The sequence below is a fragment of the Bradyrhizobium sp. S3.3.6 genome, assembly GCF_040546905.1.
Classification (GTDB): Bacteria; Pseudomonadota; Alphaproteobacteria; order Rhizobiales; family Xanthobacteraceae; genus Bradyrhizobium; species Bradyrhizobium cytisi.
In genome coordinates this window covers 112018-227360 of record NZ_JBEPOT010000005.1, presented here as the reverse complement: position 1 = coordinate 227360, position 115343 = coordinate 112018, and the positions used below count along the sequence as shown (strand labels likewise).

Here is a 115343-nt window from a genome sequence, read left to right as displayed (position 1 = left end):
TCGCGCGACCATCGAGGCCCTCACTTCGCCGAAAAATTACCTCGGTCTGGCGCCTGATATGGTCGACCGGGTGCTGAAATCGGCAACGCGTTGAAAACCAAGCTGCGTGAAACTCCGTATCTTCACGTCTCGCAAGACTCTCGCACACTTGTGTCTTGAGATGCTAGACTTAGATTGAACGAGAGATTCCGACAGGGGACCCGGCATGACCGATCAACGCGATTCCGTCACTTCCATCGATCCCGTGAAACTCGACCGGCTGGCCGAGGTGGCGGTGAAGGTGGGACTGGGCTTGCGGCCGGGACAAGACCTTCTCTTGACGGCGCCGGCGATCGCGCTGCCGCTGGTTCGCCGCATCGCTGCGCACGCCTACAAGGCCGGCGCCGGCATCGTGACGCCGATCCTCTCCGACGAGGAGATGACGCTGGCGCGCTATCGCCACGGCCACGACAACAGCTTTGATCGCGCCGCCAACTGGCTCTACGAGGGCATGGCGAAGGCGTTCTCGAACAACACTGCGCGTCTCGCCATTGTCGGCGACAATCCGATGCTGCTGTCGGGCGAAGATGCTTCCAAGGTCGCGCGCGCCAGCAAGGCCAATTCCATGGCGTATCAGCCGGCGCTGGAGAAGATCGTCAATTTCGACACCAACTGGAACATCATCGCCTATCCGAGCCCGTCCTGGGCGAAGCAGGTCTTCCCGAACGATCCCGAAGAGGTCGCGGTCGGCAAGCTCGCGGACGCGATCTTCGCGGCGTCCCGCGTCGATTGCGAGGACGCTACGGCCAATTGGGCGAGCCATAATGCGGTGCTGCGCGAGCGCACCAACTGGCTCAACGGCCTGCGCTTCCGCGCGCTGCAATATTCAGGGCCGGGCACCGACCTCACCATCGGCCTGGCTGATGGCCATGAATGGGAGGGCGGTGCCTCGCTCTCCAAGAACGGCATCAGCTGCAATGCCAACATTCCGACCGAAGAGGTCTTCACCACGCCGCATTGCCGGCGGGTCTATGGCCATGTCGTGAGCTCGAAGCCGCTGTCTTACCAGGGCACGCTGATCGACAACATCGCGGTGCGCTTCGAGGACGGCAGGATCGTCGACGCCAAGGCTTCGCGCGGCGCGGAGGTGCTGAACAAGGTGCTCGACACCGACGAGGGCGCACGCCGGCTCGGCGAAGTGGCGCTGGTGCCGCATTCCTCGCCGATCTCGCAGAGCGGGCTGTTGTTCTACAACACGCTGTTCGACGAGAACGCTGCGTCCCACATCGCGCTCGGCCAGTGCTACTCGAAGTGCTTCGTCAACGGCGCGCAGCTCACCCCGCAGCAGATCGCCGCGCAAGGTGGCAACCAGAGCCTGATCCATATCGACTGGATGATCGGCTCGGCCGAGACCGACATCGACGGCATTCTGGCCGACGGCAGCAAGGTCCCGGTGTTCCGCAAGGGCGAGTGGGCGAAGTAGGGCTTTCCGCTCACGCTGCCGCGTTGCGCAGCATCGGGTTGCTGTCGATGCTGAAGCGGTTGAACAGCGTCGTGAACGGGCTCCCGTCGGTGGCCCGCACGATGGCGTCGGAAGCCGCGACGGCCTCGTAGAGTGCGCCGACCGGATCGCTCGCCTCCGGCAGGTCGAGCGCGGAGCGGATCTCCTCTCTCGCCTCGTTGACGTCGTCCTCGTCGTCGAGTGTCGCCTCCAGCGCGTCCGCGGCACGCCGCATTTCCTGGAGATCGCCGCCGGCGGAGAATTTGAGGATGTCGAGCCAATAGGGGCGGGCGACGACGAGTTGGATGAACGCGTCGAAACTGTCTGCGATAACGCCCGCGCGTCCTTCCGATGAGACGTAGAGTACATTCTGCGGCGGCAGCAGTATGAAGGCGCCGCCTGAGCCGTCACTGCCGATCTGCCGGGGGCTTTCGACGCCGTCGATCGTGAACCAGGGCTCCTCGTCCGTCGCGAACGAGACATCGAGGCTGCCAAGCCAGGCGACGACCTCGCCTTGGGCAGTCAGAACCTCTGGGGTCAGGGGCATCGATGGGCTCCTTCCAAGTCGCTTCGCGCAATATGTCGCACCCCGGGAAAGATGGGTTCATGTGCACGAATTTGCACGGAAATCTCGACGTTAACCGCTTCGCATCTGCAACTTGCGGCTGATTATCGGGGCCTGCGTAAGGAAGAATTAAAAACTGGCTACTAGCGTCCCGAGGTCATTCGAAACAAGCCGGGATTTAAACCCGGTTAATCATATTCTACCTCCAGGGGAAGCAGATGTCGCGGGCATTGATTGAAATCGGTAGTTGCAATGTGGATCTGGAGCTGCGGCCGATCGAGCCGGCCTGGATCATCGAGGGCAACCCGGTCTCGCGCTCGCACACCCTGTCGACCAGCTCCGACGGCACCTCCTCGACCATCATCTGGTCCTGCACCGAAGGCCGTTTCAACTGGTACTATGATTTCGACGAGACGATCATGATCCTGGAAGGCTCGATCGTGCTCGAATGCGACGGCATGCCGCCGAAGCGCTACGGCGTCGGCGACGTCGTCTTCTTCCGCGATGGCGCGCATGCCAAATGGCATGTCGAAGGCCACGTCAAGAAGATCGCCTTCTGCCGCAAGACCAATCCGGCCGTGATCGGCTTCATGATCCGCGCCGTCAACAAGCTGAAGCGCATGTTCCTCTCGCCCGGCGAGCGCCGTCCCGCGACACTGATGGGCGCCGGCTAATCTCATTCAAGGACGCTTCCCAGCGGCCACGACGGAAGAGGGGGCGGGACCAACATCCCGGCCCCTCTTTCGCGTCATGACGGCAGTTCGAGCCGGTAGACGTCGGTCGCGGTCTGCGAGAACAGCGCCGTCTTCTCCGCTTCGCTCAGGGGTGCCGCGATGCGCTTGAACGCGTTGAAGATCACCTGATAGCTGCACTGGCCCTTGTCCGGCGGGAAATTGCTTTCGAACATCGCGCGCTTCGGCCCGAATGCCTCGATGCAGGTTTCGACATAAGGCTTCCACGCCGCGGCGAGTTCCTCGGATGACGGCGGTTTGGCGCGCAGATGGAAGTCGTAACCGAGCAGGCACATCGCGAGCCCGCCGAGCTTCACCACCACGTTCTCGCATTTCGCGATCTCCTGGATCGAGGCGCGCCACTGCGGAAACACCTCCTCGCGTCGTCCCGCAAAGCGGCCGACCCCGGCCGGCCCGCCGCAATGGTCGAGCACGATTTTGGTGTTCGGAAAGGCGCGCGCCAGCTCGGTCAACTCGCCGATCTGCGGATGAAACAGCCAGGCATCGAAGCTGAGGTTCAGGCGCGCAAGGCAGGCAAATCCCTTGCGGAAAGTCGGGTCCTGCAACAGTCCCTTCGGCCGGTTCGCATACATGCCGGCGACAACGGGGTCCTCGTCCCAGGCGGATGAATGCCGGATGCCGCGGAAGCGGCCATTGCCGGCGGCGATCTCCGCCTCCAGCACGGGCTTGGCCGCATCGCCGAGCAGCAGATTCACGTGGCTGACGATGCCGGCGCAGATCGCGGCCTTGCCGTAACCACCGCTCGCGCTCATCGCGGCGACGCCGTTGGCGAACTCGACTTCGCCCACGGGCCGAAACGCCTCGGGCCCATGCGCGCGATACATCGAGCGGCAGTCGACATAGACGGTGGCGATGATGTTGTGGCCGGAGGCGATGTCGGCGGCCATCTCTTCGATCAGATAGCGATGGCCGCGATTCCAGAGATGATGATGCGGATCGACGATCGGCCGCGAGGGATCAATGATCGCCTCCTGATATAGCGCGAGCCAGTCCTCGCGCGGCTCGACGAATAGCCCGCTGGTGTTGGCAGGCAGACCGCTTGCAGCCATCGACGTTCGCTCCCTCTGTTTTTTATGGCGGGAGCCTAGCACCTGATCTCGTCACGCAGCAGCGCGTGTTGCTCAGAGCACCATGGCAGCGGCGGAGGAGGTGCGCTCCCTCTCCCGCTTGCGGGAGAGGGTTGGGGAGAGGGTCTCTCCAGAGTGGGCCAGTCCCCCAGATAGTCGCTCACCCGGCGCTGTGCGGCGAGTTCGAGGCTTCATCGATGCGAAAATCGATCCGGCCTTAGTCCTTCCGCCGCGTCGCCCTTACGTCGACCACCAGCCTCCAATCGGCAGCGGTGGCAGGCTTGACCTCACCGAGCCAGTGGAAGGAATCAACGGTGATCTCGGCAAAACTCCAGCGCGTGAGGTCGCCGGCTTCGGTCGTGCCTTCCTGCACAATGTCCTCGCCGTGCGGGCGGCCGATCTGTTGGCGGAACACGCTCCGGCCCGGATCGAACCAGGAAATCCGCCAAGCGGAAATGGAGGGATCGTAGACCCGCAGCGTCGTGCCGTACCAATTGCCGGCGACCGGGAAGGCCGGCGCGCCCGCGGGGCGGGGAATGATCCAGACGTCCTGGACGGCGCGGCCCTCCAGCACCCAGCCAAAATGGATCTCGCCGGGTGCGATGTGTTTCGTTCCGTCTGCGCCGTGGGCGGTGATCTCGGCATCCCAATCACCGACGAAGCGGCCATAGAGCTGAAGCGCCGCCGCGTGATCGGGGTTGGGTCCGTCCGCGTGCAAAAATCTCGCAAAGTCGGTCATGTCGATCTCCTGTTGCAAGGAGATCAGCACTAACGCACCACAGCCGGCTTGGAGAAAATTGCGGCGTCAGATCCCGTCGAGGATGATCACCGTCGGCGTCGATGGCAGCGTATCCCGCGATATCCGCAACGAACGCTCGGTGCGGCGGTCGATCTCGAACTGTTGCCCGATCAGGCGCATGAACTCGTCGAGCGGGGTGGCGAAGCGGTGCATCGGCAGCACCACGGAGGCGCGCAAACGCTTGGTGATCTCCGAGACGCCGTCGAGCGACATGGTGTAGGTACCGTCGATCGGCACCATCACGATGTCGAGCCGCCCGATCTGGGCGAAATGGCTGTCGTCGAGCTTGTGGTGCAAATGGCCGAGATGGCCGATGCAGAGGCCCGCGACCTCGAAGATGAAGATCGAGTTGCCGTCGCGGATCATGTCCGTTCCGGAATCGTCGCCGAAATAGCGGCGGATGTCGGTGGTGACATTGCGGATGAAAGTATCGCCGATGCGTTCCGAAACGACCGCGGGCTTGCCGTCCTCGCCCCAGCCATGCAGCACGTGGGGAATGCGCTTGTCGGGATTGAGCGAATAGTGGGTGCTGTGGGCCCGGTTCATGGTGACGACGTCGGGCAGCCGGCCGACCTGATAGGCGCCGCTATAATCGGTCGCGATGCGCACCCCGCCCGGCGTGTCGATGAAATAGGTGGAGTGGCCGGCATAGGTGATCTCGACCTCGGCGGCGGCGGCTGCCTGCCGGAAGGCGACCGGCATGGCGCGAGGCGCGGCATTCGCCATCGCCAGGCACTCGCCGCGTTGAGGTGGCTGCTGGGCGAGGGCAGGTGAGAGACATGCGCTCAACAGCGCAAATGCCGCCGAAATGAGTTGCCACATTCCCAGTCCCCGATGACGTCTCGGGAAAGTCTAGCGTGCAATACAGCGTGTGGCCAATGGACTGCGATCAACAGCGCGTCAGTGTCGCACCTTCACTCCCGCCTTGGGCTGAACCTCCAGGTCATCGCCACCAGGCCCGCGGTGATCAGTCCGCTGACGATGCCGGCGGTCGGCAGCGTGAGCAGCAGCGCGGCGGTGGCGGCCCAGCCGATCGAGGAGAAGGCTTCGGCGAAGGTCGCAAGCCGCGAAGACGTCTGGCGGCGGCGGAACTGGCTGCGCCGGGCCTGGACACGGAACCAGAGCTGGATCGCGGTGGCGGAGGCCGCACTGATGATGATCGTGGCGGCCGTGATCGCAGCCTGGAACGGCGAGGCGAAAACCAGCGCCGCCACCAGCGGGCTGAAGATGACGGCGATCGCGATCAGCACCACTTCGATCTTGGCGCGGATGACGCTTGTGGGCGTCAGCGGCGCGGTCGCGACCAGGTCGGGCGCGTCCTCGCCGGAGATCGTCAGCCAGGCGAGCCCGCCGGCAAGCTGACCCGCGGCCATCACGATGACGGGCGAGATCAGCGTCAGCGCCGCAGAGCTGTCGGCAAAGCTGCGCCACAGCAGCAGCGCCGGCGGCACCAGATAGAGCAGCTGCATCAGGGTCTGCGAGATCAGCCAGGGATCGCGCCAGAGCAGCACGAACTCCTTGCGTCGCAGCGCCTGCTGGCGGGATCCGCCGCGGAACGGACGTTCCTTCGCGCGCTTGCGGCTGGATGTGCCATAGGCGGCAGCGTCGATCGCGGTGTCGGCGAAGCGGCCCGAGAACATCGCCATCACGCTTCCGAGCAGCACCAGGCCAAGCGCGAGGAGCAGCAGCAGCGCCTCGCCGTCGCCCATAGTCGCCCGCGCCGGCCACCACCAGATGCTGTCGATGTCGGGCGCGTGGGCGGCGAGCGTGCCCGACGTCAGGATGGTGAAGCGCGACAGCGTGCCGTAGGAGATGATCGCCGCGACCTGCAGCGCGATGACGAAGCCGGCGCCGATGATCGCGGCCAGGATCTGGGCCACGAAGCGCGTGCGCGCCGGGCCGATCAGGCGAAACAGCAGGATGGTGACGGCAATCGCGACCGCCGCAGCCGACAGACCCATCGCGATGACCACGCCGAAGGCCGCGAGCCAGCGCGGCCCGCCGCCGATCACCAGCACGTCGATGAACGGCGTCGAGAACAACAGCGCCATCACGGTGACGGTGAGCGCGATTGCGGCGATCCGCACCGAGAACAGATTGGCCAGTGTTGCCGGCGAGGACATGATGAGATCAAGATCGGCGCGGGCGTAAAATACTCGCGTCACCGATTCGATCGCTTGCGACAGCATCAAGGTCCAGGCCAGAAAGATCGTGGCCGAGATCACGATCAGCGAGGATTTGTCGAGCGGCAGTTGCAAATTGGCGAAGCGGCCGATCACGGCCCAGGCTGGCACGTGCAGCAGTGCGGCGAAGAACAGCAGGCCGATCACGGCGGCACGGGCGCGCCTGCGCCGGCCACCCGTCATCATGGCGAACCATTCGCGCCAGGCGAGCCGAAGCTCGTGACGGGCAAACCACGAAAGAGCGGTCGCCGAGCTCATGCGGCTTCCTGCAGCGTCACCAGTGCGATGAAGAGATCTTCGAGGCTGGTGTCGGCATGGCCGTTCTGCTGGCGCAATTCGGTGAGCGTGCCCTCGGCGACCAAGCGGCCCGCCGCGATCACGCCGATGCGGTCGGCCATGCGCTCGGCGACCTCCAGAATATGCGTGGTCATGATGATGGTGCAGCCGGCACGGACGCGCTCGCTCAACAGGCCCTTCACATGGCGGGCGGAGACGGCATCCAGCCCGGTCAGCGGCTCGTCGAGAATGATGAGGCGGGGATCGTGCACCAGCGCACCGGCAAGCGCCACCTTCTGGCGCATGCCCTTGGAAAATCCCTCGCAGCGTTCGTGCCGGTGCGGTTCGAGCCCGAGCGAGTTCAGGAGCTCCTCGGCGACTGGTTTCGAAACGGACGGCGCGATGCCCCAGAGGCCGGCGACGAATTCGAGATATTCGAGCGGGGTGAGCTTGTCATAGATCATGGGCTCGTCGGAGACCCAGGCCATCACCTGCTTGGCCGCGACGGGATTTTGAAGCGCATCGATGCCGAAGATCGAAACGCCGCCGTCATCGGGCCGCAGCAGGCCTGCAACCATGCGCAAAGTGGTGGTCTTGCCGGCGCCGTTGGGGCCGACCAGCGCATAGAATTCGCCGGCATGGATGGTGAGATCGAGGCTATCGACCGCCAAACGGTCAAAACGCTTCGTTAACCCCAAGACTTCGAGTGCCGAGCTGTCCGGCTTCATGACGGCCACACCATCCGGTTTTGCATCGGTCGCGACCATGACCCGAAGATATTTCGGCACGGTGAATCGCGCTGCCGCAAAATCCGGCATCCGCCTTGGACCAAGGCTTGGACTAAAGGCAAGTCACCGTTTGTTGACAGGGCTTGGCGGTTCAGGCTGAATTGGCGTCGGGACAAATGGCGGCTGACGCGGCGAAACGACTGCGCAGCCGCTGGACACAAGATGCGGCAAGGCGGTCGTCAAGAACCGCTGGTTGCATCGGGAGGACGCGGCGATGCTGGATTTCGTTCAGCAGCTGGTCAGCGGTGTTGCGCTCGGCTGTGTCTACGGCCTGATCGCACTCGGGTTCGTGCTCGTCTACAAGGCCACCGAGGTCGTCAATTTCGCCCAGGGCGATCTGATGATGCTGGGCGGCTTCTTCGCCTTCACCTTCATCGGCATGATGGGCCTGAACTACTGGATCGGCTTCGCCGGTGCGGTGGCCGCAATGGCGCTGTTCGGCATGCTGGCGGAGCGGATCGTGGTGCGGCCGATTCTCGGCTATCCGCAATTCTCCATCATCATGGCTACCATCGGCCTTGGCTACTTCCTGCGCTCGGTCGCCGGGATGATCTGGGGCACCGACGATTTCAAGATCGAGACGCCGTTCAGCCAGGGCGTACTGCGCATCGGCTCGCTGGTGCTCGCCCATGACAAGCTCTCGGTGATCGCAGCGACGATCATCTTGTGCGCGCTGCTCTGGCTGTTCTTCAACAAGACCACGCTCGGCACCGCGATGCGCGCAAGCTCCGAGAACATGCTGGCAGCTTACTACATGGGCATTCCGGTCAAGCGCGTGGTCTCGATCGTCTGGGCCATCAGCGCGGCGGTGGCGACCTGCGCCGGCGTGCTGCTGGCGCCGATCACCTTCATCCACTCCAATGTCGGCCTCGTGCTCGGCCTGAAGGCGTTTCCGGCCGCGGTGCTCGGCGGCTTCGGCTCGATCCCCGGCGCCGTCGTCGGCGGCGTGCTGATCGGCGTGATCGAGAGCATGGCCGGCTTCTATCTGGCGGAAGGCTGGAAGGACGTCGCGCCCTACATCGTGCTGCTGGCCGTGCTGCTGCTGAAGCCCGAAGGCCTGTTCGGCCTTCACGCCCGCAAGAAGGTCTGAGCGCATGCGCTTCCTGTTCAAGACCGACTATGAGGACGATATCAGGCTGTTCCCGCATTCCGGCTATGTGGTCTCCTATGGCCTCCTGCTCGCCGTGCTGCTGATCGCGCCTTACGTGCTCTCCAGCTATCTGATGAGCCAGCTCGTGTTCGTCTGCATCTATGCGACCGTCGGCGTGGCGCTGATGATCCTGACCGGCTTTACCGGGCAGGCCTCGCTCGGGCATGCAGCGTTCCTCGCGATCGGCGCCTACACGGCCGCTTACCTCCAGAAATATAATGTGCCGTTTCCAGTCTACTTCCTCGCCGCAGGCGTCCTGACCGGCTGTATCGGCGCGCTGGTCGGCTTTCCGGCGCTGCGACTGCAGGGCATCTATCTCGTCATCGCCACGATCTCCTTCGCTTTCATCGTCGAGGAGATTCTGGCGCGCTGGGAGAGCGTCACCAACGGCAATGAGGGCATGCGGGTCAAGGCGCTGTCGCTGCTCGGCGCGACGGTCTCGCGCGACAGTCCGACCTTCTATTTCCTCTGCCTCGCGGTGCTGGTGCTGACCATCGTCGGCACGCTCAATCTGCTGCGCTCGCCGACGGGGCGCGCCTTCGTCGCGATCCGGGACTCAGAGACCGCGGCGCGCAGCATGGGCGTCAACGTCGCGCTCTACAAAGTCAAATCCTTTGCTATCTCGGCGGCGATTACCGGCTTTGCCGGGGTGCTGTTCGCGCACAAGCTCTCCTTCATCTCGCCGGAGATGTTCACGCTGCAGCTCTCGATCGAGTTCATCATCGTGATCCTGATCGGAGGTACCTTCAGCCTGCACGGCGCCGTGCTGGGCGCGATCTTCATCGTTATGCTCGATCCGTTCCTGACCTACCTCAAGGACGACATGCCCGGCATCATCGCCGGTATCGCCGCGATGTTCGGCGCGGGCACGGCGACCGTGGCGAATGTCCAGTCCAAGGTCGCGGCCTTTGCCTCGCTGAACGGGCTGAAGGGCGCAATCTACGGCATCATCATCATGCTGTTCGTACTGTTCGAGCCGCTCGGCATCTACGGCCGCTGGCTCAAGATCAAGCTCTTTTTCCAGCTGTTCCCGCTCTACAAGCGCGCCACCTTCAAGCGGCAGAAGATTTACGTGAAGTCGGAGCGCAACCGATGAGCTATTTCCGCGCCGAGAACCTGTCGCTGCATTTCGGAGGCCTCAAGGCCGTCGATGCGGTCTCGTTCGCGGTCGAGAAGGGCGAGATCCTCTCGATCATCGGACCAAACGGTGCGGGCAAGAGCTCGATCTTCAATCTGATCTCGCGCATCTACCGGCCGACCTCGGGCCGCATCTTCTTCGAGGACCACGACATCACGGAAGAGCCGCCTTACGATATCGCAAGACTCGGCATCGCGCGCACCTTCCAGAACATCGAGCTGTTCGAGAATGCGACGGTGCTGTCCAACCTTCTGGTCGGGCGCCACCGCCATTCGACCACGCAGCTCTGGCAGGAATTGCTGTTCCTGCCGAGCGTGCGTGCCAACGAGAAGGTACACCGCCGCCGGGTCGAGCAGGTCATCGAGTTCCTCGATCTCGAGCCGTATCGTGACAAATTGATCTCGGGCCTGCCCTACGGCGTGCGCAAGGTGATTGAGCTCGCGCGCGCGCTCTGCTCGGAGCCGAAGCTGATCCTGCTCGACGAACCGTCCTCCGGCCTCAACGTCGAGGAGACCGACGACATGTCGTTCTGGATCCGCGACATGAAGAGCGAGCTCGGCGTCACCGTGCTGATGGTCGAGCACGACATGTCGCTGGTCAACCGCGTCTCGGACCGTGTCATAGCGCTGAACTACGGCCGCGTGCTGGCGATGGGCTCGCCCACTGACGTTCAGCAGCACCCCGATGTCGTCGCCGCGTATCTGGGAGCCTGATGCATGGATGCGACCCCGGCACCCGACACCATCCTGAAGCTCTCCAACATCGAGAGCTATTACGGGCCGATCATGGCGATCCGCGGCATCTCGCTCGAAGTGCCGCGCGGACGCATCGTCACGCTGCTGGGCGCCAACGGTGCCGGCAAGACCACGGTACTGAAGACCATCTCGGGCATTCTCGATCCGCAAAAGGGCTCGATCGAGTTCATGGGCAAGCCAATCCAGCGCATGGAGGCCGATCGCATCGTTCGCCTCGGCCTCAGTCATGTGCCGGAAGGGCGCGAGGTGTTCCCGTTCCTCTCGGTGCGCGAGAATTTGATGATGGGCGCCTATCCGCGCCGGGATAGCGACGGCGTCGCCGAGGATCTCGAGCGGGTCTACGGATACTTCCCACGGCTTAAGGAGCGCATCAACCAGCCGGCCGGCCAGCTCTCGGGCGGCGAGCAGCAGATGCTCGCGATCGGCCGCGCGCTGATGAACCGGCCGACGCTGTTGCTGCTCGACGAGCCGTCGCTCGGCCTGTCGCCGATCCTGGTGAGGGAGATCTTCACCATCATCCGCCGCGTCAACGAGGAGCAGGGCATGTCGATCCTGCTGGTCGAGCAGAATGCGCGCGTGGCGCTGGAGACGGCGCACTATGGTTACGTGCTGGAGATCGGGCGCGTCGTGATGAACGACAGCTGCGACCGCTTGATGCATTCCCAGGACATCCAGGAATTCTACCTTGGCGCCAAGGAAGCCGGCGCACGAGGCGAGCGGCGCTGGAAAAAGAAGAAGACCTGGCGATGATACCTGGCGATGAAACGTTTGCGTTAAGGCGACAACCGAGGAGACGCGCATGGCCCGACCGGCGGTGCTGACGGTCGCTGATACGATCGCGAGAAGTTTCCTGCGCGCAGCAGAGGTGCGCGGCGACAGGCCCGCGATCCGTGAGAAGACATTCGGCATCTGGCAGCCGACGAGCTGGCGCGAATGGCTGCAGATCTCCAAGGAGATCGCCTACGGCCTCCATGCGATCGGCTTCAAGCCGGGCGACGTCGGCTCCATCGTCGCCAACGCCGTGCCCGAATGGGTCCATGCCGACATGGGAATCCTGTGCGCCGGCGGTGTCTCCTCCGGCATCTATCCGACCGACGCGTCGGCCCAGGTCGAATATCTCCTCAACGATTCCGCGACGCGGGTGATCTTCGCCGAGGACGAGGAGCAGCTCGACAAGATCCTCGGCTGCCGCGCACGCTGCCCCAGCCTGCAACGGATCGTCGTGTTCGACATGGAGGGCCTCAGCGGCTTCTCCGACGACATGGTGATGTCGCTCGACGAGTTTCGCGCGCTCGGCCGCAACCACATGGTCGGCCGCGAGGCGCTGTGGCAGGAGATGATCAATTGCCGCAGCGCCGGCGATTTGGCCATCCTCGTCTATACGTCCGGCACGACAGGCCCGCCCAAGGGCGCCATGCATGCCAACCGCAGCGTCACGCACCAGATGCGGCATGCCAACGACTTCATTCCGGCGCGCGAGGACGAGGATCGGCTGATCTTCCTGCCGCTCTGCCACGTCGCCGAGCGCATCGGCGGCTATTACATCTCGGTCGCGCTCGGCTCGGTGATGAACTTTGCCGAGAGTCCGGAGACCGTGCCGGACAATCTGCGCGAGGTGCAGCCGACCGTGTTCCTCGCCGTGCCGCGCATCTGGGAGAAATTCTATTCGGTCATCACCATCGCGCTGAAGGACGCGACGCCGCTCCAGCAATGGGTCTATCGCCGCGCCATCGGGATCGGCTATCGCATGGTCGATTGCCGGATCGAGGGCAAGGCGCCGTCGCTGGTGCTGCATCTCGCCAACCTCGTCGCTTACCAGCTCGCCTTTCGCAACATCCGCCGCATGATCGGGCTCGACCGTTGCCGTATCGCCTTCACCGGCGCGGCGCCGATCGCACCGGATCTGATCCGCTGGTATCTCGCGCTCGGCATCGACATCCACGAGGTCTACGGCCAGACCGAGAATTGCGGGGTTGCGACCATGATGCCGGGGTCGCGCATCAAGCTCGGCTCGGTCGGCACGGCGGTGCCTTGGGGCGAGGTCGCGCTGTCGCCCGACGGCGAGATCCTGATCAAAGGCGACTTCCTGTTCATGGGCTATCTGAACCAGCCCGAGAAGACGGCCGAGACCATCGACCACCGCGGCTGGCTGCACACGGGCGACGTCGGCACGATCGACCATGAGGGCTTCGTCCGCATCACCGACCGGATGAAGGACATCATCATCACCTCCGGCGGCAAGAACATCACGCCGTCGGAGATCGAGAACCAGCTCAAATTCTCGCCCTACATCTCCGACGCCGTCGTGATCGGCGACAAGCGGCCCTATCTCACCTGCCTTGTGATGATCGACCAGGAGAATGTCGAGAAATTCGCCCAGGATCACGACATCCCTTTCACCAATTACGCCAGCCTGTGCCGGGCCAGCGAGATCCAGAACCTGATCTGGCACGAGATTGAAGGCGTCAACGCGAACGTCGCGCGCGCCGAGACCATCAAGAAATTCCACCTGATCGAACGCCAGCTCACCCCGGAGGACGAGGAGCTGACGCCAACCATGAAGCTGAAACGCAATTTCGTGAACAAGCGCTACGCCGCAGAGATCGACGCAATGTATCTCGCGCGCGCGGTGGCTTAGTGCGCAAAGAAAATCAGCGAAGGAATGATGGCCCCGCCCTTCGCATCATACGGGCCCAAGGAGAGGAGACGTCAATGTCGAAATCGTTGAAGGCGTTCGGCCTTGCTGTGGGCGCGCTCGCGCTCACCTGTCAGCCGTCCCTAGCGCAAACCAAGGTCACCAATGAGGGCATCTCGGCGGGCGAGATCGTCATCGGCACTCATCAGGATTTGTCGGGCCCGATCAAGGTCTGGGGCGTGCCGGTCTCCAACGGCATGAAGATGGCGGTCGAGGAGATCAATGCGGCCGGCGGCATCCAGGGGCGCAAGATCAAGATGATCCTTGAAGACAATGGCTACGATCCGAAGAAGGCGGTGCTCGCCTCGCAGAAAATGGTCGAGCGCGACAAGATCTTCGCGATGATCGGTCCGATGGGCTCGCCGACGGTGCTCGCCGCGCAGGACATCCTGTTCGACGCCGGCGTGCCCCAGCTGTTTCCGCTGACGGCTGCCGAGTTCACCTTCAAGTTCGATCCGGCCAAGCCGCAGGAGCGGCTCAAGTTCAATAACCTGCTGCCTTACGTCGAGAGCACCCGCGCCGCGCTGAAATACATGGTGGAGTGGAAAGGTTTTCAGAAGCCCTGCATCATGCATCAGGACGACGAGTACGGAAAGAATGTGCTCGACGGCTTCAACCAGCAGCTTGCTGCGATGAAGATGCAGCCCGCCTCGATCACGAGCTACAAGCGCGGCGCGTCCGATTTCAGCGCGCAAGTGGCCAAGATGAAGTCCGACGGCTGCGATCTCGTCGTGCTCGGCACCGTGATCCGCGAGACCATCGGCGCGATGGGTGAAGCCAGGAAGCTCGGCTGGGACGTCACCTTCCTCGGCGCCACGCCGACCAACGTGCTGGAGGTCCCGACGCTGGGCAAGGAGGCGGTCGAGGGACTCTATGCGGCCTCGGGCTTCGAGATTCCCTATGAGGACACTGCCAAGGGCAAGGTCCACGACTGGCTGATCAACTACAAGAAGATGTTCAACACCGACGCCAACACGCAGGCGATCATCGGCTACAACGCGGTGATGACGTTTGCGTTCTATGCCGACAAGGCCGGCAAGGATCTGACTGGACAGAAGATGCTGGACTCGCTCGAGTCCGGTGACAAATTCCTCGACATCTTCAACTCACCGCCGACCAAATTCTCCAAGACCGACCACCTCGCCAACACCATCACCCAGGTGCAGCAGGTCAAGGGTGGCCGCTGGGTGCTGGTGAAGGACAATCTGATGTTTTGATCTCTCGCCTCTCTCCGCTTGCGGGGAGAGGCCGGAATTTGCGAGAGCAAATTCCGGGTGAGGGGGCTCTCTCCGCGAGTCCAGCTCTCACCGTGATCGCGGAGGCAGCCCCTCACCCCGGCCCTCTCCCCGCCAAGAGCGGGGAGAGGGAGAGGAAAGCAACTACGATCCCCCGCCCGCAGTGCCCGAGTTCACCGGCGCCAGCTCGTCCTCGCGGCAACGCCAGCCGTCGGCAGCTTTCACGAAGGCAAAGGTCCGCTGGATCCTCAGGCGGCGCGTGACATTGAACGCTGCTGCGGAGCGCTCCTTGTTGGTGGCTCCTGCTTGCGGACGGCCGGTGCTGGCGTCCCAGCAGGTGCCGGTGCAGGTCGAGGCGACCTTGCTACAGGTGGTGAACGGCGCCAGCACGACCATCTCGATCTCGCCCGTGACCTGCGCCTCCTGACCGGTCACCTGGCTGTCGATGGCGTCGACGCGGTTGATGCGGAGGAAATTGCCGCACGAATTGGCGGCGTGGATGCGCGCGGCGCAGAAATCGACGGCATCGGTGTCGGGCTCCCTGGCTGCGACCTGCCGGCCGAACACCTTCTTCGGATCGCCCCTGGCGGCCGCGATCTCGTCGGTCCTGCGCTTCAGATGGTCGGCGAGGCAATCTTCCGCGGAGCCAAGCTCCTGAGGTGGCACGTTCTCCTTCCCGACCAGATTGCACTTGCGATCGCGCTCTCGCGTCCAGCGACCGTATTCGGCGAAGGCAAAGCGCGCCGCGGTCGGGTCCAGCTTGCCGATCAGGCCAAGCACCTGGCTGTTGAGCTCGGTCTCGGTGAGCGCCAGCGATGGATCCGCGCAGATCAGCGCTCCGGCGGCGGTGTTGGCCGCAAGGCAGTCGAAATCCGGATCTCGCACGATCGCGGCCCGTTCCTCCGTCACCTTGAGAAGGCAGGCCTTCACCCGGTCGAAATCGTCGGCGTGGATCGCGGTCTGGCCGACGATGCCGCAACCGAGATTGCGCTGGCGGATCCAGATCGCATTCTCCTCGATTGCAGGCAGGCGATCGGGCAGGCGGGCGAGCCGCGCCTCGATGGCGGCGTTGAGCTTCTCGGCGGCGACAGACAGTTCGGCATCACCGCAGAACAATTGATTGCCGGGGTCGCGGATCTGCTGGCAGTTATTCCCAGCAAACAGCGGCAGCCTGTCGGCAACGGAGCGGTCGGATGGGCCGGATTGCGCAAAGCCTGGCGCGACCGGCAATGCCAGCATTGCCGGCAACGCCAGCCGTGCAAGCACACTCAGCACGATCAACCGCATTCCAATTGCCCCCAGCCTGGCCAAGTCCATGCTAGCGTCTCGGATCGTGCGGCGAAATGGGTTTGTGGCGGGGAGTTACAGCAAGATCAGCGCGCGTCGGCCTCGGCCGACACCATCGACACCCGCTGACTCTCGCCCCGCACGGGTTCGCCGGCATATTTCAGCACGGCGGATTGGGAGAGCACATAGAGCGGCTGGTAGTTGCGCGCGTCGTCATCCTCGACCATCGCCATGCGGCGGTTGTCCAGCATCAGCCAGTGGCCGTCGAGCTTTGCCGAGGCAACCGCATGGCCTTCACCGTTGCGGGTGTCGCGCACCACAACGAGGCGGAGGTCCTCCGCGGCGACGCCGGCAAGCCGCAGCGCGGCCAGCTTGGCGATGGCGTAATCCTCGCAATCGCCGGCGCCGCGCTGGAAGGTCTCGAGCGGCGAGCTCCAGATGTCCTCGGCACCATCATTTTCGGAGCGGATGGCGAGGTTGATGGCGCGGTTGGTCTCGCCGATCAACGCGCGGCCGTCGCGGGTGCGGGCCTGATCGATGATGGAGAGCAGCTTCAGCGCCGCGGGCGAGGCGCAATTGTCGCGGTCGCCATCGCACAGCGCGAGCTGCACCATGTCGTCGTCGAGCTTCTCCTTCAACGCGAACCATTTCTGCCGCAGGCCACCGGTGGAAATGGCGAAGGCGAACACGCCGAACGGCTCGGCAGATTTGCGCACGAGCACGCCTGCGCCGGGCGACAGCAATGTGCCGGCACGAAGGTCGGCAGCCGACCCGAGCAGGATCAATCCGCACAGGACAACGATAGCGCGCCAGGCGCGCGAGCGAGCAGCGGTCTCCATCTGACATCCCCTTATCCGGGCTTCGCCAGGTCCCCCTCGACCTTGACGTGCCGGGCTTGTTGCTTTCGCGGAGATAGTGCGAGCTGGGCCGTTTTGTTCTGCTTAACGCGCTTGGGCGGGACGCCAAAACCAAGGGGCAGGCTGAACCGGGCCTGCCCAACTTGCGTAAAATTTTACGATTTGCCGGCTAAGAGGAGCCTCGCTACCGCGAAATCGATTAAACTGCAGGCAGAAGTTGTGGGTGGCCCGATTCTGCACCTATGGCTAACGACCCGCTATTTCACGGGCTCTGTTAGTTGGATCACAGATTTAACTCCGTATTTGCCGCAGGATGTTGCGGGGCACCACGAAGAAAAGATGACACAAGTATCTGGCGCCGGATCTGTACGACCGATTACTTTGGACGACTGGAAATGTGCGCAATAAGCCGGATTCGACCTCAAAATATTCGAAAAAATACTTCGTCTTATCCATCGATGTCGCCGTAGGCATAGTCGTCGGCAGCCAAGTGATGCGAAATCACACAAGCAATAGATGGTTTCGCTAAGGACTTGGTAATGCTATGCAAGCTTAGGCGCTCGATACTTACTTAGATTTTAACCCTTTTTACGGTGCCCGATTGAATTACGCTGGCAAATTTGACGGCGCGCTCTCCTTGGATAGCCAGGGTTCCCGTTCGCCCGCCTCCCATCACGTCGATTCCTTTACCGCCAAATCCTTTACCGCCACGGGGCATGGCCACGTGCCCGAAGGCGCGGTCGTCATTCCCGACCCCAACCTGATCTTCAACGGCGAGTTCAAGCGTACAGGTGTTGATCTCGTGCTGTCGCACGACGGCCATGAGTTCGTCGTTCACGATTATTTCAGGGGCGACAAGCGCGCGGCGATCGCCTCGCCCGACGGCGCCCATCTCACCGGCGACATCGTCAACGCGCTTACGGGTCACGTCCAGTATGCGCAGGCCGCGCCCGGTGCCGCCGCGGCGCAGGTCATCGGCCACGTCACCAAGCTGACCGGCAGCGCGACCGCGATCCGCAACGGCGTCTCGGTCATCCTGAACAACGGCGACAACGTCGAGAAGGGCGACGTGGTCTCGACCGGTTCGGATTCGACGCTTGGCGTCACCTTCATCGACGGCACCGTGTTCGGCCTGTCCTCCAACGCGCGGATGGTGCTGAACGAGATGGTCTACGACCCCAACGGGTCGAACAATTCCTCGCTGCTCAGCCTCGTCGCGGGCACCATCACCTTCGTTGCCGGCGAGACCGCCAAGCACGGCGACATGAAGATCGACACGCCGGTCGCCACCATGGGCATTCGTGGCACGGCGGTGCTGACCGAGATCAATTTCGTCGTCCCCTCGGGCGGCGGCGATCCGCAGCCGCAGGCGAACTTCCAGGTGCTGGTCGAGCCGAACGGCACCACCGGTTCCTACATCCTGTTCGACAAGCTGACGCTGCTGCCGATCGCGACGGTCAACCAGGCCGGCCAGATGATCCAGATCAGCGGCGGCAACGTCTCAATCACCAACGGGCTGCTGTCGCCGGACGTGCAGAAGCTGATCACGGACGTGTTCACGCTGAAGTTCACGGACAACAACACCAACACCAAGCTGACCACGAACTTCACCGACAGCATCACGCAGAACGGCAACATCGTATTTATCAAGACGGACACCGGTGCGACAGCGACCGCGACCTTCACCAACACGGTCAACAATGGTAGCGGCTCTGGGCAAGGCGGGACGGACAAGGGGGCCGATCGTTTTCCCGGGCCGCCACAGGCGCGCAGCCTCGATGCCAACGGCAATGTCACGTCATCGTTCTCGCTGAAAGAGCACGCGAACGCGACCGCCGATCACGCAGACACAACCGGCGACACCGTGGGTGCTGACACGGTGTCCGGCCGGATTACTTTCGTCGATCTCAATCTCGGCGACCGGCCGACGGTTTCGGTGAATCTCGCTCAAGCGCCGAACTTCGTTTACGAGAACGCTGGCCAGCAGGATGTCACCGGCTCGCTCACCGCACTGCAGAAGCAGGACATCGCAGCGACGCAGATCCAGATCGGCGTCGTCGCCGACGGGGCCAACAACAACAACGGTTCCGCGGTCTGGACCTACACGATGCCCGACCACGTCTTCGACTTCCTGGCCGCCGGCGAGACGTTGACGCTGACCTACATGGTGCGCATCGACAACAATTTCTCGGTCAACCCTGAAACCACGTTTATCCCGATCACCATTTCGATCACGGGCACCAACGACAAGCCCACCATCGCGACGTCTGGTGGAACCGTCATCGAGAAGGTCGGGACCGGCAACGAGGCTCTGGACACTATCACGGGCGCCGTCACCTTCACCGACGTCGATTTGACAGATCGGCCGATCGTGAGCGCGGCGCTCTCGTCCGCCCATCCGTTCAAATATCTCGACGCGCATGGCAACGATGTCACGGCGACGTTGACGCCTGAGCAGAAAGCCGCGATCGCTGCCGTCGAGGTTCCGCTCAGCGTGGTGCAGGGCGCGGGAAATGCCAATAACGGCTCGGCCACCTGGACCTACAGCGTCACTGACCACCTTTTCGATTTCCTCGCAGACGGCGAGACGTTGGTCCTCAATTACGTGATCCAGGTCGATGACGGGCACGGTGGCGTCGTCAGCACGCCGATCACCGTCTCCATCAATGGCGCTGACGTCAGCGTCGAGGGCACCAACGACGTGCCGACGATCGTCGGGGCATTAACGACTGTGACCGGTGCGGTGAAGGAAGATGCGGCGGCTACGCTATTGGCGGGCGGCACCATTACCTTCAACGATCCCGACCTCACCGACACGCACACCGCGGGTTTCGTTCTGAAGTCCACGACGTCAAGCGCGCATCTGCCCGGTTTCAGCGACGGCACCTCGCAGATCGGCGCGTTCGCCCTCACCGCGGTGAGCGAGAGCCCCGGTGTCAGCACGGTCGGCTCCCTGGGGTGGAGCTTCACGCTCGATGACAGCAATCCGGTGCTGCAGTCGCTGGCCGAAGGCCAGACCATTACCCAGATCTACACCGTCACCGTCGACGATCATCACGGAGGAACGGTCACCCAGGACGTCACGGTCACGATCACTGGCACCAACGACGTTCCCACCATCACGAGCAGCAACGCCGACGCAACGGGCGGCGTCACCGAGGACGCCGCTACGCCGACGCTGTCGAGCGGCGGCACGCTGGCGATCCAGGATCTCGACCTGATCGACACCCACACGGCGGCGGCGGTGTTCAAGTCGTCGGCATCGAGCGCGCATCTGCCGGGCTTCACTGAGGGCGCCACGAACATCGGCACCTTCACGATCGACCCGTCGGTGACCGAGTCCAGCAGCGACACCAACAATGGCGCGACGCTGGGCTGGCACTTCAGCCTCGCGGACAACGACCCGGTGCTGCAGTCGCTGGCCCAGGGCGAGACCATTACCCAGGTCTACACCGTCACCTTCACCGACAATCACGGTGCGACGGTGACCCAGGACGTCACCGTCACCATCACCGGCACCAACGACACGCCGACCATCACCAGCAATGCTGCGGCCGCGGCGGGCTCGGTGACCGAGGATGCCGCTACGCCGACGCTGTCGACCGGCGGCACGCTGGCGATCCAGGATCTCGACCTGATCGACACCCACACGGCGCAGGCGGTGTTCAAGTCGTCGGCATCGAGCGCGCATCTGCCAGGCTTCACCGAGGGCGCCACGAACATCGGCACCTTCACGATCGACCCGTCGGTGACCGAGTCCAGCACCGACACCAGCAACGGTGCGACGCTGGGCTGGCACTTCAGCCTCGCGGACAACGACCCGGTGCTGCAGTCGCTGGCCGAAGGGCAGGCCATCACCCAGGTCTACACCGTCACCTTCACCGACAATCACGGTGCGACGGTCAGTCAGGACGTGACGGTCACCATCATCGGCACCAACGACACGCCGACCATCACGAGCAGCAACGCCGACGCAACGGGCGGCGTCACCGAGGATGCCGCTACGCCGACGCTGTCGACCGGCGGCACGCTGGCGATCCAGGATCTCGACCTGATCGACACCCACACGGCGGCGGCGGTGTTCAAGTCGTCGGCATCGAGCGCGCATCTGCCGGGCTTCACCGAAGGCACCACGAACATCGGCACCTTCACGATCGACCCCTCGGTCACCGAGTCCAGCAGCGACACCAACAATGGCGCGACGCTGGGCTGGCACTTCAGCCTCGCCGACAACGACCCGGTGCTGCAGTCGCTGGCCGAAGGGCAGACTATCACCCAGGTCTACACCGTCACCTTCACCGACAATCAGGGTGCGACGGTCAGCAAAGACGTCACGGTCACGATCACAGGCACCAATGACGTTCCGACCGTTACGAATAGCGAGGCGGCGGCAAAGGGCGCGGTGACCGAAGATACGGGGTTGACGCTGCTGGTTGGCGGGACACTGGCGATCCAGGACCTCGACCTGATCGATACCCATACGGCAACGGCAGCGTTCAAGTCGGCGACATCGGATGCGCATCTGCCTGGCTTCAGCGACGGTACCTCGCTCGGCACCTTCACGATCGACTCGGCGGTGACCGAGTTCAGCACCGACGCCGACAACAGTGCGACACTGGGCTGGCACTTCAGCCTCGCCGACAATAGCGCAGTGCTGCAATCGCTGGCCCAGGGCCAGTCGATCACCGAGGTCTACACCGTCACCATCACGGACGATCATGGCGCGCACGTCTCGCAGGACGTCACCGTCACGATCAACGGCGCCAACGACGCGCCGACGATCACGAGCGGCGAGGCAGCGGCAGAGGGCGCGGTGACCGAGGATGATAGCGCGACGCTGTCGATCGACGGCACGCTTGCGATCCAGGACCTCGACCTGATCGACACACACACAGCGGAGGCCGTGTTCAAGTCGTCGACATCGAGCGCGCATCTGCCCGGCTTCAGCGACGGTACTTCGCTCGGCACTTTCACGATCGACTCTTCGGTGACCGAGTTCAGCACCGACACCGACAACAGCGCGACGCTGGGCTGGCACTTTAGTCTCAACAACAATAGCGCCGTGCTGCAATCGCTGGCCCAGGGCCAGTCGATCACCGAGGTCTATACCGTCACCTTCACGGACGATCATGGCGCGCACGTCTCGCAGGACGTCACCGTCACGATCAACGGCGCCAACGACGCGCCGACCATCACGAGCAGCGAGGCGGCAGCAAAGGGCGCGGTGACCGAGGATGCGAGCGCGACGCTGTCGATCGACGGCACGCTTGCGATCCAGGACATCGACCTGATCGATACGCACACTGCGGCGGCGGTGTTCAAGTCGTCGTCCGTCAGCTCGGCGCTGCCGGACTTTGACAGCAACTCGCATATCGGCAGCTTCACGATCGATCCGTCGGTGACCGAATCGAATAGCGACGCCAGCAATGGCGCGACGCTGGGTTGGCATTTCTCGCTCGACGACAGCGACCCGACGCTGCAGTCGCTCGCCCAGGGCCAGACTATCACTCAGGTCTACACCGTCGCCTTCACCGACAATCACGGCGCGCACGTCTCGCAGGACGTCACCGTCACCATCACAGGTACAAACGACGCGCCGACATTGGCCGACGTCACCGCTGGAGCGCTCACGGACACGGCTGCGACCGACACCTTCTCCGATCTCACCGGCACGCTGGCCGGGGCCGATGTGGATAACGGTGAAACGGCGACGCTGGTCTATTCGGCGGTCGGCGCCGACAATCATGGCTCCGTGGCGGGCCATTACGGCTCGCTGACGGTGAACGCCGACGGCACGTACGACTACGCCCCCGACGCGGCCGCGATCAACGCGCTGTCGGCCGGACCCTATGCCGATACGTTTACGGTCCAGACCGCGGACGCGCATGGCGCGACCGGCACGGCGACATTCACCGTGAACGTGACCGGTGCCAACGACGTGCCGACGATCTCGAACGCGACGCTCGATGCGGTCAGCGAGGATGCTGTGGCCCCGGCCGGATCCACCGTGGGCGCGCTTTTCACAACCGGTTTCCACGACGCTGATGCCGGTGCGAACCTCAAGGCTGTCGCAGTTACCGCCGACCATGCCGACGAATCGCAGGGCGTCTGGCAATACGAAGTTGCCGGCAGCAATCAGTGGATCGACATCTCCGGCGTCAGCGACACCAGCGCCCTTGTGCTCGCCACCGACGCGCTGATCCGTTTCGTGCCGGCCGCAAACTACAGCGGCGTGCCTGGCGGTCTCGATGTGCATGCGCTGGACGACACGTATAATGGTGGCAGCAGCGGCCTTAGCCCGGTTTCGATCGACATCGCCGCGGTTGGCTCCAGCGTGTCCACCACGGCGGCCACGCTCAACACCGAAGTCGCACCGGTCGCCGATCCGCCGGCGTTCGAGGCGCTGGCGGTGAATTACCTTGCCGACAGCCTGACCGGCATCAGCATTGACAACTCCCATTGGAACGTCGTGCTGCCGTCGGTGCCCGGCACCGACGACGATGCGTCGGTCACGCCGACCGCCAATGGCGTGGTCCTGCACGATCACGGCTACCTGGAGACGACCTCCGGCTTTACCCCGACGGCCGCCACGCCGCTGCATGCCAGCCTGAGCTTCAGCCTCGACGACGGGGTCGGTCCCTATGTCGCGGTCACCGATGGCACCGACGGGACGACCGGCACGTACGGCTCACCGGCCAACGGTCTGTCCTTCATGTTCGGCTGGGGCAATGGCCTGATTATCACCAACAACGCCACGGGCGCGAACGTCAACCTCTCGGCGAGCCTCAGCCAGGGCACCGTCTACGACGCGACCATTACCGACGACGGCTCACATCAGACCGTGGTGATCGTCGATCACAGCACGGGCCAGACCGTCGGCACCTACACATCCGATTTCACCGACTATGCCGCCGGCAATCTCGTCACCATCACCAACCGTGAGGCCAACGACGGCCAGCACGACGCGACCGTCAGCAATGTCACGATCTCCAATGCTTTCGAGGGCGAACACGGCACGGCGATCGCTCTTCCGAGCCTCACCGCCGTCATCGATACCGACGGGTCGGAGCACATGGCGCTCGACCTGTCCGGCTTCCCGGACGGAACGACGTTCTCGGTCGGGCAGGCCGGAATCGGCGACGAAGCTGGCCACTGGCTGGTCAGTGCGTCGGATATCGCCTCGCTTGGCACGTCCGCGCTGACCCTGACGACGCCGACCGATTACGCTGGCGAGTTCAGCCTGCATGTGAGCGGCACCGTGGTCGATCGGGCGACCGGCCTCTCAGGGCCGCTGAGCGACACCGAGACGTTCACCAACGATGTCGCCGTCAAGGTCGACGGCGCGACTGCCGGCGGGCCTGTCATCGACACCGACCATTTCTACGTCTCGCATGATCGAGAACTCGGCACAGACACCATCACCAATCTCTCGGTCACCGACTCCGATTCCGGCGCGTCGACGGACGAGTTTAAGGTCACGGCAGTCACCGTGCATGCGCCGGGCAGCAGTGTCGATCTGTCACCGAGTTGCGGCACGCTCGACGACATCAATACGGCCTTCGAGAACGGTGTCACCTACAGTGCCGGCGAAACGCCGCCGGACGCCGACCAGATCACGCTGACGGTGACGGACAAGACCACCGGTCTCTCCGACACCGTCAACTTCATCTTCAACGAGGGCGACGCCAGCCATGGCGTCACGCTGAACGGCACCAGCGGCAAGGACGTCATCTTCGCGACGACGACCGGCGACACGCTGTCCGGTGGCGGCGGCAAGGACCAGTTCGTCTTCACGCCGGGCTCGGCCGGGTATGACGACGAGGGGCATCCCGTGGCCGACTACGCGCACACCATCACCGATTTCATCGAAGGCGTGGACAGGATCGACCTGCGCCAGTTCTCGGGCGTCAGCTCCATCGGCAACCTCAGCATCACCCAGCAGAACGGCGAAACGTTGGTTGCGTGGCAGCAGCAGATCGGCGCGGGCGATAGTTCGGTCACCGAGCATGAGCAGCTGTTGCTGAAGAGCATGACCGCGACACTCAAGGCCAGCGATTTCATCTTCCATATCACCTGACGGGTGCCGCCTCCGGCGTGCGGCCGGCTTGCGGGCGATGAACGCACAGCTTGACCGCGGCAAAAAATCCATAATCCTTCGCCCTGAGGAATAGCCAATCGCGCGCCGAGGCCCCATGATCGGCCCCGAGTTACGTGATGCGCGGCAGGAAGCTCGACTGACATGAAACGTCTCAAAATCCTGCGACGGTGGTTCGCGCGAAAGTTCGGCTTTGCGCGGCTGGTGTGCCTTGCGCTGCTGATCGTCTTTGCGGGCTTGCGCGTCTGGGATCCGCCGCCGGTCCAGGAATTGCGGCTGCGCACCTTCGACCTGTTCCAGCTGGTCGACCCCCGTCACAAGACGGTGCGGCCGGTCACCATCGTCGACATCGACGACAGGAGCCTCGCCAGGTTCGGCCAATGGCCGTGGTCGCGCACGCGGATCGCGGACATGATCATCAACCTCACCAACAGCGGTGCGGTGGCGATCGGCTTCGACGTTGTGTTTTCCGAGCCCGACCGGCTCAATCCGGACCTGGTCGCCAACCAGATGCGCTATCTGGACGACGCCACACGGATGAAGCTGCGTGAGCTGCCGAGCAACGACCAGATCCTCTCGGAAGCGATCAAGCACTCGAAAGTCGTCCTGGGCGAAACCGGACTGCCGGAGGTCGGATCCGAGCTCGACAAGACGCTTCCCTTCACCGGTGTCGCGACTGTGGGCGAAGAGAATGCCGAAAAATGGTTGTTCGAATTCCCCGGCCTGCTGCGCAACGTGGCCGTCATCGAGAAAGTTGCCGCCGGTCGTGGCCTGTTCTCCATCAAGACCGAGCGCGACGGCTTTATCCGCCGCGTGCCGATGATCATGCGCGCCCAGGGCACCATCATGCCCTCGCTCAGCCTGGAGATCCTGCGGGTCGTCACGGGAACGCCGACGCTGCTGGTTCGCACCGACAAGACCGGCATCCGCGCCATCCGCCTTAAGGGCGTCGAGATCCCGACCGACAAGAACGGACAGCTCTGGGTGCACTACGCCCGCCGCGATCCCTCGATCTATGTTTCGGCAGCCGATGTGCTCGATAACACCGTGCCGCCGAGCAAGATCGCCGGCAAGCTGGTGCTGATCGGCACCTCCGCGGCCGGGCTGAACGACATCAAGACCACGCCGGTATCCTCGACCATGCCGGGTGTCGAGATCCACGCCCAGGTGCTCGAAAGCGTGCTGAGCCGTGCCATCATCTCCCAGCCGAGCTACGCGCTCGGCGTCGAGCTGCTCGCCGCACTGGTCATCGGCATCCTCGTCATCATCTTCACGCCGAATCTCGGCCCCGTCCGGCTGGTGCTCGCGGGCGCGGCGTTTGCCGCGGTCCTGATCGGCACCTCCTGGTTCTTCTACTGGCAACGCCGCTACCTCATCGATTTCACCTATCCGCTGCTGTCGACCACCGCGATCTACCTGACCTTCATCTTCTCGAGCTTCGTGCGCGAGCAGCGGCAGCGCGTGCAGATCCGCGGCATCTTCGCGCAATACATGTCGCCCGTGCTGGTCGAGCAGCTCGCGCAATCGCCGGAGAAAGTCGTGCTCGGCGGCGAGGAGCGCGAGCTGACGATCATGTTTTCCGACGTGCGCGGCTTCACCTCCATCTCGGAAAGCTACAAGCACGATCCGCAGGGCCTGATCACGCTGATGAACCGCTTCCTGACGCCGCTCACCGACGTGATCATCGAAGAGAAGGGTTACGTCGACAAATACATGGGCGATGCCATCATGGCATTCTGGAATGCGCCGCTCGACGATGCCGAGCACCAGGTCAACGCCTGCGAGGCCGCGATCCAGATGCTCGAGAAGATCGACGTGGTCAACAAGGAGCGCGAGCAAGAAGCGGCCGAGGGCGGCCACGTCTATATCCCGCTCAACGTGGGCATCGGTCTCAACACCGGCATCGGCGTGGTCGGCAACATGGGCTCCGACCTGAAGAAGAACTATTCGGTACTCGGCGACAGCGTGAACCTGGCGTCACGCCTGGAAGGCCAGACCAAGGAATACGGCTTTCCGATCATCGTCGGCTCCCGCACGGCGCTCGCCGCCAAGGACAAGTTCGCAATCCTCGAGCTCGACTTCATCATGGTCAAGGGCAAGAGCGAGCCGGAGGTGATCTATGCCATCGCCGGCCGCGAGGACGTGATGCAGTCGGCCGCGTTCCAGCGCCTGCGCAACATCACCATCGAGATGCTCGGCTGCTACCGCAACCGCGACTGGCACGGCGCACTCGAGGCCATCGAGCGCGGCCGCCGCAGCGAGGACGCCGACACGCTGGAAAAGCTGTTCAAGCTGTACGAGGCGCGCATCAAGGATTTCAAGATCGATCCGCCGCCGGAAGGCTGGACGGGAGCGTTTGCGCTGCTGACGAAGTAGCAACCAGCATCACCGCTCTCGTAGGGTGGGCAAAGGCGCGTAGCGCCGTGCCCACCATCGCTTTCACCGCGGCAAGATGGTGGGCACGCTTCGCTTTGCCCACCCTACGGCAGCTGTGCTTGACGCCGCCTCACTCCACCCCGATCGTCGTCAGGTCCTGGAACCAGTGCTGCGCCTGGACGAACTGCTTCACTTTCGGCGACAGCGCGTGCGGGTTGGTGTCGTGGACGACCCAGACCAGCGCGGCATCGTCGACGATCAGCGCATGCGCCTGCGCGATCAGCTCGTCCTGTCTGGCCGTGTCGAAGGTCTGCTTGGCCTCGTTGATCAGCGCGTCGACCTCAGGGTTCTTGTAGCCGCCCCAGTTGACGCCGACCGGTGCGATCTGGTCGGAGGCGAAGAAGCGGACGATGGCGTAGAGCGGGTCCGAGGTGACATAGGCGATGTTGTTGGCGGTGATGCCGGCGTTGATCTCGTCGGCCGCGCCCTTGCGCCAGTGCGTATAGAGCGTCTCGAGCTCGACCACCTTGAAGTCGATGTCGATGCCGATCTCCTTGAAGCTTTGCTGCAGGAACTCGTTCATCGGCAGCGACAGCATCTGGCCGGTGCCGCCCTGCGCGATGATGAAGGTGGCTTTCAGCGGCTTCGCCTTGGAGTAGCCGGCCTCCTCGACCAGCTTCTTGGCAGCCGCAAGATCATACTTGATGTCGAAGCTCGGCTTGCCGAACCACGGGCTCGACGGATCGACCTGGCCCTTGGCGGGTTTGGCCAGCCCATTCATCAGGCCGACGACCTCGTCGCGGTTGATCGCGAGGTTGAGCGCCTTGCGCAAGCGGATGTCGGTCCAGGGCGAGCCCGGCAGCACGCTCAGATGATAATTCCACACATGCGGCGTGACGTTGTCGACGATCTTCATGCCGGCCGCTTTCAGCTGCGGCACGGCATCGGGCGCCGGCGTTTCGATCAGGTCGACTTGCCCTGCGAGCAGCGCGTTGGTGCGGGTCAGCGCTTCCGGCATCGGCACCAGCACGATCTTGTCGACCTTGGGAATGCGCTTCGTGTTCCAATAGTCCGGATTCTTGCTGAGCTCGGCGAGCTCGCGCGGCACCAGTTTTGTCAATTTGAACGGGCCGGTGCCGGAGGGCTGGCTGGCGAACTTGTCCCAATCCTTGCCGAGCTTCTCGTATTGCGCGGGGCTCGAGACCAGGAACCACAGCATCTGATAGGGGAAGAAGGAATCGACCTTCTTGGTGGTGATCTCCACGGTGAAATCGTCGATCCTGGCGTAGCTCGCGACCGAAGGCAGCCGCGTCTTCACCTGCGCGCTCTGCCGCTTGTCGAATTGCGGCGCCTTGTCGTTGAGCACCTTGTCGAGATTCCAGATCACCGCATCGGCGTTGAATTCGCTGCCGTCGTGAAACTTGACGCCCTTGCGGAGCGCGAAGCGCCATTTGGTCTTGTCGGCATCGTCGACCTTCCATTCCGTCGCGAGTCCCGGCACCAGCTTGCCGGGACGGTCGGCAACATCCATTTCCCACGCAACCAGCGGATCGTAGATCGTATAGGCGGTGAACTGATAGGCGCCGGCGCCGCGATCGGGCTGACCCGTTGTCAGCGGAATATCCGCCATGGAGATGCCGTAGCGCACCACCGTTTCAGCGCGCGCCGGGATTGCGAATGACGCCAGCACAAGCACGGCGAGACAAGTCGATAATCGGATACGCATGGCCCAAAGCTCCAAGGGAAAATTCATGGGAGAATTCGGAGCCAAACGTGCAATCTTGATGCCAGAATAGGCAGTGCGATGCCTCCATGGCTGCTCGATCACAAGGACTTGTCGTCGCAGGGGCAATTTGCAGAATAAGTTTCCCCATTGGCATAGCCATTGCATACGTTTGCATCAAAATTAATCATCGATGGCCGCAAAAGGACTGAGGCAATGCTTATCAAGACCACCACCCGCGCAGCGCTGATTGCGGCGCTGGCCCTGGCGACTGCGGCCGCGTGGCCGCGCGCGGCGAGTGCCGAAACGGTGCTGCGCATCGGCATGACGGCTGCCGATATTCCGCGCACGCTCGGTCAGCCCGATCAGGGTTTTGAAGGCAATCGCTTCACCGGCGTCACCATGTATGACGCGCTCACGGGCTGGGATCTCTCCTCCGCCGACAAGGCCAGCGTGGTGATCCCCGGCCTCGCCACCGAGTGGAAGGTCGACGATGCCGACAAGACCAAATGGACCTTCAAGCTGCGCCCCGGCGTCACCTTCCATGACGGCACGCCGTTCAATGCCGACGCGGTGGTCTGGAACGTCGACAAGGTCCTGAAGCAGGACGCGCCGCAATTCGACCCGAGCCAGGTCGGCGCCACCGCTACGCGCATGCCGACGCTCGTATCCGCCAGGAAGATCGACGACATGACGGTCGAGCTCACCACCAAGGAGCCCGACAGCTTCCTGCCGATCAACCTCACCAACCTGTTCATGGCGAGCCCGGCGAAGTGGCAGCACTTCTATGACAAGGCCGAAGGCGCCGATGCCAAGGCGAAGTCGCAGGCCGCCTGGACTGCCTTTGCCAAGGACGCTGCAGGCACCGGCCCGTGGAAGATGGCGAGCTTCACGCCGCGCGAGCGGCTCGAGATGGTGAAGAACGTGGACTATTGGGACAAGGCCCGCGTGCCCAAGATCGACAAGATGGTGCTCGTGCCGATGCCGGAAGCCAATGCGCGCACTGCGGCGCTGCTCTCCGGACAGGTCGACTGGGTCGAGGCACCGGCGCCGGATGCGCTGCCCGAGCTCAAGCAGCGCGGCTTCAAGCTCTACGCCAACGAGCAGCCGCATGTCTGGCCGTGGCAGTTCTCGCGCGTAGAGGGCTCGCCCTGGGACGACATTCGCGTCCGCAAGGCCGCCAATCTCTGCGTCGATCGTGAAGGCCTCAGGGACGGGCTGCTTGCGGGTCTCATGGTGCCGGCGACCGGCACCTTCGAGCCCGGTCATCCCTGGCGCGGCAAGCCGACCTTCGAGATCAAGTATGACAAGCCGGCAGCGCAAAAGCTGATGCAGGAGGCAGGCTTCGGTCCGAACAAGAAGCTGGCAGTCAAGATCCAGACCTCGACCTCCGGCTCGGGCCAGATGCAGCCGCTGCCGATGAACGAATATCTCCAGCAGGCACTTGGCGAATGCTATTTCGACGTGCAGCTCGACGTCATCGAGTGGAACACGCTGTTCTCCAATTGGCGGCGCGGTGTCAAGGATCCCAGCGCCAATGGCTCGAACGCGACCAACGTCACCTATGCGGCGATGGACCCGTTCTTCGCGCTGGTGCGTTTCCTGCAGTCGTCGATGGCGCCGCCGGTCTCGAACAATTGGGGTTTTATCAACAATCCCAAGTTCGACGAGCTGGTGAAGAAGGCGCGGCAGACGTTTGATCCAGCCGCGCGTGACGCCGCGCTCGCCGAGCTGCACGCAGCCTCCGTCGACGATGCAGCCTTCCTCTACGTCGCCCACGACGTCGGCCCGCGCGCCATGAGCCCGAAAGTGACAGGTGTGATCCAGCCGAAGAGCTGGTTCATCGACTTCTCGCCGATCTCGATGACGCCGTGAGATGATCACTCTATCTATCCGTCATGCCCGGGCTTGACCCGGGCATCCACGTCTTTCTTGCTTCGTCTTTCTAAAGAGAAGAACGTGGATGGCCGGGACAAGCCCGGCCATGACGGCATCTACGCGCCAACCTGAGTAAACCCGACGTGCTCGCCTACATCGCCAGACGCATCGTCTATGTCATCCCGATCGTCATCAGCGTGGCGCTGGTGTGCTTTCTGCTCGTGCACATCACGCCGGGCGATCCGCTGGTCGCGGTGCTGCCGGCCGATGCCTCGCAGGAGCTCGCCGCGCAGCTGCGCGCCGCCTACGGTTTTGACCGGCCGCTGCCGGTGCAGTTCGGCCTGTGGCTGCTGCGCGCGCTGCATGGCGACCTCGGCAATTCCATTGCGACCGGCCGCCCCGTGCTCGCCGAGGTCATGCGCGCGGTCGGCAACACCGTCACGCTTGCGATTGCGGCCGCCATCATCGGCTTCACCATGGGCATCCTGCTCGGCCTGATCGCCGGCTATTTCCGCGAGACCTGGATCGACAAGCTCGCGACCTCCTTTGCCATCGCCGGCGTCTCGGTGCCGCATTACTGGCTCGGCATGGTGCTCGTCATCATCTTCTCGGTGGAGCTGAACTGGCTGCCCGCGGTCGGCGCCGGGCCGAACGGCTCTAGCTCCTGGGCCTGGGATTGGGCGCACCTGAAATATCTCGTGCTGCCGGCGATCACGACCTCGGTGATTCCGATGGGCATCGTCACCCGCACCGTGCGCGCGCTCACCGGCGATATCCTTTCGCAGGATTTCGTCGAGGCATTGCGCGCCAAAGGCCTGCACGAAACCGGCGTGTTCCGCCACGTCATCAAGAATGCCGCGCCGACCGCGCTCGCCGTGATGGGACTTCAGCTTGGCTACATGCTTGGTGGCTCGATCCTGATCGAGACCGTGTTCTCCTGGCCGGGCTCGGGCTTTCTGCTCAACTCCGCGATCTTCCAGCGCGACCTGCCGCTGTTGCAGGGCACGATCCTGGTGCTGGCGCTGTTCTTCGTCTTCCTCAACCTGCTGGTCGACATCGCGCAAGCCGCGATCGATCCGCGCATCAAGCGGGGCTAGCGGGATGAGCGAGCTTCCGTTGTCCGCTATCGCAGACGCCGCGCTCCAGGCTGCGCCTGCCACCAAGGCGCGCGGCTACTGGGCGACCGTCGGCCGGCGCATCCTGCGCGACAAGGTCAGCATGGCCTGCGCGCTGGTGTTGCTGCTGATCTTCGTCTCCGCCATTCTCGCGCCCTGGCTTGGACTCGAAGATCCCTACAAGGGCTCGATGATCCGCCGCCTGCGCCACATCGGCACGGCAGGCTATCCGCTCGGCACCGACGAGCTCGGCCGCGACATGCTGGCCCGGTTGATCTATGGCGGGCGGCTGTCGCTGGTGATCGGCATTTTGCCTGTCATCCTCGCCTTTGGCATCGGGACTTCGCTCGGGCTTGTCGCCGGCTATGTCGGCGGCAAGCTCAACACCGCGATCATGCGCACGATCGACGTGTTCTACGCCTTCCCCTCCGTGCTGCTGGCGATCGCGATCTCCGGCGCGCTCGGCGCCGGCATCCTCAATTCCATCGTGTCGTTGACCGTCGTGTTCGTGCCGCAGATCACCCGTGTCGCCGAAAGCGTCACCACCGGCGTGCGCAACATGGATTTCGTGGAAGCCGCGCGCGCCTCCGGCGCTGGGCCCTTCACCATCATGCGCGTGCACATCCTCGGCAACGTGCTGGGCTCGATCTTCGTCTATGCCACCAGCCTGATCTCGGTCTCGATGATTTTGGCGGCAGGCTTATCCTTCCTCGGCCTCGGTACAAAACCGCCGGAGCCGGAATGGGGCCTGATGCTGAACACGCTCCGCACCGCGATCTACGTCAATCCCTGGGTTGCGGCATTGCCCGGCGCGATGATCTTCGCGGTCTCGATCTGCTTCAATCTGCTTTCGGACGGCCTGCGCAGCGCCATGGACATCAGGAACTGAGATGATGATGCAGAAGAGCAATGGCGCGGCATGGGAGGTCGTCATGCCCGGGCTTGTCCCGGGCACCCACGTTCTTCGTCCCGTGTGGCAAGGCGTGGATGGCCGGGACAAGCCCGGCCATGACGGCGTGGAGGCTTTAGTACGGGCCATATGTGATGGCCTTGCTCCGACGGGGAGAGGCAGGAGGCCGCGGGCATGAGCGACACCAGCACCTCCGTTGCCATGCTGGAGCCGGTCGAGGACGTCGGCGGCGTCGCGCAGCCGTTGCTCCAGGTCAATGGCCTGACCAAGCATTTTCCGGTACGTGGTGGGCTGTTCGCCGCGAAACGTACCGTGCGCGCCGTCGACAATGTCTCCTTCTCCATCGCCAAGGGCGAGACCGTCGGCATCGTCGGCGAGTCCGGCTGCGGCAAGTCGACCACCGCGCGCCTCTTGATGCACCTGATGCCGCGCGATGCCGGCGACATCATCTATGACGGCATGTCCGTCGGGCAGTCGCTGTCGCTGCGCGAGCTGCGCCGCGGCATGCAGATGGTGTTCCAGGATTCCTACGCCTCGCTCAATCCGCGCCTGACCATCGAGGAATCGATCGCGTTCGGCCCCAAGGTCCATGGCATGGCCGATGGCACCGCGCGTGCGCTGGCGCGTGAGCTGCTCGGCAAAGTCGGCCTGGTGCCCGCAAATTTCGCCAACCGCTATCCGCACGAGATCTCCGGCGGCCAGCGCCAGCGCGTCAACATCGCCCGCGCGCTCGCGCTCTCGCCGCGGCTCGTGATTCTGGATGAAGCCGTCTCCGCGCTCGACAAATCCGTCGAGGCGCAGGTGCTTAACCTGCTGGCCGATCTCAAGCGCGAGTTCGGCCTGACCTATCTCTTCATCAGCCACGACCTCAACGTCGTCCGCTACATCAGCGACCGCGTGCTGGTGATGTATCTCGGCGAGGTGGTCGAGCTCGGCCCCGTCGACCAGGTCTGGGACGCGCCCGCGCATCCCTATACGCGCGCGCTGCTGGCCGCGATGCCGTCCTCCGATCCTGATAGGCGCACCGAGCAGCCGCCGATCACGGGCGATCCACCCAATCCGATCGATCCGCCCGCGGGCTGCCGCTTCCACACCCGTTGTGCGTTTGCGGAGCCGCTCTGCGCAAATGCTGCACCAAAGCTCACCGCGCTGGATAATATGGGCCACGAGGCCGCGTGCTACATGGCGATTCCGGGTTCAGGCCATAGCCGCGCGCCCTGAGAGGAAACCGCATGACGAGACCGACGACAAAAGAGATCCAGGCGACGGCACAAGTCGCCGGTATTCCCGTGAACGACGAGATCGCGACGCGCATCTCCAATTCCATTGGACCGGCCTTCGAAGGCTTTGCCGCCATCGCCGGCACGTTGCCGTTCGACCTCGAGCCCGCGCTCTATCCGCTCGCGCAGACGCAGAAGGTGTCGAAATGAGCACCGAGCCTGCCTTGATGACGCTCACCGAGGTCGCGCGCGCGATCGCGATGAAGCAGGTGTCCTCGCATGAGGTGACGCGCGCGCTGCTGCATCGCATCGCGCAGTGGCAGCCGCATCTCAACGCCTTCATGTCGATCGAGTCCGAAGCCGCGTTGAAGGCGGCCGATGCCGCCGACGCCGCGCTCGCCAAAGGCGAGCTCCGAGGTCCCTTGCATGGCGTTCCGCTCGCGCACAAGGACATGTATTACGACGCAGGCCACGTCTCGACCTGCGGCTCGCTGATCCGTCGCGATTTCGTGCCGACCGTGACGTCCACCGCCTTGCAGCGATTGAAGGACGCCGGCCAGATTCGCCTCGGCACGCTGCATCTGGCCGAGTTCGCCTATGGCCCGACCGGCCACAACGCCCATTACGGGCCGGTGCGCAATCCCTGGAACGTCGCGCATATCACCGGCGGCTCCTCGTCGGGCTCCGGCTCGTCGGTCGCCGCGCGGCTGACTTATGCGGCGCTGGGCTCCGACACCGGCGGCTCGATCCGCATGCCCGCGCATTTCTGCGGCGTCACGGGATTGAAGACCACCGTCGGCCGCGTCAGCCGCGCCGGAGCGATGCCGCTGTCGCAATCGCTCGACACGGTCGGCCCGCTCGCGCGCACCACTGAGGACTGCGCGCTGCTGCTGGCGCTGATGGCCGGTCCCGCCCCCGAGGATTCGACCGCAAGCCACGAGCCGCTGTCGGACTATGTCGCGGCAACCAAAGGCTCGCTGAAGGGCCTCAAGATCGGCGTGCCCGCGTCGTTCTATGTCGACGATCTCGATAGCGAGGTGGCGCGCGTGCTGGACGAGACCATCGCGGTGCTCAAGCGCGAGGGCGCCGAGATCGTCACGGTCGAGCTGCCCGACCAGCGGCAATTGTCCGCGGCGAGCCAGCTCGTGCTCGCGGCGGAAGCCGCCGCCTTCCACAAGCGCTGGATGATCGAACGTCCGCAGGATTATGGCTCGCAGGTGCTGATGCGGCTGCAGAACGGTCTCGCCGTGCCCGCCATCACCTATCTCGAGGCGATGCGCTGGCGCGGCCCGGCACTCGCCACCCACAATGCCGCGGCCGCAGGCGTGGATGCGATCATCGCACCGGCATCTCCGGTGCCTGCACCGACCATCGAGGAGAGCGACGTCGGCGGCGGCCCGAATGCGCCGGCGCTGTTGCAGCGGCTGACGCTGTTCACCCGTCCAGTGAATTTTCTGGGCTTGCCGTCGCTCACCATTCCCTCCGGCTTCACCAGGAGTGGCCTGCCTGTAGGCATGCAGCTGATCGGCCGCTCCTTCGATGAAGCGACCTTGCTCACCATCGGCGCCGCCTTCCAGCGCGTCACCGACTATCACGACCGGGTACCCAAGCTGCCGTCATGACAAAGCTCGTCGAGATCTCAGGCCTCAACATCCGCTTCACCGGCGAGCGCACGGTCTATGCCGTGAACGATCTCAATCTCTCGCTCGGCGACGGCGAGGTGCTGGGCCTGCTCGGCGAATCCGGTTCGGGCAAGAGCGTGACCCTGCGCGCGTTGATGCGGCTGTTGCCGAAGAAGCGCACGCAGATTTCCGGCAAGGTCGACGTCATGGGCCGCGACGTGCTCGCGATGAACGACGAGGAGCTGTCGTCGTTCCGCGGCCAGACCGTCTCGATGATCTTTCAGGAGCCGGCACTCGCGCTCGACCCGGTCTACACCATCGGCGCGCAGATCGCCGAGAGCGTCGTGCGCCACGAGGGCAAGTCGTATGCGGAGGGCACGGCGCGCGCACTTGAGATGCTCGAGGTCGTGCGCATCCCGTCTGCCAAGCGGCGGCTCGATGCCTATCCGCACGAAATGTCCGGCGGCATGCGCCAGCGTGCGATGATCGCGCTGGCGCTCGCCTGCCGTCCGAAGATTTTGCTCGCGGACGAGCCGACCACGGCGCTTGATGCCACCGTGCAGATCCAGATCCTGCTGCTGCTGCGCGAGCTGCAACGCGAGTTCGGCATGTCCGTCATCTTCGTCACCCACGACATTGGTGTTGCCATCGAGATCTGCGACCGCGTCGCGGTGATGTATGCCGGCCAGATCGTGGAGCAGGGCAGCCTGCGCGACATCGTCCGCTCCCCGGTCCATCCCTATGCCAAGGGCCTGCTCGCCTCGACCATCCACGGCGCCAAGCGGGGGCAGCGCCTCGAGACCATCCCCGGCACCCCGCCATCGCTGGCCGAAATGCCCCACAACTGCTCCTTCGCCCCCCGCTGCGCCGTGGCGCAGCCGCGCTGCATCGCGCAATTGCCTGCGAATGTGGAGGTTGCGCCGGGCCGAGCGGCACGGTGCGTGCTGGCGGAGGCGGTGGCCGCGACGTAGCAAGCTGTTGCTCCGGCCGTAGTCGACTGGCCGACAGAGTATTCGTGGCGAACTGAAGCGGACGGGGGAATTGTCTATGAATGCCGCATCATGCGGCATGCGCGTCGCACGGATTGGTTTCGCGTGCGCGATGCGATGGATTGCCGCATCAATAGGCAAATGTACTCACGCGTCGACAACGAGATCGCTTGCGTGGATTTCGCTACCACCGATCGTGCTGAGGTCGTTCCTCTGTGGCACCATGCTTTTGGTCTCTGCGCTGAATCGAGAAAATTTTAGGAAGATCGCACGAGGATACGTTGCCCAACGGCATCGCATGAAGTCAATTTTGAGTTTCTTCACGATGCGCGTTGCCGCCCCTCTGGCTCTCGCCCAGATTGTTCTCTAGATCAGCCAGACGAATCGGTGACGAAGCTTCCGAGCGGGTAGGGCAACGACGCGATCATGATGAATGCCATGTGGGGCGCGACTGCGGCAGGAACCTGCATCGGCCCTATCTGGAGCGTCCGGCGTAAGCAGGTGATGTCCCACATGGGATGCCGCTCCTTTATCTTATCTCGCTGAAGTTCGCCGGCCTGTCAGACGCAGGCGACACAACCTTGGGGAATACGCTTCCGTTTGGCCGACGTTGGTCGCGCAGCGGAGGCGAAAATACATGCAACAAGATGATCGCAGGCCGTCGAGCGCAGCAAGGCTCCTGGAACCAGTTCCCCTGCCACGCGAGCCCCGGGATGTCAGGGATAGAGCGCCGGCGCCGCCGCGGCTGTTCTCGACCCGGCCCTATCCTGCGCCGGAACAGTTTGACGTCTGGAAAACGCGCATGGCCTCGTTGCTCGATGTCGCGCCACCGGAAGGCCACGATCCCGCACGGGGATTCGAGGTCGAATACCTGACCTGCAACATGGCAGATGTCGTGTTTACGTCCGGACGGTTTACGGCTCAAACCTTCGCGCGCGTTTTCGCGCCATCCCCGGTCGATATCTGGTGGTTGTTCCGTGTGCGCTCGGGAGAAGCCTGGTTCGAGACCGGCGAGCGGCAAATCCATGCCGGGCCTGGAGCGATGTTCATCATTTCGCTCGACGACGACTTCCGCGGCCGCATCTCGGATTATGAGGGTCTGGTGATTGGCTTGCGGCGGGACGCATTCGAGCGCGTGGCGGAGCAGATCGACAGCGTTTGCAACACCATCCTGACCGGCAATCTGATCGAGCTGCTGGCCGATTATCTGGATCGGCTCGAAATGCGTGTCATCCAGATGTCATCTGACGAGTTGAGGCAGGCTGGACGCGCGACGGCGAGCATGATCGCCGCATGTATCGAGCTGTCCGGCACCAGGCTGGAGCAGGGGCGAGGCGCCATCGAATCGATCCTGTTCGAGCGCGCCCGCGAGTATATTGAGGCGCATCTGGGCGAGTTTGACCTCACGCCGAATCGCGTGGCGGAACAATTGCGGGTCTCGCGCTCGAACCTCTACCGTGCCTTCGAAAGCGCCGGCGGGGTGGCCGGCTACATCATGCGCAGGCGTCTGCGTGCCGCGCATGCGGAACTGGTCGCAAGCGCGGACAAACGGGTGCAGGAGATCGCCTATCGCCACGGCTTCAAGCAGGCGTCGGATTTCACGCGCGCCTTCCGACGTGAATTCGGCGTCAGCCCGCGCGTGGCGCGCGAACGGGCGCGCGCCGGATCAATTGCGGGTTGAATTGTGATGAGATCGCGCGGGTTCCGTGCTGATCGTTCAACTTGTGAGACGATCTGCCAGCTATTTGGACGCGCTGCCGAGTGACGTTGACCCAATTGTGTCTATCCTTTTCTACCATGACGACTCGGGGGCAACTTGATGGCAGCCGGGCGAGCGCTGGGTGGCAAGATGCGCTCGTCTGCTCTGATGCATCATCGGCCAGGACCGGACTTGATCGCGCCGTGCGCCATCATTTCCACACGTCCATATGGGTGTCCGACAGATCCGCGCTTCGGTGCGGTCTTCGGCGCCGCGCCCCCCGCGTTTGGACGAGCTGTCACAAAAGGGGCACATCATGGCTGTCGCGCAGATTCCAACCGCACCGCTGAAGCGCCAGGATCGCACCGGCTTCGTGCGGAGTTGGATCGCGTCGGGCGACGCGGGCAGCACTTCGCTGCGGCGCCGGCTGCTGTCGGTGCTGCGTCGGGCGCACCGGGCGCTTGGCATGAAGCGCGATCGGCTGGGGCTTGGATCGCTCGGCCTCTGCGGTGGCTTGGCCGCGACGCTCGGCGCGATCGCGGTGATGGTTGCTGTGACATCGACCGCCAGCGCCGGGTCCGTGCAGCTTGGCGGCGGAACCGCGAGTGGCACCGATTCCGTGTCGATCGGGACCAGCTCCAGCGCCACCAACTCCTGGGCCATAGCGGTCGGCGAAACCTCCAGCTCGACAGGACAATACACGGTGGCAATCGGCCGGGGAGCGTCGGCTGCGGGTGTCGGCGGCGCGATGGCGCTGGGCGCGGGCGCGACCGCGAGCAACATCAATTCGGTCGCGCTTGGCGTTAACGCCAAGGCCAATGCGGCAGGCGCCAGCGCCCTGGGCACCAATTCACAGGCCACCGGAGGCAACTCCACCGCGGTCGGTGTCGGCGCCACAGCCAGCAACAATTATGCGTTCGCGACGGGCTATGGATCCGTTGCCAGCGACCAGTACACGAACGCCATAGGCTATCAATCCAGTGCCGGCGGCCTGCGCGGCATCGCGCTTGGATATCAGGCAACCCAGAGCGGAATCGATTCCATCGCCCAAGGTACCATCGCCAACGCAAGCAAGCAGAATGCCATCGCGATCGGCTTCCAGTCGATCGCGTCCGAGATCAACTCCATCAATATTGGCGCACGCACCGTTGCGGGAACGGGTGCCACGGCCCAGGGCGCCATCGCCCTTGGCACGGATGTGCAGGCATCTCAGCAAAGAACCGTTGCCATAGGTGTCCTGGCCAAAGCGACGGGAACTGGCGCCACGGCGATGGGCAACACAGCCAGTGCCTGGGGCAACCAGTCCATCGCGTTCGGCGTGGGTGCGCAGGCAGGCGTCCAGGCCAACACGGCCCTGCCCAACAGCATCGCGATCGGCACCAATGCGCTCTCTGCCGGCGATTTCGCTGTCGCGATCGGCGCTGCCTCAAATGCGAGTGCCTCCGCTGGCACAGCGGTTGGCAACGCGGCAGTTGCCAGCGGCCAGAACGCCTCCTCATTCGGGTCTGGAGCGAGCGCGGCAGGAGACAATTCGCTTGCGGCCGGCGTTAGCGCCAACGCCGGCGGAGCCGGCAGCACCGCACTCGGCATCGGCGCCAATGCGTCGGCGGCCAGCGCTATTGCCATCGGCAACAATGCCGCGGCCAGTTCCGCCAACGCGGTCGCCCTGGGCACCAATGCTTTGGCGACCGGCGGCCAGGCGGTCTCCATCGGCGCGAACAACGTCGCCTATGGCAACGGCGCCGTGACGATCGGCGATCCGAGTTACGCCAGCGGCACGGGCGCCTTCACCGGCGGTGCAAACAACATCGCCAATAGTGACGGCACCGCGACCGCCACCGCCGCCAATCAGGCCGCCGGCGCCGTCGCGATCGGCAACAACAACAAGGCGATCGGTCAGGGCTCCGTGGCGCTGGGCAACGGCTCCACGGCGGGCGCGGCCGGTCTTGCGGGCAATATCGCGCTGGGTGACGGCGCAACGGCGGCGGCAAAATCCGGCGATGTCGCGCTCGGCTCCGGCAGCGTCACCGCTGTGGCGGTCGGCACGCCGAACACCGTGATCAACGGCACCACCTACAGCTTCGCCGGCACGACGCCGAACTCGACGGTCAGCGTCGGTGCGCTTGGCGCCGAGCGCACCATCACCAATGTCGCGGCGGGCCGGATCAGTAACTCTTCGACCGACGCGATCAACGGCTCGCAGCTCTGGGCCACCAACCAGGCCGTCGACGGCCTCGCCACCACCGTCAACAACATCAACACCGGTGGCGGCATCAAGTATTTCCACGCCAATTCGACGCTGGCGGATTCGTCCGCGGCGGGGACCAACTCGGTTGCGATCGGACCGGTCTCGACCGCCACCGGCAGCGGCTCGGTGTCGATCGGCAACGGCGCGACCGCCGCGAACGCCAACGATATCGCGCTCGGCTCGGGCAGCCAGACCACCACGGCGGTCGGCACGCCCGGCGTCAACATCGGCGGCACCAATTACGCCTTCGCCGGCACCAATCCACTCTCGACCGTCAGCGTCGGTTCGGTCGGCAACGAGCGCACCATCACCAACGTCGCGGCGGGGCGGATCAGCAACGGCTCGACCGACGCGATCAACGGCTCGCAGCTATGGGCCGCTACCTCCGCGATCGACAGCCTCTCGACCGTCGTCAGCAACGGCCTGACGCATTATTATGGTGTCAACGACGGCGGCACCCAGCAGGCCAACTACAACAATAACGGCGCGACTGGGACCAACTCGATGGCGGCCGGCGTTGCGGCGTCGGCGAGCGCTGCGGGAGCGACTGCGCTGGGCTTCAATACCCAGGCCACGGTCGCCGATGGCGTGGCGATCGGCTCGGGCTCGATATCCAACCGCGCGGTCGCGCCGACTTCCGGCACGATCGGCGGCACCATCATCCCCTACAACACCACCGATCTCGCACTGCTCGGCGCGGTTTCGGTCGGCAATGCGACGAGCTATCGACAGATCACTGACGTGGCCGACGGCACCCAGAGCAGCGACGCCGTCACCGTGCGGCAGCTGACCGGTGCACTGACCTCGTTCGCGACCACGACTACGAAATATTTCCACGCCAACTCGACGCTCGCCGACTCGCTGGCGGTCGGCAACAATTCGGTCGCGGTGGGGCCGCAGACCGTGGTCAATGGCGACAACGGCATCGGCATGGGCTTCGGCGCGACCGTGCAGCAGACCGCACCCGGCGGCATCGCGATCGGCCAGAATTCGCTGTCCAGCTTCGCCGATTCGATTGCGTTCGGAACCAATGCGCAGGCCAACGGCGTCCAATCGGTGTCGATCGGCGCGGGATCCCAGACGTCCAACCCGACCAGCGTTGCGCTCGGTCCGAACGCCAAGGCGACGGCGCAGGCCGGGGACGTCGCGCTCGGCGCCAATTCGACCACATCGACGGTGGTCAAGACCACGAGCACGACGATCGGCGGCACCACCTACAATTTCGCCGGCACGGCGCCAACATCGACCGTCAGCGTCGGCGGCGCCGGTTCGGAGCGCTCCGTCACCAACGTCGCGGCCGGACAGATCACCTCGACCTCGACCGACGCGATCAACGGCTCGCAGCTCTGGGCCACCAACGTCGCGCTGGACGGCCTTTACACCACCGTCAGCAACATCAGCAGCGGCGGTGGTGGCGTCAAATATTTCCACGCCAATTCGACGGCGGCGGATTCCACTGCGACCGGTGCCGAGAGCGTCGCGATCGGCCCGCAGTCGGTCGCAAGCGGCGCCAATGCGATCTCGATGGGCAACGGCTCCGCCGCATCGGCGGACAATTCGGTCGCGATTGGCGTCGGCGCCAAGGCGACGCAGGCCAACTCGCTGGCGCTCGGTGCGAACGCGACCACCACGGCCAATCTGAGCGATGCGGCCTATACGCCCGTTGTCGGCAAGAGCGTTGCGGGGGTGGCGACCGGCGAAGTGTCGGTCGGCTCGTCCGGGGCCGAACGCCGCGTCACCAATGTTGCCGCAGGCTCGGCCGCGACCGACGCGGTCAACGTCAGCCAGCTCCAGGCGGTGGCGTCGAGCTCGATCCGCTACGACACCGACGGCGCCGGCAACACCACCAACAAGCTGACGCTGAACAGCGGCAGCGGCGCGCCGGTGACGATCAGCAATGTGGCGGCGGGTGTCGCCGGCACCGATGCGGTCAACCTCAACCAGCTCAACAGCGCCTTCGAGCAGCTCAACGGCCGGATCGGCGAGGTACGGCAGGACGCCTGGCGTGCGGCCGCGATCGGCATGGCCGCCGCGTCGCTGCGTTATGACGACCGCCCCGGCAAGGTGAGCGCATCGGCGGGTGGCGGCATCTGGCGCAGCCAGGGCGCGCTGGCCTTCGGCATTGGCTACACCAGCGAGAACGGCCGGCTGCGCAGCAACGCGGCGGCGACCACCGCCGGGGGCGACTGGGGCGTCAGCGCCGGCGTGAGCCTGACGCTCAATTGACCCTGACCTCGACGCGGCGGCTGGCGTGCCTGGCTCTGGTGATCTGGCTTCAGGCGGCGGTGAGCGCATCCGCGCAGCCCGCACCGCCATCGGCTTACGCCGTGAAGCCTTCGGATGTCGTGGTGCCGGAGGGTGAGACGCTCGGCGAGTTCAGGCGGATGATTCAGCCGTTCAGGAACTGGACCTTGATTTGCGACGAGAGCCTCAAATCCAGGCGTCGCGTCTGCAACGTTACGCAATCAATCGTCAACGCGCAGGGCACGGTCGCCTTCAATTGGTCGCTGATTGCGACCGCCGACGGCAAGCCGCTGATGACGATGCGCATTCCCGCAGCTGCGGGGGTCGGCACGCATGTCGAGCTCGCGATGGGCGATAGCCCGGACCGAATCGTCGCCCAGACCGATCACTGCGACGCCAATTTCTGCTTCGCCACGGTTGCGATCGGCGACGTGCTCAGGCGCCACATCCGCGCGGCGACGCTGTGCCGTGTGTCCTTTCAGCTTCCGCAAGGAGGGCCGATCGTACTGGAGGCGCCGCTCGATGGGTTGTCCGGCGTATTGGCGAAACTGAAATGATACAAGGAGGATGAATACGCCGATGCGACTGAAAATGCCGACCCTGATTTTCGTGGCTGTCGTCATGGCAGCGCTCGGTGCGGCCGCTGTGGTGGGATATGCCCAGCAGGTCCAGCCTGCCGAGGCGCAGCCTATACCGTTGCAGCCCGGAGCTCCGGCGCCGGCCAAGAAGCCCGCCGCTAAGCCGCAACCACGCAAGCCGCGTCCGCAGGAGACGCAGACGGCGCCGGCTGCCGCAGCATCCGCTCCGCCGCAGCAGGCGGGGCAGCAACCGACCGTGTTCGACGATCATGCGCGGCAGGGCAACATCGTGACATGCGCCAATCTATTTGGGACGCTCGGCCGCGGTGTCGCGACGAACTCCAACTACACCGCGCAGTCGCAGTGGGACGCCAAGGCCGGCAATTCGCATTCGGTACAGGCGCTGGTCGCGCTTGCGCCCGACCAGGCCACCCAGGGCAATACCAATCAGCGGGCCGCTGGTGTCGTGTTTGCTGCACCGGTCGGCGCGTCCTGCGAAGGCAATCTGGTGCGGGTGACGCCCCGGATGGAGAGCTGCTCGATCGTTGCCGCCGAGCTCGCCAAGCTCAACGGTCAGAACGGCGCGCTCGGTGGTCTCGCGACGATCGCGCTGCCGAACGGCGCGCAGGTGGTGCTCGTTCCTTTCGGCAACGCCTGTGTCGCGGTAACGACACTGCGCGTGACCGGGTAGCCGCCACCAAATCGGGTCACGTGCCGATGTCAGGGAGCGGTTGCTCCTCACGACGAAAATCAGTCGCGTCGGCACGGGGTTACGGCGATCCACCGGGGCCATTTCGGCCGCACTCATTCTACTGTGCATGGGGTTGTTTTCGCGATTCCTGTCTGAGCGGTCCCTCCGGGAACACTATTCAGACCCCATTCATCCCGGTTCCGGTTCCATGACCCCGTTCACGGAGAGGGACTTCAACTTATGTATATTTCTGGCCAAAGCCTCATCGTCATCCTGTTTGTCGGCCTGGTTGCCGGCTGGCTCGCCGGCAAGGTCGTGCGAGGAAGCGGGTTCGGCATCATCGGTGACATCGTGATCGGCATCGCCGGTGCGTTCGTCGCGACGTTCCTGTTCCCGAAGCTCGGCATCCATCTCGGCGTCGGGCTGGTCTCGGAGATCATCTATTCCGCCATCGGCGCCATCATCCTGCTGCTGGTGGTGCGGCTGGTGCGCGGCGGCGGCCGGTTCTAGCGCCACAGGTTCAGCCGATCGGAACTTTGCGCCTCTCCCCAGGCTGGGGAGAGGCGCTTGTGTTTGCTATAAAAAGCCGCAAAGACTGTGAAATACCGGACTTGCGGATTGGGCCGTCCCGGGTAGATGTGGCGAGGCTCGGATTAATTCGATTGCACTGCATGCGGGGAGAACCCGATATTAATCCGGGGCGCGTACGCCTCGATTTGTTTTTGTAATCAGGACTCTGGAAATCAGGGGGGTTGCCCCATTACCCGAAAGAGATCAGATTGATGGCAGCCGTTCCCGGCCTCCGCCGTTCAGAGCTCGGTGACGCGCTGCGTGCCTGCCGCACGGCGTTCATCGGCGTCGGTTTCATGAGCTGCATGATCAACCTGCTCTATCTGACCGGGTCGATCTTCATGCTGGAGGTCTACGACCGGGTGCTGCCGAGCCGCAGCATTCCAACCCTCGTCGGCCTGATCGTACTCGCCGGCGGTCTCTATATGGCGCAGGGCGTGCTCGACATGATCCGCAGCCGCATCCTGGGACGGGTCGGAACCGCGCTCGACGAGGCCCTGAACAAACGCGTGTTCGACACCATCGTACGCCTGCCGCTGCTGGTGGGCAGCCGCAACGAGGGGCTGCAGCCGCTGCGCGACCTCGACAATGTCCGCTCGTTCCTCGGCGGCATGGGCCCGAGCGCGTTCTTCGACCTGCCCTGGCTGCCGCTCTATCTCGCCATCTGCTTCGCCTTCCACGTCATGATCGGCGTGACCGCCTTGGTCGGCGCCATCATCCTGGTCGGGCTGACGCTGGTCACCGAGTTCCTGTCCCGCCAGCCGGCGAAGGATGCGATGGGCCTTGCCGCCCAGCGCAACGATCTCGCCCAGTCGAGCCGCCGCAATGCCGAGGTGCTGGTGTCGATGGGCATGGCCGGCCGGCTGAACGCGCGCTGGAGCGAGGCCAACGAAAAATACCTCGCCGGCAATCAGCGTGCGAGCGACGTCGCCGGCGGCCTGGGCGCCGTCGCAAAAGTGCTGCGCATGATGCTGCAATCGGCGGTGCTCGCGGTCGGCGCCTATCTCGTCATCCATCAGGAGGCGACCGCCGGCATCATCATTGCGGGCTCGATCCTCTCGGCCCGCGCGCTGGCGCCGGTCGATCTCGCGATCGCGCATTGGAAATCCTTCGTCGCAGCACGCCAGAGTTGGCACCGCCTCAGCCGCCTCCTGGAACAGATGCCGGCGCAGGCGACGCCGACCCAGTTGCAGGCACCCACCAGCCGCCTCTCGGTCGAAGGCGTGGCGATGGTTGCTCCAGGCGACCAGCGCCTTATCGTCCAGGACGTCAATTTTGTGCTCGAAGCCGGCAACGGCCTCGGCGTGATCGGGCCGAGCGGCTCCGGCAAATCCTCGCTGATCCGCGCACTCGTCGGCGTCTGGTATCCGGTCCGCGGCAAGGTCCGGCTTGACGGCGCGGCGCTCGACCAATGGTCGTCCGACGTGCTCGGCCGTCACATCGGCTATCTGCCGCAGGACGTCGAGCTGTTCGGCGGCACCATCGCGCAGAACATCGGCCGTTTTGATCCGGAGGCGACGTCCGACGGCATCATCTCCGCGGCCAAGGAAGCCGGCGTACACGAGATGATCATCAAGATGCGCGAGGGCTACAATACGCAAGTCGGCGAGCAGGGCACGTCGCTGTCCGCAGGCCAGGCGCAGCGCGTGGCGCTGGCGCGCGCGCTCTACGGCAATCCGTTCCTGATCGTGCTGGACGAGCCGAACTCCAATCTCGACACCGAAGGCGACGAGGCGCTGACCCGCGCGATCCGCAGCGCGCGCGAGCGCGGCGCCATCGTCATCGTGGTGGCGCACCGGCCCATCGGCGTCGAGGCGGTCGACCAGGTACTAGTCCTTCGCGACGGCCGCATGCAGGCCTTCGGTCCGAAGGAGAAAGTGCTCGCCCAGGTGCTCCAGCCCCGCGTCGCGCCGCCGGCGCCGATCAAGATCGTCAGCGAAGGCGGAGTGGCCAAACCATGAGCACGATGACGGTCGGCGGGACAAAGCCCGCCGCGACCAGGACGGTGCGGGAGTCGATCCGGTTTCACCTGATCCTCGGAATCTCGATCGTGCTGGTCCTGGCCATCGGCCTCGGCGGTTGGGCCTCCATGGTGCAGATCTCCGGCGCGTTGATCGCGCCGGGCCAGATCGTGGTCGAATCCAACGTCAAGAAGGTGCAGCACCCGACCGGCGGCGTGGTCGGCGAGGTGCGCGCCCGCGACGGCGACGTGGTCAAGGCCGGCGACGTCGTGGTGCGGCTCGACGACACCGTCACCAAGGCCAACCTCGCCATCGTCACCAAGAATCTCGACGCCGCGCTGGCCCGTGCGGCACGGCTGCAGGCCGAGCAGCGCGGTCTCGACAAGATCGAATTCCCGCCATCGCTGCTCGATCGCGGCGACGATCCCGACGTCAAGGCGCTGCTCTCTGCCGAAACCAAGTTGTTCGACGTCCGTGTCAACGGCCGTGCCGGCCAGAAGGCCCAGCTCCGCGAGCGCATCCAGCAGCTCAACGAGGAGATTGAGGGTCTTTCCGCGCAGGAGAAAGCCAAGGACAAAGAGATCTCGCTGGTGCAGCAGGAGCTGATCGGCGTGCGCGATCTCTATGACAAGCACCTGGTGCAGATCTCGCGCCTGACCACGCTCGAGCGCGACTCGGCCCGCCTCAACGGCGAGCGCGCGCAGTACATCGCCTCACGGGCGCAGGCCAAAGGCAAGATCACCGAGACCGAGCTTCAGATCATCCAGGTCGACAAGGACATGGTGAGCGAGGTCTCCAAGGATCTGCGCGAGACCAACGACAAGAGCGGCGAGCTGATCGAGCGCAAGGTCGCGGCCGAAGACCAGCTCCGTCGTGTCGACATTCGCGCGCCGCAGGACGGCATGGTGCTGCAATCGACGGTGCACACCGTCGGCGGCGTCGTCACTGCCGGCGATGCGCTCATGCTGATCGTGCCGCAGGCCGACGACCTCCAGGTCGAGGCGAAGGTCAACCCGGTCGATATCGACAAGCTCCAGATCGGCCAGAAGACGCTGCTGCGCCTCTCCGCCTTCAACCAGCGCACCACGCCCGAGCTCACCGGCGTCGTCAGCCGCGTCTCGCCCGACGTGACCACCGACCAGCGCACCGGCCAGAGCTATTATACCATCCGCGTCTCGCTGTCGGCGGAAGAGGTCGCCAAGCTCGGCGACTCCAAGCTGATCCCCGGCATGCCGGTGGAAGCTTTCGTCCAGACCGGCGATCGCACCATGCTGTCGTACCTCTTGAAGCCGTTGCACGATCAGTTCATGCGGGCGTTCCGCGAGAAGTGACGCGCGAAAGCGCGTCATCCCGGAGCGCGCTTGGCGCGCATCCGGGATCTCGAGCGGCAGTCTCGGTCTCGTAGGGTGGGCAAAGGCGCAACGCGCCGTGCCCACCATTTTCACGCAGCAATGATGATGGTGGGCACGCTTCGCTTTGCCCACCCTACGAGACTGCAATCTTGCTATAATGCGGCATGCGCCAAACAACCCCGCGTCGAACCATGCAGACCCCGCCCTCCATCACCACAAAATCCTTCACCGACGCCGGCCCTGCCGTCGCCCGTCTCGAAGAGATCTACGAGCGCAACACAAAGTTCCTGCGCGACCGGTTCGAAGCCTATGTCTCAGGCGAGGCGATCACGATGCGGGTGCGCGCCTATTATCCTTTCGTCCGCCTCACCACCGCGACGTATGCGCGGCTGGACTCGCGTCTCTCGTATGGCTTCGTCGCCAGACCCGGCGTGCACGAGACCAGCGTGACGCGGCCGGATCTGTTCCGCGCTTATCTCACCGAGCAGATCGGCCTCCTGATCCAGAACCACGGCGTTCCTGTCGAGATCGGCGAGTCCAATGAGCCGATCCCGATCCACTTCGCCTATCGCCGCGACATCAATATCGAAGCCGCCATCAGCACCAGCGAGAATTCGCCGGTCACGCGCTCGCTGCGCGATGCGTTCGACGTGCCTGATCTCGCCGCCATGGACGATTCGATCGCCGACGGCACTTTCGAGCTTCAGCCGGGTGCGCCCGAGCCGCTGTCGCTGTTCCGCGCTGCCCGCGTCGACTACTCGCTGCGCCGGCTCTATCACTACACCGGCACCGATCCTGAGCATTTCCAGAACTTTGTCATTTTCACCAACTACCAGTTCTATGTCGATGCCTTCGCGCAGATGTGTCAGCAGCGGCTTCAGTCCGGCGAGGCCGGGCTCGAAGCCTTTGTTGCGCCGGGCAACGTCATCACGCGTGCTGGCGGGGCGACCACCGGAGACGCGCCCACGCGCACGCCACAGATGCCGGCCTTCCATCTGGTCGCGCCCGATTATCGCGGCATCACCCTGATCAACATCGGCACCGGTCCGTCCAACGCGCGCAACGTCACCGATCACGTCGCGGTGCTGCGGCCGCATGCCTGGCTGATGCTCGGGCATTGCGCCGGCTTGCGCAACACCCAGCGGCTCGGCGACTACGTGCTGGCGCATGGCTATGTGCGCGAGGACCACGTGCTCGATCGCGAGCTGCCGCTGTGGGTGCCGATCCCGGCACTGGCCGAGATGCAAGTCGCTCTGGAGCAGGCGGTCGAGGACGTCACCGGCCTGGAAGGTTTCGAGCTCAAGCGCCTGATGCGCACGGGCACGGTCGCCAGCGTCGACAACCGCAATTGGGAGATATCAGGGCCCGAGGTCATTCGCCGCATGTCGCAATCGCGCGCAGTCGCGCTCGACATGGAATCGGCCGCGATCGCGGCCAACGGTTACCGCTTCCGCGTGCCCTATGGCACGCTGCTCTGCGTCTCCGACAAGCCGCTGCATGGCGAGATCAAGCTCGCCGGCATGGCCAGCGAATTCTACCGCCGCCGCGTCGGCCAGCATCTTGAGATCGGTCTCAAGGCGCTGGAACGACTGAAGCAGCAGGAGTCGGAGCGCTTGCATTCGCGCAAGCTGCGCAGCTTTGCCGAAGTCGCGTTTCAGTAGAGCGCTTATCAGTAGAGCGCTTAGCTCTCCTGGAAGGACAGGGGAGCTGTCTTACGAGCGTCGACGTCTCCGTTAACACTGCGCCACGGAATATCGAAGCCAACGCAGGGTTATCAATTGGTCCGGGGCCGCTTGGATCGAGACAGGAGACAGAAATGATCGGAACGATGATCAGGTTCGTTACTCTGGGAACGTTTGCGGCACTGCTGGCTTCCCCGGCATATGCCGCAGGAGGTGGTGGAGGGGGCGGTGGCGGAGGCGGCGGAGGCGGAGGCATGGATCCTTTTGCGAGCACCTATTCAGCTCCGAGCACAGCCCAACCGACCTATCCGAAGCGGCCGGGAACAAAGGCCACACAAAAGAACAGGAAACCCAACAACCAGTCCAGCATCGACGATCCCGCATTCGCGACCGGCTACCGCGTGGCTTATGACACCATCTACGAGCGCAATGACTATGCGAGCGCGATCGCGCAATTGAAATCGCTTGGCCATGACGACCATCCGAACGTCGCCAACCTCATCGGCTACTCCTACCGCAAGCTTGGCGACTACGAGCAGTCGCAGGTCTGGTACGAGCGCGCGTTGAAGGCGGATCCGAACCACGTCCTGACGTGGCAGTATTACGGGCTGTGGCAGCTCGAGCGAGGCAACCGCGAGCAGGCGCTCTATCATCTGAGCCGGATTGCAGCCATCTGCGGGACGGACTGCGAGGAGTACAAATCGTTGGCCACGGCGCTGGAGAAGCCGACCGGGACTGCGCTCGTCTATTAGAGAGCCGCGGTTCTTCTTGCGGCCAAGGTGACAAGCCGCCGGATTTTTTGCATTGTCCCGTTCGGGGGTGCGAACGGGACAATTGGATGCCGCTGGCGCGCGACAGGATCATCGGCCACGACCTCGAACGTCTGGCTTTCCGCTTCACCATGACGAATGACGGCGACGTCGTGCATTGCCAGATCAGCGATGCCGCGATGGACGAGCTTGCGGGCATGCAGGGTACCGAAAGCAGCGCCCGCCAGGCGCAGTTCATGTCGCTGCGCGAGACGATCGAGCGGCTGGCCTCAGAGCTTTACGACGAGGCACCGCGATTCAAGGGCTATGTGGTGCGGATTTTTACGCGGCATTTGGGAAGGTGAGGTCGCTTACTCCGGTGTCATCGCTCGCGAAGGCGGGCGATCCAGTACTCCGAGACCGTCGTGATTGAATCGATGGGCCGCGGAGTACTGGATGCCCCGCCTTCGCGGGCATGACAGCGGTGCTTGTGGCGATACTGTTCAATTCTCACTCGCACGGCTAGGCAGCTATCCCTCCAGCTTCTTCAGCAACAACTTCAGCGCCGTCGCCGCGAACAGCTGCATGTTGGCGAACCGGTCGCTGCTGCCCGTCTCCAGCGTCATCACCTCAGCTGCCGGCCCCGCGACCGCCATGCAGCTATGGCCGGCAGCGTCGCCATAGCGGTTGCCGGTGGGGCCGGCTGCGCCGGTCTCGGACAGGCCCCAGTCGGAGCTGAAGCGGCCGCGCATCTGTTCGGCCAGAAGTTTCGCGTAGGGCTCCGAGGAGGAACGAAAGCCCTTCATTCCTTCGTCCGAAATATCCATCAGTACGCGCCTGGCGTCGCGGGTGTAGACCACTGCGCCGCCGAGGAAATAGGCGGAGGCGCCGGGCACCGCGAGCAGGCTCGCTGCGATCAGGCCGCCGGTCGAGGATTCCGCGACCGCAATGGTCTGCTTGCGCGCGATCAGTTTGCCTGCGACCTGTTCCGCAATGCCGACGAGCTCTTTCATCCCTATCATCCCTTATTCCTTCGCAACCGAGCCCGGCCTTCCTAGCATATGACAGAAGCCTTGGCCGAGTTGCGGGCGGAGGGCAGGCCTGCTTGAATGGCGGACAAGGCGAAGCGGCCAAGCGCCGCCCGCAACAGGACACGACGAGGAAACGTGAGAAGAGAGGCGTCATGGCGTCCCTGATCGCCGGCGGGGTGGATTGCGACGTGCATCCGGCCGTGCCGCATCTGACCAGCCTGCTGCCGTACCTGAACGACTATTGGCGCGATCAGGTGACGACGCGCGGCATGGTCGATCTCGTCTCGCAATCCTACCCGAAAAACTCGCCGATCGTGGCGCGGCCCGATTGGCGTCCCGAGAATGGCAAGCCGGGCGAAAGCCTGGAGGACATGCAGCGGCATGTGCTCGATCCGTTCCGGCTGACGTATGCCATCTGCAACCCGCTTTACGGCGTGCAGATGGTGTTCTCGGAAGATTTGCAGGCCGCGTTCTGCCGCGCGCTGAACGAATGGCTCGCGAAGGAATGGCTCGATCGCGATTCCCGGCTGCGCGGCTCGATCGTGATCCCGACGCAAAGCGTCGAGAAGGCAGTCGCCGAGATCGAGCGCTGCGCGCAGGACAAGCGCTTCGTGCAGGTGCTGATGCTGGTGATGGGCGACACGCCGCTCGGCAAGCGCGCGCTGTGGCCGATCTATGAGGCGGCGGAACGACACGACCTTCCGGTCGGGATCCACGCCGGTTCCGCCTATCACAATCCGCCGACCGCGGTGGGGTGGGGTTCCTATCACATCGAGGATTATGTCGGTCAGGCCCAGGCGTTTCAGACCCAGCTCACCAGCCTGATCGTCGAGGGCGTTTTCGCCAAATATCCGCGGCTGAAGATGGTGATGCTGGAGTCCGGCGTCTCCTGGATCTCGCCCTTTCTCTGGCGCCTGCACAAGTTCTGGCGCGGGGTACGGATGGAGACGCCCTGGGTCGATCGTGCGCCGCTGGAAATTGTGCGCAGCAACATCCGCTTCTCGTTACAGCCATTTGATGCGCCGCCGGACGAAGCGACATTAATTCGCCTGTTTGAGCATATGCAGTCCGACGAATTGGTCCTATTCTCCACCGACTATCCGCACTGGCAGTTCGATGGCCTGGACGCGCTGCCTCAAGGTCTGTCCCCCGATCTCGTGCGCAAGATCATGATCGACAATCCGCATGCAACCTATCCCCGCCTGACGTGAGCCCGCTGCCAAAGGAGGCAAGGCGATGAATATCCAGTTCCGCGAGAGCCTAGAGGCCGCTTCCCCCCCGACGACGAAGACCGCGATAGCCGACTGCGACATCCATCCGGCGCGCGCGACCCGGACCGAGCTCTATCCCTATCTGGCCAAACGCTGGCAGCATCACCTCGAGATCTACGGTGTTCATGCCTATCAGGGCATGATGGAAGGCCCGCCCTATCCGAAGGCGCAGCCCAATGCCTCGCGCCGCGATGCCTATCCGCCGGAGGGCGGCCCGCAGGGCTCCTCGCTGTCCTTCATGCAGAAGCAACTGCTCGATCCCAACAACGTGCAACTCGGCGTGCTCAATCCGCTCAATACCGGGCAAGGCATCCGCAATCACGACCTCTCGGCCGCGCTCTGCTCGGCCATCAACGACTGGCAGATCGACAAATGGACCAGCAAGGACAAGCGGCTGAAGGCGTCGATCGTCGTCGGCAATGAGGATGGCCTGTCGGCCGCTGCCGAGATTCGCGAGCGCGCCGGTGACAAGAACTTTGTGCAGGTGCTGCTGCTCAGCCGCAATGTCGAGCCGCTCGGTCAGCGCCGCTACTGGCCGATCTATCAGGCCGCGGAAGAGGCCGGCCTTCCCGTCGGCGTTCACGCGTTCGGTTTCGGCGGCAACCCGATCACGCCATCGGGCTGGCCGTCCTATTACATCGAGGAGATGGTGGGCCACTCGCAGTGCCAGCAATCGGCACTGGCCAGCCTCGTGCTGGAAGGCGTGTTCGAGCGCTTCCCGAAACTAAAGATGGTGATGATCGAAGCCGGCTTTGGCTGGGCACCGTCACTGGCCTGGCGGCTCGATAAGGCGTGGCAGCGGCTGCGCAGCGAGGTGCCGCACGTAAAACGGCCGCCGTCGGAATATATCCGCGAGCAGGTGTGGTGGACCACGCAGCCGATGGAAGATCCGGAGCGGCGCGAGGATCTGCTCGACGTCATCAACTGGCTCGGTTGGGACCGGCTGCTGTTCGCGACCGACTATCCGCATTGGGATTATGACGAGCCGTCGCGTGTCTTACCGGCGGGCGTCAGCGACACCAACCGCGAGGCGTTCTATCTGGGCAATGCCCGGAAGCTCTACGGAATCAGTTGATGGCGAGGCATGTGATTGCCGCGGTCGATGAGCTTCCGCCGGGCACGCGAAAATTCCTGGAGATCGAGGGACGGCCGATCGCGGTCTTCAACGTCAAGGGCGAGTATTTCGGCCTGATGAACCGCTGCCCGCATCAGGGCGCGGCGCTGTGCGAGGGCCCGCTGATCGGGCTCGCGCAGTCCAGGGATCCCGGCGAGATCGAATATACGAAACTCGGCGAGATCATCCGCTGCCCCTGGCACGGCTGGGAGTTCGACATCCGCACCGGCCAATCCTATTGCGACCCCCGCCGCTTCCGCGCGAAGGCCTATCCGGCCCATGTCGAGCCCGGTGCGAGCGTGGTGAAGGGGCCGTATGTCGCCGAGACGATCACGGTGAAGGTCGAGAGCGATTACGTGGTGGTGGAGCTGTAGCCCCCACTGTCATTCCGGGGCGGTCCGTAGGACCGAGCCCGGAATCCATCGTGCGTCAGGAATGCTCGGAGAAATGGATTCCGGGCTCGCGCTACGCGCGCCCCGGAATGACCATCAATGACCCGCCACCGGCTCCGCCGCCGTATCATACGTCGTCACCGCCTGGCGGCCGCCGCGATAGACGATCGACGCGGCAATGATACCAAGCGCGGCCGCAAACATCAGCCAAAGACCGGGCGATGCCTTGTTGCCGGTGTAGTCGATCAGCAAGGTCGAGGCGAACGGCGTGAAGGTACCGAACAGCGCGGCGGCGAGCGCGAAGGCGAGCGAGAAGCAGGTGGTGCGGACGTGTGCCGGCACGATCTCGACGAGAGCACCGAGCATCGTGCCGCTGTACATGCCGAAATAGAACGAGAACATCATCTCGACCGCGAGCAGCTTGCCGAAGGTCGGCGCCGCCACCAGCCAGCTCAGTGCCGGATAGGCGGTGAGCAGCGCCAGTGTGGCGATGCCGAGCAGCACCGGCTTGCGGCCGATCCGGTCGGACAGCGCGCCGCCGACCGGATTCCAGATGAAATTCGTGACTGCGACCAGCAACGTGACCAGCAGCGCATCCTGCGACGACAGCTTCAGCACGGTCTTGCCGAAGGTCGGCGTGTACACGGTGACGAAGTAGAACGTCGTCGTGGTCAGGACCGCGATCATCATGCCGAGGATGACGATGCGCCAGTTGGCGAGCGCGGAGGCGAACACCTCGTTCGCCGTCGGATGCTTCTTCATGGCGAGGAAGGCGGGCGTTTCCTCCAGCGTGCGCCGCAGGAAGAAGATCAGCGGAATGATCATGCAACCGACGAAGAAGGGAATGCGCCAGCCCCAGGCTGCGACCGTGTCAGCCGGCATCACCTCGGAGAGGAGATAGCCGAGGATCGACGCCACGAAGATCGCGACCTGCTGGCTCGAGGACTGGAACGAGGTGTAGAAGCCGCGGTTGCCGGGCGTGGAGATTTCCGCGAGGTAGACCGACACGCCGCCGAGCTCGACGCCGGCGGAGAAGCCCTGCAGCAGGCGTCCGACCAGGACGATCACAGGCGCTGCGATGCCGATCGTGGCGTAGCTCGGGCAGAATGCGATCACGACCGTGCCGATGGCCATGATAGCGAGCGTGACGATCAGGCCCTGACGGCGGCCGATGCGGTCGATGTAGGCGCCGAGCACGATCGCGCCAACCGGGCGCATCAGCGCGCCGAGCCAGAACACGCCAAAGGTGTTGAGCAGTGACGCGGTCTCGTTGGTGGAGGGGAAGAACGCCTTGCCGATCGCGGCGGCATAGAAGCCGAACAGGAAGAAGTCGAACTGTTCGAGGAAATTGCCGCTCGTTGCGCGCAGAATCGCGCCGATGCGCGATTTGATCTCGGGCGGATTGGTTGATGCTGCTGGTCCAGCCATTGACGTTACTCCCCTGGAAGACGTGGCCGGACCGGAACTCATTTTCACGGCAAGGCGACAGATCGTTGCTGTGACAATCTGTCTTACCCCATCTCGCGCGAGGCGTTGCGAGTCAACTGAATTTGCTGCGGAAGCTGATGATTTTTCAGGCTTTATTCTGCGTTGCAGCGATCATCCACTGACGAAACGCGGCGAGCTTCGGCGCCTCGCGGCGGCCCTCCGGTGAGACCAGATAGAAGCCCGCGTCCGCCGGCAGCGCGATCTTGAAGGGGACTACGAGCCGGCCCTTGGCGATGTCGTCGCTGACATAGGAGGTCCGCCCCATCGCCACGCCGATGCCGTCGATCGCGGCCTGGATGGTCATGAAGATCATGTCGAAGGTGATGCCGGGCTGCCTGGCGATGTCGGCCGGGAGGCCCGCCGCCGTCAGCCACAGCCGCCAGTCGTCGCTGTTGGCGTTGGATGTGTGCAGCAGGGGATAACCCCGCAAATCCTCCGGCTGGCGCAGCGGCTTGTCGCCGCGCAGCAGCGAGGGGCTGCACACCGGGAACAGCTCGTCCGCCATCAGCCAGTCGGCGCGCAGGCCCGGCCATTGGCCGCGGCCATAACGGATTGCGGCGTCGACATCGTCGCGCTGGAAATCGACGAGGCTGGTCGAGGTGGTGATGTGCACGTCGATGCCGGGATGTGCCTCCTGGAAATCGGTCAGCCGCGGCAGCAGCCATTTTGCCGCCAGCGAGGCCAGTGTCGAGACCGTCAGCACCTTGTCGTCGTCCTTGCGCAGCAGCCGGTCGGTCGCAAGCCGGAGGTCGTTGAATGCGGCACGGACGCCGGGCAGGTAGTCGCGCGCCTCCGGCGTCAGCGCCAGCGCGCGGTTCTGCCGGATGAACAGGCGGATGCCGAGCTCGTCCTCGAGCCGGCGGATCTGATGGCTGATCGCGGTCTGTGTCACGTTCAGCTCGCTTGCCGCCAGCGTGAAGCTGAGATGGCGCGCGGCGGCCTCAAACGCCCGCAATCCGTTCAGGGAGGGCAATCTGGCAGTCATTTGGCAGCATGATGCATGAGCTTATTTCATGCGAAGGGGTACAAATTGTCGTTTGTCGAAGCACGCGCGCAGGAGGATATTCGGTACAAATTTAGCTCGAGGAGCTGAAAATGTCTACCTGCACTGACAATTCGATGACAAATCATCATGCGCCTGGGCTGCTCTACCAGATCGGCGAAACACTCCATGTCTGGCACGAGCGTTACCGGACCCGTCGCGAACTGAGCAACTGGACCGCCCGCGATCTCCACGACGTCGGCCTGTCCTGGAGCGATATCGCCTTTGAGGCTGAGAAACCCTTCTGGCGGGCCTGATAGGCCGCCAGCCCGGCGCCGCCTGATCAACAGGGGCGCCGGCGGTTCCTCCTTCTCTAGGACACATGTCATGAGCACCCTCCGGCTTGAAGATCTGAAGCAATATTCGGACGCGCTGCGCACCCGGCAGGGCGACGCAATCAACGTGCGCTACGTCGAGCCGCGCGACACCGAGGAACTCCAGCACTATTTCCGCTCGCTCTCGACCCGCTCCCGCTACAACCGCTTCTTCGGCGCGCTCAGCGAACTGCCGAAGGGGCTGCTGAATGACTTCCTTCAGGTCGGCGAGCGCGAACGATTTACCGTGGTCGTGACCAGGATGGTCGACGGCTTCGAGACCATCGTTGCCGAGGCGCGCTACGCCTTGCATGTCGAGACCTCGACGCTGGAGTTCGGCCTCTCGGTCGACGATCGCTGGCAGGGCCACGGCATTGCCACCGCGCTTCTGAAGAACCTCGAATGCCGCGCCGCCTCGCTTGGCGCCGAGCACATCTTCGGCGATACGCTGCGCTCCAACCAGACCATGATCTCGCTCGCGCGCAAATCCGGCTTCGCCTTCGTCAGTCATCCTGACGACTGGAAGCTGGTGCGTTTCGACAAGGAGATCCACGTCGCGCCGAAGGACATTCCCTGCGCCAGCTGGCGTCTCGCCGCACTTTCCCGTCAGGCCGATAGCCCCTCAGCCTCGGCCTGACACCACTCCGGGCCCGGCTCAAGTCAAATCTGAGCCGGGCTTTTTTTTGCCCCTCACGCAAAACGCGTCGCTGTGATTGAGGCGCCTACTTCCCCGTGAACACCGCCTTGCGCTTCTCGATGAACGCCTGCACCGCCTCCTTGTGATCGGCGGTCGTGGTGAGGCGGATCAGGCGCTCGGCCTCGTGATCGCGGGCGGTTTCGAAATCGAACAGCAGGGCCTCGTCGAGATTGTCCTTCATGTAGCGCAGCGCCAGCCGCGGACCTTCGGCGAGCGATTTTGCCAGGGCGAAGGCCTCGGCTTGCAGCTTGTCGTCAGGCACGACGCGGTTGACGAGGCCGATGGCCTCGGCGCGCGCGGCGTCGACGCGATCGCCGGTGAACAGCAGCTCGCGCGCCCGCGCGGTGCCGACCAGCCGCGTCAACAGCCAGGCGATGCCGTAATCGCCGGAGAGCGCGATGCGGGCATAGCCGGTGGCGACGAAGGCCGATTGTGCGGCGATGCGGACGTCGCAGGCCATGGCCAGCGCAAGCCCGGCGCCGACCGCGGGGCCAGGGAGTGCGGCGATGGTCGGCTTGCGCACCGACACCAGCGCGCCGGTGAGCAGCCGCTGCCGCTCCTGCAGATCGGCGACGCGGTCCTCAAGCGACATTTCCTGCTTTTTGGGATCACGATGCGCGCCCATGCCCTTGACGTCGCCGCCGGCACAGAAGGCTTCGCCGGCGCCGGTAATGAGCAGCGCGCCGACATCGGGGTTCTCGCCGCAGGTCCGGATCATCGTGCGCAGCGCCGGCGTCAGCGTGTCCGACAGCGAGTTGCGCGCCTCCGGCCGGTTCAGCGTAATGACGGCGACGCGGTCGCGAATGACGCAGAGCAGTTCATTGGTGCCGGTGTCGACGGTGGTTTCCGTGGTCATGGTCGCTCCCTACTCTTGTAGGGTGGGCAAAGCGAAGCGTGCCCACCATTTGTTGTTCTCGTTATCGATGGTGGGCACGGCGCTACGCGCCTTTGCCCACCCTACGGCAACTCGATTCAAAACTTCTCCACCCAGGGCCGCAGCTCCAGCTCCCAGCTCCAGGCGCTGCGCGGCTGCTGCAGCACGTTCCAGTAGCTCTCCGCGATCGCATCGGGATCGAGCATCGAATCCGGCTTGTCGGCCGGCTCGGTGCGCGCAGCGCTCTTGATGCCGCCGTCGATGACGAAATGCGCGACATGGATGCCTTGCGGCGACAATTCGCGCGCCATGCTCTGCGCCAGCCCGCGCAGCGCGAACTTGCCCATCGCGAACGGAGCGGATTGCGCGTAGCCCTTGACGCTGGCCGAAGCACCGGTGAACAGGATCGCGCCATGCTTGCTTGGTACCATGCGCCTGGCCGCCTGCTGCGCCACCAGGAAGCCGCCATAGGCGCTGACCGCGATCGCATTCGCGACATCCGCCGGGACGAGATCGACAAAAGTGCCACGCGCGCGGCCAGAGGCATTGTAGACGACGAGATCCGGCGTGCCGATCTCGCGCTCGACCAGACCGAACAGGCGCTCGACCTCCTCAGGCTCTGTGGCGTTGCAGGCATAGGCCTTCGCGCCGGTCTGGCTGCAGAGCGCGCCTAACTTCTCGATCTTTCGCGCGGCAAGCGCGACGCGAATGCCTTGCGCGGACAGCAGCCGTGCCAGCGAGGCGCTCAGGCCTTCGCCGGCGCCGACGATGAGGGCGATCTTGTATTTCGGATGTTCCATGGCGTGATCTCTCGGGGACGGGACGCCGCTGATCTATGCATCCGCTGCGCGGACAACCAGCCGGCTCGATCACAATTCCGCAGAGCGAATTGCTCCTTCACGGCGATCATGCCTCCCTGACAATTTGCGGCTTTATCGCGTCTCGCGATGGGAGCATGATCGACATCATCCCAAGCGGCAAGCGATAAGAATTTGGCGCCGGGCGGAAACGAAGAGGACGATCATGCACAAGCCGGCCACAGCGCAGCCAAATAATGTCACGGCCGCACCATCCGGCCTGCTGGCGCCCGATACCACTGGCATGAATTTCTACCGCGCCGATCAGGCGCTGACGGACCTCCTGCGCATCCATTTGCCGGAGACGCTATTCCGCCACATCGAGCCGCATCTCGATCGCCTCGGTGAGCTCGCCGGCGGCCATCTCGACGATTGTGCGCGGCTCGCCGACCGACACACGCCGCTGCTGCACCAGCGCGACAAGTTCGGCCGCGACGTGCAGTGGATCGAATATCACCCGGCCTATCGCGAGCTGGAGAACGCTGCCTTCGGCGAATTCGGTATCCACGCGCTGTCGATCCGCAAGGGCATCATGGGCTGGCCGGACAAATATCCTGTGGTGGCCAAGCACGCCTTCACCTTCCTGTTCAACCAGGCCGAATTCGGCATGGGCTGCCCGATCAACGTCACAGACGGCTGTGCAAAGCTGCTGGCGAATTTCGGCAGCGACGCGCTGAAAGCAAAATATCTGGACGGCCTAACCTCGACCGACATGAGCAAGCTGACGCAAGGCGGCCAGTTCATGACCGAGAAGGAAGGCGGCTCCGATGTCGGCACGCTGACCACGCGCGCGGTGCAGGAGGGCGACCATTGGCGCCTCACCGGCGAAAAATGGTTCTGCTCGAATGCAGACGCGAAAGTCGTGATGCTGCTGGCGCGCCCCGAAGGCGCCGGCCCCGGCACGCGCGGTGTCGGCCTGTTCCTGATGCCGCGCTTCCTCGACGACGGCTCGCAGAACCACTACCGGATCGTGCGTCTCAAGGACAAGCTCGGCACCCGCTCGATGGCCTCCGGCGAGATCAAGCTCGAAGGCGCGATTGCGTACGCGGTCGGCAAGCTCGACCGCGGTTTTGTGCAGATGGCCGAGATGGTGAACTCGTCGCGGCTTTCAAACGGCGTTAAATCGGCCGCGCTGATGCGCCGCGCCTACCATGACGCGCTTGCCGTGGCGAAGAACCGCGTGGTGTTCGGCAACCGCATCATCGACCTGCCGCTCGGCCGACGGCAGATGCTGAAAATCATGCTGCCGGTCGAGCAGGCGCTGTCGATGAGCTTTCTCACCGCCGATGCGCTCGATCGTGCGGAAGCCGGCAGCCAGGATGCGGCGGCGCTGCTGCGCATTCTGACCCCGACCCTGAAATTCCGCGCTACGCGCGATGCGCGAAAAGTCTGCGGCGATGCGCTCGAGATGCGCGGCGGCATCGGCTATATCGAGGAATTCGCCACGCCGCGCCTGCTGCGCGATGCGCATCTCGGCTCCGTCTGGGAAGGCACCGGCAACATCGTCGCCATCGATGCGCTGAGGCGTGCCGTTGGCCGCCACGGCGCAGAATCCGCGCTCGCTGCCGATCTGCATACCCGCCTCGACGACAGCGCCTCGGTGCCGCAGGCCTGGCGCGACAATTTGCGCGGCCTCGTCGAGCGCGCCGTCGGCTTCGCGCGCGAGGTCGCAGGCAAGTCAGAGAACGAGGCCGACGCGCGGCGCGCAACGAGCCTGCTCTATCACGTCGCAAGCGCCGTTGCGCTCGCCTGGGAGGCGCACCGCATCCACGACATGCGCGGCGACGCGCGCCGGCTGCTGCTGTCGCGGCTGGTGATCGACCATCGCGTCGTGCCGGGCGATCCGTTCCGGCTGACGGAAAATGCCACGCAGGCCAAGATCGCAGCACTTCTGCTCGGTGACCGCGACGCCGGCATGAGCGAGGTTGGCGAACTGGTTCTGGCAGCGTAGGCTGCGGGCCACGATCAAATCAAAAAACGCGATAGGGAGTGCTCGATGAAGGCCGCCGTCCTCCATGAAGTCAACAAGCCGCTGGTCATCGAGGATGTCAGCCTGCCGAAGCCCGGCCCACGCGAAGTTCTGATCCGCACGTCAGTCGCCGGGCTCTGCCACTCCGATCTGCACTTCATGGAAGGCCTCTACCCGCATCCGCTGCCCGCGGTGCTCGGACACGAGTCCGCCGGCATTGTCGAGCAGGTCGGCTCCGACGTCACCTATGTGAAGCCGGGCGACCACGTCGTCACGTGCCTATCCGTGTTCTGCGGCACCTGCGACAATTGCGCCACGGGGCGCACGGTGCTCTGCACTGACACCACGGTGAAGCTGCTGCCGGGCGTCTCCAATCGCATGCAATGGTCGAAGCCCGAGAAGCTGCACCAGTTCCTCAACCTCTCCTCCTTCGCCGAGCAGATGCTGGTGCACGAGAACGCGATCGTCAAAATCCGCAAGGAGATGCCGCTCGATCTCGCCGCGCTGATTGGCTGCGGTGTCATCACCGGCTACGGCGCGGTGGTGAACACGGCGAAGGTGACGGCCGGCGAAACCGTCGCCGTGATCGGCTGCGGCGGTGTCGGCATGGCCGCGATCAACGGTGCGCAGATCGCCGGTGCCGGCCGCATCATCGCCATCGACACCAATCCGGCAAAGCTCCAGCTTGCGACCAAGCTGGGCGCCACCGACATCATCAATCCCGCCGATGGCGACGTCGTGAAGCAGGTCCGCGACCTCACCAATGGCGGCGTGCATCATTCCTTCGAGGTGCTCGGCCGCAAGGAAACCGCGGAGCAGGCGTTCGGCATGCTCGCTTCCGGCGGCACCGCCACGATCGTCGGCATGATCCCGTTCGGCCAGAAGATCGAGCTGCACGGTTTCGACTTCCTGCGCGAACGCCGGATCCAGGGCTCGTCAATGGGCTCGAACCATTTCCGCGTCGACATGCCGCGTCTGGTCGATTTCTACCTGCGCGGCCGGCTGCACCTGGAGGACTGGATCTCGGCCAAGCTGAAGCTGTCCGAGATCAACGAAGGTTTTGCCAACATGAAAGCCGGCAAGACGCTGCGGAGCGTGATTGTGTTTGATAGCTAGCGCCGATTACGCTGTCATCGCCCGGCTTGACCGGGCGATCCAGTATTCCAGAGACCGTCGTTGCTAAACCGAGACGCCGCGGCGTACTGGATGCCCCCGCCTTCGCGGGGCATGACGGCGGAGAGTGGGGCGGCGATGCGGGCCGCTCACCGCGACACGTGCGCAGACACCGCGAGCCACTTGCCGTTCTTCTTCGCCCAGCAATCGGTGTAGCGCCCGGTCGCCTGCTGACCATCCGCGGTGGTGTAGCTCGTTGCCGCGTGAATGATCGCGAAGTCGCCCATGATGCGGATGATGACGTCAAACGCATGCAGATCGCGGATCGCGACCGGCCGCGCGGTCTGCTCCAGGAAGCCGGTGCGGTCGACCAGCGTCTTGTCCGGATTGGAGCAGTAAAACTCCGGCGCCAGGATCTCGTCGAAGCGTTTGACGTCGCAGTTCTGCACAGATGCGACATAGTCACGGTTGAGTGCGGTGAGCAGTTCGAGGTCCTGGCTCATGATATTTATCCGTCCTCAGTTATCTACTCCGTCATTGCGAGAGCGGCGAAGCAATCCAGAAATGTTTCCGCAGATGCGGACGGGATTGCTTCGTCGCAAGGGCTCCTCGCAATGACGCGGCGGCATCAATCATCAAACATCTTCGGCGGCACGAACCCGCCGAACTCGCGCTCGATCAGCTCGGCCAGCTTCAGCGGCGTGCGGTCCTCGAGCCATGGGCCGACGATCTGGACGCCGACCGGCAGCCCATCCGGCGCGAAGCCGGTCGGGATCGCGGTCGAGGGCAGGCCGGGCAGCGTGGCGATGCCGGGCCAGGCGAGCTGGTCGGGATAGACGTGCTCCTTGCCGTCGATTGTGATGCGGCGGGTTTCCTGATCAGGCGAATGGTCGTGGGGATAGGCGGCGGTCGGCATCACCGGACAGATCACGGCGTCGAACGTCTTGAACAGCTCGCGCCATTGCGCGCGCAACCGGGTGCGTCCGCCGTTCGCCATCTGCCAGTCGCGATGGCTGAGCGCGATGCCGCGCAGCCGCTCGGCGGCGAGGCTGTTGTCGCCCTCGGGCAGCGCGGCTGCCGCCGCCTTGGCGCCGGCATAGATGTCTGGCGCAAAACTTGCAGCGAGGAACGACATCAGCATGCGCATATACAGCCGCGACGAGGCCGCGAAATCCGGCAGCAGCGGACTGCTGCGTTCGATCTTGACGCCTGATTTGGCGAGGTTATCGGCGAGCGTGTTGATGGTGCCGCGCACGGCGGTGCCGGTCGGCAGCACCGGATCGGTGTCGATCACCAACACGCGGAAATCCCTGAAGGCGATGTGCCGTGCCGCCGGCAATTCGAGCCGATAGGCGAAGCCTGCATCGATCGGATCGGGCCCGGCCATCACGTCGAGCACCAGCGACAGATCGGCGGCGCTGCGTGCCATCGGGCCGATCACCGAGAGGTCACGCTCGAATGGCAACGGTGGCAGCGGCGGCGGCGTGTGGCCACGCATGGCGACGAGGTTGAAGGTCGGCTTGTGTGCGTAGACGCCGCAATGGAAGGCCGGCACGCGCAGCGAGCCGCCGATATCGGAGCCGATGGAGAGCGGGCCGTAGCCTGCGGCGAGGGCCGCCGAGGAGCCGCCGGACGAACCGCCCGGCGTGCGGCCGAGGTCGTAGGGGTTGTTGGTGGTGCCGTAGATGTCGTTGTAGCTTTGCCAGTCGCCGAGGCCGAGCGGCACGTTGGTCTTGCCGACGATGACAGTGCCAGCGTCCTTCACCCGCGTCACCGGCAGCGCGTCTTCCTTGGCAATGAAGTCCTTCTGCGCGGAAATGCCCCAGGTCGTCGGCAGGCCGGCGATGTTGTAGGATTCCTTCACCGTCATCGGCAGGCCGAGCAGCGGCTTGCGCTCGCCGCGGGCCAGGGCCGCATCCGCATCACGCGCGGCGCTCAGCGCGCGGTCGAAATCGCGGACGCAGATCGCGTTGACCTTGCCGTCGTGACGTTCGATGCGGTCGATCGCGTCCTGCGTGAGCTCGACGGCGGAGACCTTCTTCGCCGCCAATGCGGCCGACAGCTCGACCGCGCTCTTGTAACTCCATTCCGATTTCGCCACGACATGCTCCTGCGCTTCACTGAAGGGATGATGCGCAGTTTGGCCGAACGCCGCAACCGCCGTTTGATCGCGATTGCCATGCGAGGGAATGCCGAGGCTGCTATGCCGCCCCGATCAAGATCCCCACCGCCAGCACGATGGCACCGCCGAGCACGATCTGGAACACGGCCTGGAGGAACGGCGTATCCATGTAGCGCGCGCGGATGAAGGCGATCGCCCAGAGTTCGAAGAACACGACGATGCCGGCGATCGCGGTCGCGATCCAGAATGCGTTGGGCCATGCGTCCGGCACGAGATAGGGCATGGTGTGGCCGAGCCCGCCGAGCGTCGTCATCGCGCCGCAGGTGATGCCGCGCAGCCAGGGCGAGCCCCGGCCCGTCAGCGAGCCGTCGTCGGACAGCGCTTCGGCAAATCCCATGCTGATGCCGGCGCCGATCGAGGCGGCGAGGCCAACCAGGAACGTCTGCCAGTTCTGGTGCGTGGCGAAGGCCGCCGCGAACAGCGGCGCCAGCGTCGAGACCGAGCCGTCCATCAAGCCGGCGAGGCCCGGCTGCACATATTGCAGCACGAACATCCGCCGCCGCGTGCGGTCTTCCTCGGCGCGCACGCCGGGCTTGAGGATCTGGTCCGCCAGCTTTGCCGCGGTCTCTTCATGACCTTTCTCGGCTTCGGCGAGATCGCCGAGCAGGCGGCGCACCCCGGTATCCTGCGCCTGTTCGGCCGCCTTCACGTAAAACCGCTCAGCCTGCATCTCCATGGTCTCGACCTCCTTGCGGATGGTGTCGAGCGAGAGGTTCTTGGTGAGCCAGACCGGGCGGCGGCGCAGGAATCCCTTGACGTCCTCGCGGCGGATCGGAGGCAAATGAGGACCGAAGCGCTGCTCGTACATCTCCAGCAGCATGTGGCGATGGCCGCGCTCCTCTTCCGCCATCTCCTCGAAGATCTTGGCCGTATCCGGATAGCGTTCCCGGAGATCCTCGGCGAAGGACATGTAAATGCGGCTGTCCTCCTCCTCTGAGGAGATCGCGACCGCAAGCACCTCGCGCTCGGTCAGATCGGCAAAATTCTTCACGACGGCCTGTCCCATTAGTTTAGAACTATTCTAAACTATATAATGCGACGCGGTTCCCGGGTCAAATCATGCGGCGCGGGCCTTTTCGAGGAAGTCGAGCAGCAGCCGGCTGACCTCGGCCGGCTGCTCCTGCTGCACCCAATGGCCGGCACCGTCGACGAGATGGCAACCGAGCATCTTCGTGCAGCCGCGCCCCTGCATTGCCTCGAACACGCCGGGGCGCTGATAAGTGCCCCAATCCTGCTTGCCCGAGATGAAGCACGCGGGCACGTCGATGCTGCGGCCCGAGAACAGCTGCATCTCGTTGTTGAGCAAGCCTGACGTGCCGTAGCGATACCATTGCAGGCCGCCCTGGAATCCGGTGCGGGCATATTCGGCGCTGTAATAGGCGAGGTCGCTGTCTGGCAGCCATTGATTGGCGGCGATCGCGGCCGGCGACGGCATCTCCTTCGCGACCGTCTCGGCCATGGTCTCACCGAGGTTCATCACGTAATAGGTCGGCAGCTTGGCAAGCTCGCCTGCCGACCATGATTTCAGCGGATATGGCTTGTTGTCGATCCAGTCCGCGCTCTTGTGATGATAATAGGCGCGCAGAAAATCATGCACGCCTTGCGGCGCGTGCTGCATGTCGGCGTTGGCGGCGCGCGTCGCATAGTACCATTGATAGTGGATGCGCGGGCGCGGCAGCGCGGCGAGTTCGCGATGCACGGGATCTTCGACCGGTGGCTTCGCGGGACTATCGACCGTGTCGAAGGGCAACGCCGGCGCTCCGCCGAACGGCGCGCTCATCAACGTCACCGAACGAAACACGTCGGGCCGGATCAGCGCGCACCACGCCGCGACCGGGCTGCCGAAATCGTGTCCGGCGAGATCGACCTGCTTGTAGCCGAACGCCGACACCAGCGTGAGCGCATCGCGCGCGAGGTTGAGAAGAGAGAACGGGGTGAGATCGCCGTCGTAATCCGCGGTCCAGCCGGTCGTGCGGCCATAGCCGCGCTGGTCGGGCGCGAGCACGTGATAGCCGGCCTCGCTGAGCGCCGGCATCACCTTGCGCCAGGAGAACGCGAGCTCGGGAAACCCGTGCAGCAGCAGGATGCAGGGACGGCCCCTGGTCTCGAATCCGGCCTCGAGCACATGCATCCGCAAGCCGTTGATGCCGTCGACATACCGCGAGCGGATGCCGGCGGGGAGGGGAATGTCTGGAAGTGCTGTCATTGCTTTCTCCACGCGGGTGGAATCGTAGGGTGGGCAAAGGCGCGCACCTCGCGCGCCGTGCTCACCATTCCCTGGCGCATTTGGCATGGTGGGCACGCTTTGCTTTGCCCACCATACGATTGCGGCGTTCCGCTACACCGCCGCACACACGAAGCCGCTACCCTTGCGCCTGATCTTCCCCACCGACGGCGAGGGAAAATGCGCGGTGCAGCACAGCGTGTCGGTGTCGCAATAGCGTTCCAAGAAGCTTCGCCGCGTCGTGGCCGCCTTGGCCGGGTCGACGTCGAACCTGATCGACAGCTCCGGATAGATTGTCTGCAGCGGCGAGTGCATGAGATCGCCGGAGAATACCGCGTCGTCCTTGCCACGGCCCATCGCGACGGCGATATGCCCCGGCGTGTGGCCCGGCGTCGGCACGATGCGGACGTGATCGCCGATCTGGTGATCGTTGCTGACCAGCTCGTGGCGCTTGGCCTCGACCACCGGCAGCACGCTGTCGGCAAAGGGCGGAATCTCCGTCTTCGCATTCTCCGCGAACCAATGGTCGTACTCCTGCTTGGCGAACACATAGCGCGCTTTGGGGAACGTCGGCACCCAGCGGCCGTTCTCCAGCCGCGTGTTCCAGCCGACGTGGTCGACGTGCAGATGGGTGCACATCACGAAGTCGATGTCGTCGACGGAGACGCCCGCCGCGGCGAGCCCGCGTTGATAGTTGTCGTCGGTCTTCATGTTCCATGCCGGCCGCTGTGGCCGCGGCTTGTCGTTGCCGATGCAGCTGTCGACCAGAATGGTGTGATGCGGCGTCTTGATCACATAAGACTGGAAACACAGGATCAGCGTGTCCCGGTCGTCGAGCGCCTTGGCTTGCCGCATCCACGCCCGGTTCTCGGCCAGCACCTCCGGCGTCAGGCCGGGCATGAAGTCCAGCGCCGGGAAGAAGGGCGCTTCCTGCTCGATGACGCGATGGATGGTGAGATCGCCGACGGTGAATTTCAGGCTCATGCTCGCTTCCCTTGTTCGCTTCCCTTATTCGTTTCTCTTGCACTCAGCGTGCGTCGCGCACGGATGGAATGACGATGTTGGAGAGGATGTCGATCGCGGCGAGCCCTTCCTTGGGCTGGCCGTATTGGGCAGCGGTGGTCATCATGACGAGATCTAGCTCGGGCACGATGAAGATGCGCTGGCCGCCCCAGCCGAAGGCGGCAACCCATTTGATTTCCTTGCTGCCGGCCAGCGAGCGGCCCATCCACCATTGATAGCCGTAGAACAGCGTGCCGCCGAAATAGCCGATCGCCTGGAAGCGCGGCGTGATCGATTGCGCGATCCAGTCGGCCGAGACAACTTGTTGGCCGTTCCACTGGCCGCGATTGAGCACGAGCTGGCCGATCTTCGCCGCATCGCGCGGCCGCAAGCGCAGGCCCGCGGCCGCTGCAATCTTGCCGTTCTTATAGGCTTTCCACTCGAGATCGGTGATTCCGAGCGGCTGGAACAGCACCTCGCGCGCAAACGTCTCCAGCGGCTTGCCCGAGACGCGCTCGAGGATGTTGCCGAGCAGTTCAGTTCCGCCGCCATTATAGGTCCAGAGCACATCCGGCGGTGCAGCGAGTGGCTTTGCGAGCACATAGCCGATCGGATCGGCTTCAAACGTGAGATGCGGCTCGTCGTTGTTCGGATCGGTCCAGGCCCGCGCTTCGTCCCATTTCATCCCCGAGGACATCGTCAGCAGATGGCGCAGCTTAATGGCCTCCCAGCCCGGCTGCTTCATCGCCTGACGGTCGGGGAAGAATTTGAGCACAGGCTCATCAAGGCCTTCGATCAGCTTGCGATCGATCGCAATGCCGACGAGCGTCGAAACGACACTCTTCGATGCCGAACGCATGTCGTGCTTCGTCGTCGCGGTGAATTCGTGCTGGCCTTGCGGTTGCCCCCAGGGTTGGTCGTAGCCGGGGAAATACTGCTCGAAGACGAGCTTGCCGTGGCGCACGACGACAACCGAATGGACCGAGGTCGCGCGTTGTTTGAGCCGTGCAGCGACGCCGCAGAGTTGCGCGCCATCCATGCCGAGACTGTCGGGCGAGGCGATCTCCCAGCCATCGTCGATCGATGACGGCGCTCCACAGGCTTGGCCTTGTTGTCCAGGCTCGGCCCGTAGATTGGTGGCTGAGATGGAGAGCGCGAGCACAAGGCCCGCGCCGAGAATTGTGAACCGGGAGAATTGATCGCGCATCGTCATTCTCCAGGCATATCCCGCTACGCCGCTGGCGGCACCGAGATCTTCACCGACGGCCGCTCCAGCATCTTCTGATGGAAGGCGTCGAGCTTCGGATAGGCCTTGCGCCAGCCGCAATCCGCAAAGCGGAAGTCGGCATAGCCGAGCACGCAAACGAGGCCGATCTGCGAGATGTCGAACGGGCCGTTCAGCACGTCAGGCATGTTCTCGAAACGCGCCATGCCGGTCCAGGCCCGGTTCCAGTGATCGTCCGACCACGCCTGCCATTGCAGGCCCTGCGGCCGCACCATCTTCTCGTAGCGGCACAGCAGCATGGAATCGAGCATGCCGTTGATCAGCGAGTGATTGGTCTTGGCCTTCCAGCGCCGCGGACCGTAATCCGGGATCAGGCTGCCGCCGGCCATCTCGTTGAGATATTCGACGATGACGTAGGAATCCAGGATCACGTCGCCGTCGTCAGTGATCAGCACCGGCAGCTTCTTCAGCGGCGTGATGCGCGAATAGTCCTCGTTGGCCGTGCCGGGCGCGACGGTCGCGGGCGTGAATTCGATCCTGTCGATCAGCCCAAGCTCGATCGCGGCAATGCGCACCTTGCGGGCGAACGGCGAGGCGGCGGAGAAGGAGAGTTTCATCGGAAATGTCCTGCGGGAGACCGGCAATTGGTTTTCGTCATTGCGAGCGAAGCGAAGCAATCCAGGCTGTCTCCGTAGAAATAGTCTGGATTGCTTCGTCGCTTCGCTCCTCGCAATGACGGTATGGCGACGGCGCGGCTTACGCCGCAACGATCTCCTGGCGCTGCTCGCCGAGGCCTTCGATGCCGAGCGTGATGACGTCGCCGACATTGAGGAAGGTCGGCGGCTTCATGCCGAGGCCGACGCCAGGCGGGGTGCCTGTCGTGATGATGTCGCCCGGCAGCAGCGTCATGAACTGCGAGACATAGGAGATGCACTTGGCCATCGAGAAGATCATGGTCTTGGTCGAGCCGGTCTGGCGCCGCTGGCCGTTGACGTCGAGCCACATCGACAGGTTCTGCACGTCCTTGATCTCGTCCTTGGTGGCGAGCCAGGGGCCGACCGGGCCGAACGTGTCGTGCGACTTGCCCTTGGTCCACTGACCCAGGCGCTCGGTCTGGAAGTTGCGCTCGGAGACGTCGTTGCAGACGCAATAGCCGGCGACGTGGTTCAGTGCATCGGCTTCCGAGACGTATTTTGCCCGGGTGCCGATGATCGCGGCGATCTCGACTTCCCAGTCGAGCTTGGTCGAGCCGCGCGGCTTCTCGACCTTATCGTTCGGACCGGACAGCGAGGTGTTGGCCTTCATGAAGATGATCGGCTCGCTCGGAATGGCGGCGCCGGTCTCCTTGGCGTGGTCGCTGTAGTTGAGGCCGATCGCGACGAACTTCGAGATGCCGGTGACGGGCGCGCCGAACCGCGGCTTGCCGGAGACGGCGGGGAGCGAGGCGGGATCGATGGCGGCGAGCTTCGTCAGCGACTCCGGCGAATAGGCCTCGCCGGTCAGGTCCTTCACATGCGCCGACAGGTCGCGCAACTGGCCGGATTTGTCGATCAGGCCGGGCTTTTCCGCACCCTTCTCGCCGTAACGAACAAGCTTCATTCTCGTTTCTCCCTTGGGATGGACTGATCGGTTAAATAGCTTCATGGAACAGCGCGGCGGGAAATTCAACCGCTCAAAACGGGGCGCATTGCAGCCCCTCAATTCGGGTGATCGTAGGGTGGGCAAAGGCGCGAAGCGCCGTGCCCACCAATTCTTTCGCTGATGCGAGTTTCCGCCATCAGGCGCAATGGATCATCTGGAGCAGTGCGGCGTTATCGCGGAACCCAGGACGAGCCAAAGGGGAGCCCATGCCAGAGCTTGCCATTTCCGCCGAGAAGGTCGCCTTCATCATAGAAAAGGCCCGCGAATTCGACGTCAAGGAGGCGGATACCGATCCGGATTCGGGCTCGAACCCGACCGATGACGACGCAGTCGACGTCCTGAAGGACAACGGCTCCGATCCGGTCCGCAACGAGCTCGGCGGCTTCATGATTGCCTTGAACGAGGACGAGCAGCTCGATCTCGTCGCGCTGACCTGGCTCGGTCGCGGCGACGGCGCGATCGATGATTGGGACGATTTGCGCGCCCGTGCTGTGGAGGCACGGTCCGAGTATCGCAGCCCGCGCCGTGAAACGGTGCAATACCTGCTCGGCGAGCCGATGCTGGGCGATCTGCTCGCCGACGGGCTCGACGCATTCGGCATCGACTGGACCGACGAGCAGCTCACCGCAGATTCCTCTGATCCCAGCGAGCGGGACGAGGACGAGATCACCAAACGGCGGTGATGATCCTCGATAACACATGACTCGCGCTTGGGCGCTGAAGCTCCCGCATCGTCATGGCTGGACTCTCCCCACTATCGCAGGCGAGATGACCGCTCTCACAGCGTTCCCGGGAACGCACCACCATCGAGCAGAATGTTCTGGCCGGTGATGAAGCCGGCCTTGGCGCCGCAAAGGAAGGCGCAGGCATAGCCGAACTCGTCGGGCTGGCCGAAGCGGCCGGCCGGGTTGAGCTTGGCGCGCTCGGCCAGGACCTGCTCGGGCGTCGTGCCGCGCTTGTCGGCCTCGGCCTTCGCGGTGCCGGTCAGGCGATCGGTCTCGAACGGGCCCGGCAGCAGGCCGTTGATGGTGACGTTGTTGATCACGGTCTTGCGCGACAGGCCGGCGATGAAGCCGGTGAGGCCGGCGCGCGCGCCGTTGGAGAGGCCGAGGATGTCGATCGGCGCCTTCACCGCGGCCGAGGTGATGTTGACGATGCGGCCGAACTTGCGCGCCATCATGCCGTCGACGGTCGACTTGATCAGCTCGATCGGCGTGAGCATGTTGGCGTCGATCGCCTTGATCCAGTCGTCGCGGGTCCAGTTGCGGAAATCGCCGGGCGGCGGGCCGCCGGCATTGTTGATGAGAATGTCCGGCTCGGGGCAGGCCTTCAGCACGGCTTCGCGGCCCGCAGGCGTCGTGATGTCGCCGACGATCTCGGTGACCTTCACGGCGGGATAGGCCTTGCGGATGTCGTCGGCCGTCTTCTTCAGCGCTTCGGCGCCGCGGGCGGTCAACGTGACGTCGACGCCAGCTTCGGCCAGCGAGATGGCGCAAGCGCGCCCCAGGCCCTTGCTGGATGCGCAGACGATGGCGCGGCGACCTTTGATCCCAAGATCCACTGTTTCACTCCCGTAATGTCAGGCAGGTTTTTGGACGGGCGGCACTCTAGCCAAGAGTGATGCCGCTGATAAGGGACGTGCCCGCATCAAAATGCATGGCGCGGGCTGCGGCGATGCAAACGGGCATGATCCGGAAAAATGTGTAGCGGTTTTCCGAAAAGATCAGCCCAAACAGTCAGATGCGCCGCTCCTGCTTGAGGCGGTCGATCGCGGCGGCGGCCTCCGGCGGCAGCGACTTGAAGCCCATCTGCCCGACCGCCGAGAACAGCGGCCGCAGATGCGAGCCGGCCAGGAAGGGCGGCTGGCGGTTGGCCGGCACGATCTGGTCGAACACCAGCACCAGCGTGGTGGCGACGAGGCCGACCCGGACGGCGCCGAGCGCGGCGCCGCCGAGGCGGTCGCCGATGCCGGCGTCGCCGACCGTGTCCTCAAGCACGAAACGGCCGATATATCCGAGCAGCATGCCGACCACCAGAAAGATGCCGAACAACCAGATCCAGTTCTGGAATTGCGGCGCATTCGGATTGCCCGTGATCTGCGGCGCGATCATCGGCATCAGCGAAACCGCGATGGGGGCCGCCAGGAGATAGGCGAGAATGGTCATGGCGCTGCGGAGCAAGCCGGTCCTGAAGCCAAAGCCGATCGCGAGTGCGAGCGCCGCATAGACCGCGAAATCGAAGCTATTCATGAGCGCAACCCTGCCGATGGAACGAATGAACGCCGAACCGGTCGTTCCGGTTTCAGATCGCTAAAATCGTCTGTATCTTTTCGCTCCAGCAGCTAAGGGGGCGTCCATTTCAGGCTTATTCAAGGTGAGTGAAGAAATCGTCCTTTCCGCTGTCGCCGGGACGACCAAGTGGAGATTGCGTCGCTAACTCACCCGCAATTCGCTCCTGATCATATCCGCCGCCTTTTCCCCGATCATGATGGTCGGCGCATTGGTGTTGCCGCCGATCAGCGTCGGCATGATCGAGGCATCGACGACACGCAGGCCGTCCACACCGTGCACCTTCAGCTTCGGATCGACCACGGCCATTGCGTCCGTGCCCATCTTGCAGGTGCCGACGGGGTGGTAGACCGTGTCGACGCGATTGCGCAGGATGGCGCGGATGTCGTCGTCCGTTCTCACGTCGGACGTGAACATGTCCTGCTTCTGCAAGGCGCGCATCGCAGGCGTCTCCATCAGCCGCCGCGTGGTCTTGAAGCCCGCGACCATGGTCTCGAGATCCTCCGCCTCGCCCAGAAAGTTCGGATCGATCATCGGCGCCGCCAGCGGATCGGCGCTTTTCAGCCAGACGCTGCCGCGGCTCTTCGGCCGCAACAGGCAGACATGGCATGAGAAGCCGGCCTCCTTGTGCTTCTTGCGGCCGTGGTCGTCGAGCATCGCGATGATGAAGTGCAGCTGGATATCGGGCACGTCGAGATCGGCCGGGTCTTCAGGAAGCCGCCGCACTCGGCGAAATTGGTGGTCATCAGGCCACGTCGCTCCCTGCGGTACCGCCGGATGGCGCGGAGCAGGGACGGCAACCGTCCGAGCGACGAGTGAACGAAGTGCGGATAGTCGGAGGCGTAGACGAACACGAAATCCGGATGGTCCTGCAGATTGCGCCCGACGCCCGGCAAATGATGCACGACGCCGATGCCGTGCGCGCCAAGCGCCTCGCCGTCGCCGATGCCCGACAGCATCAGCAATTGCGGTGACTGGAAGGCGCCGGAGGCGAGGATCACCTCGCGGCGCGCGCGCAGCTGTTTCGTCTGCTTGCCCTGCACATATTCGATGCCGACCGCGCGTCCGCCTTCGAACAGGATTTTCGTCGCATGCGCCCCCGTCTCGACGCGCAGATTCGCGCGCTTGTCGATGTGGGGCTGCAGATAGGCGCGCGCCGCGCTCCAGCGCTCGCCCCTGTGCTGCGTCACCTGGTAGCTGCCGAGCCCTTCGTGGTTCTCTTCATTGAAGTCCTCGCGGATGCGGAATTGTGCCTCGCGCGCGGCCTGATGGAAAATCTCATGGATCGGATTGTCCGAGCGCAGCCTGTTGACATGCAGCGGGCCGCCCTTGCCGTGATATTCGCCGTCGAAATCGCTGTTGTTCTCCGAGCGCTTGAAATAGGGCAGCACGTCCGCATACGACCAGCCGGCATTGCCGAGCGAGGCCCAGTGGTCGTAGTCCCATTTGTGGCCGCGGATGTAGACCATGGCGTTGATCGCCGAGGAGCCGCCGAGGCCCTTGCCGCGCGGCTGATAGCCGATACGGCCGTTCAATCCCTTCTGCGGCACGGTGTCGAAGGCCCAATTGGCCGCCTTGTATGGCAGAGCGAGCCCGAAGGGCATGGTGATCCGCCAACTGTCGTTCCGTCCGCCGGCATCGAGCAGCGCCACGGATGTCGCCGCATCCTCCGACAGCCGCCCCCGCCACGGCGCAACCACCGGAGCCCGCGCCCACGACGACGAAATCGAATGTGTCAGTCACTGATGTTTCCCCAAGTAATGGTTTTTGTTGTTGTCGTCATTGCGAGCGCAGCGAAGCAATCCAGAATCCCTCCGCGGCGGCAGTCTGGATTGCTTCGCTTTGCTCGCAATGACGGGAAGCTACGACATGAACCGCATCATCTTCTCCAGCCGCGCGATCTTGCCGCCATAGGGCGGATGGAGATCGGCGAGACGGTTGAATTTTGAGCGATAAAACACCGGCTTCAGCTTGCTGAAGCTGCGAAAGCCCCATTCGCCGTGATAGGCGCCGGTGCCGGATGCGCCGACGCCGCCCATCGGCTGGTTGATTTGCGCGAAGTGAAACAGGCAGTCGTTGATGGTGACGCCGCCGGAGACGGTGCGCGCCAGCACCTCGTCGCGCGCGTCGCGATCCCTGCCGAACCAGTAGAGCGCGAGCGGCCGGTCGCGGCGGTTGACGAAGGCGATCGCGTCGGCCGGATCGCGAATGCCGAGCACTGGCAGCACCGGGCCAAAGATCTCCTCCTGCATCGCCGCCATCTCCTCGGTCGCGCCAACGATCAGCGTCGGCGGGAATTTGCGATGCGCCTTCCAGTTGGGGTCGTCGGCCCTGGCCGGCTGCAGAATCTTTGCGCCACGCTGCGCGGCATCCGCGACCAGCGCCTCGAGCCGTGCATAGTGCCGGTCGGAAACGATCGAGGTGTAGTCCCTGTTGACAGGATCGGTGCCGAACATGCGCCGCATCTGCGTGCGCACCTTCTCGGCGAAGGCCTGCAATGCGCCCTCCGGCACCAGCACATAATCCGGCGCGATGCAGGTCTGCCCGGCGTTGAGCAGCTTGCCGTAGGCGATGCGCTCGGCCGCCTCGTCGAGATCGGCGGAGACATCGATGATCGCCGGCGACTTGCCGCCGAGCTCGAGCGTGACAGGCGTGAGATTGCGCCCCGCCGCTTCCGCGACCAGCCGCCCGACCCGGGTCGAGCCGGTGAACACGAGATGATCGAACGGCAGGCTCGCAAAGGCCTTTGCGATCTCGTCCTCGATCCCGGTGACCAGCAACTCGGTCGAATCGAACCTCTCGGCGACCGCGTCCTTCAACAGCGCGGAGAAACGCGGCACGAGCTCGCTTGGCTTGATGATGACGCGGTTGCCGGCGGCGATGGCGCCGATCGCGGGTGCGAGCGTCAGCTGCAGCGGATAATTCCAGGGCGCGATGATGCCGACGACGCCGAGCGGCTGCGGCATCAGCCGGTTGCGCGCGGGGAGGAATTGCAGCGCTGTCGCGACGCGCTGCGGCGTCATCCAGCCTTTCAAATGTCTTGTCGCGTGCCGGATCTCGGAGAGCAACATCATCGTCTCGGCGATATCAGTCTCGACCGCCGAGCGGTGGCCGAAATCGGCCGAGATCGCCTGCCGGAAGCGCTCCTCGTTGTCAGCGATGACGGCGCGCAGCCGCGCCAGCCGGTCGAGCCGTGCGGCGAGGTCAGGCGCCGGCTCGGCCCGTGACCGCGCGATCATGGCCTGGAAGCTGTCCGTGAGCGCCGCCAGCGGGGCGCTCACCAGGGGGCGATCCAACGTATTGTTCAAGGCGGTCCTCCCCAAATCGGCGTTTCGCCCCTGTTTTGTTGCCGCAAGCTGGCGGTTTGTGGAACTTCTGGCAAGTGCGTGGCAAACCGGCCGGAATCCGCGCCCGCGACCTGTCATAAAGTCGAAAAAAAACGTCCCCTCGGCCCTTTCCAAAGGCGGTTCGGGTTGGTACATACCCCCTGCACCCGACGGGCTTTGCCCGGGGTTGCCTTCCAAGGAAGCCTTCGGGACGGGAGAAGCAAGCCACGCGAGCAGCGTCGGCCCTGATCCGCCGTCCCCGGCATTTTCACGAAGGCAAAGCAACGGTTTAACGCGGGGTGGAGCAGCCCGGTAGCTCGTCAGGCTCATAACCTGAAGGTCATAGGTTCAAATCCTATCCCCGCAACCAAATTCGGAATGACCGGTTTCGATACGAAAATGGCCCGCATCGCGCGGGCCATTTTTGTCTGGCGATGTGATTGCCGCGCTACCGGGCCGCGGTCTGCCAGGCGAGCAGTCGCTGCTCAATGAGCGACACCGCAATCGATGTCAGATAACCGGTCGCACCGAGCAGAATGACGCCGGCGAACAGGTCGGCGGATCGGAACGCACGTGCCGAGAGCAGGACCCACTGACCAAGGCCGTCGAGTCCGGCCAGGATCTCGCAGACCACCGAGAGGATCAGCGCGACCGTCAGACTGAGCCGCATGCCCGCGAGGATGTCGGGCAATGCCGAGGGCAGGGCGATCTTGCCGATGACGGCGGCGCGCGACATCTGCAGCGAGCGGGCGACCTCATAGAGCCGCGGCTCGACCGCGGCAAAGCCGTGGATGGTTGCGAGCATGATCGGCCAGATCGCGCCGAAGGCGATGACGAACAGCGCCATGCCTTGCGTCAGCCCGAGCATCGCGATCGCGACCGGGATGATCGCGGAGACCGGCAGGGGCCGCAAGAATTCCAGCGACGGCGCGACATAGGCGCGCATCATCCTTGACGATCCGATCAGCGCGCCGAGCGCAATGCCGGCGATCGAGGCGGCGAGCCAGCCATAGGCCATGTGTTCGAGCGTGCCGATGAGCTTGCTTGCGAGATCGCCGCTCGAAAAGCCGCGCACCAGGGCAGCCCAGGCCCGGTCCGGACCAGGCAGGAACACCGGTGAGACCAGCCGCAGATTGGCGATGAGCTGCCACGCCGCGATGAAGCCGGCCGCGACGAGGATGCTTGCGACACGCCAGAGGATCGCGGGGCGGTTCATGGATTGTCTCCGGCGAGCGCGGCGCGGCCGAACAGGCGGCGCTGGGCCGCAATCAACAGCATGTTCAGCGCGTAGCCGATCACGCCGATCCAAAGCAGATAGGCGAGCATCAGGTCGGCGCGTAGCGCCTGCTGCGCCAGCATGATGCCGGCGCCGAGGCCGATCGGATTGATGGCGATCTCGACGGTGACGGCGACGATCAGGGCGATACCAGCCGACAGGCGAAAGGCGACAAAGATCCGCGGCAGTGCGGCCGGGATCACGATCTTCGCGATCCGTTGCGTCGCGCTCAGCCGCAGGGCTCGCGACACTTCGATCAATCGCGGCTCGATGCTGCGCACTGCGCCGCGCGTCATAATCAGCATCGGCCAGATGCAGGCGAAGGCCACGATCACGATCTCCATCCGGTAGCCGAAGCCCAGCGCGATCAGCGTGATCGGCAGCAGCGCGATCGAGGGAATTGGGCGGATTGCCTCGACCGTCACCTCCATCAGGCGGTCGAGGGGGCGCGAGATGCCGAAGGTAATACCGAGCGAAAGCCCGATGGCACTGCCGATCGCCAGTCCGGAAAAGGCGGCGAACAGCGTGTCGCGGGTCGCGATCGGAATCGAGAGATCGGCAAGCGCCCCGGCCAGCGCCGCGAGGATCGCGCTGGGCGGGGCCAGGCTGTCGCTCTGCAGCTGGGTGAGGCGCGCCCAGAGCTCGAACGCCAGCATCAGCGCCAGCGGCAACAGCAAGGGCCTGGCACGGTCGAGGCTCAATGTTCGGTCGCCTTGATGAAGTCGAACAATTGCCGGCGCAGCCGCAGGAATTCCGGATGCTCGCGGGTGGCCAACTGGTCGCGAGGGCGCGGCAGGTCGACGGCGAGCTCGATGCCGATCCGGCCCGGATGCGGCAGCAGGCCGACGATGCGGTCGCCGAGGTAGATCGCCTCGTCGAGATCGTGGGTCACGAAGATCACGGTCGTTTGGCTCGTTTGCGTCAGCGACAGGACCTCGTCCTGCAGCCCCTGGCGCGTCATCGCATCCAGCGCGCCGAACGGTTCGTCCATCAGCAGCGTCGTCGGCTCCTGTGCAAGGCAGCGCGCGATCTGCAGGCGCTGCTGCATGCCGCCCGACATTTCGGTCGGATATTTGTCAGCGTGGCCGGGCAAGCCGACCTTGCGCAGCAGCGCCTCGATGCGCGAGCTGCGCTCGCGTGCCGGCACACGAGAGGCTTCCAGCGCCAGCGAGATGTTGCCGGCCGCGGTCCGCCACGGCAGCAGCGCCTTGCCGTAATCCTGGAAAACAATCGCGACCTCGCGGCGCGGTCCGGTGATCGGCTCGCCGTCGAAGGTCACAGCGCCGCTCGTCGGGCCATAGAGGCCCGCGGCGAGCCGCAGCGCTGTGGTCTTGCCGCAGCCAGAGGCGCCGACGATGCAGAGGAATTCGCCCGGCCGCACCTCCAGATCGAGGTTCTCGATGATGGTCTTGCCGCCGAGCCGCAGCGTCGTGGCGTTGAACGCGATCAGCGCTTTTTGCCGTCGCGCCGCGCGCGCCTCGTCGAGCCTGGCAACGACACTCATGATTGCTCCCCGCTTGTCGGCGGATAGACGAAATTGATGGTCGAGTGCAGATGCGCCGCCAGCATCCCTTGCGCGGCGGCAAGGTCGCGGGCGAGCACGCGGTCGGCGAGCATCTGGTGACTCCGTATGAACTCCTCGCCGCTGTCGATGGCACGCATCATGATGCGGCGGTAGCGATAGGCCTGGTCGTAGAGGTCGGAATGGGCGGCCAGCATGCGCCGTGAGCCGCAGGCCGCGAGCAGGGCGGTATGAAAGCCCTTGTGCAGCCGATCGAAATCGGCGGCGCCCTCGCGGAATTCATTGCCGGTGCGCTCGATATGCCGGCGCATCTGATGCAGCGCGCTGACGATGCCGGCCTCCCAGGCGACGTCGCCGTGGAGGATGGCGAGCCTGACGGCCTCGATTTCGACCGCCGTCCGCATGCAGGTGATGTCGGCGAGATCGTCGTGGCTGACTTCGGCGACACGAAAGCCGCGCTGGCCGATGCCGACGATCAGGCCGCGTGACATCAGCCGAGACAAGCCTTCGCGCAGCGGGGTGGCGCCGATCTCGTAGCGCTGCACGAGATCGACGATGCCGAGCCGCGATCCCGGTGCGAGATCTCCGGCAAGGATGTCCTGCTCGATGAGGTTCGCGGCGCGCTCGCTCAAGGTGCCGGCCTCAGCCGGAGGACGTTCGAGAGTGCGCTCGGGGGCAGGCATCGCCAATGTCCTCAGTTCAGCACCAGTTTCGCGGTGTCGAGTTTCGATTGCAGCATCTTCTGCGACGACATCACGTCGATCCACCAGGCGAGGTCTTCCGGCTTGAGATTCGGCTCGGACTGGTTCGGCGGTGTCGCCTTGACGAGCTCGAGTGGCTGCTTCGTGAACTTGGCGATCGAGGCGGAGGCCTTGTCGCGATCGCTGTTGACGATTGCAGCAGCCTCCGCGATGGCTTCGCGGAACTTCTTTACCGTCGCCACATTCTTCTCCGCCCAGTCGCGCGCCGCGGCATAGAAGATGATCGGGTCGGTGCGGCCGAGCTCGGCGCCGTACCGCGCGCCGACCGAACCGATCCCCGCATTGGTCATGCGCGTGACGAACGGCTCGGCGGTGAGCACCGCATCGACGCCGCCGGACTTGATGATGTCGGCCATGGTCGGGAAGGTGACTTCGACGAAATTGACGCTTTTGGGGGCGACGCCTTTCTCCACCAGCCATTTCACGAACAGCACATGGAGAAAGGCATTCAGGCCGGGCGCGCCGACCTTCTTGCCGACGAAATCCTTCGGCTCCTTGATGGTGACGCCGTTGCGGACGAAGGCGGCGATCGCGGTGTTCGAGGTCGGGTTCATGACCGAAGCGCCGGCGATCGCGACGAGGTCGAGGCCGCCGTCGACGGCCTGGAGGAAGACGGTGGAGGTGGGGCCGCCGACCTGAATCGAGTTCGACAGGATCGCGGCCGGGATGTTGGAGTTGATCGCGATCGGCGTCATCTCGACGTCCAGCCCATGCTTCTTGAAGATGCCTTCGTCGACCGCGACCATGGCCGAGGCGCAGTCGGAGGTTGCGGTGCAGCCGATCTGGATCTTGGCCTGCGCCAGCGCGGGTGCCGTCCAGACAACAGACACTCCAACTCCGAGCGCGAGACCCAACATCGCCTTCATTTGCGTTCGCCTCACCGCCCTCTCCCGATTTGTATTTTTCAGGCTTGTTTATCGATATTTTATCTGATCATATATTTCAAACGATAGCAAGGGGTACCCAAGGTGAAGCTCGCAACGTTCAGATCTGCCGGTCAGGAGAAAATCGGAGCCGTCCATGCCAATGACAGCCTGCTGTTCGACCTCGCCGCGGCCGCTGCGCGGGACGGCGGGGCCGATCCGGCCTTCGGCTCGATGCTGGCATTGATCGACGCCGGGCCGCGCGCGCTCGATCGGGCGGCAGCCCTGTTCGACAAGGAAGGCAAGGACGCGACGCTGTCGGCGGCCGTTGGTAGCGTCGACGTTCTCGCCCCGGTGCCAGAGCCGCGGCAAATGCGCGACGGCATGTCGTTTGCGCTGCATATCCTCCAGGCGCCACGCGGGCAGCGGAAGCTCGCGGCGCGCGCCAAGGGGGACATGGCGGAATTGGCGCGCATCGACGCCGAGCCGCTCGGCGAGTTGCCCGAGGTCTATCGCAAGCAGCCGATCTTCTACATCACCAACCGCTTCAGTGTCCGCGGCACCAACACTACGGTGAAATGGCCGCGCTACAGCAAGGTCATGGACTACGAGCTCGAATTCGGGATCATCACCAAAAACAAGGGCGCGAACATCTCCGCCGCGAAGGCGAAGGATCACATCTTCGGCTACACCATCTTCAACGATTTCTCCGCGCGCGACGCGCAGCGCATCGAGATGGAGGGACGGCTCGGCCCGGCCAAGGGCAAGAGCTTCGACGGCGGCAACGTGATGGGTCCCTGGATCGTGACGCCGGACGAGATCGGCGATCCCTACAAGCTGAAGATGGAAGCGCGCGTCAACGGCGAGACCCGCTCGAAAGGCGTGACCGAGGGCATGCTGTTTTCCTTCGAGGAGATCATCGCCCATGTCACCCAGGACGAGACGCTGATGCCCGGCGAATTCATCGGCTCCGGCACGGTCGGCAATGGCTGCGGCCTCGAGCTCGGATGGTTTCTCGAGCATGGCGATGCGATCGAGCTTGAAGTCGAGAAGATCGGTATCTTGAAGAACCGCGTCGAGCGGCAAGAAGTCTGAAGCGACGCCTGAAGGCCGCCAACCAAAACAGTCAACGAGGAAGCGCCATGACGAGCAAGCTGATCGACATCTCCGTCCCCCTCCAAAACGATGTGCCGGCCGACCCGCCCGGCAATCATCCGACGATCCAGTATATCGACCACCAGCAGGGGCTGCCGCGCATGCTGCAGTTCTTCGACGGGTTGAAGGCCGAGGATCTGCCGGACGGGCAGGGTTGGGCGGTGGAACAGGTCAGTCTCTCGACCCACAACGGCACGCATCTCGACGCACCCTGGCATTTCCACCCGACCATGAACCGCGGCGAGCGTTCCTGGACCATCGACGAGGTGCCGCTGGAATGGTGCTTCCAGCCCGGCGTGAAGCTCGACTTCCGGCACCTGCCCGACGGCTATGTCGCGACGGCCAAGGATGTCGAGGCTGAGCTGAAGCGCATCGGCCATGAGCTGAAGCCGCTCGAGATCGTCGTGGTCAACACCAGCGCCGGCGTCAAATATGGCCGGCAGGACTACGTCACGTCGGGCTGCGGCATGGGCTATGAAGCAACCATGTACCTGCTCGAGCGCGGTGTGCGCCTGACCGGCATCGACGGCTGGAGCTGGGACGCGCCGTTCGTTCATACCGCGAAAAAATACTCCGAGACCAGGGACGCCAGCCTGATCTGGGAAGGCCACAAGGCCGGCCGCCATATCGGCTATTGCCATCTCGAGAAGCTGCACAATCTCGAACTTCTGCCGTCGACCGGCTTCAAGGTGTCATGCTTCCCCGTGAAGATCGAGCGAGCCTCGGCAGGATGGACGCGAGCGGTCGCGATTTTGGAGAGCTAGGCTCCGATACGAAAATGGCCCCTATCACGCGTGCCATTTTGTCCTGGAGGCAACGCGCTCAGCCTGGCGCCGCCTCGCCTCCTCCGAACACGGTGACGGTGCGACCGTTCGTTGCGGTCCCGGCTAGCGTTCGCGGCTCCACGGGAAGAGTGAGGCCGGGAAATCCGCCGCATAGCGGTGTCCTATCGGTGGGCGGGGCGGTTCTTCCGGCGGATTCGGGTCGGGCTCGACCACCTTCCGATAAAGATGCCAGGTGGCATGACCGAGCACGGGCAGAACGACGGCGAGACCGACGAAGAACGGTAGCGAGCCGATCGCCAGCAATGCCGCAACAACCAGACCCCAAGCCGCCATTGGAACTGGATTCTCCCTCACGGCCCGCAGCGACGTCCGGATTGCGTCGATCGCAGTCGCATGCCGGTCGAGCATCAGCGGAAACGACACAACGCTGACGCACAGGGCCACGACGGCGAACAGGAAGCCGACGCCGCAGCCGACGATGATGAGCGACCATCCTTCCGGCGTCGTCAAAACACGCGTTGCGAAGTCGGGGATGCTTGCAGCCGGAGCGTGGCCGAAGGTTGCAACGTAGATCGCGTCCGCGGCGCCGATCCAGACCCCGAACAGAACCAGCAGGAGGACGCCGAGTTCGAGCATGGCGCCGAAAGATGGCGCGCGCAGCACCTGCATGGCGTCCCACGCTGCGGCTTGCTCTCCGCGCTCGCGGCGGCGGCTGAGTTCGTAGAGGCCGAGCGCGGCAAACGGACCGATCAGCGTAAAGCCCGCGGCCAGCGGAAACAGTAGCGGCAGCACCGAATAGCCGATGACAAGTCTGAACAGGACAAGTCCGAGGACGGGATAAATCACGCACAGGACGATGGCGTGAGTTGGGACGGCGTTGAAGTCTTCCCAGCCCAGGCGTAGCGCATTGCCCAAATCGGAAAGGCTGATCTTGCGAACGACGAAGGGGGTAGAGACGCCAAACACTTGCAGTTTGGGTCTTGCGAATACCGTGGTCATGGCGCCGATCTCCTTGCTTCTGATCGCAGGGGAACGGTGCGCACTTAAAACACGCGCATCCGTCTCGTGCGCGAAAATCGCGATCGATCCCGGCAAATCAGGTTCAACGTGAAGGAGCTTTGCCGGACGACATCTGTCGCGACCGGTACGCTGAAGTTAGCGCGATATGCGATAGAAGCAAGTAGCGTCCGCAGTTGAGTGAATTGTGCTTCCGCACAAAAACCAATCTGCTGCAGTGCATCATCGACTGGTGGTGCCTGCAGGTGCTCCGGTTTGCGTTGCATTCGGGCCAGCGTCCGCCAGGCAAATGCGAGGCATACTCCTCTATTGACTCTATTGACGCCGGGCTCGACGGGTATCATGCTAAAGACACTGAACGCCTTCAGCTCCGACGAGATTGCGGTCGTGACTGTCCTCTGTGTCAAGCGTTGACGTCGCGACCGGTTGAATGGGCGAGGCAAGAGGCACGACGAAGGCGGATGTAATTTCGCCATCGCGACAGACGTGAGCTCCGCCCTCTGGTTCGTATCCACAGCCTTTAGCGGCAAGGATGCATGAGGGATGGCTGTAGCAATCATACTGCTGTTGGTCGCAATCGCCTCGGTGCTGTTTCACATTTTCAGCCCGTGGTGGTGGACCCCGCTCGCCTCAAACTGGCGCTACATCGACGACACCATCACGCTGACATTCTGGATCACCGGCGCGGTTTTCTTCGCGGTCGTCGCATTCATGGCCTATTGCGTCTTCCGCTTTCGACACACGGAGGGACGGCGCGCAGCCTACAATCCCGAAAACAAGAGGCTCGAATGGTGGCTCAGCGTCGGGACTGCAATCGGCGTCGCCGCCATGCTCGCACCCGGCCTGGTCGTCTGGCACCAGTTCGTCACGGTTCCGGCCAATGCGACCGAGGTCGAGGTCATGGGACAGCAATGGCAATGGAGCTATCGGCTTCCCGGAAAGGACGGCCGGCTCGGGACTTCCGATGCCCGCAATGTCAGTGCCGAAAATCCCATGGGGTTGAATCCCGACGATCCCGCCGGCCAAGACGATGTCGTCATTCAAAATGACGACTTGCACCTGCCGCTTGGGAAGCCGGTGAAGGTGTTGCTCCGCTCGATTGACGTCCTGCATGATTTCTATGTGCCCGAGTTTCGGGCGAAGATGGACATGATACCGGGCTCGGTCACGTATTACTGGTTTACGCCAACGCGCACCGGAACATTCGACGTTCTCTGCGCGGAGCTCTGCGGTGCCGCGCACGCGCAGATGCGGAGCAAGGTTATCGTCGAGGAAGAGAAAGACTATCACGCGTGGCTGGAGAAGCAGCACTCGTTCGCCGAGCTCTCCGGGCAGCGTGATGTCGCGAAAGCGGCTTACACGACAGAGAGCGAATGAAAATATCGGCGAGGAGCGCCGCATAGCAGAGGGCGAACTCTTCGCTGAAGAGAGAGACCAAGGAGGGAATTCCGATGGTCGATGTCCCGTTTGACACAGTCGCAGGCGTCCCGCCCGCCGAAGTGGGCGAGGTCGAGCTCTATCATCCGAGAAGCTGGTGGACGAGGTACGTCTTTTCGCAGGATGCCAAGATCATCGCCATCCAGTACTCGATCACGGCGATGTCCATTGGAATGGTTGCGCTGGTGCTGTCATGGCTGATGCGGCTGCAACTCGGATTCCCCGGCACGTTTTCGTTCATCGATCCGAACCAGTATCTCCAGTTCATCACCATGCACGGCATGATCATGGTGATCTATCTTCTCACCGCGCTGTTCCTCGGCGGCTTCGGTAACTACCTCATCCCGCTGATGGTCGGCGCGCGGGACATGGTGTTCCCCTATGTGAACATGCTGAGCTACTGGGTCTACCTGCTCGCGGTCATGGTGCTGGTCTCGACCTTTTTCGTGCCCGGCGGGCCCACCGGCGCCGGCTGGACGCTGTACCCGCCGCAGGCGATTCTCTCCGGCACTCCGGGGCAGGACTGGGGCATTGTTCTCATGCTGGCCTCCCTGATCCTGTTCATCATCGGCTTCACCATGGGTGGGCTGAATTACGTGGTGACGGTGCTGCAGGCGCGCACGCGCGGCATGACGTTGATGCGTTTGCCCTTGACGGTATGGGGCATCTTCACGGCCACCGTCATGGCGCTGCTGGCCTTCCCGGCGCTGTTCGTCGCCTCGGTGATGTTGCTGCTCGATCGCCTGCTGGGAACCAGCTTCTTCATGCCCACGCTGGTCGAAATGGGCACGCTGACGAAATATGGCGGTGGCAGCCCGATCCTGTTCCAGCATCTGTTCTGGTTCTTCGGGCATCCTGAAGTCTACATCGTGGCGTTGCCGGCCTTCGGCATCATTTCCGATCTGATCAGCGTCCATGCCCGGAAGAACATCTTCGGCTATCGCATGATGGTCTGGGCGATCGTGGCAATCGGCGCCCTCAGCTTCGTCGTGTGGGCGCACCACATGTATGTGAGCGGGATGCACCCGTATTTCGGGTTCTTCTTCGCCACCACGACGCTCATCATCGCGATCCCGACCGCGATCAAGGTTTACAATTGGGTGCTGACCCTTTGGCGCGGCGACATTCATCTCACCATCCCGATGCTGTTCGCGCTGGCCTTCATCATCACCTTCGTTAACGGCGGCCTGACCGGCCTGTTTCTCGGCAACGTGGTCGTAGACGTTCCCTTGTCGGACACGATGTTCGTTGTCGCCCACTTTCACATGGTGATGGGCATTGCGCCGATCATGGCCGTGTTCGGCGGAATCTATCATTGGTACCCGAAGGTCACCGGACGAATGCTCAATGAGGTGCTCGGACGATTCCACTTCTGGGTCTCGTTCCTCGGCGCCTATGCGATTTTCTTCCCCATGCACTATCTTGGCCTGTTGGGCATGCCCCGCCGCTATCATGACATCGGCGAAACGGCCTTCGTTCCGGCATCCGCCCATGACCTCAATGCGTTCATGAGCGTAGCGGCCCTGATCGTCGGCTTCGCCCAGCTCGTGTTCCTGTTCAACCTGATCTGGAGCCTGCTCAAAGGAAAAGAGGCGGGCGGCAATCCCTGGGGCGCCGCGTCGCTGGAATGGCAAACGCCGGAAACCCCGCCGGGGCACGGCAACTGGGGCAAGGAGCTCCCGATCGTCTATCGCTGGGCCTACGATTACAGCGTCCCCGGCGCCGCCAGGGATTTCGTGGCGCAGAATGAACCGCCGGCCGGATTGTCGGCGCGAGGATCCCACGCATGAGCGCCATCATCCTGTTTATGGCCGGAATAGCCGCAATTGCGGGATGGTGGCTCTCGCAACAACGGCTGACAGCCAAGCCCTGGCTGGAGGAAGGGCTGATCGTCGATCTTCGCGAGCAGAGCACCTCGTCCCTGCCGCCGGCGAAGATCGGATTGGGCGTGTTTCTTGCGGTCGTCGGCTCGTTGTTCGCGCTCTTCATCAGCGCTTACTCGATGCGGATGAACCTGGTGGACTGGCGTACGCTGCCGGTGCCGGTACTGTTGTGGTTCAACACCGGCGTCCTGGTCTTGAGCAGTGTGGCACTGCAATGGGCGTATATGGCCGCGCGCCGCGACGACATCGACGTCACAAGCGTCGGCCTGTGTGCCGGTGGAGCGTTCGCCATTACATTCCTTGTCGGGCAACTGCTGGCGTGGCGCCAGCTGAGTGCCGCCGGGTACTTCCTCGCGTCCAATCCAGCCAATTCGTTCTTCTACCTGATCACCGCGGTGCACGGGCTGCATCTGATGGGCGGCCTGGTGGCCCTCGGCAGAACGACTGCCAAGGTATTACGTGGCGCCGAGGCGAGCCAAATTCGCCTGAGCGTGGAACTCTGCACGATCTACTGGCACTTCCTGCTGGTGGTCTGGCTGGTCCTGCTCGGCTTGCTGACGGGCTGGACAGACAATTTCGTCGACATCTGTCGCCAGTTGCTGAGCTAGGGAAGGCAAAGACCAGATGGCAGAAACGGCGCTGATCAACAATGTAGAACCGCCGGCGCGGCCTGCAGGTTGGCGAGGCATCGCCGCCGATTGGTCCTCGGATCAGCGCGCCTTCAAGAACGTCTCCTGGGGGAAGGCCATGATGTGGATCTTCCTGCTCAGCGACACCTTCATCTTCAGTTGTTTCCTGCTGTCGTACATGACGACGCGAATGACCACGACCGTGCCGTGGCCCAATCCCGGCGAGGTCTTCGCCCTCACGATCGGGGACAAGAAAATCCCGCTCATCCTGATCGCGATCATGACCTTCATCCTGATCAGCAGCAGCGGGACGATGGCGATGGCGGTCAATTTCGGTTACCGCCGCGATCGCGTGAAAACGGCAGCCTTGATGCTGGCCACAGCGGCATTCGGCGCAACCTTCGTCGGGATGCAGGCGTTCGAATGGACCAAGCTGATCAGGGAGGGCGTGCGGCCCTGGGGCAACCCGTGGGGTGCGGAGCAGTTTGGATCGAGCTTTTTCATGATCACCGGCTTCCACGGCACCCACGTAACGATCGGCGTGATCTTCCTGATCGCCATTGCGCGAAAGGTCTGGCGCGGGGACTTCGATGTCGAGAGGCGCGGCTTTTTCACGAGCCGGAAGGGGCATTACGAGATCGTCGAGATCACCGGCCTGTACTGGCACTTCGTCGATCTGGTGTGGGTGTTCATCTTTGCGCTTTTTTATCTCTGGTGAGGTCGCAGCATGACAAACGTCGCGGTACATCTGGAAGCGCAGCAACACACGCTGCAAGCTCACGTGCATGACGCACTTGCATCAGGAACCACGCAGACAAAGGGCCAGCAGCATCCGATCAAGCTTTACCTCGTAGTCTGGGGATGGTTGTTCGTTCTCAGCACCTGCTCCTATCTCGTCGACTATTTCGGCCTTCATGGCCATCTCCGGTGGTCGCTGATCCTGCTGTTCATGGTGTTGAAGGCTGGCCTGATCGTTGCGGTCTTCATGCACATGGCCTGGGAGCGGCTGGCCTTGGCCTACGCGATCCTGCTGCCGCCGGTGCTGGTGCTGGTCTTCGTGGCGATCATGGTGTTCGAAGCCGACTACACGCATCTGCTCCGGGTCTTGTTTTTCGCCCCAACGGCGTAGCTACCATTGCTTTCGTGCCAGAAGGAGGACGGCCATGACCACCTACGTCATGCTTGCAAATTGGACCGAGCAAGGCATCCTGAAGGCGAAGGACTCGCCACGCCGTCTGGACGCTGCGAAGAAAGCTCTCAAGGATATGAGCGGCGAGATCAAATCCTTCTACCTGACCATGGGTGACTATGACATGGTCGTCATCCTGGAAGCCCCGGACGACGCCGTCGCGGCGCGTTTCAGCCTGCAGCTGGGGATGCAGGGGAACGTCCGGACGCGCACGCTGAAGGCGTTTCCCGAAGCCGCCTATCGGGAAATCATCAACTCGCTGGGCTAGAGCGTTTTCCAGCGAAGTGGATACCGGTTCGCGTGAAGAAAACGCGTCAAAACAAAAAACTAGAGCTTCCGTTACGATTCTATCGGAACGGAAAAAGCTCTGGCCCGGGACCGTGCCGGCCGGAAGAGCTTCGGAAGGACGCCGCAACGGCGTAAGGCGTGGAGGTTCAAGGCGTGGAGGTTTGTGGATGCAATTTACTGTTGGGCTCAAGCTGGAAGGAAAGGCAGACCATGTCGTCCTGGATGCACAGGACGCGCTCGCCGCCGCGCTGAAGGTGAAGGCAGAGTTTCCGGAAGCGGTCATCATGTACGTACGCCCGCAAAACCGGCGTGGCGACACCCGTCATCCCTCACATGCCTTCGCCGAGGACGTCCTTCGACGAGAGAGGCCGCCGGAACCGGGTGGATGAGCACGCCATCGCGGTCAACGCCACAAATCCCGTACGGTGCACGCCGGAAGTCCATTGCTCGCACATGCACGGCCCTCGTGCAATTACGGTGACAGTGCACTTAATATTTTTTCCGGATTAAATGCACTGTCACCGTAACCCCCCGTAACCCCGTAACCAGAAGTTCTCGGCTGTTACCCTATCGTTGCTATCTATTGCGCTATTTGCGGCCGTGGGTGTAAAATCTCTCTATGCACACCGCGCTTTGGACGATTGTTGGAATTCTCATTGTGGGGGGCGCCCTTCTTCTGCTGTTAAGGGTCTTTTTGGATCGATACCTCCCGCCCAATGATGATAGCTAATGCGGGCGACGCTCCTCGTCGCGACCGCCGTTGCGACATGCATATCCCTTTACTGCGTAGGCGCCACATTCGGATATTTCCACCAACCTATTCCGGGTATTGAGGTCTCGCCTAAGGCCAGCTTGCTGGCTTTCATCGCAGCGCCGTCTTTCGCAGTCTTTGCCACTTATATCCTGCGACGTGCACCGTTCTCGTTCGGCTACGTGTGTTCGATCTATTTCCTTTGCATCGTCGTCGGGTATCTATGGATTAACCCATTCTCAAGGCTACCATACGACCACCAGGCAGCACTTGTTTCCGCCTTCTTGTCCGGCGCCGCTCTTCTTGTTGTGTTGGTGACATCGAGCCGCCTGCGCTTGGCTCGCTTTCAGCTTCGCCCGTCGTTCACAGAGCTTCTTCCCTATGCGCTCCTTGTGATTGGAGCCGTCACGGTTGGGGCCGCGCTACGTTATAACTTTCATCTAGTTGGCTTGGCGGATATCTATCAGTTCCGCGATAGCATCGATTTCCCAATGCCGCTCAGGTACGCAAACGGGATTGTGCAATCGACCCTTCTGCCGTTCGCATTCGCTTGCTTTGTAGAGCGCCGCCGGGCTTTACCATCAATCGCAGCACTCGTCCTGATGGCGGCGTTCTATCCGGCAACCCTTTCCAAATTTGCAGCCTTCGCGCCGTTCTGGTTGCTGTTTTTGCTAGCACTTCAGCGATTTTCAAAGCCAGAGAACGCGGTCATACTTTCAGTCCTTCTGCCGCTCGTTGTCGGTCTGGCAAGCCTAGCGGTCGAATCGGGCCTGCACCACGGAGTTTATCGCGTCTTCGGGCTGATCAATTTCCGGATGTTCGGCGTCACCTCGATCTCAATGGAGGTCTACAACGCCTTCTTCTACAGCCACGCTCCGACGCATTTTTGTCAGATCGGCTTTGTCCGGTCTCTCATCGGCTGCCCCTACGATCCGCAGCTCGGCGTCGAGCTTGCAAGGGCGTACGAACTCGGAAACTTCAATGCCTCTCTCCTATCAACCGAAGGGATTGCATCGGTCGGCACGGAATGGGCGCCCCTCACCGTACTAGCATCCGGCGCTATCCTCGCATTCGGGAGCGCGATGGCGTCGCATCTGCCGGCGCGGTTCGTTCTTCTCTCTTCCGGCATTGTGGTTCAGCAAATCATAAACGTGCCACTATCAACGGCGCTGCTCTCTCACGGCGCCGCATTGCTGTTCCTGCTCTGGTGGTTGACGCCCAAAATGGTCCCGCTAGACAATCCGCAGTAGCCTATTTGCGATGATCGTAGGCTGCGCTAGGGAAACTGGCGTTCTCGGAGTTACCGTGGTTACGGTGACAGTGCACTCAATACGCCGTCAAATTTCGGTGACAGTGCACTTAACTCTCGTGCCGGATTAGGTGCGCCGTAATCTGCCACCGCAATCGAGCCGCGTGGAAACGTCAGCGACGCTCTCCCGCAAATCTGCTGACGTGAGCGAATGTCCTCAGTCCGGAAAGCTCAAGATCATTTTGAGCAGTTTGGGAAACCGCGCATTGATGTCCTCTTCGCGCAAAACGTTGCGGTGCTGGACGCCTTGCTTCGAGGTCCGGATCAGGCCAGCCTCCCGCAGGATCCGGAAATGGTGCGACAGCGTCGACTTCGCCATGTCAGGGCAAGGCGCCGCCTCGGTGCACGACATGCAATCGTTTTGCGCCGCAAGGCTTTTGACGATGCGCAGCCGCATCGGATCCGCGAGGGCTCCAAGCACCCCGGCCAAGGTAATCTCGTCCCGCGATGGGTGAACGAACTGCGCCATGCCTAAAATATAGCGCCTCCCTTGAACTCATTCAATAGTTCACTAGTATTGAACTATTGAATGTCGGCTGACGGCCGGATCGAGGAGAACTGCGATGACCAAGAGACTTGAAGGAAAAGTTGCGCTCGTGACCGGCGCATCCAAAGGCATCGGTGCCGAAATCGCCGCCCGGCTCGCGGCGGAGGGGGCCGCGGTCGCTGTCAATTACAGCGCCAGCAAACAGGGCGCCGACCGCGTGGTTGCCGCCATCGCCGCCAAGGGTGGTAAAGCCGTCGCCGTCCAGGGCAATTTGGCCGACGCCAACGCCGTGAAAAGCGTGGTCGCGGAGACGGTGAAGGCGTTCGGTGCGATCGACATCCTCGTCAACAACGCGGGCATTTACGAATTCGCCCCGCTCGAGGCCATCACGCCTGAGCATTTCCACAAGCAATTCGACCTCAATGTGCTCGGCCTGCTGCTGGTCTCGGCTGAAGCGGCCAGGCATTTCAACGCCAATGGCGGAAGTATCATCAACATCAGTTCGGGCGCGTCGACGATCGCGCCGGCGAATACGGCCGTTTACACGGCGACCAAGGCCTCGGTGGATGCGATCTCGTCCGTGCTGGCCAAGGAACTTGCGCCGCGCAAGATCCGCGTCAACGCCGTCAATCCGGGCATGATCGCCACCGAAGGCGTGGTCTCCGCCGGCCTGCACGAGGGCGACATGCGCAACTGGATCGAATCCACCACGCCGCTTGGCCGCATCGGCAAGGTTGAGGAGATCGCCGCCGCGGTGGCCTTCTTCGCTTCGGACGACGCGTCCTACGTCACGGGCGAGACCCTTCACGTCACCGGCGGCCTTCGCTGACGCGCAAGGTGCTTTGGCGGTCCGACGTCGCTGAAGGCCAGGTTCGGACGTCACAGCTTCCGATGAGAAAATGGCCCGCTTCGCGCGGGCCATTTTGTCTGGTGCGACTGCTAACTGGTGCCAACAGTGCGTCCTGGTGTCCCGCAGGATCAAGGAAACAGGAATTCCCGGCCCTGAATGTAGTCCACCGTGGTGCGTATTAGCGCAAAGGCGAACACTGCAGCCGCGAGCGCTCCCTCGGACAGGCCGGTGGCGAGAGGACACAGGGCAGCGCCGAGGCAGATGAGGCCTAGCCCCAAGTTTATCACGGTCCACGTCACATACGCGCTCAGCTTGGCGCCGCCCAGTCCCAGAGAGTGACTCTTGATTCCATCGAAAATCAGCACGCAGACATCGAACACAAGCATTGATCCCATCCACAGATAGAAATTGTCCGGGGATGTTTGAGCGGTCGGATTCGGCGGCTTAACGTCGTGCGGAATGGGCACCGACTGAGCTATTTTGACGAAAAAGATCGCCGTAATGAGCAACATGTAGATGTCCCACACGTAGGCGGCGTGTCCCCAAAATCCCGCCGGTCGGCGATGCAGGTATTTGATGTCGAGCGAGCGATCTCCGCCGTGAAAGATCGGGACAGCCGTCACGAAGAAGGCGCCGAACAGCCAGAACGAGGTGTCCAGCGGAAAGCTGATGAATTTTCCAGGAAACAGATTGCTGCAGGCGACCGTGATCGAAACGCCGACGATAATCTGATAAGCGCGTTTGAAGTGATCGACCAGGCGGCTACGCTCTTGCGCTGCTACGGCTTCGTCAGTCATTCCGGTCTCCATTTCGGTGATGCGATGCGCGGTGGCCGATTCGTGCTGTGTTCAATTTTGTGTTTCTTGACGAGGCAACCAAGCGTATCGTCGTTGCAGTCAATCAGCTCGATGAATCGATTCTCCATGCCGAAAGTCTATCTAGCCGGTCCAGATGTCTTCTTGCCCGACGCCATCGAGATTGGCCGGCAAAAGAAGCTGCTATGCTCCAGATACGGGTTAGAGGGTCTATTTCCTTTCGATAATGAAATTACGACGAGCGAGAGTGGGCAGCGCGTCGATCGTCTCATCTACCGTGCGAACGAAGCGATGATGCGGAACGCTGATCTGGGCATCTTCAATCTGACTCCCTTTCGAGGACCGAGTGCCGATGCTGGAACTGTCTTCGAACTCGGTCTGATGGTCGGCCTCGGCAAGCGCGTGTTCGGTTACACGAATGATGCCTCGGACTATGCTCATCGCGTGTCGACGTCGGCCGCAACCGGCCTACAGACGCGTCCATTGCAGGATGCCCATGGCATGACGGTCGAGAATTTCGGTAACTCCGACAATCTCATGATCGAATGGTCCGTGGTCGAGCATGGCGGCTTTCCCATTGTTCGGAATCCGGTGAAAGCGTCCAATCCCTTCGACGATCTCTCGGGATTCGAGAGATGCGTGCGTCTGGCGTCTGAAGCCCTTCTCAAATAGAAGTCTAATCATAGTACAACTACGGCGTTAGTGTGCCAATAGCGACGTAGAAAAATTTGCGGAGGGATTGGGAGGCAGTCGAGCCCCCTCAAAACCCCGCAATCACCTTCCCGTCCGCCCCCACCAGCGTCGACGGCGCCTCGCCAAACACCAACCCATCCGGCTGAAACTTGATCTTCGTCCCACCCTCGACGAAGTCGGCAAAATTGCGCGGCGTCGCCGAGTGCACCCCGTTCGCCAGGAAGTCGTCGATTGCGTAGCAGGTGTCCGGCTTGCCGCCGGATCCTTCGGCCAGAAATTTCTGGAAGTTCTGGCTCGTGACCGTCGCCTTCTTGCGCGCCGCCCAGTTGGTCTGGCGGCGGTAGAGCTTTGGCAGGATCACGGGGCCCTTATCCGTCGCGAGCACGTCGGTCTCGTTCTTTTTCGGCTCGCGCAGGTCGAAGTCGAAGGCGGGAATGGTCTTGGCGAGGGCCTTCCAGACCGGCAGCTTCTTGGTGCGCGCGATCTTGGTGAGCGCGAGGAAGGCCCTGATCTCGTCGTCGTTCATCGAGGAGTAGAACGTCGGATAGGCAAAGCCCTGCTCGACCAGCCAGTGGTTGATATCGACCGCCTTGTTCGCGACCGTCACCTCGATGTCGCCGACCAGCCTTCCATAGGTGTCGAACACTTCGTTCGGCGCATCGACATGGGTAAACACCCGGCAGGCGAGCGTCGCCTCGCCGGTGTTGCTGAGGAAATCATGCAGCGCCTTGCTTGAGGTCGCGCCGAGGAACTGCCGGTAGGGGTGCGTGACCTCGTGATAGGCCTTCCGCTTGGCGTCGGTCAGGCCCTTCTTCTCGGCGGGCGAGAGCGGGGACGGCTGGTAGTGCAGTTCGGGCGCGTCGATGCCCTGCAGGCGGATGGTGAGCTTGCCGTTCTTGATCGGCGCCGTCGCGGTCCTGCCCTTGACTTTGGCATTGTCGAAGACGTGGGTCGGATGGAACGGCGAAGAATCGTTCTTGCGGAAACGGATGGCATCGGGGGCGACGTTCACGACGACCTTCGTGGTGTCGGCGTCCGACCGCCCCTCCGGCCAGAACTGGCTGATTTCGATCGTGCCTTCGACCTCCAGCAATCCAACCGGCATCGGCGCTCCTCCTCATGAGCCCGCGGTCGCAAGGCGACTCGCACGCAATGTGACGGAGCGGACCATCTTCATGCGACAGGCCCATGACGGGAGGAGGGGCGGAGACACACCGGCCCAGGACTGGTTCGCTGTGCTTCCAACCTACGCAACAAAAAGCGCGAGCCGGCAAAGTGCCGGCCAGCGCCATTCAGATCAGATGATGCAGTTGCGATCTAGCCCAAGCTCAGCCTTTCGCCGGCTTCTACAGACCGAGTATCGTCAGTTCGAGCATCGTGCGCCGGCTTGTACGGACAGACCATCGTCAGGTGGAGCAGCGTGGGCGTCTTGCTGTCTCCCTCGTACTCCCATTCCAGCCGGATCTCATGCGTGTTCGCGCCCGGGTCGGTCGCCTCGTGCGTGATGATGTTGGTCTTCATCGGAATCGGCGGCTCCGAATTGAAGCATTTCCGGACGCAGGCATCGAGCAACGCGCATCGGGTCAGCGGAACGACATCGGGCTCGTCCCTGGATAGCGGGGTGGTGTTCGGCTGGGCCGCGAGATCGACGCGCACCCGCCCCTTCTCCTTGTGCCAGTACTTCGCGCTGCCCTGCGGCCACTTCGAGGCCGGCGTCAGAATCAGGTGGTACTGGCCGTATTCCAGAGTCGGCAGATCGATGTGGGCCGATGCCTTGAGCTTGGCCACACTCTTTTTCATGTTCGCCAGAGGGTAGTAATTGCTGTTCATCAGGTTTCTGAATGAAGCCGTGGTGTAAGGTCTTGAGCCCATCGCCTTTTCCCTCAATATGTCTTTAGTTTAGCCCCGCGAAACTTGCCGACGGGAACGAGTGTCCGGCGGCCAACGATTTGAAGCTCAGCTTCGCACGGCGTTGGAACGATACCACCTGAGAGTGAATTGTCCAGAATCGTCTCGATGTCGATCTGGTTCGTGACCTTGAGGCTAGCACCGTTCTTCTTCATGTTCTCGAGAGGATCGTAGTTGCCGTGCATCAGGGCCCTTTTCGCGCTGGTCTTCGTAGATTCCAGCCGTCGTTGCTTCCCGGTCTGCTTGACCCGACGTATCGAGCGCATCGTTCGGAACGAATGTCGTCAATGAACGCAACCAAAAGAGATTTCCTAGGTTGCGCTGGACACCACCGGTTTCTTGCGTGGTCCCCAGCGCGTGAGCGCAACGGCGACGCCGGAGAGAATGCCGAGCGCGATCATTGACGTTGCGTTCAGCGCGAAGAAGCTCGTGGCTGCTGCCGACTGCGCCGCGAGCCACCAGCCGCCGGCGACGATGGTGATGAGCCGTGCCGTCTGTGCCAGCACCGGCCCCACCACATTGCCGGCGCCCTGCGAGGAAAAATACATGGCCGAGGCAAGTCCGCTGAAGGCGTAGAACGGCGCCACCATCGTCAGATATTGGCGGCTCGCGTCGCGTGCTCCGGCATCATCCGTGAACAGGCTGACCCAAGGACCGGGGACGGCCGCGATCGCGCTTGCGAGCGCGCCGATCGCGATGAGAGCCACGAGGCCCGTCGTCCAGGCGACACGACGGGCGCGCGCGATGCGCCCGGCCCCGATCGCCAGGCCGATCATGGGCACCGCGCCAACGGCGACGGAGAAGGCGATGGTCGCCAGCACGTATTCGAGGCGTGCGCCGATACCATAAGCCGCGAGGACCGTGGTGCCGAACACCGCCAGCATATGCGTGAAGATGAGGTTCGTCAGTGTATTTTGCAGCGGAGAGAAGCAGGCGACCACGCCGACTTTGAGGATGTCGGCAAACAACGCCCACTCCACGCGAAGCCCATGCAGCCGGGGAACGATGCGGCCCCGGCCGGAGAACAGATACCAGCTCATCACGGCGATATTGACCGAATAAGCGATCAACGATCCCGTCGCAACACCCGGCATTCCGAACTGCGGCACCGGGCCGAGACCAAGACCCAGCGTTCCGCCAAGGATGATCTGCAAGATCGCGGAATTGACGATCATCAGCGATGGCAATTTCATGTTGCCGGTGCCGCGTAGGACGCCGGCCAGAATATTGACCAGCCAAGTGAGCACGGCTCCGCCGAAGTACACCTGGCTGTAGGCGACTGCCTGCGCCAGCACGTCACCCCTGCCGCCGAGCAACTCCAGCAGTTGCCGGCCACCGATCAGCATGCCAAGCATGAAAACTAGGCCGAAGAAGACCGCAATCAGGAGCGCGTGCGTGGCGAGGCTCTCTGCCCGGTCGCGGTCACCGGCGCCGAGCGCGCGGGCAATGGCCGACGAGACGCCGCCGCCCATCGCCGCGCCGGACATGCTCATGGTCAGCATCACGCAGGGAAACACCAGCGCCATTGCCGCCAGCGCTTCGATCCCGAGTTTCCCAATGTAGGAGGTTTCCGCGATCGCAACCAAGGTGCCGGCCGAAAACGCGAACGCGTTCGGCCAGGCGAGCGAGAGCAGCGTGCGCAGGATCGGGCCATCGAGCAGGGGATTCGCAGCTGGGCGAGGGGGCGGCGACAACAGACCTTCCTTCTTGTCGACCTGTTGGCGCCGACCGGTGGTCAGGCCTTCGCCGGCTTGTGCGGACAGACCATCGTCAGGTTGAGCAGCGTGGGCGTCTTGCTGCTGTCCTCGTACTCCCACTCCAGCCTGATCTCGTGCCGGTCGGCGTTGCGGTCGGACGCCTCGTGCGTGATGATGTTGGTCTTCATCGGAATCGGCGGCTCCGAATTGAAGCATTTGCGGACGCAGGCATCGAGCAGCGCGACGCGGGTCAGCGGAACGACGTTGGGCTCGTCCTTGGACACCGGCGTGGTGTTCGGCTGGTTGGCGAGATCGACGCGGGCGCGGCCCTTCTCCTTGTGCCAGTGCTTTGCGCTTCCTTGCGGCCATTTGCTCTTTGGGACCAGGATCAAATGATACTGGCCGTATTCCAGGGTCGGCAGGTGAATGTTTTCTGACGCTTTGAGCTTTTTGACGCTCTTCTTCATGTTCTCCAAAGGAAAGTAATTCGCATTCATCAGGTCCTTAAATGGCCGGCCCGTATAAACTCGCATACCCATATGTTTGCCCCTCAATGAGTCCCTTGGCTTCCCCGGGAATATGCCGCTCTGCGAAACTTGCCGGCTGCGACGAGAGCCTGGCAGCCCACGATTCGCAGCCTCTTTTTTCCGCGCGACATTCGCGAGGCTACCACCAGAGACTGTGAATCGTCCAGATCACCAACCGCTTTGGCAGCACTCCGCCGGGGATGGATCGTCTGCCCTGCTAGTAGGCGTTGCTAAGCAAGGTTCGATAAGCGATCTTGGCGCGATCCGCGCGCGGGGGCCCGATCGACAGTGCCTTTGGAATCACTTGAGAGCACGGGAATGCATTGCGCTGCATGTCGGTCGCCGATCGACCCAGGCGGGAGCCGGTGCCCCAAATGCGGCGCGGCCGTCCGGCGGTCGGATCCCGACAGCGAACGGCGGTTCGTCACGATTCTTCGTGCTGACGTCATCGACTCCACGGGTCTTGTTGCTGAATTGGATCCGGAGGCGGCGGTCTCGCGCCTGGAGCCGGCGCTGGCCGCCATGCGCGGCGCGGTCCGGCAGTTCGGCGGCATCGTCAGCAAGGAGCTGGGCGACGGGCTTGCCGCGGTGTTCGGTGCCCCGATCGCGGACGACAACCATGCGCCGCTGGCGTGCCATGCCGCGATCGAGCTGGTCCGGCGCGTCGCCAGCCTCGGTGATCCCGCCCTTCAGGTTCGGGTCGGCCTGCACTCCGGCCACGTCGTTGCCTACATGGTCGCCAGCGAATTCTCCAAGGTCTACGAGATCGGCGGCGCCGCTCAGCATCTGGCCGCGCGGCTGGAGCAGGAGGCAGAGGCGAACCAGATCTACGTTTCGGAAGCCTGCCAGAATCTCGCCGACGGGCATGTCCGGTTCGAATCTCTCGGCGGCAAATCGCTGCGCGGCTTCAGCCAGCCCGTGCCGGTCTACCGGATCGTCAGTGCCAGCGATCTCTCGAGCTGGCGGGTCCGGCGCGCCCGCAGCGTCTCCCGATTTGTCGATCGTACCACGGAGCGGGCCCTGCTGGACCGCGCGGCCGGGCAGGCCAGGGCCAGCCGGCAGACAGTCCTGCTGCTCGGCGATGCCGGCATCGGCAAATCCCGGCTGGCGCACGAGTTCGCCCAGAAGCTCAGGGGAGAGGGCTGGCGGCTGATCGACGCCGAGTGCAGCCCGAATCTCCAGGGAGCTCCATTCAGCACGCTCAAGCGAATCCTGCTGTCGGCCATCGACGCAGCCGCAAGGGACCCCGGCAATCCCGGCGATCCCCTGAAGGACTTGCCTGCGATCCAGCAGAGTGCCCTCGACGCGGTGCTCGATGTAGCGATCGCGAACCCGCAATGGGACGAGCTCGAGCCTCACGCCCGCGGACGCGTGATCTCCGATGCGAGCTGCGCCGTCATCCAGAGCCTGGCCGGTCGCCAGCCGACGATCCTGCTTTTGGAGGATCTGCACTGGATCGACCGGGCCAGCGACGTCGTCGTCGCCGCCATTGCCTCGCTGGCGGTGCCCGATCTCCTGGTGCTGCTCACCTCCCGCCCGAACGGCATGCCGGTCTGGATCGCGCGCTGCCATGCCGAGATCGTCGCGATGCGGCCGCTCGACGACGATTCGGGGCTGGAGATGCTGTCCGACATGCTCGGATCGTCCGAGACCAACGCCGATCTGAAGAGCCGGATCATCTCCCATACGGCCAACGTGCCCCTGTTCATCGAGGAGGTCTGCCGCGGTCTGAAGGACAGCGGCACCTTGCGCGGCGAGTGGGGCGACCTCGCTCTGGTGCGCCCGATCGACGAGCTCGGTATTCCCACCAGCATTCAGGGCGTGATCGCGGCACGCCTCGACCGCGTGTCGAAGCAGGAACGGTCCGTCTTGCAGGTCGCGGCGGCGCTGGGGGCGCGGTCGAGCGAGGCCACGCTGCGGAAGATTGCGATCCTGCCCGAAGATGCCCTGCGCGGCTGCCTCGTCTCGCTAGATCGCACCGAGCTGCTGGTTCGGATCGACAGCGAATTGGAGGATTCGCTGGAGTTCCGCCACGAGATGGTTCGCCAGGTCACCTACGATTCGATGGTCGACAAGGTGCGCGAGGACATCCACGCCCGCATTCTGGCTGCACTGGAAGGCAGCGGGGCTGAGGATTCCGACAAGCTCTGCTATCACGCCACGCGGGCCAAGGATTGGGACAAAGCTTTCCACTACGGCCTGGCCTCCGCGCAGAAATGTCTGGCGCGGTCCGCGTTTACCGACGCCGCGGACTATTTCGAGACCGCGATGCGATCGCTGGACATGACCCCGGAAAATCCCGCGCGGGAAGCCAAGGCCGTGGACATCCGCATCGAAGCGCGCGCGGCGTTCATCGGGTCCGGCCATGTTTCCGAATGGCTGAACCTCGGCAAGGAAGCCGAGCGTCGCGCCGATGCAATCAACGACATCGGGCGGAAGGTGGCGGCCATGACGGTCATGGCGGCGGCGCAGAATTTCTATGGCACGCCGGCCGAAGCGATCAGGCTCAACGAGGAAGTCGTGAGCCTCGCAGAGCGTTCGGACAGCTCCGGCTGGCTCAACGCCGCGCAATACGGTCTCGGTCAGGTTTACTTCCTCGCCGGCCGCTATCGCGAGGCGGACGGTTTGTTCGCACGAGCCCGCGCCCAATTGATGGGGCCGGAGGCGAGTGCGCCCTTCGGGACGACAGCGAAATACGCGTTGCTGCTTTGCTGCATGATGGGCAGCATCAACCACACCGTCATGGACGAGATTGATGCCGCGGAACGGCTTCAGCGACACGCCGACGCGATCGCGGAGGAAACCAGCCGCCCCTATGACCGCGTTGCCGCCGCCTATAGCGGCGGCTGGCTGATGCTTGGCCGGGGCGATCCGGCAGCGGCCGCGTCCATTCTCGAAGGCGGTTTTGTGCTGGCGCAAAAACACGGCATCCGGCTGTTCGTGCCGGTGCTCGCCTGCCATCTCGGCATCGCCTATCTGGAGCAGGGGCTGTTCGACCGGGCGCGCGGCATGCTGGCCGAGGCGCGCGAAGAGGCGCGCAGCGTCGGCTATACCTCGGCGGTGCTGCGCTCCTCGATCTACCTCGCGCTGGCGACCAACCGGCTCGGCGATGTCCAGGCGGCCCAGAACATGCTGCGCGAGGCGCGCAACACCGCGCGCCAGCAGGGCTTCTCCGGCCTCGAGGCCGAGGCCCTGCTCGGCGAGGCCGTGGTGACGCCGCCGTCGAGCGCGGAGAACCGGACCATCATCCTGGCAGCGTTGCGCGCCGCGATCGCGATCGCCTCCCAAAGCGGCGCCATGCCGCTGCTGCTGAAGGCCGAGGCGATGCTGAACGGCATGCTCGCCGAGGACGATCGGCTGACCTGATTCCGGGGCGCGCGACGCAGGCGGGTTTTGCCGGACGGGTCAGATAAGTTTCGTAGGCAATCCAATGACTTAGCTACTGTGCATGGGGTTGTTTTCGCAAGCTTTGTGGCAGGTGGCCCGCGGGAGTGATGACAGAGGCCCTTGCGCGGACGCCAAGGTCGGCTACCGTCGGGGTTCTGGTCACCGGGTCAGGTGACGATTTGATTGATCTATTTTAGCATCCGAATTCATCGGCGCCGCGACGGCGCGACGCCCACCGGACGAGGCGGGGGCCATGATCATACGGGACCAGTCAGCACTGTTGGCGCCGGTCGAGCGCGACTTGCGGCTCGACCTCTTCCGCGGCATCGGCCTGTGGATGATCTTCCTCGATCACATCCCGCACGACGTCGTGGCCTGGCTGACCTTGCGCAATTACGGCTTCAGCGACGCCGCCGAGTTCTTCGTCTTCATCTCCGGCTATCTTGTCGGCTGGATCTACGGGCCGATCGTCGCCGGCGGCTGGTTCCTCGCCGCGCTGAAGCGGCTGTGGCGGCGGGCGGCGGAAATGTATGTCGCCCACATCATGCTGTTCCTGCTGTTCACGGCGCAGATCGCCCGCACCGCCCGCCGCTTCGACAATCCGATGTACGAGCACGAGTTCAACGTCTTCAATTTCCTGGCGCATCCGGACGAGCTGATCGGGCAGGCGATCCTCTTGAAATACAAGCCCGTCAATCTCGACGTGCTGCCGCTCTACATCACGCTGGTGTTCGCCGCGCCCTTCATCGTCTGGTGCCTGGTGCGCCGGCCGAGCCTGACGCTTGCGGCGTCCGTGGTGCTCTATGTGTTGTCGCGCTGGTTCGACTGGAACGTCGCCTCCTATCCGCCCGGCACGACCTGGTATTTCAATCCGTTCTGCTGGCAGCTGATGTTCGTGTTCGCCGCCTGGTGCGGCATCGGCCAGATCGACAAGATCGGCGAATGGGTGTGGTCGAGGACCGCGATGGCGCTGGCCGCGGCGTGGCTCGTCTTCGCCCTCCTGATCGTGATGACCTGGCACGTCCACGCGCTCGAGGCCATGATTCCGAAATGGATGATCAAGGCGATCTACCCGATCGACAAGACCGATCTCGACATGCTGCGCTTCACGCATTTCCTGGCGCTGGCGATCTGGGTGACGCATTTCGTCTCGCGCAAATGGAAGGCGCTGCACACGGCGTGGCTGCGTCCCGTCATTCTCTGCGGCCAGCATTCGCTGCCGATTTTCTGCCTCGGCGTCTTCCTGTCGTTCTCCGCACACTGGATCCTGACGCAATACACCAAGGGCGTCTGGGAGCAGCTCGCGGTCTCGCTCCTCGGCATCGTCATCATGATCGGCGCCGCCTGGCTGCTCGATCGCGCCGAGCGGGTGCCGAACCTGTTCGTGAAAGTGACCGACGTTGAGGAGCCCGAGACGGCCGTCGAGATCGCACCGGCCCCCAATGCGAGCCGCTGAGTGGAGAGATCCATGTCCAGACGTTGGTTGACGATCGCCGGCATTCTCCTGCTCCTCGCCGGCGGCGCATGGGCCGACACGCCGTCGCCCGAGGCGATGAATGCGGCGCGCAAGCTCGTGGTCACGCTGAAGATAGGAGATCAGTATCGCGCGCTGCTGCCGCAGCTTCTGCTCAAGCTGCGGCCGGTGGTGGCGCAGGACAGGCCGGAGATCGAGCGCGACTATGACGCGATGACGGCGCCGGGCGCGGAGATCTACGCCCCGTTCCTCGCCTCGATGATCGACCGGATCGCCGCCGTCTATGCCGCAAGCTTCACCCTGGACGAGCTGCACCAGATCGAGGCGTTCTACGCCCAGCCGGCCGGACAAAAGCTGCTGGCGGAATCCGATGCGCTGGCGCAGGCGAGTGCGCAGATCGGCCAGGACGTCAGCCAGAAGGCCGCCGACGAGTTGAAGCAGCGCCTGATCGAGGCGCTGCGTCAGAAGGGACACAAATTGTAGACGCGGTTAGTGAATAGCCGCGTACATGATCTTCTCCTCGGTCGCCTCAAGCGCCGAAAACTCCTCCACCACCTTGCCCTGGCGCGAGACCAGGATGCGGTCGGAGAGCGCCATGATCTCGGGCAAATAGGATGAGATCACCACGACCGCCTTGCCCTCGTCGGCGAGCCTGTTGATCAGCTCGTGGATCTCGACGATGGCGCCGACGTCGACGCCGCGGGTCGGCTCGTCGAAGATGATCAGGTCGGGCTCCTGCACCAGCGATTTTGCGATCACGACCTTCTGCTGATTGCCGCCGGACAGCTCGACCACCTTGCCGTCGTCGCCGATGGCGCGAACCCTGAGCTTCTCGATCCAGGTCTTACCGACCGCATCGTTTTCCCGCCGCGACAGCATCATGCGGCCTCGCGGAAACTTCGACAGCAGGCCGAGATAGATGTTGCGCGCGATCGAGGACGTCTCGAAGAAGCCCTCGACCTTTCGGTCCTCGGTGACATAGGCGATGCCGGCCTTGACCGCCGGCGCCGGCACCCGGTAGCGCACCGGCTGGTCGTGCAGCAGGATCTCGCCGCCGTGGAAGAAGTCGCGCTTGAGTACGCCCGCGACGATCTTGAACGTCTCGGTGCGGCCCGCGCCGACGAGGCCGAACACGCCGGTGATCTGGCCCGCAAATACCGATAGCGAGTTGTTCTTCACCATCGGCGCCATCTTCAAATTCTGCACCGTGAGCACGCGCGCGCCCGCCGGCCGCACGCTGCTTTTCCGCGCGCCATAGAGCGTGTTGGAGAGGTCGCGTCCGACCATGGCCTGCACGATCGCCGCGCGGTCGAACTTGGCGACATCGTCGGTCACGACATGCTTGCCGTCGCGCAGCACCGTGATGCGGTCGGCGAGCAGCAGCGCTTCTTCCAGGGCGTGCGAGATGAAGACGATCGAGACGCCGCGCTTCTTGAGATCGCGGACCAGGTCGAAGAAGTATTTCTTCTCCTCCGGCGTCAGGGATGCGGTCGGCTCGTCGAAGATGATGACCTTGGCGCGATGCAGGACCGCGCGCGCGATCTCGACCATCTGCTTCTTGGCCGCGCCAAGACCGCCGACGGTCGCGGTCGGCGTGACGTCGAAATTGAGCGATTGCAGGAATTGCTGCGCGGCGATGTAGATGCCGCGCAGGCGGTTGTAAAATTTCTCCTGCCCAAGAAACAGATTCTGCGCGACCGTCATGGTCGGCACCAGGCTGTTCTCCTGGAACACCATGGCGATGCCGAGATTGCGCGCCTCCAGCGGCGTCTTCGGTGCGACATCGGCGCCGTCGATCGTCATGGTCCCCGAGGTCAGCATCACCACGCCCGCCATCACCTTGGTCAGGGTTGACTTGCCCGCGCCATTCTCGCCGACCAGCGCGTGGATCTCGCCGCGGCGGAGCTCGAAGTCGACCCCGTCGATGGCCGGCACGCCGGCGTAGAGTTTTGTCGCCTTGCGCAGCGAGAGTGCGATGTCGCTCATGGGCGAAACTCCTCGGCAAGGCCAGCAAGGGGCAGTCGCAGGACCCGGCCGGGCCCCTTGGCGATCAGGACGAGATCGTCGCCCATCTCGATGGCCGCGACGATGCCGTGGTTGATGCCGTCGACCCTGCTATGCAGCGAGTAGAGCGGCTGGCCGTCCGCATCGAGACGGATGACGAGGCCATAGGAGCGCGGCGGCGCCCATGGCTTGATCACGCCCATGGTTTTGATGTGCGCGCCTTGCATCGGCTCCTTGAATGAACGTCCGGAGCGCAGGCGCGGCGCAACCCAATAGGCCGGATCGATCTCGGCCATCATGCGGCGCCGGTAACTGGGCTCGCGCAACACGAACTCGACGAGCTGGGTCCGTGCGGTGAAGGCGGTGAGCCAATAGCCGCCGCCCGAGGCCTTCGACAGCCGCGACGGATAGACGGGGAGGTGAGCGAGCACGACCTTTGGCGATGCGCCTGGCGAGACGAGAACGAGGCGATGGCGCCAGCTCTCGCTGACCAGCATGGCGTTGCCGTGAGCGCAGGCGCCGAAGGCATAGCCGAACCCCTGCGCCAATCGTGTCACGGCCTTGCTGCCGGGATCGAGCTTGAACACGCGGCCGGTCCGATTGAGCTCCAGCAGGTCACGTGCCCAATCGTCGATGCCGCATGTCGTCGAGCCGTCCGTTGCAATGAGCGTGTCGTCGTCCGCGAGCGCCAGCGCATTGACGGCGTTGAACGCGGCATCGGTGAACGTCACGCTCGGTTGCTCGGCCGAGGGGCTTGCGTACACACGCACCTCGCGTCCCTTGAGTGCGACGGCAAGGCCGCCGCCAGGAAGTGCACAGAGCGCCGATATCGGCTGCTCGAAACTGCGCACCTCCGATGCCGTGCCGCCGTTCAGGCACATCAGCCGCTGGCCGTCGGCGATGAAGAGGTTGCTTCCGTCGGTGGCGAGATCTTCCGGCGCCTCGCATGTCAGCAAGGTCTCGGCCGATTCCAGCCTCTGGTTCGGCTTCAATGCGCCGTCTAAGGACGGCACTGTGATGGTGGCCTCGCCGCGCCCAAGAAAGCGGTTGGCGAAGTCTCTGACGGCAGCGATCACGACTGCTTTCCCCACCGCTTGTCATACTGGACGAAGTTCGGATCGGCGTTGTCGAGCTTGTAGCGACCGATCCTGTTGTTGAGGATACCGCCGAGATAGAGATAGCCGCGATGCTCGCGCATCGAGGTGATCATCGGGTGGTTCTCGCCGTGCAGATCCCAGAACGATTCGACGATCTTGCCCTGCTCGTTGAACTTGACCACGCAGCCGGTGTTGATGTTGGGGAAAAGCCATTCGTCGACCGGCACGCGCTTGGCCATGCGGCGGCGGAAGCCCGGCATCTTCCAGGCGAGGTCGAGCGAGGGGCTGCGCATGCCGACCAGCGCCAGCCAATAATTGCCGTCGGAGGCGAGGTTGATGTTGTCGGGGTAACCCGGCAGATTGTCCATGACCACCTCGACCGCGCCCTTCCTGGAGCCTGCAAACCAGTAGCGCTTGATCGAGCAGCCGAAGGTTTCGGCGAACAGGATCGACTGGCCGTCGCTGGCAACGCAGATGCCGTTGGGGAATTTGAGGCCGCGCAGCTCGGTGCGTGTCGTGCCGGTCTTGGTGTCGTAGGAGATGATGCGGCCGTTGCCGCGCGCTTCCAGGCCGTCGATCGGCCATTCGTCCATCTCGTAACGGACTGTCGCTTCCGAGAAGAAGATCAGGCCGTCGTCGGTGATGTCGAGGTCGTCGGCGAGCCGCAGGCGGCTATCGTCGTTGACCGAGCGCATGCTGCGGTTGGTCTCGTCGGTCGCCTTTTCCACGGTGCCGTCAGGCTTGATGCGATAGAGCCCCATGCCGCCGATGCAGACATAGAGATTGTCCTCGCGGTCGAAGGCCATGCCGAGCGGTTGGCCGCCGATATGGGCGAACACCTCCATTGTCTGATAGTCGGGCGCGAGGAAGCGCATGATGTCGCCGTGGCGTGAGCCGGCATAGAGATTGTCGTGGCGATCGAGGATGACGTCTTCCGGCGCCTCGATGCGGCCGAGGCCGATCGCCTCGACGTTACGCAGCTTGTCGTTCTGCTCGAATGGTCCGCCTTGCCCGATTTCGGTCGGTGGCGGCGGTGGCAGTTCGTGATAGGTCGGCGCGACATAGACCTTGCTGATGATGCGGGTCCGGTTCTTCTGCCAGCGGATGTCGACCATCGCGGCTACGAGCAGGATGCCGGCGAGCGCCATACGGTTGACGCCGCCGCGCGCGTTCATGGTCGTGAGACCGTTGGTGATCAGGAGCACGATCAGCACCCCGACCGCAGATTTGGCGACTGAGCCCTTGCCGCCACCGAGCGTGATGCCGCCGAGCACGGTCGCGGTTAGCACGATCACCTCCAGGCCGACGCCGATGTCACCGCCGACCGTGCCGAGCCGGGAGGCGAAGAACAGCGCGCCAATGCTGGTCAGCACACCGCTTGCGACGTAGCAGAGCGCGATGGTGCGGCGAACGGGAATGCCTGAATTATACGCCGAGCGACGCGAGCCGCCGATCGCGGTGATGTGCCAGCCCGGCCGCAGCCGGGTCATGAAGATGTGGCCGAAGATGGCGATGACGATATAGGCCAGCGCGACGGTCGGAATACCGAAGACAGAACCGGCGCCGATGAAATCCCAGGACGGGATGTCGGGGAAGGCCGAGGCGATGGCGTTGGAGTAGCGCTGGATCAGGAGATCGTAGGCCGAGCGGTAGATGATCAGCGTGATCAGCGTGGTGATGAAGGCGCGCAGCCGCAGGTATCCGACCAGAATTCCGTTGACGGCGCCGAGCGTCGCGCCGCAGAGCAGCGTCGCGACCACCACCGCCGGAACCGGCCAGCCCAGCACGTCGAGCAGATAGAGCGCGCAGAAATCGGTCAATGCGAAGATCGAGCCGACGGAAAGATCGATGCCGCCGACGATGACGACCAGCGCAAGCCCAAGCGCGATAAAGCCGATCTCTCCGGCCTGGCGCGCGGTGTCGGCGAGGCTCGCCGGCGACAGGAAGTTGTCGATGGACCGGCTGAACGCGAAGCCGACGATCAGGAGAAGGATGACCGGGATGGCTGTCTCGGTCCATCGCTTGGACAGGATTTCACCAAGCAGATGATCCGGCCAGTAGCGGTAACGCAGGCTCGTCAGGGTGTCGCGCATCGGCATTCCAGCGGGGCGTGGACAATGGTGGGAGCGAAGTCCCCGAGACAGGCATGGCCTCGGGGACTTCGAGCGTCGGGGCGGACTATTTCTTGAGATCGCTGAGATTCCAGCAGGCCGTCTGGCTGTCGGCGTTCTCCTTGGTGATCGGAATCAGCGTGGTGTATTCCGAGCCCTTGATCGAGCCGGGCTTCGCGCCCGATGACAGCAGCCATTTGATTGTGCCGGCCATCTGCGCCGCCTGGGTCGGCACGTCGTAGCTCATGTTGAGATCGAACGCGCCGGACTTGACCAGCTCGCAAGCGCCCTTGCGCTCGCCGCCGCCTGAGGTCGCGAGAAACACCTTGCCGGTGAGGCCCGCTTCCTTGACCGCGGCTGCGGTGCCGATGTCCATGCCGTCCCAGAAGCCGACGATGCCGCAGAGGTCGGGATTCTGCTTCAGCACCGTTTGCGTGATCGCCTTGGCCTTGGCGGCGTCCCAATCGGCGGCCTGGCTCGACACCACCTTGATCTCGGGATGCTTGGCCAGGACGTTCTCGACGCCTTTGAGAGTATAGGCGCTCGCGGCGGCCGACAGCGCGCCCTGGATGATCGCGATCTTGTTCGACTTGCCCTCGCAAGCCTTGACCACGCCTTCAGTCTGGCGTTCGCCGATCTCGACCCAGTTGGCGCCGACGAACGCCGAGCTCCGATAGGCCGAGCCCATGTTGATCTGGATGACGTAGATGCCTTCATTCTCGGCGCGCTGCAGCAGCTTGGCGTAGGTCTGCACGTCCGGATTATGCACCACCATCACCGCCGGCTTTTCGGAGATCAGCGAGGTGACGGCTTGCGCGCCGGCATTGGTGTTCCAGTTGGCGTCGCGGATCACGAACTTGACGCCGAACGGCTCAAGCTCCTTTTTCAGTCCGGCATACCAGCCCTCGGTGAGGTCGAAGTTCATCGCCACCGGCACATAGGCCACGGTCTTGCCGGCGAGCGCTTCCTTGAATGGCTTCTGGAACGGCTCGTCCAGGCCCTGCTGGGCCTGAGCCGGTGCGGTCATTGCCGCGAGAGTCAGTGCGGCGAGCGCTGCCTTTGTCGGATTGCCAAGATGTTTCATTGCTTCCTCCTTGGTTATGGTTGTCGTTCTTGTCGGTCGTTCAGATGTCGCCTTGCTGTGCCGTTTCTTCGTTGCGCGGATTCAGGAAGGAGTCCGTGATGACGGCGAGTAGCAGGACCACGCCTTTAATGAGATTTTGCCCGGCGTAAGAGATGTCCATGATGGTCATGCCATTGAGCATGGTGCCGATCAGGAGCGTGCCGATGATGACGTTCAGCACGCCGCCACGCCCGCCTGAGAGCCCGATGCCGCCCAGCACGACCACCAGGATCACGTCGTAGATCAGCGTCGAGTTGAAGATGCGGGTCGGCATCGAATTGACGGAGGCCGCCAGCACGAGGCCGGCAAAGCAGCCGATCAGGGCGGTGATGACATATTGCAGGACAATGATCGGGCGGGAGGGAATACCGGTCACGCGCGCGGCGTAAGGGTTGTCCCCGATCGCATAGATGTAAGCGCCCCAGCGGGTCTGGCGCAGCAGGAATGCGACCACGATGCAGGCGACCGCGAACATCCAGATCGACGTCGGAATGCCGAGAACGGTGCCCTGTCCGAGACGTTCGAAGCCATTCATGCCCGGGCTCCATTGCACGACGTCGAGCTGGAATAGCGCGGCTTGTCCCAGCCCAGCGAGCAACAGACCCGTTGCCAGTGTCGCAAACAGCGAGGGCACCTCGGCATAGGCGATCAGCCAGCCATTGACGAGGCCGAAGGCGATCGTGAGCAGCACCGCGGTCAGCAGCGAGAACGGCAGCGAATGGTCGTTCTGTACCATCTGGAGCACGAGCCCCGGGGGCACGGCGAGGGCCGCGATCAGCGAGATGTCGATGCCGCGGCCGATCACGACGATTGCCATGGCGAGGCCGAGGATGCCGAGCACTGCCACGTTTTGGAGCAGCGTCAGCATATTGTCCGCGGTCAGGAAGCCGTTGAGGAAGATCGAGAACACGAGGAATAGCAGCGCGAAGACGGCGAAGACAATCTCCTGCTGGTTGAACCGAAAGCGCTTCATCCCCGTATTGCCTTTCTTCGACGTCGGCCTCTGTGGGTCAGTTATGACGATCGGGTCTCTGTGCGATAGGTCTGTGGGAGCGGTGTCGGGCCTTCCGTGAGTGCCCTCACCTGGGCCTGGTCGTTGGAGCCGATCGAGATGTGGACCAGCGTATTCAGTCTGGCGTCTTTGTCGACGAGAATGTCTGCCGCGACGTCCGGATCGAAGATGCGATCGATCTCGGTTCGGACTTTCTCCTGCACAGCGATGTCGCGAAGCGCGGGCTTGAAGATCTTGCCAACTGCGGTGACCGGGAGGGTCTCGAGCAGCACGATGCGCTTCGGCCGGTCGGGATGCAGCTGCGCCGTAGCTTCGAAGAGATCATGCAGATTGCGGGAAGAGATGGGCGAGTTGTAGGGCCGCCCTTCCAGCGCCTCGATGTCGGCGATGGTTTGGACCGGCTGGCTGAATCGCGTCGTGGTCAACGAGGGCGCTCTCACGGCCACCGCCATCCAGGCGGCACGGCGGGTTGTGCAGCAGCTGATCTGTCCTGATGCAAGCGAACGCTTCCTGCCTATCTCATTGACCGATTCTTGTTCTTCATAGGCCACACGCCCGGACCCGGCTTGCTCCGGAGCGCAAAGCTTTTGCTTGTCCGCGCAAACCGGTCTTGCGTGTAGGCGGCGGCCATCCAAAATCTCGGCGCCGGACGAGCTTGTGCGATGCACAAACGACGTTCATTTTGGCTGCACGATGAGTAGGCTGACGGGCGTCTGCATTATCGCTTCCGGCTCACGGATGTACCGGTGTCCGAATGGGTTTTGGACCGCCCGCTTCCGCGCTGCAATTCCATCGTCGATCGGCTTGCCGAACATCTGCCCGCCAGGGCTCGGATCGATTTGACGCGGCAGATTGCGCCGACTACGCTTTGTGCAAATTCCCGGGGACGGAAATGTCGAACGATATCGCGGCCATCATCTCGAAAGCGCGCGAGCATTCCATCGGCGACCTTCTGCGCCGCTCGGCGGGCCGCGAGCCGACCAAGCTTGCGGTGAGCTGCGGCAGCATGAGCTGGACCTTTGCGGAGATGGATACGATCTGCAACCGGCTCGGCCGCGGCCTGCTCGGGCTCGGCGTGAAGAAGGGCGACCGTCTCGCCGTGCTCTCGCGCAACTCGCATGCCTTCGCCGCCCTGCGCTTTGCGGTGGCGCGGATCGGCGCCGTGCTGGTGCCGATCAACTTCATGCTCAATCCCGATGAGATCAATTTCATCCTGAAAAGCTCTGGCGCAAAACTGCTCGCGACCGGCCCCGATTTCGTTGAGCCGGCGCGCGCCGCAAGCGCGAAGGATTGCGCTGTCGAAAAGATGATCTGGCTGCCGGGCGAGGACTTCGCCACGGCGCCCGCTGGCATCGCCACCTTCGACGATCTGCTTCATGCCGACGGCTCGTTCGTCGAGGCGTCCGTCGACAGCCGCGATCTCGCGCAGATCGTCTACACCAGCGGTACAGAATCGCTCCCCAAGGGTGCGATGCTGAGCCATGAAGCGGTGATGTGGCAGTATGTCAGCTGCATCATCGACGGCGGCATGAGCGTAGACGACAAATTCCTGCACGCCCTGCCGCTGTATCATTGCGCGCAGCTCGACGTGTTCCTGGGACCGCAGATCTATCTCGGCGCCTCCGGCGTGATCACGGGCAAGCCGACCGCGGACAACATTCTGGCGTTGATCCAGGCGCACAACATCACCTCGTTTTTTGCGCCGCCGACGATCTGGATCGCCATGCTGCGCTCGCCGAATTTCGACAAGACCGATCTTTCGACGCTGCAGAAGGGCTATTACGGCGCCTCGATCATGCCGGTGGAGGTATTGCTTGAGCTGCAGCGTCGACTGCCCGCCGTAAAATTCTGGAACTTTTACGGCCAGACCGAGATCGCGCCGCTCGCGACCGTGTTGCGGCCGGAAGAGCAACTGCGCAAGGCCGGCTCGGCCGGCAAGCCCGTGCTCAACGTCGAGACGCGCGTCGTCAACGCGTCGATGGAGAACGTGAAGGTTGGCGAGGTCGGTGAGATCGTGCACCGCTCGCCGCATCTTCTCTCCGGCTATTACAACGATCCCGTGAAGACCGCGGCGGCGTTTACCGGCGGCTGGTTTCACTCCGGCGATCTCGCCACCGTTGACGCCGAAGGCCACATCACCGTGGTCGACCGCGTCAAGGACATGATTAAGACCGGCGGCGAGAATGTCGCCAGCCGCGAGGTCGAGGAGATGGTCTATCGCATCCCTGAAGTCTCCGAGGTCGCCGTCGTGGGCCTGCCCGATCCGCGCTGGATCGAGGCTGTGACTGCGATCGTCGTGGTCAAGGCCGGCGAGAAGCTGGATGAAGATGCCGTCATCCGGCATTGCGCCGGCCAGATGGCGCCTTTCAAGGTGCCGAAGCGCGTGATCTTCGTCGAGAGCCTGCCGAAGAATCCCAGCGGCAAGCTGCTCAAGCGCGAGTTGCGCCAGCGCTTCGTCGGCGGCGAGACGCTCGACAAGGCAATCCAGAGGAATTTTGCCACCTGAGGCGGAGCGGTCGTCATGAAAGCCTGGCAGGTCGCGCACGACTGGTCGATCGAGGGCATGGAGCTGGCTGATTTGCCGGAGCCTGTGCAGTTTCCTCAAGTCACGTTCGCCTCAATACTTCTTCACGTGCACGCCGAACGCCAGCCACAGTGCCATTGAGGCGAGGCCGAAGCCGCCGAGCAGCAGGAAGGTCGGACCGTAGCCGATCCATTGCGCGATCCAGCCGCCGAGTGCGGGGCTCAGGCTTGCGCCAATGCCTTGCACAGTGATGACAGCGCCCTGGCCGAGATTGATGCGGCCGGTGCCGTCGAGCGAGCGCGCGACCATGCCGGGGACGGCGACGGTCTGCAGTCCGGTGCCGATGCCGTCGAGCACCTGCATCGGCACGACGCCCCACCATCCCGTGACGAAGAAGGCGAGAACGCCGCGGATCGGTAGCACCATGAAGGAGACGAGGATCACCGGCCAGTAGTTGCGTTTCCCCGCGACTTGCATGCCGACCAGGGACGTCACGATCATCACGCCCTGGGCAATGACGACGATGGTTGCGACGAAGCTTGGACCATTCGCCTCGCCTGCGCTCACGGCGGCAAGGCCATAGAGCGGCACGATGGCGGCGTTGCCGAGATGGAAGATGGCCAATGCCAGCGCCAGCACCAGCAGCGGCTTATGCTTGAAGAGAACGGAGAGACCGGCCGGCGGGTTCTTGGTCTCGTCTTCCTTGCTGCCGCGAGCCTGGCGATCATCGATGGCCTTGGCCGGAATCATCAGGACGCAAGCGACAGCGACGGCGCCGAACACGGCAGCCAGCACGAACACCCAGACGTAGCCGAATTTGTATCCGAGATACCCCGACAGCGCCGCGCCGACCATGTTGCCCGCATGGTTGAAGGCCTGATTGCGTCCGTTCAGCGCATTGAAACCCTTTTGCTTGGCGATGCCGAGCGTGATCCCGGTGACCGCCGGCACGATCGCGGCGCTCGCCAGCGATTGTGCAACTTGCGAGAAAGTGACCGCCCAGAAATTTTGTGAGATCAGGATGATGGCGGAGGCCAGCACCACGCAGATGCCGGGGATGACGACCCATAGCCGCTTGTTGCGGCTGGAATCGATGAAGCCGCCGATCGGCGTCGTGACCAGCATGCCCGCGACATTGCCGATCGTCAGCGCCGTGCCGATCAATCCGGTTGCCCAGCCGCGCTCTTGCAGGAACACCCCGACGAACGGCCCGATGCCCGACTGCATGTCGGCCATGAAGAAATTGACGGCGTAGAGGGGCCAGAGACGGGGTGAGGAAGGGCGCGATGTCATCGAGACGCTGAACGTGATGCTGCCGATCGACTGTGATCTCACGCAGGCGGGCATGGATGGCCATGTGTGCCGGGGCGGACGTGAAAGTAACCTGTGCTGGCCGCGTTGGTTCCTCCGGACTTGCGATCGCTGGACCGCGATGTCATTTCATGTCTGCGACGGTCTCATTTCTGGATCACGGCCATGCCCCTCTGGACCTGCGAAACCTGCGGCGCGCAATTCCCGGACAGCGAAAAGCCGCCGACGTCCTGTCCGATCTGCGAGGACGAACGGCAATTCGTGAACTGGAAGGGACAAACCTTCCTCAGGCGAGAGGCGCTGGCGGAGCGTCATCGCGTGGTCTGGCGCGATGATCTCGGCCTGACCGGCATCGGGTCCGAGCCGAGCTTTGGGATCGGCCAGCGCGCCCTGCTGGTACCGCTCGCGGACGGTTGCGTGATGTGGGACTGCGTGCCGCTGGCAACGCCAGACGCGATCGCGCATGTCCGGTCGCTCGGCGGATTGAAGGCGATCGCGATCTCGCATCCGCATTTCTATGGTGCGTTTGCGGACTGGAGCGAGGCGTTCGGCGGTGTACCGGTCTATCTGCACGCCGACGATCGTCAGTGGGTGATGCGGCCGTATCCCGCGATCGTGCACTGGACCGGAGACAGCCATCGCATCTCCGACGATATTCTGCTGCTCCGCACCGGCGGTC

Annotated in this window: 98 protein-coding genes, 1 tRNA gene and 1 pseudogene (2 of these 100 only partly in view); 54 read left to right on the top strand and 46 right to left on the bottom strand. The window is 63.7% G+C overall.

Annotation, left to right across the window (positions count from 1 at the left end):
• Both pcaB and ABID59_RS17490 read left to right on the top strand, forming a co-directional pair.
• Positions 1-94 carry the end of a 3-carboxy-cis,cis-muconate cycloisomerase gene (pcaB, locus tag ABID59_RS17495; RefSeq protein ID WP_354084178.1) on the top strand. It extends 1268 nt beyond the left edge of the window, so 94 of the gene's 1362 nt are visible here — the last part of the coding sequence; the start codon falls outside the window, past its left edge; it ends in the stop codon at positions 92-94.
• 111 nt (positions 95-205) lie between these two features.
• Positions 206-1462, top strand: a complete 1257-nt coding sequence (locus tag ABID59_RS17490) for an aminopeptidase (RefSeq protein WP_354084177.1) — start codon at positions 206-208, stop codon at positions 1460-1462.
• 10 nt (positions 1463-1472) lie between these two features.
• Here ABID59_RS17490 and ABID59_RS17485 read toward each other — a convergent pair whose 3' ends face one another.
• Positions 1473-2027, bottom strand: a complete 555-nt coding sequence (locus ABID59_RS17485) for a hypothetical protein (RefSeq protein ID WP_354031599.1) — start codon at positions 2025-2027, stop codon at positions 1473-1475.
• Between the two features lie 236 nt (positions 2028-2263).
• Between ABID59_RS17485 and ABID59_RS17480 the strand changes: the two genes are divergently transcribed.
• Positions 2264-2719, top strand: coding sequence for a cupin domain-containing protein (locus tag ABID59_RS17480; protein ID WP_354084176.1), 456 nt, complete (start codon positions 2264-2266; stop codon positions 2717-2719).
• A gap of 74 nt (positions 2720-2793) precedes the next feature.
• Here the strand turns inward: ABID59_RS17480 and ABID59_RS17475 are convergent, their stop codons facing one another.
• The 5 genes from ABID59_RS17475 to ABID59_RS17455 form a co-directional block, all read right to left on the bottom strand.
• Positions 2794-3846 (bottom strand): amidohydrolase family protein, encoded by a 1053-nt coding sequence (locus ABID59_RS17475; protein WP_354084175.1) that lies wholly within the window; start codon positions 3844-3846, stop codon positions 2794-2796.
• A gap of 235 nt (positions 3847-4081) precedes the next feature.
• A complete protein-coding gene (locus ABID59_RS17470; protein WP_354084174.1) occupies positions 4082-4603 on the bottom strand; it encodes a hypothetical protein in 522 nt (173 codons plus the stop codon).
• 66 nt (positions 4604-4669) lie between these two features.
• Positions 4670-5485: an MBL fold metallo-hydrolase gene (locus ABID59_RS17465; protein ID WP_354084173.1), complete on the bottom strand. Its 816-nt coding sequence runs from the start codon at positions 5483-5485 to the stop codon at positions 4670-4672.
• Positions 5486-5577: 92 nt separating this feature from the next.
• Positions 5578-7104 (bottom strand): permease, encoded by a 1527-nt coding sequence (locus ABID59_RS17460; protein ID WP_354084172.1) that lies wholly within the window; start codon positions 7102-7104, stop codon positions 5578-5580.
• Positions 7101-7850 carry an ABC transporter ATP-binding protein gene (locus ABID59_RS17455; protein WP_354031678.1) on the bottom strand — a complete coding sequence of 250 codons (750 nt, stop codon included), beginning with the start codon at positions 7848-7850 and terminating at the stop codon, positions 7101-7103. The genes ABID59_RS17460 and ABID59_RS17455 overlap by 4 nt, the downstream gene beginning before the upstream one ends.
• Positions 7851-8124: 274 nt before the next feature.
• On the opposite strand from ABID59_RS17455, the gene ABID59_RS17450 reads away from it, so the two are divergent.
• The 6 genes from ABID59_RS17450 to ABID59_RS17425 all read left to right on the top strand — a co-directional run bounded on the left by ABID59_RS17450 (position 8125) and on the right by ABID59_RS17425 (position 14865).
• On the top strand, positions 8125-9000 hold the full coding sequence (locus tag ABID59_RS17450) for a branched-chain amino acid ABC transporter permease (RefSeq protein WP_148755916.1): 876 nt from the start codon (positions 8125-8127) through the stop codon (positions 8998-9000).
• A gap of 4 nt (positions 9001-9004) precedes the next feature.
• The gene (locus tag ABID59_RS17445) at positions 9005-10156 is read left to right on the top strand and encodes a branched-chain amino acid ABC transporter permease (protein ID WP_354084171.1); all 1152 of its coding nucleotides are present in this window, start codon (positions 9005-9007) and stop codon (positions 10154-10156) included.
• Positions 10153-10911 (top strand): ABC transporter ATP-binding protein, encoded by a 759-nt coding sequence (locus tag ABID59_RS17440; RefSeq protein ID WP_354084170.1) that lies wholly within the window; start codon positions 10153-10155, stop codon positions 10909-10911. Before ABID59_RS17445 ends, ABID59_RS17440 begins: the two co-directional genes overlap by 4 nt.
• Positions 10912-10914: 3 nt before the next feature.
• Positions 10915-11703 carry an ABC transporter ATP-binding protein gene (locus ABID59_RS17435; RefSeq protein WP_354084169.1) on the top strand — a complete coding sequence of 263 codons (789 nt, stop codon included), beginning with the start codon at positions 10915-10917 and terminating at the stop codon, positions 11701-11703.
• A 49-nt stretch (positions 11704-11752) separates the two neighbouring features.
• Entirely contained in the window at positions 11753-13591 is a 1839-nt protein-coding gene (locus ABID59_RS17430; RefSeq protein ID WP_354084168.1) for an AMP-dependent synthetase/ligase, read from the top strand.
• Between the two features lie 74 nt (positions 13592-13665).
• Positions 13666-14865 carry an ABC transporter substrate-binding protein gene (locus tag ABID59_RS17425; protein ID WP_148755911.1) on the top strand — a complete coding sequence of 400 codons (1200 nt, stop codon included), beginning with the start codon at positions 13666-13668 and terminating at the stop codon, positions 14863-14865.
• 162 nt (positions 14866-15027) lie between these two features.
• Here the strand turns inward: ABID59_RS17425 and ABID59_RS17420 are convergent, their stop codons facing one another.
• Complete coding sequence (locus ABID59_RS17420; RefSeq protein WP_148755926.1) at positions 15028-16170, bottom strand: lysozyme inhibitor LprI family protein; 1143 nt, start codon at positions 16168-16170, stop codon at positions 15028-15030.
• Positions 16171-16256: 86 nt separating this feature from the next.
• A complete protein-coding gene (locus ABID59_RS17415) occupies positions 16257-17009 on the bottom strand; it encodes a transglutaminase-like cysteine peptidase (protein WP_354084167.1) in 753 nt (250 codons plus the stop codon).
• Between the two features lie 619 nt (positions 17010-17628).
• Between ABID59_RS17415 and ABID59_RS17410 the strand changes: the two genes are divergently transcribed.
• Together ABID59_RS17410 and ABID59_RS17405 are read left to right on the top strand one after the other, a co-directional pair.
• A complete protein-coding gene (locus tag ABID59_RS17410; RefSeq protein WP_502916804.1) occupies positions 17629-25104 on the top strand; it encodes a VCBS domain-containing protein in 7476 nt (2491 codons plus the stop codon).
• Positions 25105-25266: 162 nt separating this feature from the next.
• Positions 25267-27498, top strand: a complete 2232-nt coding sequence (locus tag ABID59_RS17405) for a CHASE2 domain-containing protein (protein WP_354084165.1) — start codon at positions 25267-25269, stop codon at positions 27496-27498.
• Positions 27499-27628: 130 nt separating this feature from the next.
• Here the strand turns inward: ABID59_RS17405 and ABID59_RS17400 are convergent, their stop codons facing one another.
• Complete coding sequence (locus ABID59_RS17400) at positions 27629-29224, bottom strand: ABC transporter substrate-binding protein (protein WP_354084164.1); 1596 nt, start codon at positions 29222-29224, stop codon at positions 27629-27631.
• Positions 29225-29437: 213 nt separating this feature from the next.
• Here ABID59_RS17400 and ABID59_RS17395 point away from each other — a divergent pair, with 213 nt between their 5' ends.
• The 17 genes from ABID59_RS17395 (at position 29438) to ABID59_RS17315 (ending at position 51094) form a co-directional block, all read left to right on the top strand.
• Positions 29438-31096 (top strand): ABC transporter substrate-binding protein, encoded by a 1659-nt coding sequence (locus tag ABID59_RS17395; protein WP_354084163.1) that lies wholly within the window; start codon positions 29438-29440, stop codon positions 31094-31096.
• A 146-nt stretch (positions 31097-31242) separates the two neighbouring features.
• Positions 31243-32196: an ABC transporter permease gene (locus ABID59_RS17390; RefSeq protein ID WP_148755905.1), complete on the top strand. Its 954-nt coding sequence runs from the start codon at positions 31243-31245 to the stop codon at positions 32194-32196.
• Positions 32197-32200: 4 nt separating this feature from the next.
• Positions 32201-33103 (top strand): ABC transporter permease, encoded by a 903-nt coding sequence (locus tag ABID59_RS17385; protein ID WP_354084162.1) that lies wholly within the window; start codon positions 32201-32203, stop codon positions 33101-33103.
• A gap of 195 nt (positions 33104-33298) precedes the next feature.
• Entirely contained in the window at positions 33299-34345 is a 1047-nt protein-coding gene (locus tag ABID59_RS17380; protein WP_354084161.1) for an ABC transporter ATP-binding protein, read from the top strand.
• Between the two features lie 11 nt (positions 34346-34356).
• Complete coding sequence (locus ABID59_RS17375) at positions 34357-34554, top strand: hypothetical protein (protein WP_148754995.1); 198 nt, start codon at positions 34357-34359, stop codon at positions 34552-34554.
• Positions 34551-35966 (top strand): amidase, encoded by a 1416-nt coding sequence (locus tag ABID59_RS17370; protein ID WP_354084160.1) that lies wholly within the window; start codon positions 34551-34553, stop codon positions 35964-35966. The genes ABID59_RS17375 and ABID59_RS17370 overlap by 4 nt, the downstream gene beginning before the upstream one ends.
• Entirely contained in the window at positions 35963-36937 is a 975-nt protein-coding gene (locus ABID59_RS17365) for an ABC transporter ATP-binding protein (RefSeq protein ID WP_354084159.1), read from the top strand. The genes ABID59_RS17370 and ABID59_RS17365 overlap by 4 nt, the downstream gene beginning before the upstream one ends.
• Before the next feature lie 820 nt (positions 36938-37757).
• Entirely contained in the window at positions 37758-38636 is an 879-nt protein-coding gene (locus ABID59_RS17360) for a helix-turn-helix domain-containing protein (protein ID WP_354084158.1), read from the top strand.
• A 334-nt stretch (positions 38637-38970) separates the two neighbouring features.
• Positions 38971-43128, top strand: a complete 4158-nt coding sequence (locus tag ABID59_RS17355; protein WP_354084157.1) for a beta strand repeat-containing protein — start codon at positions 38971-38973, stop codon at positions 43126-43128.
• Positions 43125-43703 (top strand): invasion associated locus B family protein, encoded by a 579-nt coding sequence (locus tag ABID59_RS17350; RefSeq protein WP_354031624.1) that lies wholly within the window; start codon positions 43125-43127, stop codon positions 43701-43703. The genes ABID59_RS17355 and ABID59_RS17350 overlap by 4 nt, the downstream gene beginning before the upstream one ends.
• Before the next feature lie 34 nt (positions 43704-43737).
• Positions 43738-44415 (top strand): hypothetical protein, encoded by a 678-nt coding sequence (locus tag ABID59_RS17345; RefSeq protein ID WP_354084156.1) that lies wholly within the window; start codon positions 43738-43740, stop codon positions 44413-44415.
• Positions 44416-44655: 240 nt separating this feature from the next.
• The gene (locus tag ABID59_RS17340; RefSeq protein WP_354084155.1) at positions 44656-44925 is read left to right on the top strand and encodes a GlsB/YeaQ/YmgE family stress response membrane protein; all 270 of its coding nucleotides are present in this window, start codon (positions 44656-44658) and stop codon (positions 44923-44925) included.
• A gap of 272 nt (positions 44926-45197) precedes the next feature.
• Positions 45198-46946 (top strand): type I secretion system permease/ATPase, encoded by a 1749-nt coding sequence (locus ABID59_RS17335; RefSeq protein WP_354031626.1) that lies wholly within the window; start codon positions 45198-45200, stop codon positions 46944-46946.
• Entirely contained in the window at positions 46943-48277 is a 1335-nt protein-coding gene (locus tag ABID59_RS17330; RefSeq protein WP_354031627.1) for an HlyD family type I secretion periplasmic adaptor subunit, read from the top strand. Before ABID59_RS17335 ends, ABID59_RS17330 begins: the two co-directional genes overlap by 4 nt.
• A 212-nt stretch (positions 48278-48489) precedes the next feature.
• Positions 48490-49959 carry an AMP nucleosidase gene (locus ABID59_RS17325; RefSeq protein WP_354031628.1) on the top strand — a complete coding sequence of 490 codons (1470 nt, stop codon included), beginning with the start codon at positions 48490-48492 and terminating at the stop codon, positions 49957-49959.
• A 155-nt stretch (positions 49960-50114) separates the two neighbouring features.
• Positions 50115-50732 carry a tetratricopeptide repeat protein gene (locus tag ABID59_RS17320; protein WP_148755008.1) on the top strand — a complete coding sequence of 206 codons (618 nt, stop codon included), beginning with the start codon at positions 50115-50117 and terminating at the stop codon, positions 50730-50732.
• Between the two features lie 86 nt (positions 50733-50818).
• On the top strand, positions 50819-51094 hold the full coding sequence (locus ABID59_RS17315) for a DUF1488 family protein (RefSeq protein WP_187435295.1): 276 nt from the start codon (positions 50819-50821) through the stop codon (positions 51092-51094).
• Positions 51095-51259: 165 nt separating this feature from the next.
• Here the strand turns inward: ABID59_RS17315 and ABID59_RS17310 are convergent, their stop codons facing one another.
• Positions 51260-51742, bottom strand: coding sequence for a CinA family protein (locus ABID59_RS17310; RefSeq protein WP_148755011.1), 483 nt, complete (start codon positions 51740-51742; stop codon positions 51260-51262).
• Between the two features lie 170 nt (positions 51743-51912).
• Here ABID59_RS17310 and ABID59_RS17305 point away from each other — a divergent pair, with 170 nt between their 5' ends.
• Genes ABID59_RS17305 through ABID59_RS17295 form a run of 3 tightly spaced genes read left to right on the top strand, consistent with a single transcriptional unit; the run spans position 51913 to position 54519 of the window.
• Positions 51913-52971: an amidohydrolase family protein gene (locus ABID59_RS17305; protein ID WP_148755013.1), complete on the top strand. Its 1059-nt coding sequence runs from the start codon at positions 51913-51915 to the stop codon at positions 52969-52971.
• A 25-nt stretch (positions 52972-52996) separates the two neighbouring features.
• Positions 52997-54106, top strand: a complete 1110-nt coding sequence (locus tag ABID59_RS17300; RefSeq protein ID WP_148755014.1) for an amidohydrolase family protein — start codon at positions 52997-52999, stop codon at positions 54104-54106.
• Positions 54106-54519 carry a Rieske (2Fe-2S) protein gene (locus ABID59_RS17295; protein ID WP_148755016.1) on the top strand — a complete coding sequence of 138 codons (414 nt, stop codon included), beginning with the start codon at positions 54106-54108 and terminating at the stop codon, positions 54517-54519. The genes ABID59_RS17300 and ABID59_RS17295 overlap by 1 nt, the downstream gene beginning before the upstream one ends.
• 114 nt (positions 54520-54633) lie before the next feature.
• On the opposite strand, the gene ABID59_RS17290 is transcribed toward ABID59_RS17295, so the two are convergent.
• Together ABID59_RS17290 and ABID59_RS17285 are read right to left on the bottom strand one after the other, a co-directional pair.
• Entirely contained in the window at positions 54634-55965 is a 1332-nt protein-coding gene (locus ABID59_RS17290; RefSeq protein WP_148755017.1) for an MFS transporter, read from the bottom strand.
• A gap of 145 nt (positions 55966-56110) precedes the next feature.
• On the bottom strand, positions 56111-57010 hold the full coding sequence (locus ABID59_RS17285) for a transcriptional regulator GcvA (RefSeq protein WP_148755019.1): 900 nt from the start codon (positions 57008-57010) through the stop codon (positions 56111-56113).
• Between the two features lie 110 nt (positions 57011-57120).
• On the opposite strand from ABID59_RS17285, the gene ABID59_RS17280 reads away from it, so the two are divergent.
• Both ABID59_RS17280 and ABID59_RS17275 read left to right on the top strand, forming a co-directional pair.
• Positions 57121-57324 (top strand): DUF1127 domain-containing protein, encoded by a 204-nt coding sequence (locus ABID59_RS17280; RefSeq protein ID WP_148755021.1) that lies wholly within the window; start codon positions 57121-57123, stop codon positions 57322-57324.
• 70 nt (positions 57325-57394) lie between these two features.
• A complete protein-coding gene (locus ABID59_RS17275) occupies positions 57395-58018 on the top strand; it encodes a GNAT family N-acetyltransferase (protein ID WP_354084154.1) in 624 nt (207 codons plus the stop codon).
• An 85-nt stretch (positions 58019-58103) separates the two neighbouring features.
• Here the strand turns inward: ABID59_RS17275 and ABID59_RS17270 are convergent, their stop codons facing one another.
• A complete protein-coding gene (locus ABID59_RS17270; RefSeq protein WP_354084153.1) occupies positions 58104-58934 on the bottom strand; it encodes an enoyl-CoA hydratase in 831 nt (276 codons plus the stop codon).
• A 116-nt stretch (positions 58935-59050) separates the two neighbouring features.
• The gene (locus ABID59_RS17265; RefSeq protein ID WP_148755025.1) at positions 59051-59752 is read right to left on the bottom strand and encodes an SDR family NAD(P)-dependent oxidoreductase; all 702 of its coding nucleotides are present in this window, start codon (positions 59750-59752) and stop codon (positions 59051-59053) included.
• 223 nt (positions 59753-59975) lie between these two features.
• On the opposite strand from ABID59_RS17265, the gene ABID59_RS17260 reads away from it, so the two are divergent.
• Together ABID59_RS17260 and ABID59_RS17255 are read left to right on the top strand one after the other, a co-directional pair.
• The gene (locus ABID59_RS17260; RefSeq protein WP_354084152.1) at positions 59976-61760 is read left to right on the top strand and encodes an acyl-CoA dehydrogenase family protein; all 1785 of its coding nucleotides are present in this window, start codon (positions 59976-59978) and stop codon (positions 61758-61760) included.
• Positions 61761-61805: 45 nt separating this feature from the next.
• On the top strand, positions 61806-62894 hold the full coding sequence (locus ABID59_RS17255; protein ID WP_354084151.1) for a Zn-dependent alcohol dehydrogenase: 1089 nt from the start codon (positions 61806-61808) through the stop codon (positions 62892-62894).
• A gap of 146 nt (positions 62895-63040) precedes the next feature.
• Here the strand turns inward: ABID59_RS17255 and ABID59_RS17250 are convergent, their stop codons facing one another.
• The 8 genes from ABID59_RS17250 to ABID59_RS17215 form a co-directional block, all read right to left on the bottom strand.
• Entirely contained in the window at positions 63041-63394 is a 354-nt protein-coding gene (locus ABID59_RS17250) for a nuclear transport factor 2 family protein (RefSeq protein ID WP_148755029.1), read from the bottom strand.
• Between the two features lie 125 nt (positions 63395-63519).
• Complete coding sequence (locus ABID59_RS17245) at positions 63520-64992, bottom strand: amidase (protein ID WP_354084150.1); 1473 nt, start codon at positions 64990-64992, stop codon at positions 63520-63522.
• A 100-nt stretch (positions 64993-65092) separates the two neighbouring features.
• Positions 65093-66064 (bottom strand): iron exporter MbfA, encoded by a 972-nt coding sequence (gene mbfA / locus ABID59_RS17240; RefSeq protein WP_148755054.1) that lies wholly within the window; start codon positions 66062-66064, stop codon positions 65093-65095.
• A gap of 66 nt (positions 66065-66130) precedes the next feature.
• Positions 66131-67279 (bottom strand): alpha/beta hydrolase, encoded by a 1149-nt coding sequence (locus tag ABID59_RS17235; RefSeq protein ID WP_354084149.1) that lies wholly within the window; start codon positions 67277-67279, stop codon positions 66131-66133.
• 132 nt (positions 67280-67411) lie between these two features.
• Positions 67412-68281, bottom strand: coding sequence for an MBL fold metallo-hydrolase (locus ABID59_RS17230; RefSeq protein WP_354084148.1), 870 nt, complete (start codon positions 68279-68281; stop codon positions 67412-67414).
• 43 nt (positions 68282-68324) lie between these two features.
• Entirely contained in the window at positions 68325-69506 is a 1182-nt protein-coding gene (locus ABID59_RS17225) for a serine hydrolase domain-containing protein (protein ID WP_354084147.1), read from the bottom strand.
• Between the two features lie 23 nt (positions 69507-69529).
• The gene (locus ABID59_RS17220) at positions 69530-70141 is read right to left on the bottom strand and encodes a glutathione S-transferase family protein (protein ID WP_148755034.1); all 612 of its coding nucleotides are present in this window, start codon (positions 70139-70141) and stop codon (positions 69530-69532) included.
• A gap of 139 nt (positions 70142-70280) precedes the next feature.
• Positions 70281-71123, bottom strand: a complete 843-nt coding sequence (locus tag ABID59_RS17215; RefSeq protein WP_354084146.1) for a fumarylacetoacetate hydrolase family protein — start codon at positions 71121-71123, stop codon at positions 70281-70283.
• 248 nt (positions 71124-71371) lie between these two features.
• Here ABID59_RS17215 and ABID59_RS17210 point away from each other — a divergent pair, with 248 nt between their 5' ends.
• Positions 71372-71848 (top strand): DUF3775 domain-containing protein, encoded by a 477-nt coding sequence (locus ABID59_RS17210; RefSeq protein ID WP_148755036.1) that lies wholly within the window; start codon positions 71372-71374, stop codon positions 71846-71848.
• Positions 71849-71943: 95 nt separating this feature from the next.
• Here ABID59_RS17210 and ABID59_RS17205 read toward each other — a convergent pair whose 3' ends face one another.
• The 4 genes and pseudogenes from ABID59_RS17205 to ABID59_RS17190 all read right to left on the bottom strand — a co-directional run bounded on the left by ABID59_RS17205 (position 71944) and on the right by ABID59_RS17190 (position 76692).
• Positions 71944-72726: an SDR family oxidoreductase gene (locus ABID59_RS17205; RefSeq protein WP_354031641.1), complete on the bottom strand. Its 783-nt coding sequence runs from the start codon at positions 72724-72726 to the stop codon at positions 71944-71946.
• Between the two features lie 175 nt (positions 72727-72901).
• Entirely contained in the window at positions 72902-73414 is a 513-nt protein-coding gene (locus ABID59_RS17200; RefSeq protein ID WP_148755038.1) for a CvpA family protein, read from the bottom strand.
• A 183-nt stretch (positions 73415-73597) separates the two neighbouring features.
• Positions 73598-75196 (bottom strand): annotated as a pseudogene (locus ABID59_RS17195) (GMC family oxidoreductase).
• 119 nt (positions 75197-75315) lie between these two features.
• Positions 75316-76692: a coniferyl aldehyde dehydrogenase gene (locus ABID59_RS17190; RefSeq protein WP_502916808.1), complete on the bottom strand. Its 1377-nt coding sequence runs from the start codon at positions 76690-76692 to the stop codon at positions 75316-75318.
• A 380-nt stretch (positions 76693-77072) separates the two neighbouring features.
• Here ABID59_RS17190 and ABID59_RS17185 point away from each other — a divergent pair.
• Positions 77073-77149, top strand: a tRNA-Met gene (locus ABID59_RS17185).
• 78 nt (positions 77150-77227) lie between these two features.
• On the opposite strand, the gene ABID59_RS17180 is transcribed toward ABID59_RS17185, so the two are convergent.
• The 5 genes from ABID59_RS17180 to ABID59_RS17160 are packed head-to-tail and all read right to left on the bottom strand — an operon-like array spanning position 77228 to position 81195.
• Positions 77228-77995, bottom strand: a complete 768-nt coding sequence (locus ABID59_RS17180; RefSeq protein WP_354084144.1) for an ABC transporter permease — start codon at positions 77993-77995, stop codon at positions 77228-77230.
• Complete coding sequence (locus ABID59_RS17175; RefSeq protein ID WP_354084143.1) at positions 77992-78756, bottom strand: ABC transporter permease; 765 nt, start codon at positions 78754-78756, stop codon at positions 77992-77994. The genes ABID59_RS17180 and ABID59_RS17175 overlap by 4 nt, the downstream gene beginning before the upstream one ends.
• Complete coding sequence (locus tag ABID59_RS17170) at positions 78753-79559, bottom strand: ABC transporter ATP-binding protein (protein ID WP_148755042.1); 807 nt, start codon at positions 79557-79559, stop codon at positions 78753-78755. Before ABID59_RS17170 ends, ABID59_RS17175 begins: the two co-directional genes overlap by 4 nt.
• On the bottom strand, positions 79556-80260 hold the full coding sequence (locus ABID59_RS17165) for a GntR family transcriptional regulator (RefSeq protein WP_148755043.1): 705 nt from the start codon (positions 80258-80260) through the stop codon (positions 79556-79558). The genes ABID59_RS17170 and ABID59_RS17165 overlap by 4 nt, the downstream gene beginning before the upstream one ends.
• Positions 80261-80271: 11 nt before the next feature.
• Positions 80272-81195, bottom strand: coding sequence for an ABC transporter substrate-binding protein (locus ABID59_RS17160; RefSeq protein ID WP_502916807.1), 924 nt, complete (start codon positions 81193-81195; stop codon positions 80272-80274).
• A gap of 111 nt (positions 81196-81306) precedes the next feature.
• Here ABID59_RS17160 and ABID59_RS17155 point away from each other — a divergent pair, with 111 nt between their 5' ends.
• On the top strand, positions 81307-82296 hold the full coding sequence (locus ABID59_RS17155; RefSeq protein ID WP_354084141.1) for a fumarylacetoacetate hydrolase family protein: 990 nt from the start codon (positions 81307-81309) through the stop codon (positions 82294-82296).
• 47 nt (positions 82297-82343) lie between these two features.
• Entirely contained in the window at positions 82344-83120 is a 777-nt protein-coding gene (locus ABID59_RS17150) for a cyclase family protein (RefSeq protein ID WP_354084140.1), read from the top strand.
• 123 nt (positions 83121-83243) lie between these two features.
• On the opposite strand, the gene ABID59_RS17145 is transcribed toward ABID59_RS17150, so the two are convergent.
• The gene (locus ABID59_RS17145; protein WP_354084139.1) at positions 83244-84140 is read right to left on the bottom strand and encodes a DUF2189 domain-containing protein; all 897 of its coding nucleotides are present in this window, start codon (positions 84138-84140) and stop codon (positions 83244-83246) included.
• A gap of 561 nt (positions 84141-84701) precedes the next feature.
• Here ABID59_RS17145 and coxB point away from each other — a divergent pair.
• The 8 genes from coxB (at position 84702) to ABID59_RS17105 (ending at position 91585) form a co-directional block, all read left to right on the top strand.
• On the top strand, positions 84702-85535 hold the full coding sequence (coxB, locus tag ABID59_RS17140) for a cytochrome c oxidase subunit II (protein ID WP_354084138.1): 834 nt from the start codon (positions 84702-84704) through the stop codon (positions 85533-85535).
• 74 nt (positions 85536-85609) lie between these two features.
• Positions 85610-87385, top strand: a complete 1776-nt coding sequence (locus tag ABID59_RS17135) for a cbb3-type cytochrome c oxidase subunit I (protein WP_354084137.1) — start codon at positions 85610-85612, stop codon at positions 87383-87385.
• Positions 87382-88086 (top strand): cytochrome c oxidase subunit 3, encoded by a 705-nt coding sequence (locus ABID59_RS17130; protein WP_148755049.1) that lies wholly within the window; start codon positions 87382-87384, stop codon positions 88084-88086. Before ABID59_RS17135 ends, ABID59_RS17130 begins: the two co-directional genes overlap by 4 nt.
• 16 nt (positions 88087-88102) lie before the next feature.
• Positions 88103-88825, top strand: coding sequence for a heme-copper oxidase subunit III family protein (locus ABID59_RS17125; RefSeq protein WP_354084136.1), 723 nt, complete (start codon positions 88103-88105; stop codon positions 88823-88825).
• 9 nt (positions 88826-88834) lie between these two features.
• Positions 88835-89236 (top strand): cytochrome C oxidase subunit IV family protein, encoded by a 402-nt coding sequence (locus ABID59_RS17120; RefSeq protein WP_187435298.1) that lies wholly within the window; start codon positions 88835-88837, stop codon positions 89234-89236.
• 34 nt (positions 89237-89270) lie between these two features.
• Positions 89271-89564 carry a GYD domain-containing protein gene (locus ABID59_RS17115; protein WP_148755051.1) on the top strand — a complete coding sequence of 98 codons (294 nt, stop codon included), beginning with the start codon at positions 89271-89273 and terminating at the stop codon, positions 89562-89564.
• 187 nt (positions 89565-89751) lie between these two features.
• The gene (locus ABID59_RS17110) at positions 89752-89973 is read left to right on the top strand and encodes a hypothetical protein (RefSeq protein ID WP_354031652.1); all 222 of its coding nucleotides are present in this window, start codon (positions 89752-89754) and stop codon (positions 89971-89973) included.
• 463 nt (positions 89974-90436) lie between these two features.
• On the top strand, positions 90437-91585 hold the full coding sequence (locus tag ABID59_RS17105; RefSeq protein ID WP_354035701.1) for a hypothetical protein: 1149 nt from the start codon (positions 90437-90439) through the stop codon (positions 91583-91585).
• A 216-nt stretch (positions 91586-91801) separates the two neighbouring features.
• Here ABID59_RS17105 and ABID59_RS17100 read toward each other — a convergent pair whose 3' ends face one another.
• Positions 91802-92113, bottom strand: coding sequence for an ArsR/SmtB family transcription factor (locus ABID59_RS17100; protein ID WP_148749745.1), 312 nt, complete (start codon positions 92111-92113; stop codon positions 91802-91804).
• Between the two features lie 94 nt (positions 92114-92207).
• Between ABID59_RS17100 and ABID59_RS17095 the strand changes: the two genes are divergently transcribed.
• Positions 92208-92960 carry an SDR family NAD(P)-dependent oxidoreductase gene (locus ABID59_RS17095; protein ID WP_354035703.1) on the top strand — a complete coding sequence of 251 codons (753 nt, stop codon included), beginning with the start codon at positions 92208-92210 and terminating at the stop codon, positions 92958-92960.
• Between the two features lie 149 nt (positions 92961-93109).
• Here the strand turns inward: ABID59_RS17095 and ABID59_RS17090 are convergent, their stop codons facing one another.
• Positions 93110-93778, bottom strand: coding sequence for a hypothetical protein (locus tag ABID59_RS17090; RefSeq protein WP_354035705.1), 669 nt, complete (start codon positions 93776-93778; stop codon positions 93110-93112).
• A gap of 126 nt (positions 93779-93904) precedes the next feature.
• On the opposite strand from ABID59_RS17090, the gene ABID59_RS17085 reads away from it, so the two are divergent.
• Positions 93905-94468: a nucleoside 2-deoxyribosyltransferase gene (locus tag ABID59_RS17085; protein ID WP_148749749.1), complete on the top strand. Its 564-nt coding sequence runs from the start codon at positions 93905-93907 to the stop codon at positions 94466-94468.
• A gap of 88 nt (positions 94469-94556) precedes the next feature.
• On the opposite strand, the gene ABID59_RS17080 is transcribed toward ABID59_RS17085, so the two are convergent.
• The 5 genes from ABID59_RS17080 to ABID59_RS17060 form a co-directional block, all read right to left on the bottom strand.
• Positions 94557-95594 carry a thermonuclease family protein gene (locus ABID59_RS17080; protein WP_354084135.1) on the bottom strand — a complete coding sequence of 346 codons (1038 nt, stop codon included), beginning with the start codon at positions 95592-95594 and terminating at the stop codon, positions 94557-94559.
• A 212-nt stretch (positions 95595-95806) separates the two neighbouring features.
• Positions 95807-96361 (bottom strand): hypothetical protein, encoded by a 555-nt coding sequence (locus ABID59_RS17075; RefSeq protein WP_246229689.1) that lies wholly within the window; start codon positions 96359-96361, stop codon positions 95807-95809.
• A gap of 11 nt (positions 96362-96372) precedes the next feature.
• Positions 96373-96582: a hypothetical protein gene (locus tag ABID59_RS17070; protein WP_148749751.1), complete on the bottom strand. Its 210-nt coding sequence runs from the start codon at positions 96580-96582 to the stop codon at positions 96373-96375.
• 126 nt (positions 96583-96708) lie between these two features.
• Positions 96709-98094 carry an MATE family efflux transporter gene (locus tag ABID59_RS17065; RefSeq protein WP_430640159.1) on the bottom strand — a complete coding sequence of 462 codons (1386 nt, stop codon included), beginning with the start codon at positions 98092-98094 and terminating at the stop codon, positions 96709-96711.
• Positions 98095-98132: 38 nt separating this feature from the next.
• Positions 98133-98633, bottom strand: coding sequence for a hypothetical protein (locus ABID59_RS17060; protein ID WP_148749752.1), 501 nt, complete (start codon positions 98631-98633; stop codon positions 98133-98135).
• Positions 98634-98939: 306 nt separating this feature from the next.
• Between ABID59_RS17060 and ABID59_RS17055 the strand changes: the two genes are divergently transcribed.
• The 3 genes from ABID59_RS17055 to ABID59_RS17045 all read left to right on the top strand — a co-directional run bounded on the left by ABID59_RS17055 (position 98940) and on the right by ABID59_RS17045 (position 103965).
• Complete coding sequence (locus ABID59_RS17055) at positions 98940-101987, top strand: ATP-binding protein (RefSeq protein ID WP_354084134.1); 3048 nt, start codon at positions 98940-98942, stop codon at positions 101985-101987.
• A 274-nt stretch (positions 101988-102261) separates the two neighbouring features.
• Positions 102262-103464 (top strand): OpgC domain-containing protein, encoded by a 1203-nt coding sequence (locus ABID59_RS17050; protein WP_354084133.1) that lies wholly within the window; start codon positions 102262-102264, stop codon positions 103462-103464.
• 12 nt (positions 103465-103476) lie between these two features.
• A complete protein-coding gene (locus tag ABID59_RS17045; protein WP_354035716.1) occupies positions 103477-103965 on the top strand; it encodes a DUF2059 domain-containing protein in 489 nt (162 codons plus the stop codon).
• Positions 103966-103971: 6 nt separating this feature from the next.
• On the opposite strand, the gene ABID59_RS17040 is transcribed toward ABID59_RS17045, so the two are convergent.
• The 6 genes from ABID59_RS17040 to ABID59_RS17015 all read right to left on the bottom strand — a co-directional run bounded on the left by ABID59_RS17040 (position 103972) and on the right by ABID59_RS17015 (position 111254).
• Complete coding sequence (locus ABID59_RS17040; RefSeq protein WP_148749756.1) at positions 103972-105468, bottom strand: sugar ABC transporter ATP-binding protein; 1497 nt, start codon at positions 105466-105468, stop codon at positions 103972-103974.
• The gene (locus ABID59_RS17035; RefSeq protein WP_354084132.1) at positions 105465-106562 is read right to left on the bottom strand and encodes an SMP-30/gluconolactonase/LRE family protein; all 1098 of its coding nucleotides are present in this window, start codon (positions 106560-106562) and stop codon (positions 105465-105467) included. The genes ABID59_RS17040 and ABID59_RS17035 overlap by 4 nt, the downstream gene beginning before the upstream one ends.
• On the bottom strand, positions 106559-108682 hold the full coding sequence (locus ABID59_RS17030; protein WP_354084131.1) for an ABC transporter permease: 2124 nt from the start codon (positions 108680-108682) through the stop codon (positions 106559-106561). The genes ABID59_RS17035 and ABID59_RS17030 overlap by 4 nt, the downstream gene beginning before the upstream one ends.
• Before the next feature lie 79 nt (positions 108683-108761).
• A complete protein-coding gene (locus ABID59_RS17025) occupies positions 108762-109778 on the bottom strand; it encodes a sugar ABC transporter substrate-binding protein (protein WP_148749759.1) in 1017 nt (338 codons plus the stop codon).
• A 40-nt stretch (positions 109779-109818) separates the two neighbouring features.
• The gene (locus ABID59_RS17020) at positions 109819-110790 is read right to left on the bottom strand and encodes an ABC transporter permease (RefSeq protein ID WP_354084130.1); all 972 of its coding nucleotides are present in this window, start codon (positions 110788-110790) and stop codon (positions 109819-109821) included.
• A gap of 41 nt (positions 110791-110831) precedes the next feature.
• Positions 110832-111254, bottom strand: a complete 423-nt coding sequence (locus ABID59_RS17015) for a hypothetical protein (protein WP_354084129.1) — start codon at positions 111252-111254, stop codon at positions 110832-110834.
• A 467-nt stretch (positions 111255-111721) separates the two neighbouring features.
• Here ABID59_RS17015 and ABID59_RS17010 point away from each other — a divergent pair, with 467 nt between their 5' ends.
• Entirely contained in the window at positions 111722-113335 is a 1614-nt protein-coding gene (locus tag ABID59_RS17010; RefSeq protein WP_354084128.1) for an acyl-CoA synthetase, read from the top strand.
• A gap of 111 nt (positions 113336-113446) precedes the next feature.
• Here ABID59_RS17010 and ABID59_RS17005 read toward each other — a convergent pair whose 3' ends face one another.
• Entirely contained in the window at positions 113447-114646 is a 1200-nt protein-coding gene (locus ABID59_RS17005; protein ID WP_354084127.1) for an MFS transporter, read from the bottom strand.
• 183 nt (positions 114647-114829) lie between these two features.
• Here ABID59_RS17005 and ABID59_RS17000 point away from each other — a divergent pair, with 183 nt between their 5' ends.
• Positions 114830-115343 carry the 5' portion of an MBL fold metallo-hydrolase gene (locus tag ABID59_RS17000; protein ID WP_354084126.1) on the top strand. 290 nt of this gene lie beyond the right edge of the window, so only the first 514 of its 804 coding nucleotides appear in the window; it begins with the start codon at positions 114830-114832; its stop codon lies beyond the right edge, outside the window.

Bases quoted from the DNA above. Each gene is read 5' to 3' on its own strand.
- ABID59_RS17210 (WP_148755036.1), top strand. From the start codon at position 71,372: ATGCCAGAGCTTGCCATTTCCGCCGAGAAGGTCGCCTTCATCATAGAA.
- ABID59_RS17315 (WP_187435295.1), top strand. From the start codon at position 50,819: ATGCCGCTGGCGCGCGACAGGATCATCGGCCACGACCTCGAACGTCTG.
- ABID59_RS17070 (WP_148749751.1), bottom strand. From the start codon at position 96,582: ATGCACGGCAACTACGATCCTCTCGAGAACATGAAGAAGAACGGTGCT.
- ABID59_RS17255 (WP_354084151.1), top strand. From the start codon at position 61,806: ATGAAGGCCGCCGTCCTCCATGAAGTCAACAAGCCGCTGGTCATCGAG.
- ABID59_RS17320 (WP_148755008.1), top strand. From the start codon at position 50,115: ATGATCGGAACGATGATCAGGTTCGTTACTCTGGGAACGTTTGCGGCA.
- ABID59_RS17230 (WP_354084148.1), bottom strand. From the start codon at position 68,281: ATGAGCCTGAAATTCACCGTCGGCGATCTCACCATCCATCGCGTCATC.
- ABID59_RS17180 (WP_354084144.1), bottom strand. From the start codon at position 77,995: ATGAACCGCCCCGCGATCCTCTGGCGTGTCGCAAGCATCCTCGTCGCG.
- ABID59_RS17060 (WP_148749752.1), bottom strand. From the start codon at position 98,633: ATGGGTATGCGAGTTTATACGGGCCGGCCATTTAAGGACCTGATGAAT.
- ABID59_RS17335 (WP_354031626.1), top strand. From the start codon at position 45,198: ATGGCAGCCGTTCCCGGCCTCCGCCGTTCAGAGCTCGGTGACGCGCTG.
- ABID59_RS17370 (WP_354084160.1), top strand. From the start codon at position 34,551: ATGAGCACCGAGCCTGCCTTGATGACGCTCACCGAGGTCGCGCGCGCG.
- ABID59_RS17125 (WP_354084136.1), top strand. From the start codon at position 88,103: ATGGCAGAAACGGCGCTGATCAACAATGTAGAACCGCCGGCGCGGCCT.
- ABID59_RS17190 (WP_502916808.1), bottom strand. From the start codon at position 76,692: ATGATCGCGCGGTCACGGGCCGAGCCGGCGCCTGACCTCGCCGCACGG.
- ABID59_RS17010 (WP_354084128.1), top strand. From the start codon at position 111,722: ATGTCGAACGATATCGCGGCCATCATCTCGAAAGCGCGCGAGCATTCC.
- ABID59_RS17330 (WP_354031627.1), top strand. From the start codon at position 46,943: ATGAGCACGATGACGGTCGGCGGGACAAAGCCCGCCGCGACCAGGACG.
- ABID59_RS17310 (WP_148755011.1), bottom strand. From the start codon at position 51,742: ATGAAAGAGCTCGTCGGCATTGCGGAACAGGTCGCAGGCAAACTGATC.
- ABID59_RS17385 (WP_354084162.1), top strand. From the start codon at position 32,201: ATGAGCGAGCTTCCGTTGTCCGCTATCGCAGACGCCGCGCTCCAGGCT.
- ABID59_RS17345 (WP_354084156.1), top strand. From the start codon at position 43,738: ATGCCGACCCTGATTTTCGTGGCTGTCGTCATGGCAGCGCTCGGTGCG.
- ABID59_RS17325 (WP_354031628.1), top strand. From the start codon at position 48,490: ATGCAGACCCCGCCCTCCATCACCACAAAATCCTTCACCGACGCCGGC.
- ABID59_RS17135 (WP_354084137.1), top strand. From the start codon at position 85,610: ATGGTCGATGTCCCGTTTGACACAGTCGCAGGCGTCCCGCCCGCCGAA.
- ABID59_RS17375 (WP_148754995.1), top strand. From the start codon at position 34,357: ATGACGAGACCGACGACAAAAGAGATCCAGGCGACGGCACAAGTCGCC.
- ABID59_RS17400 (WP_354084164.1), bottom strand. From the start codon at position 29,224: ATGCGTATCCGATTATCGACTTGTCTCGCCGTGCTTGTGCTGGCGTCA.
- ABID59_RS17340 (WP_354084155.1), top strand. From the start codon at position 44,656: ATGTATATTTCTGGCCAAAGCCTCATCGTCATCCTGTTTGTCGGCCTG.
- ABID59_RS17485 (WP_354031599.1), bottom strand. From the start codon at position 2,027: ATGCCCCTGACCCCAGAGGTTCTGACTGCCCAAGGCGAGGTCGTCGCC.
- ABID59_RS17425 (WP_148755911.1), top strand. From the start codon at position 13,666: ATGTCGAAATCGTTGAAGGCGTTCGGCCTTGCTGTGGGCGCGCTCGCG.
- ABID59_RS17305 (WP_148755013.1), top strand. From the start codon at position 51,913: ATGGCGTCCCTGATCGCCGGCGGGGTGGATTGCGACGTGCATCCGGCC.
- ABID59_RS17470 (WP_354084174.1), bottom strand. From the start codon at position 4,603: ATGACCGACTTTGCGAGATTTTTGCACGCGGACGGACCCAACCCCGAT.
- ABID59_RS17440 (WP_354084170.1), top strand. From the start codon at position 10,153: ATGAGCTATTTCCGCGCCGAGAACCTGTCGCTGCATTTCGGAGGCCTC.
- ABID59_RS17260 (WP_354084152.1), top strand. From the start codon at position 59,976: ATGCACAAGCCGGCCACAGCGCAGCCAAATAATGTCACGGCCGCACCA.
- ABID59_RS17365 (WP_354084159.1), top strand. From the start codon at position 35,963: ATGACAAAGCTCGTCGAGATCTCAGGCCTCAACATCCGCTTCACCGGC.
- ABID59_RS17225 (WP_354084147.1), bottom strand. From the start codon at position 69,506: ATGCGCGATCAATTCTCCCGGTTCACAATTCTCGGCGCGGGCCTTGTG.
- ABID59_RS17460 (WP_354084172.1), bottom strand. From the start codon at position 7,104: ATGAGCTCGGCGACCGCTCTTTCGTGGTTTGCCCGTCACGAGCTTCGG.
- ABID59_RS17030 (WP_354084131.1), bottom strand. From the start codon at position 108,682: ATGCCGATGCGCGACACCCTGACGAGCCTGCGTTACCGCTACTGGCCG.
- ABID59_RS17420 (WP_148755926.1), bottom strand. From the start codon at position 16,170: ATGCGGTTGATCGTGCTGAGTGTGCTTGCACGGCTGGCGTTGCCGGCA.
- ABID59_RS17020 (WP_354084130.1), bottom strand. From the start codon at position 110,790: ATGAAGCGCTTTCGGTTCAACCAGCAGGAGATTGTCTTCGCCGTCTTC.
- ABID59_RS17235 (WP_354084149.1), bottom strand. From the start codon at position 67,279: ATGACAGCACTTCCAGACATTCCCCTCCCCGCCGGCATCCGCTCGCGG.
- ABID59_RS17115 (WP_148755051.1), top strand. From the start codon at position 89,271: ATGACCACCTACGTCATGCTTGCAAATTGGACCGAGCAAGGCATCCTG.
- ABID59_RS17040 (WP_148749756.1), bottom strand. From the start codon at position 105,468: ATGAGCGACATCGCACTCTCGCTGCGCAAGGCGACAAAACTCTACGCC.
- ABID59_RS17295 (WP_148755016.1), top strand. From the start codon at position 54,106: ATGGCGAGGCATGTGATTGCCGCGGTCGATGAGCTTCCGCCGGGCACG.
- ABID59_RS17475 (WP_354084175.1), bottom strand. From the start codon at position 3,846: ATGGCTGCAAGCGGTCTGCCTGCCAACACCAGCGGGCTATTCGTCGAG.
- ABID59_RS17165 (WP_148755043.1), bottom strand. From the start codon at position 80,260: ATGCCTGCCCCCGAGCGCACTCTCGAACGTCCTCCGGCTGAGGCCGGC.
- ABID59_RS17355 (WP_354084157.1), top strand. From the start codon at position 38,971: ATGGCTGTCGCGCAGATTCCAACCGCACCGCTGAAGCGCCAGGATCGC.
- ABID59_RS17160 (WP_502916807.1), bottom strand. From the start codon at position 81,195: ATGTTGGGTCTCGCGCTCGGAGTTGGAGTGTCTGTTGTCTGGACGGCA.
- ABID59_RS17095 (WP_354035703.1), top strand. From the start codon at position 92,208: ATGACCAAGAGACTTGAAGGAAAAGTTGCGCTCGTGACCGGCGCATCC.
- ABID59_RS17455 (WP_354031678.1), bottom strand. From the start codon at position 7,850: ATGAAGCCGGACAGCTCGGCACTCGAAGTCTTGGGGTTAACGAAGCGT.
- ABID59_RS17085 (WP_148749749.1), top strand. From the start codon at position 93,905: ATGCCGAAAGTCTATCTAGCCGGTCCAGATGTCTTCTTGCCCGACGCC.
- ABID59_RS17360 (WP_354084158.1), top strand. From the start codon at position 37,758: ATGGCCTCGTTGCTCGATGTCGCGCCACCGGAAGGCCACGATCCCGCA.
- ABID59_RS17045 (WP_354035716.1), top strand. From the start codon at position 103,477: ATGTCCAGACGTTGGTTGACGATCGCCGGCATTCTCCTGCTCCTCGCC.
- ABID59_RS17100 (WP_148749745.1), bottom strand. From the start codon at position 92,113: ATGGCGCAGTTCGTTCACCCATCGCGGGACGAGATTACCTTGGCCGGG.
- ABID59_RS17430 (WP_354084168.1), top strand. From the start codon at position 11,753: ATGGCCCGACCGGCGGTGCTGACGGTCGCTGATACGATCGCGAGAAGT.
- ABID59_RS17445 (WP_354084171.1), top strand. From the start codon at position 9,005: ATGCGCTTCCTGTTCAAGACCGACTATGAGGACGATATCAGGCTGTTC.
- ABID59_RS17290 (WP_148755017.1), bottom strand. From the start codon at position 55,965: ATGGCTGGACCAGCAGCATCAACCAATCCGCCCGAGATCAAATCGCGC.
- ABID59_RS17120 (WP_187435298.1), top strand. From the start codon at position 88,835: ATGACAAACGTCGCGGTACATCTGGAAGCGCAGCAACACACGCTGCAA.
- ABID59_RS17490 (WP_354084177.1), top strand. From the start codon at position 206: ATGACCGATCAACGCGATTCCGTCACTTCCATCGATCCCGTGAAACTC.
- ABID59_RS17285 (WP_148755019.1), bottom strand. From the start codon at position 57,010: ATGACTGCCAGATTGCCCTCCCTGAACGGATTGCGGGCGTTTGAGGCC.
- ABID59_RS17405 (WP_354084165.1), top strand. From the start codon at position 25,267: ATGAAACGTCTCAAAATCCTGCGACGGTGGTTCGCGCGAAAGTTCGGC.
- ABID59_RS17465 (WP_354084173.1), bottom strand. From the start codon at position 5,485: ATGTGGCAACTCATTTCGGCGGCATTTGCGCTGTTGAGCGCATGTCTC.
- ABID59_RS17090 (WP_354035705.1), bottom strand. From the start codon at position 93,778: ATGACTGACGAAGCCGTAGCAGCGCAAGAGCGTAGCCGCCTGGTCGAT.
- coxB (WP_354084138.1), top strand. From the start codon at position 84,702: ATGGCTGTAGCAATCATACTGCTGTTGGTCGCAATCGCCTCGGTGCTG.
- ABID59_RS17280 (WP_148755021.1), top strand. From the start codon at position 57,121: ATGTCTACCTGCACTGACAATTCGATGACAAATCATCATGCGCCTGGG.
- ABID59_RS17480 (WP_354084176.1), top strand. From the start codon at position 2,264: ATGTCGCGGGCATTGATTGAAATCGGTAGTTGCAATGTGGATCTGGAG.
- ABID59_RS17220 (WP_148755034.1), bottom strand. From the start codon at position 70,141: ATGAAACTCTCCTTCTCCGCCGCCTCGCCGTTCGCCCGCAAGGTGCGC.
- ABID59_RS17150 (WP_354084140.1), top strand. From the start codon at position 82,344: ATGACGAGCAAGCTGATCGACATCTCCGTCCCCCTCCAAAACGATGTG.
- ABID59_RS17300 (WP_148755014.1), top strand. From the start codon at position 52,997: ATGAATATCCAGTTCCGCGAGAGCCTAGAGGCCGCTTCCCCCCCGACG.
- ABID59_RS17415 (WP_354084167.1), bottom strand. From the start codon at position 17,009: ATGGAGACCGCTGCTCGCTCGCGCGCCTGGCGCGCTATCGTTGTCCTG.
- ABID59_RS17005 (WP_354084127.1), bottom strand. From the start codon at position 114,646: ATGACATCGCGCCCTTCCTCACCCCGTCTCTGGCCCCTCTACGCCGTC.
- ABID59_RS17170 (WP_148755042.1), bottom strand. From the start codon at position 79,559: ATGAGTGTCGTTGCCAGGCTCGACGAGGCGCGCGCGGCGCGACGGCAA.
- ABID59_RS17050 (WP_354084133.1), top strand. From the start codon at position 102,262: ATGATCATACGGGACCAGTCAGCACTGTTGGCGCCGGTCGAGCGCGAC.
- ABID59_RS17450 (WP_148755916.1), top strand. From the start codon at position 8,125: ATGCTGGATTTCGTTCAGCAGCTGGTCAGCGGTGTTGCGCTCGGCTGT.
- ABID59_RS17435 (WP_354084169.1), top strand. From the start codon at position 10,915: ATGGATGCGACCCCGGCACCCGACACCATCCTGAAGCTCTCCAACATC.
- ABID59_RS17270 (WP_354084153.1), bottom strand. From the start codon at position 58,934: ATGACCACGGAAACCACCGTCGACACCGGCACCAATGAACTGCTCTGC.
- ABID59_RS17110 (WP_354031652.1), top strand. From the start codon at position 89,752: ATGCAATTTACTGTTGGGCTCAAGCTGGAAGGAAAGGCAGACCATGTC.
- ABID59_RS17215 (WP_354084146.1), bottom strand. From the start codon at position 71,123: ATGAAGCTTGTTCGTTACGGCGAGAAGGGTGCGGAAAAGCCCGGCCTG.
- ABID59_RS17130 (WP_148755049.1), top strand. From the start codon at position 87,382: ATGAGCGCCATCATCCTGTTTATGGCCGGAATAGCCGCAATTGCGGGA.
- ABID59_RS17275 (WP_354084154.1), top strand. From the start codon at position 57,395: ATGAGCACCCTCCGGCTTGAAGATCTGAAGCAATATTCGGACGCGCTG.
- ABID59_RS17025 (WP_148749759.1), bottom strand. From the start codon at position 109,778: ATGAAACATCTTGGCAATCCGACAAAGGCAGCGCTCGCCGCACTGACT.
- ABID59_RS17380 (WP_354084161.1), top strand. From the start codon at position 33,299: ATGAGCGACACCAGCACCTCCGTTGCCATGCTGGAGCCGGTCGAGGAC.
- ABID59_RS17265 (WP_148755025.1), bottom strand. From the start codon at position 59,752: ATGGAACATCCGAAATACAAGATCGCCCTCATCGTCGGCGCCGGCGAA.
- ABID59_RS17055 (WP_354084134.1), top strand. From the start codon at position 98,940: ATGCATTGCGCTGCATGTCGGTCGCCGATCGACCCAGGCGGGAGCCGG.
- ABID59_RS17080 (WP_354084135.1), bottom strand. From the start codon at position 95,594: ATGCCGGTTGGATTGCTGGAGGTCGAAGGCACGATCGAAATCAGCCAG.
- ABID59_RS17145 (WP_354084139.1), bottom strand. From the start codon at position 84,140: ATGACCACGGTATTCGCAAGACCCAAACTGCAAGTGTTTGGCGTCTCT.
- ABID59_RS17200 (WP_148755038.1), bottom strand. From the start codon at position 73,414: ATGAATAGCTTCGATTTCGCGGTCTATGCGGCGCTCGCACTCGCGATC.
- ABID59_RS17395 (WP_354084163.1), top strand. From the start codon at position 29,438: ATGCTTATCAAGACCACCACCCGCGCAGCGCTGATTGCGGCGCTGGCC.
- ABID59_RS17250 (WP_148755029.1), bottom strand. From the start codon at position 63,394: ATGAGCCAGGACCTCGAACTGCTCACCGCACTCAACCGTGACTATGTC.
- ABID59_RS17075 (WP_246229689.1), bottom strand. From the start codon at position 96,361: ATGGGCTCAAGACCTTACACCACGGCTTCATTCAGAAACCTGATGAAC.